113 protein-coding genes, 2 tRNA genes, 3 rRNA genes, 2 pseudogenes and 1 riboswitch (1 of these 121 running past the window's edge) are annotated in these 115,343 nt (G+C 39.0%); of the genes and pseudogenes, 79 read left to right on the top strand and 41 right to left on the bottom strand.

Annotation, left to right across the window (positions count from 1 at the left end):
- The 3 genes and pseudogenes from rpoB to tnpA form a co-directional block, all read left to right on the top strand.
- Positions 1–1,619, top strand: partial view of a DNA-directed RNA polymerase subunit beta gene (rpoB, locus tag L5B83_RS10490; protein WP_265778485.1) — the 3' end only. Its footprint begins 2,410 nt before the window's first position; 1,619 of the gene's 4,029 nt are visible here — the last part of the coding sequence; its start codon lies off the left edge, out of view; its stop codon occupies positions 1,617–1,619.
- A gap of 99 nt (positions 1,620–1,718) precedes the next feature.
- Positions 1,719–5,981 (top strand): DNA-directed RNA polymerase subunit beta', encoded by a 4,263-nt coding sequence (gene rpoC, locus L5B83_RS10485; RefSeq protein WP_265778484.1) that lies wholly within the window; start codon positions 1,719–1,721, stop codon positions 5,979–5,981.
- A gap of 190 nt (positions 5,982–6,171) precedes the next feature.
- Positions 6,172–6,636 (top strand): annotated as a pseudogene (gene tnpA, locus L5B83_RS10480) (IS200/IS605 family transposase).
- 225 nt (positions 6,637–6,861) lie between these two features.
- Here the strand turns inward: tnpA and glmS are convergent.
- From glmS to wbaP, 7 genes are all read right to left on the bottom strand, one after another.
- Positions 6,862–8,694: a glutamine--fructose-6-phosphate transaminase (isomerizing) gene (glmS, locus tag L5B83_RS10475; protein WP_265778483.1), complete on the bottom strand. Its 1,833-nt coding sequence runs from the start codon at positions 8,692–8,694 to the stop codon at positions 6,862–6,864.
- Positions 8,695–8,744: 50 nt separating this feature from the next.
- Complete coding sequence (locus L5B83_RS10470) at positions 8,745–9,527, bottom strand: DeoR/GlpR family DNA-binding transcription regulator (RefSeq protein ID WP_250351159.1); 783 nt, start codon at positions 9,525–9,527, stop codon at positions 8,745–8,747.
- 156 nt (positions 9,528–9,683) lie between these two features.
- Positions 9,684–9,956, bottom strand: coding sequence for an HU family DNA-binding protein (locus L5B83_RS10465; RefSeq protein ID WP_265778482.1), 273 nt, complete (start codon positions 9,954–9,956; stop codon positions 9,684–9,686).
- Positions 9,957–10,107: 151 nt separating this feature from the next.
- Positions 10,108–10,698, bottom strand: a complete 591-nt coding sequence (locus L5B83_RS10460; protein ID WP_265778481.1) for a YjaG family protein — start codon at positions 10,696–10,698, stop codon at positions 10,108–10,110.
- Entirely contained in the window at positions 10,691–11,773 is a 1,083-nt protein-coding gene (gene hemE, locus L5B83_RS10455; RefSeq protein ID WP_265778480.1) for a uroporphyrinogen decarboxylase, read from the bottom strand. The genes L5B83_RS10460 and hemE overlap by 8 nt, the downstream gene beginning before the upstream one ends.
- Before the next feature lie 11 nt (positions 11,774–11,784).
- The gene (nudC, locus tag L5B83_RS10450) at positions 11,785–12,585 is read right to left on the bottom strand and encodes an NAD(+) diphosphatase (RefSeq protein ID WP_442780649.1); all 801 of its coding nucleotides are present in this window, start codon (positions 12,583–12,585) and stop codon (positions 11,785–11,787) included.
- 106 nt (positions 12,586–12,691) lie between these two features.
- The gene (gene wbaP, locus L5B83_RS10445; RefSeq protein WP_265778478.1) at positions 12,692–14,131 is read right to left on the bottom strand and encodes an undecaprenyl-phosphate galactose phosphotransferase WbaP; all 1,440 of its coding nucleotides are present in this window, start codon (positions 14,129–14,131) and stop codon (positions 12,692–12,694) included.
- Positions 14,132–14,274: 143 nt separating this feature from the next.
- On the opposite strand from wbaP, the gene L5B83_RS12490 reads away from it, so the two are divergent.
- From L5B83_RS12490 to L5B83_RS10390, 11 genes and pseudogenes are all read left to right on the top strand, one after another.
- Entirely contained in the window at positions 14,275–14,478 is a 204-nt protein-coding gene (locus L5B83_RS12490; RefSeq protein WP_442780641.1) for a helix-turn-helix domain-containing protein, read from the top strand.
- Positions 14,479–14,640: pseudogene (locus L5B83_RS10435) on the top strand (IS30 family transposase); the annotation flags it as partial.
- A 128-nt stretch (positions 14,641–14,768) separates the two neighbouring features.
- Entirely contained in the window at positions 14,769–15,836 is a 1,068-nt protein-coding gene (gene rfbB, locus L5B83_RS10430; RefSeq protein ID WP_265778477.1) for a dTDP-glucose 4,6-dehydratase, read from the top strand.
- A 12-nt stretch (positions 15,837–15,848) separates the two neighbouring features.
- Entirely contained in the window at positions 15,849–16,718 is an 870-nt protein-coding gene (gene rfbA / locus L5B83_RS10425) for a glucose-1-phosphate thymidylyltransferase RfbA (RefSeq protein ID WP_265778476.1), read from the top strand.
- 2 nt (positions 16,719–16,720) lie between these two features.
- Positions 16,721–17,602: a dTDP-4-dehydrorhamnose reductase gene (rfbD, locus tag L5B83_RS10420; RefSeq protein WP_265778475.1), complete on the top strand. Its 882-nt coding sequence runs from the start codon at positions 16,721–16,723 to the stop codon at positions 17,600–17,602.
- Positions 17,603–17,621: 19 nt separating this feature from the next.
- Positions 17,622–18,167 (top strand): dTDP-4-dehydrorhamnose 3,5-epimerase, encoded by a 546-nt coding sequence (rfbC, locus tag L5B83_RS10415; RefSeq protein WP_265778474.1) that lies wholly within the window; start codon positions 17,622–17,624, stop codon positions 18,165–18,167.
- Positions 18,168–18,181: 14 nt separating this feature from the next.
- The gene (locus tag L5B83_RS10410; RefSeq protein ID WP_265778473.1) at positions 18,182–18,970 is read left to right on the top strand and encodes an ABC transporter permease; all 789 of its coding nucleotides are present in this window, start codon (positions 18,182–18,184) and stop codon (positions 18,968–18,970) included.
- A 17-nt stretch (positions 18,971–18,987) separates the two neighbouring features.
- On the top strand, positions 18,988–19,722 hold the full coding sequence (locus L5B83_RS10405; protein WP_265778472.1) for an ABC transporter ATP-binding protein: 735 nt from the start codon (positions 18,988–18,990) through the stop codon (positions 19,720–19,722).
- Between the two features lie 17 nt (positions 19,723–19,739).
- Positions 19,740–20,921 (top strand): rhamnan synthesis F family protein, encoded by a 1,182-nt coding sequence (locus tag L5B83_RS10400; RefSeq protein ID WP_265778471.1) that lies wholly within the window; start codon positions 19,740–19,742, stop codon positions 20,919–20,921.
- 19 nt (positions 20,922–20,940) lie between these two features.
- Positions 20,941–21,831 carry a glycosyltransferase family 2 protein gene (locus L5B83_RS10395; RefSeq protein ID WP_265778470.1) on the top strand — a complete coding sequence of 297 codons (891 nt, stop codon included), beginning with the start codon at positions 20,941–20,943 and terminating at the stop codon, positions 21,829–21,831.
- A gap of 32 nt (positions 21,832–21,863) precedes the next feature.
- Positions 21,864–22,775: a glycosyltransferase family 2 protein gene (locus L5B83_RS10390; protein WP_265778469.1), complete on the top strand. Its 912-nt coding sequence runs from the start codon at positions 21,864–21,866 to the stop codon at positions 22,773–22,775.
- Between the two features lie 33 nt (positions 22,776–22,808).
- Here L5B83_RS10390 and L5B83_RS10385 read toward each other — a convergent pair whose 3' ends face one another.
- The 9 genes from L5B83_RS10385 to L5B83_RS10345 form a co-directional block, all read right to left on the bottom strand.
- Positions 22,809–23,366 (bottom strand): acetate uptake transporter, encoded by a 558-nt coding sequence (locus L5B83_RS10385; RefSeq protein WP_265778468.1) that lies wholly within the window; start codon positions 23,364–23,366, stop codon positions 22,809–22,811.
- A 138-nt stretch (positions 23,367–23,504) separates the two neighbouring features.
- A complete protein-coding gene (locus L5B83_RS10380; protein ID WP_265778467.1) occupies positions 23,505–23,789 on the bottom strand; it encodes a YfcZ/YiiS family protein in 285 nt (94 codons plus the stop codon).
- Between the two features lie 119 nt (positions 23,790–23,908).
- Positions 23,909–25,363, bottom strand: coding sequence for a decarboxylating NADP(+)-dependent phosphogluconate dehydrogenase (gnd, locus tag L5B83_RS10375; protein WP_265778466.1), 1,455 nt, complete (start codon positions 25,361–25,363; stop codon positions 23,909–23,911).
- 46 nt (positions 25,364–25,409) lie between these two features.
- Positions 25,410–25,721, bottom strand: a complete 312-nt coding sequence (locus L5B83_RS10370; protein WP_265778693.1) for a nucleotidyltransferase family protein — start codon at positions 25,719–25,721, stop codon at positions 25,410–25,412.
- On the bottom strand, positions 25,714–26,148 hold the full coding sequence (locus tag L5B83_RS10365; RefSeq protein WP_265778464.1) for a nucleotidyltransferase substrate binding protein: 435 nt from the start codon (positions 26,146–26,148) through the stop codon (positions 25,714–25,716). Before L5B83_RS10365 ends, L5B83_RS10370 begins: the two co-directional genes overlap by 8 nt.
- 49 nt (positions 26,149–26,197) lie before the next feature.
- On the bottom strand, positions 26,198–26,896 hold the full coding sequence (gene pgl, locus L5B83_RS10360) for a 6-phosphogluconolactonase (RefSeq protein ID WP_250351392.1): 699 nt from the start codon (positions 26,894–26,896) through the stop codon (positions 26,198–26,200).
- A gap of 40 nt (positions 26,897–26,936) precedes the next feature.
- Positions 26,937–28,430, bottom strand: a complete 1,494-nt coding sequence (gene zwf / locus L5B83_RS10355; RefSeq protein ID WP_250351393.1) for a glucose-6-phosphate dehydrogenase — start codon at positions 28,428–28,430, stop codon at positions 26,937–26,939.
- Between the two features lie 70 nt (positions 28,431–28,500).
- Positions 28,501–29,307: a 3'(2'),5'-bisphosphate nucleotidase CysQ gene (gene cysQ / locus L5B83_RS10350; RefSeq protein WP_265778463.1), complete on the bottom strand. Its 807-nt coding sequence runs from the start codon at positions 29,305–29,307 to the stop codon at positions 28,501–28,503.
- Between the two features lie 130 nt (positions 29,308–29,437).
- Complete coding sequence (locus L5B83_RS10345; protein WP_265778462.1) at positions 29,438–31,462, bottom strand: OPT family oligopeptide transporter; 2,025 nt, start codon at positions 31,460–31,462, stop codon at positions 29,438–29,440.
- A 135-nt stretch (positions 31,463–31,597) separates the two neighbouring features.
- Here L5B83_RS10345 and hslR point away from each other — a divergent pair, with 135 nt between their 5' ends.
- A complete protein-coding gene (hslR, locus tag L5B83_RS10340) occupies positions 31,598–32,011 on the top strand; it encodes a ribosome-associated heat shock protein Hsp15 (protein WP_250351395.1) in 414 nt (137 codons plus the stop codon).
- Between the two features lie 105 nt (positions 32,012–32,116).
- A complete protein-coding gene (gene hslO, locus L5B83_RS10335; RefSeq protein ID WP_265778461.1) occupies positions 32,117–32,977 on the top strand; it encodes an Hsp33 family molecular chaperone HslO in 861 nt (286 codons plus the stop codon).
- A gap of 143 nt (positions 32,978–33,120) precedes the next feature.
- On the opposite strand, the gene nusG is transcribed toward hslO, so the two are convergent.
- From nusG to rpsL, 6 genes are all read right to left on the bottom strand, one after another.
- Positions 33,121–33,672 (bottom strand): transcription termination/antitermination protein NusG, encoded by a 552-nt coding sequence (gene nusG, locus L5B83_RS10330; RefSeq protein ID WP_265778460.1) that lies wholly within the window; start codon positions 33,670–33,672, stop codon positions 33,121–33,123.
- A gap of 1 nt (position 33,673) precedes the next feature.
- Positions 33,674–34,087, bottom strand: coding sequence for a preprotein translocase subunit SecE (gene secE, locus L5B83_RS10325; RefSeq protein ID WP_250351170.1), 414 nt, complete (start codon positions 34,085–34,087; stop codon positions 33,674–33,676).
- Between the two features lie 487 nt (positions 34,088–34,574).
- Positions 34,575–35,759: an elongation factor Tu gene (gene tuf / locus L5B83_RS10320; protein ID WP_046097610.1), complete on the bottom strand. Its 1,185-nt coding sequence runs from the start codon at positions 35,757–35,759 to the stop codon at positions 34,575–34,577.
- A gap of 64 nt (positions 35,760–35,823) precedes the next feature.
- Positions 35,824–37,926 carry an elongation factor G gene (gene fusA / locus L5B83_RS10315; protein WP_250351171.1) on the bottom strand — a complete coding sequence of 701 codons (2,103 nt, stop codon included), beginning with the start codon at positions 37,924–37,926 and terminating at the stop codon, positions 35,824–35,826.
- A gap of 105 nt (positions 37,927–38,031) precedes the next feature.
- A complete protein-coding gene (gene rpsG / locus L5B83_RS10310) occupies positions 38,032–38,502 on the bottom strand; it encodes a 30S ribosomal protein S7 (RefSeq protein ID WP_103853509.1) in 471 nt (156 codons plus the stop codon).
- Positions 38,503–38,630: 128 nt separating this feature from the next.
- Positions 38,631–39,005, bottom strand: coding sequence for a 30S ribosomal protein S12 (rpsL, locus tag L5B83_RS10305; protein ID WP_013745731.1), 375 nt, complete (start codon positions 39,003–39,005; stop codon positions 38,631–38,633).
- 265 nt (positions 39,006–39,270) lie between these two features.
- Between rpsL and L5B83_RS10300 the strand changes: the two genes are divergently transcribed.
- The 4 genes from L5B83_RS10300 to L5B83_RS10285 are packed head-to-tail and all read left to right on the top strand — an operon-like array spanning position 39,271 to position 42,199.
- Positions 39,271–39,933 carry an amino acid ABC transporter permease gene (locus L5B83_RS10300; protein ID WP_265778459.1) on the top strand — a complete coding sequence of 221 codons (663 nt, stop codon included), beginning with the start codon at positions 39,271–39,273 and terminating at the stop codon, positions 39,931–39,933.
- Position 39,934: 1 nt separating this feature from the next.
- Positions 39,935–40,603 (top strand): amino acid ABC transporter permease, encoded by a 669-nt coding sequence (locus L5B83_RS10295; RefSeq protein WP_265778458.1) that lies wholly within the window; start codon positions 39,935–39,937, stop codon positions 40,601–40,603.
- An 11-nt stretch (positions 40,604–40,614) separates the two neighbouring features.
- A complete protein-coding gene (locus L5B83_RS10290; protein WP_265778457.1) occupies positions 40,615–41,379 on the top strand; it encodes an amino acid ABC transporter ATP-binding protein in 765 nt (254 codons plus the stop codon).
- The gene (locus tag L5B83_RS10285) at positions 41,363–42,199 is read left to right on the top strand and encodes a cysteine ABC transporter substrate-binding protein (protein ID WP_265778456.1); all 837 of its coding nucleotides are present in this window, start codon (positions 41,363–41,365) and stop codon (positions 42,197–42,199) included. Before L5B83_RS10290 ends, L5B83_RS10285 begins: the two co-directional genes overlap by 17 nt.
- A 356-nt stretch (positions 42,200–42,555) precedes the next feature.
- On the opposite strand, the gene glpX is transcribed toward L5B83_RS10285, so the two are convergent.
- Entirely contained in the window at positions 42,556–43,569 is a 1,014-nt protein-coding gene (gene glpX, locus L5B83_RS10280) for a class II fructose-bisphosphatase (RefSeq protein WP_250363810.1), read from the bottom strand.
- A gap of 155 nt (positions 43,570–43,724) precedes the next feature.
- On the opposite strand from glpX, the gene L5B83_RS10275 reads away from it, so the two are divergent.
- The 13 genes from L5B83_RS10275 (at position 43,725) to L5B83_RS10215 (ending at position 54,501) form a co-directional block, all read left to right on the top strand.
- Positions 43,725–43,943 carry a cell division protein ZapB gene (locus L5B83_RS10275; RefSeq protein ID WP_250351246.1) on the top strand — a complete coding sequence of 73 codons (219 nt, stop codon included), beginning with the start codon at positions 43,725–43,727 and terminating at the stop codon, positions 43,941–43,943.
- A 60-nt stretch (positions 43,944–44,003) separates the two neighbouring features.
- Positions 44,004–44,447, top strand: a complete 444-nt coding sequence (mioC, locus tag L5B83_RS10270) for an FMN-binding protein MioC (RefSeq protein WP_250363809.1) — start codon at positions 44,004–44,006, stop codon at positions 44,445–44,447.
- 465 nt (positions 44,448–44,912) lie between these two features.
- Positions 44,913–46,802, top strand: coding sequence for a tRNA uridine-5-carboxymethylaminomethyl(34) synthesis enzyme MnmG (gene mnmG / locus L5B83_RS10265; protein WP_265778455.1), 1,890 nt, complete (start codon positions 44,913–44,915; stop codon positions 46,800–46,802).
- Complete coding sequence (rsmG, locus tag L5B83_RS10260) at positions 46,802–47,440, top strand: 16S rRNA (guanine(527)-N(7))-methyltransferase RsmG (protein WP_265778454.1); 639 nt, start codon at positions 46,802–46,804, stop codon at positions 47,438–47,440. The genes mnmG and rsmG overlap by 1 nt, the downstream gene beginning before the upstream one ends.
- Before the next feature lie 144 nt (positions 47,441–47,584).
- The gene (locus tag L5B83_RS10255) at positions 47,585–47,980 is read left to right on the top strand and encodes an ATP synthase subunit I (RefSeq protein ID WP_265762471.1); all 396 of its coding nucleotides are present in this window, start codon (positions 47,585–47,587) and stop codon (positions 47,978–47,980) included.
- A gap of 8 nt (positions 47,981–47,988) precedes the next feature.
- Positions 47,989–48,801 carry a F0F1 ATP synthase subunit A gene (atpB, locus tag L5B83_RS10250; protein WP_250351241.1) on the top strand — a complete coding sequence of 271 codons (813 nt, stop codon included), beginning with the start codon at positions 47,989–47,991 and terminating at the stop codon, positions 48,799–48,801.
- A gap of 52 nt (positions 48,802–48,853) precedes the next feature.
- Positions 48,854–49,111 (top strand): F0F1 ATP synthase subunit C, encoded by a 258-nt coding sequence (gene atpE / locus L5B83_RS10245; protein WP_250351240.1) that lies wholly within the window; start codon positions 48,854–48,856, stop codon positions 49,109–49,111.
- A 55-nt stretch (positions 49,112–49,166) separates the two neighbouring features.
- Positions 49,167–49,637, top strand: a complete 471-nt coding sequence (gene atpF, locus L5B83_RS10240; RefSeq protein WP_250351239.1) for a F0F1 ATP synthase subunit B — start codon at positions 49,167–49,169, stop codon at positions 49,635–49,637.
- A gap of 13 nt (positions 49,638–49,650) precedes the next feature.
- A complete protein-coding gene (gene atpH / locus L5B83_RS10235; RefSeq protein WP_265778453.1) occupies positions 49,651–50,199 on the top strand; it encodes a F0F1 ATP synthase subunit delta in 549 nt (182 codons plus the stop codon).
- A 12-nt stretch (positions 50,200–50,211) separates the two neighbouring features.
- Positions 50,212–51,753, top strand: coding sequence for a F0F1 ATP synthase subunit alpha (gene atpA / locus L5B83_RS10230; protein ID WP_265778452.1), 1,542 nt, complete (start codon positions 50,212–50,214; stop codon positions 51,751–51,753).
- A gap of 21 nt (positions 51,754–51,774) precedes the next feature.
- Positions 51,775–52,644, top strand: a complete 870-nt coding sequence (gene atpG, locus L5B83_RS10225) for a F0F1 ATP synthase subunit gamma (RefSeq protein ID WP_250351236.1) — start codon at positions 51,775–51,777, stop codon at positions 52,642–52,644.
- Positions 52,645–52,660: 16 nt separating this feature from the next.
- Positions 52,661–54,034: a F0F1 ATP synthase subunit beta gene (gene atpD / locus L5B83_RS10220; protein WP_250363804.1), complete on the top strand. Its 1,374-nt coding sequence runs from the start codon at positions 52,661–52,663 to the stop codon at positions 54,032–54,034.
- Positions 54,035–54,072: 38 nt separating this feature from the next.
- Positions 54,073–54,501 (top strand): F0F1 ATP synthase subunit epsilon, encoded by a 429-nt coding sequence (locus L5B83_RS10215; RefSeq protein ID WP_250351234.1) that lies wholly within the window; start codon positions 54,073–54,075, stop codon positions 54,499–54,501.
- Between the two features lie 107 nt (positions 54,502–54,608).
- On the opposite strand, the gene L5B83_RS10210 is transcribed toward L5B83_RS10215, so the two are convergent.
- Positions 54,609–56,063 (bottom strand): aminoacyl-histidine dipeptidase, encoded by a 1,455-nt coding sequence (locus L5B83_RS10210; protein WP_265778451.1) that lies wholly within the window; start codon positions 56,061–56,063, stop codon positions 54,609–54,611.
- Between the two features lie 117 nt (positions 56,064–56,180).
- Between L5B83_RS10210 and gpt the strand changes: the two genes are divergently transcribed.
- A complete protein-coding gene (gpt, locus tag L5B83_RS10205; RefSeq protein ID WP_250363800.1) occupies positions 56,181–56,645 on the top strand; it encodes a xanthine phosphoribosyltransferase in 465 nt (154 codons plus the stop codon).
- A gap of 48 nt (positions 56,646–56,693) precedes the next feature.
- Entirely contained in the window at positions 56,694–57,518 is an 825-nt protein-coding gene (locus L5B83_RS10200; protein WP_265778450.1) for an alpha/beta hydrolase, read from the top strand.
- A gap of 40 nt (positions 57,519–57,558) precedes the next feature.
- Here L5B83_RS10200 and L5B83_RS10195 read toward each other — a convergent pair whose 3' ends face one another.
- Complete coding sequence (locus L5B83_RS10195; protein WP_265778449.1) at positions 57,559–58,314, bottom strand: esterase family protein; 756 nt, start codon at positions 58,312–58,314, stop codon at positions 57,559–57,561.
- An 8-nt stretch (positions 58,315–58,322) separates the two neighbouring features.
- Positions 58,323–59,501, bottom strand: coding sequence for an ATP-grasp domain-containing protein (locus tag L5B83_RS10190; protein WP_265778448.1), 1,179 nt, complete (start codon positions 59,499–59,501; stop codon positions 58,323–58,325).
- 253 nt (positions 59,502–59,754) lie between these two features.
- Here L5B83_RS10190 and ftsE point away from each other — a divergent pair, with 253 nt between their 5' ends.
- Positions 59,755–60,405 (top strand): cell division ATP-binding protein FtsE, encoded by a 651-nt coding sequence (gene ftsE / locus L5B83_RS10185; RefSeq protein WP_250351156.1) that lies wholly within the window; start codon positions 59,755–59,757, stop codon positions 60,403–60,405.
- Positions 60,406–60,550: 145 nt separating this feature from the next.
- Here ftsE and L5B83_RS10180 read toward each other — a convergent pair whose 3' ends face one another.
- Genes L5B83_RS10180 through L5B83_RS10170 form a run of 3 tightly spaced genes read right to left on the bottom strand, consistent with a single transcriptional unit; the run spans position 60,551 to position 68,058 of the window.
- Entirely contained in the window at positions 60,551–63,652 is a 3,102-nt protein-coding gene (locus tag L5B83_RS10180) for a chondroitinase family polysaccharide lyase (RefSeq protein ID WP_265778447.1), read from the bottom strand.
- An 11-nt stretch (positions 63,653–63,663) separates the two neighbouring features.
- A complete protein-coding gene (locus tag L5B83_RS10175) occupies positions 63,664–67,002 on the bottom strand; it encodes an autotransporter outer membrane beta-barrel domain-containing protein (RefSeq protein WP_265778446.1) in 3,339 nt (1,112 codons plus the stop codon).
- 24 nt (positions 67,003–67,026) lie between these two features.
- The gene (locus L5B83_RS10170; protein ID WP_265778445.1) at positions 67,027–68,058 is read right to left on the bottom strand and encodes an outer membrane beta-barrel protein; all 1,032 of its coding nucleotides are present in this window, start codon (positions 68,056–68,058) and stop codon (positions 67,027–67,029) included.
- Between the two features lie 369 nt (positions 68,059–68,427).
- On the opposite strand from L5B83_RS10170, the gene ftsX reads away from it, so the two are divergent.
- The gene (gene ftsX / locus L5B83_RS10165) at positions 68,428–69,342 is read left to right on the top strand and encodes a permease-like cell division protein FtsX (RefSeq protein ID WP_265778444.1); all 915 of its coding nucleotides are present in this window, start codon (positions 68,428–68,430) and stop codon (positions 69,340–69,342) included.
- A gap of 300 nt (positions 69,343–69,642) precedes the next feature.
- On the top strand, positions 69,643–70,758 hold the full coding sequence (asd, locus tag L5B83_RS10160) for an aspartate-semialdehyde dehydrogenase (RefSeq protein ID WP_265762959.1): 1,116 nt from the start codon (positions 69,643–69,645) through the stop codon (positions 70,756–70,758).
- Between the two features lie 109 nt (positions 70,759–70,867).
- Here asd and L5B83_RS10155 read toward each other — a convergent pair whose 3' ends face one another.
- The gene (locus L5B83_RS10155) at positions 70,868–71,122 is read right to left on the bottom strand and encodes a helix-turn-helix domain-containing protein (RefSeq protein WP_265778441.1); all 255 of its coding nucleotides are present in this window, start codon (positions 71,120–71,122) and stop codon (positions 70,868–70,870) included.
- 61 nt (positions 71,123–71,183) lie between these two features.
- Between L5B83_RS10155 and L5B83_RS10150 the strand changes: the two genes are divergently transcribed.
- A complete protein-coding gene (locus L5B83_RS10150; protein ID WP_250351254.1) occupies positions 71,184–71,567 on the top strand; it encodes a hypothetical protein in 384 nt (127 codons plus the stop codon).
- A gap of 250 nt (positions 71,568–71,817) precedes the next feature.
- Here the strand turns inward: L5B83_RS10150 and L5B83_RS10145 are convergent, their stop codons facing one another.
- From L5B83_RS10145 to L5B83_RS10120, 6 genes are all read right to left on the bottom strand, one after another.
- Entirely contained in the window at positions 71,818–71,913 is a 96-nt protein-coding gene (locus L5B83_RS10145) for a methionine/alanine import family NSS transporter small subunit (RefSeq protein ID WP_265756063.1), read from the bottom strand.
- The gene (locus L5B83_RS10140; RefSeq protein WP_265778440.1) at positions 71,906–73,435 is read right to left on the bottom strand and encodes a sodium-dependent transporter; all 1,530 of its coding nucleotides are present in this window, start codon (positions 73,433–73,435) and stop codon (positions 71,906–71,908) included. Before L5B83_RS10140 ends, L5B83_RS10145 begins: the two co-directional genes overlap by 8 nt.
- Before the next feature lie 339 nt (positions 73,436–73,774).
- Entirely contained in the window at positions 73,775–74,578 is an 804-nt protein-coding gene (gene aroE, locus L5B83_RS10135) for a shikimate dehydrogenase (protein WP_265778439.1), read from the bottom strand.
- A gap of 11 nt (positions 74,579–74,589) precedes the next feature.
- Positions 74,590–75,153: a Sua5/YciO/YrdC/YwlC family protein gene (locus L5B83_RS10130; protein WP_265778438.1), complete on the bottom strand. Its 564-nt coding sequence runs from the start codon at positions 75,151–75,153 to the stop codon at positions 74,590–74,592.
- Entirely contained in the window at positions 75,146–75,709 is a 564-nt protein-coding gene (locus L5B83_RS10125) for a DNA topoisomerase family protein (protein WP_265778437.1), read from the bottom strand. The genes L5B83_RS10130 and L5B83_RS10125 overlap by 8 nt, the downstream gene beginning before the upstream one ends.
- The gene (locus tag L5B83_RS10120) at positions 75,702–76,325 is read right to left on the bottom strand and encodes a Maf family protein (protein WP_265778436.1); all 624 of its coding nucleotides are present in this window, start codon (positions 76,323–76,325) and stop codon (positions 75,702–75,704) included. Before L5B83_RS10120 ends, L5B83_RS10125 begins: the two co-directional genes overlap by 8 nt.
- 154 nt (positions 76,326–76,479) lie before the next feature.
- On the opposite strand from L5B83_RS10120, the gene rmuC reads away from it, so the two are divergent.
- Positions 76,480–78,099, top strand: coding sequence for a DNA recombination protein RmuC (gene rmuC / locus L5B83_RS10115; protein ID WP_265778435.1), 1,620 nt, complete (start codon positions 76,480–76,482; stop codon positions 78,097–78,099).
- 68 nt (positions 78,100–78,167) lie between these two features.
- The gene (locus tag L5B83_RS10110; RefSeq protein WP_250351261.1) at positions 78,168–78,719 is read left to right on the top strand and encodes a TIGR00645 family protein; all 552 of its coding nucleotides are present in this window, start codon (positions 78,168–78,170) and stop codon (positions 78,717–78,719) included.
- Between the two features lie 144 nt (positions 78,720–78,863).
- Here L5B83_RS10110 and mutS read toward each other — a convergent pair whose 3' ends face one another.
- Positions 78,864–81,437 (bottom strand): DNA mismatch repair protein MutS, encoded by a 2,574-nt coding sequence (gene mutS / locus L5B83_RS10105; protein ID WP_265778434.1) that lies wholly within the window; start codon positions 81,435–81,437, stop codon positions 78,864–78,866.
- Between the two features lie 306 nt (positions 81,438–81,743).
- On the opposite strand from mutS, the gene recA reads away from it, so the two are divergent.
- From recA to rplQ, 33 genes are all read left to right on the top strand, one after another.
- Complete coding sequence (recA, locus tag L5B83_RS10100) at positions 81,744–82,811, top strand: recombinase RecA (protein WP_265762564.1); 1,068 nt, start codon at positions 81,744–81,746, stop codon at positions 82,809–82,811.
- Between the two features lie 87 nt (positions 82,812–82,898).
- The gene (gene recX / locus L5B83_RS10095) at positions 82,899–83,357 is read left to right on the top strand and encodes a recombination regulator RecX (RefSeq protein WP_265778433.1); all 459 of its coding nucleotides are present in this window, start codon (positions 82,899–82,901) and stop codon (positions 83,355–83,357) included.
- 136 nt (positions 83,358–83,493) lie between these two features.
- Positions 83,494–85,209: a proline--tRNA ligase gene (proS, locus tag L5B83_RS10090; RefSeq protein ID WP_250363822.1), complete on the top strand. Its 1,716-nt coding sequence runs from the start codon at positions 83,494–83,496 to the stop codon at positions 85,207–85,209.
- 173 nt (positions 85,210–85,382) lie between these two features.
- Entirely contained in the window at positions 85,383–86,135 is a 753-nt protein-coding gene (gene trmB / locus L5B83_RS10085; protein ID WP_265778432.1) for a tRNA (guanosine(46)-N7)-methyltransferase TrmB, read from the top strand.
- Between the two features lie 29 nt (positions 86,136–86,164).
- Entirely contained in the window at positions 86,165–86,503 is a 339-nt protein-coding gene (locus L5B83_RS10080) for a YggL family protein (RefSeq protein WP_265778431.1), read from the top strand.
- Between the two features lie 253 nt (positions 86,504–86,756).
- Entirely contained in the window at positions 86,757–87,812 is a 1,056-nt protein-coding gene (locus L5B83_RS10075) for a YeeE/YedE family protein (protein WP_265778430.1), read from the top strand.
- Positions 87,813–87,839: 27 nt separating this feature from the next.
- The gene (locus tag L5B83_RS10070; RefSeq protein WP_265778428.1) at positions 87,840–88,061 is read left to right on the top strand and encodes a sulfurtransferase TusA family protein; all 222 of its coding nucleotides are present in this window, start codon (positions 87,840–87,842) and stop codon (positions 88,059–88,061) included.
- 347 nt (positions 88,062–88,408) lie between these two features.
- Positions 88,409–89,356, top strand: a complete 948-nt coding sequence (gene corA, locus L5B83_RS10065; RefSeq protein WP_250351295.1) for a magnesium/cobalt transporter CorA — start codon at positions 88,409–88,411, stop codon at positions 89,354–89,356.
- 17 nt (positions 89,357–89,373) lie between these two features.
- Complete coding sequence (locus L5B83_RS10060; protein ID WP_265778427.1) at positions 89,374–89,937, top strand: YggT family protein; 564 nt, start codon at positions 89,374–89,376, stop codon at positions 89,935–89,937.
- Entirely contained in the window at positions 89,937–90,224 is a 288-nt protein-coding gene (gene yggU, locus L5B83_RS10055) for a DUF167 family protein YggU (RefSeq protein ID WP_265778692.1), read from the top strand. The genes L5B83_RS10060 and yggU overlap by 1 nt, the downstream gene beginning before the upstream one ends.
- A 278-nt stretch (positions 90,225–90,502) precedes the next feature.
- Positions 90,503–91,153, top strand: a complete 651-nt coding sequence (locus tag L5B83_RS10050; protein ID WP_250351207.1) for a TfoX/Sxy family DNA transformation protein — start codon at positions 90,503–90,505, stop codon at positions 91,151–91,153.
- A gap of 344 nt (positions 91,154–91,497) precedes the next feature.
- A 16S ribosomal RNA gene (locus L5B83_RS10045) occupies positions 91,498–93,040 on the top strand.
- Between the two features lie 81 nt (positions 93,041–93,121).
- Positions 93,122–93,198: transfer RNA gene (locus L5B83_RS10040), tRNA-Ile, on the top strand.
- 28 nt (positions 93,199–93,226) lie between these two features.
- Positions 93,227–93,302: transfer RNA gene (locus L5B83_RS10035), tRNA-Ala, on the top strand.
- A gap of 305 nt (positions 93,303–93,607) precedes the next feature.
- Positions 93,608–96,600 (top strand): 23S ribosomal RNA (locus tag L5B83_RS10030).
- Between the two features lie 113 nt (positions 96,601–96,713).
- Positions 96,714–96,829: ribosomal RNA gene (gene rrf / locus L5B83_RS10025) — 5S ribosomal RNA — on the top strand.
- Together the 16S, 23S and 5S rRNA genes with 2 tRNA genes alongside form the textbook arrangement of a ribosomal RNA operon.
- A gap of 400 nt (positions 96,830–97,229) precedes the next feature.
- The gene (gene rplN / locus L5B83_RS10020) at positions 97,230–97,601 is read left to right on the top strand and encodes a 50S ribosomal protein L14 (protein ID WP_005548786.1); all 372 of its coding nucleotides are present in this window, start codon (positions 97,230–97,232) and stop codon (positions 97,599–97,601) included.
- Positions 97,602–97,611: 10 nt separating this feature from the next.
- On the top strand, positions 97,612–97,923 hold the full coding sequence (gene rplX / locus L5B83_RS10015; RefSeq protein ID WP_265778426.1) for a 50S ribosomal protein L24: 312 nt from the start codon (positions 97,612–97,614) through the stop codon (positions 97,921–97,923).
- Positions 97,924–97,943: 20 nt separating this feature from the next.
- A complete protein-coding gene (gene rplE / locus L5B83_RS10010) occupies positions 97,944–98,483 on the top strand; it encodes a 50S ribosomal protein L5 (RefSeq protein WP_115248902.1) in 540 nt (179 codons plus the stop codon).
- 12 nt (positions 98,484–98,495) lie between these two features.
- The gene (gene rpsN, locus L5B83_RS10005) at positions 98,496–98,801 is read left to right on the top strand and encodes a 30S ribosomal protein S14 (RefSeq protein ID WP_250351138.1); all 306 of its coding nucleotides are present in this window, start codon (positions 98,496–98,498) and stop codon (positions 98,799–98,801) included.
- A gap of 36 nt (positions 98,802–98,837) precedes the next feature.
- Positions 98,838–99,230 (top strand): 30S ribosomal protein S8, encoded by a 393-nt coding sequence (gene rpsH, locus L5B83_RS10000; protein ID WP_250351137.1) that lies wholly within the window; start codon positions 98,838–98,840, stop codon positions 99,228–99,230.
- Between the two features lie 18 nt (positions 99,231–99,248).
- Positions 99,249–99,782 (top strand): 50S ribosomal protein L6, encoded by a 534-nt coding sequence (rplF, locus tag L5B83_RS09995; protein WP_046098796.1) that lies wholly within the window; start codon positions 99,249–99,251, stop codon positions 99,780–99,782.
- Between the two features lie 13 nt (positions 99,783–99,795).
- Entirely contained in the window at positions 99,796–100,149 is a 354-nt protein-coding gene (gene rplR, locus L5B83_RS09990; RefSeq protein ID WP_046098797.1) for a 50S ribosomal protein L18, read from the top strand.
- A gap of 15 nt (positions 100,150–100,164) precedes the next feature.
- Positions 100,165–100,665, top strand: coding sequence for a 30S ribosomal protein S5 (rpsE, locus tag L5B83_RS09985; protein ID WP_103854523.1), 501 nt, complete (start codon positions 100,165–100,167; stop codon positions 100,663–100,665).
- A gap of 6 nt (positions 100,666–100,671) precedes the next feature.
- Positions 100,672–100,851, top strand: coding sequence for a 50S ribosomal protein L30 (gene rpmD, locus L5B83_RS09980; RefSeq protein WP_103854522.1), 180 nt, complete (start codon positions 100,672–100,674; stop codon positions 100,849–100,851).
- A gap of 4 nt (positions 100,852–100,855) precedes the next feature.
- Complete coding sequence (gene rplO, locus L5B83_RS09975) at positions 100,856–101,290, top strand: 50S ribosomal protein L15 (RefSeq protein ID WP_250351136.1); 435 nt, start codon at positions 100,856–100,858, stop codon at positions 101,288–101,290.
- 7 nt (positions 101,291–101,297) lie between these two features.
- The gene (gene secY / locus L5B83_RS09970; protein ID WP_250363751.1) at positions 101,298–102,623 is read left to right on the top strand and encodes a preprotein translocase subunit SecY; all 1,326 of its coding nucleotides are present in this window, start codon (positions 101,298–101,300) and stop codon (positions 102,621–102,623) included.
- Between the two features lie 26 nt (positions 102,624–102,649).
- Positions 102,650–102,763: a 50S ribosomal protein L36 gene (rpmJ, locus tag L5B83_RS09965; RefSeq protein ID WP_005548767.1), complete on the top strand. Its 114-nt coding sequence runs from the start codon at positions 102,650–102,652 to the stop codon at positions 102,761–102,763.
- A gap of 140 nt (positions 102,764–102,903) precedes the next feature.
- A complete protein-coding gene (gene rpsM / locus L5B83_RS09960) occupies positions 102,904–103,260 on the top strand; it encodes a 30S ribosomal protein S13 (protein ID WP_265778425.1) in 357 nt (118 codons plus the stop codon).
- A 15-nt stretch (positions 103,261–103,275) separates the two neighbouring features.
- On the top strand, positions 103,276–103,665 hold the full coding sequence (gene rpsK / locus L5B83_RS09955; RefSeq protein WP_012072238.1) for a 30S ribosomal protein S11: 390 nt from the start codon (positions 103,276–103,278) through the stop codon (positions 103,663–103,665).
- A gap of 28 nt (positions 103,666–103,693) precedes the next feature.
- Positions 103,694–104,314, top strand: coding sequence for a 30S ribosomal protein S4 (gene rpsD, locus L5B83_RS09950; RefSeq protein ID WP_265778424.1), 621 nt, complete (start codon positions 103,694–103,696; stop codon positions 104,312–104,314).
- Positions 104,315–104,346: 32 nt separating this feature from the next.
- Entirely contained in the window at positions 104,347–105,336 is a 990-nt protein-coding gene (locus L5B83_RS09945) for a DNA-directed RNA polymerase subunit alpha (protein ID WP_126371196.1), read from the top strand.
- A gap of 39 nt (positions 105,337–105,375) precedes the next feature.
- The gene (rplQ, locus tag L5B83_RS09940) at positions 105,376–105,765 is read left to right on the top strand and encodes a 50S ribosomal protein L17 (protein WP_250363749.1); all 390 of its coding nucleotides are present in this window, start codon (positions 105,376–105,378) and stop codon (positions 105,763–105,765) included.
- 677 nt (positions 105,766–106,442) lie between these two features.
- Here the strand turns inward: rplQ and ribB are convergent.
- Positions 106,443–107,090 carry a 3,4-dihydroxy-2-butanone-4-phosphate synthase gene (ribB, locus tag L5B83_RS09935; protein ID WP_265778423.1) on the bottom strand — a complete coding sequence of 216 codons (648 nt, stop codon included), beginning with the start codon at positions 107,088–107,090 and terminating at the stop codon, positions 106,443–106,445.
- A gap of 116 nt (positions 107,091–107,206) precedes the next feature.
- A riboswitch (FMN riboswitch) is annotated at positions 107,207–107,352 on the bottom strand.
- Between the two features lie 96 nt (positions 107,353–107,448).
- On the opposite strand from ribB, the gene ubiK reads away from it, so the two are divergent.
- The 3 genes from ubiK to L5B83_RS09920 all read left to right on the top strand — a co-directional run bounded on the left by ubiK (position 107,449) and on the right by L5B83_RS09920 (position 109,757).
- Positions 107,449–107,712 (top strand): ubiquinone biosynthesis accessory factor UbiK, encoded by a 264-nt coding sequence (ubiK, locus tag L5B83_RS09930; protein ID WP_250363747.1) that lies wholly within the window; start codon positions 107,449–107,451, stop codon positions 107,710–107,712.
- 80 nt (positions 107,713–107,792) lie between these two features.
- Positions 107,793–109,064 (top strand): multifunctional transcriptional regulator/nicotinamide-nucleotide adenylyltransferase/ribosylnicotinamide kinase NadR, encoded by a 1,272-nt coding sequence (nadR, locus tag L5B83_RS09925; RefSeq protein WP_265778421.1) that lies wholly within the window; start codon positions 107,793–107,795, stop codon positions 109,062–109,064.
- A gap of 6 nt (positions 109,065–109,070) precedes the next feature.
- Positions 109,071–109,757: a metallophosphoesterase family protein gene (locus L5B83_RS09920; protein WP_265778420.1), complete on the top strand. Its 687-nt coding sequence runs from the start codon at positions 109,071–109,073 to the stop codon at positions 109,755–109,757.
- Between the two features lie 63 nt (positions 109,758–109,820).
- On the opposite strand, the gene L5B83_RS09915 is transcribed toward L5B83_RS09920, so the two are convergent.
- The 3 genes from L5B83_RS09915 to L5B83_RS09905 form a co-directional block, all read right to left on the bottom strand.
- Positions 109,821–111,356: a YifB family Mg chelatase-like AAA ATPase gene (locus L5B83_RS09915; protein WP_265778419.1), complete on the bottom strand. Its 1,536-nt coding sequence runs from the start codon at positions 111,354–111,356 to the stop codon at positions 109,821–109,823.
- A 344-nt stretch (positions 111,357–111,700) separates the two neighbouring features.
- Positions 111,701–112,333 carry a ribosome biogenesis GTP-binding protein YihA/YsxC gene (yihA, locus tag L5B83_RS09910; RefSeq protein ID WP_250363743.1) on the bottom strand — a complete coding sequence of 211 codons (633 nt, stop codon included), beginning with the start codon at positions 112,331–112,333 and terminating at the stop codon, positions 111,701–111,703.
- A 133-nt stretch (positions 112,334–112,466) separates the two neighbouring features.
- Positions 112,467–112,913: a hypothetical protein gene (locus tag L5B83_RS09905; RefSeq protein ID WP_265778418.1), complete on the bottom strand. Its 447-nt coding sequence runs from the start codon at positions 112,911–112,913 to the stop codon at positions 112,467–112,469.
- Positions 112,914–113,036: 123 nt separating this feature from the next.
- Here L5B83_RS09905 and L5B83_RS09900 point away from each other — a divergent pair, with 123 nt between their 5' ends.
- Complete coding sequence (locus tag L5B83_RS09900) at positions 113,037–113,777, top strand: hypothetical protein (RefSeq protein WP_265778417.1); 741 nt, start codon at positions 113,037–113,039, stop codon at positions 113,775–113,777.
- Between the two features lie 13 nt (positions 113,778–113,790).
- Positions 113,791–115,302, top strand: coding sequence for an Eco57I restriction-modification methylase domain-containing protein (locus tag L5B83_RS09895; RefSeq protein ID WP_265778416.1), 1,512 nt, complete (start codon positions 113,791–113,793; stop codon positions 115,300–115,302).
- Positions 115,303–115,343 lie beyond the last annotated feature (41 nt).

Here is a 115,343-nt window from a genome sequence, read left to right as displayed (position 1 = left end):
CATTTATGCCTTGGAATGGTTATAACTTTGAAGACTCAATGTTAGTGTCTGAGCGTGTAGTACAAGAAGATCGTTTCACGACTATTCATATTCAAGAACTTTCTTGTGTGGCACGTGATACCAAACTGGGTTCAGAAGAAATTACCGCAGATATTCCAAACGTCGGTGAGGCTGCATTAAGCAAACTCGATGAATCAGGGATTGTATATATCGGTGCAGAAGTAAAAGGTGGCGATATTCTTGTGGGTAAAGTAACACCAAAAGGTGAAACCCAATTAACCCCAGAAGAAAAATTATTACGTGCCATCTTTGGTGAAAAAGCTTCAGATGTAAAAGATTCTTCACTACGCGTACCAAATAGCGTATCAGGTACTGTGATTGACGTTCAAGTTTTCACCCGTGATGGTGTAGAAAAAGATAAACGTGCATTAGAAATTGAAGAAATGCAATTAAAACAAGCGAAAAAAGATCTTGTCGAAGAATTAGAGATCTTAGAAGCAGGTTTATTTGCTCGTGTACGTAACGTATTAATTTCTGGTGGAATCTCTGAAGCGCAGTTAGATAAACTAGAACGCACAAAATGGTTAGAACAAACCCTTTCAGATGAAGACAAACAAAGCCAATTAGAACAATTAGCCGAACAATACGAAGAACTTCGCAAAGACTTTGAACACAAACTTGAAGTCAAACGTGGCAAAATTATCCAAGGTGATGATCTTGCACCGGGCGTATTGAAAGTGGTGAAAGTGTATCTTGCAGTGAAACGTCAAATCCAACCGGGTGATAAAATGGCGGGTCGTCACGGTAACAAAGGGGTTATCTCAAAAATTAACCCAGTTGAAGATATGCCGTATGACGAAAATGGTCAGCCAGTGGATATCGTATTGAACCCGCTGGGCGTACCTTCACGTATGAACATTGGTCAGATTCTTGAAACACACTTAGGTTTAGCGGCGAAAGGAATTGGTGATCAAATCAATGCAATGATCAAACAAAAACAAGATGTTGAGAAATTGCGTGGTTATATCCAAAAAGCTTATGACTTAGGTGGTGGCTCACAAAAAGTGGATCTTTCAACCTTTACAGATGAAGAAGTGATGCGTTTAGCGCAAAACTTACGCAAAGGTTTACCATTAGCAACACCAGTATTTGACGGGGCGCACGAAGAAGAAATTAAAGGCTTGTTAGAGCTAGGTGGCTTACCAACGTCTGGTCAAATCACCTTATATGATGGTCGTACCGGTGAGAAATTTGAACGTCCTGTAACCGTGGGTTATATGTATATGCTCAAATTGAACCACTTAGTGGATGACAAAATGCACGCACGTTCAACAGGTTCTTATAGTCTTGTGACGCAACAACCATTGGGTGGTAAAGCACAATTTGGTGGTCAGCGTTTCGGTGAGATGGAGGTATGGGCGCTCGAAGCTTATGGTGCGGCTTACACCTTACAAGAAATGCTTACAGTGAAATCTGATGATGTGAATGGTCGTACGAAGATGTATAAAAATATCGTGAGCGGTAACCAACAAATGGATCCGGGTACGCCAGAATCTTTCAACGTAATTATGAAAGAAATTCGTTCACTGGGTATTAACATCGACTTAGACGAAGAATAATCTGATAAGCGAAAGCTAAAGTACGCTCAAGTGCGGTGAAAAAATGTTGAAATTTTACACCGCACTTGGATAAGTTTAACTCCGACAGGAGCAAAATCTGTGAAAGACTTAGTTAAGTTTTTAAAAGCACAATCAAAAACTTCAGAAGATTTTGATGTGATTAAAATTGGTTTAGCCTCACCGGATATGATCCGTTCTTGGTCATTTGGTGAAGTTAAAAAACCTGAAACTATCAACTACCGTACGTTTAAACCAGAGCGTGACGGGCTTTTCTGTGCGCGTATTTTCGGGCCAGTAAAAGACTACGAATGTTTATGTGGAAAATATAAACGTTTAAAACACCGTGGTGTGATCTGTGAAAAATGTGGTGTCGAAGTTACTCAAGCAAAAGTTCGTCGTGAACGTATGGGACATATTGAGTTAGCTTCTCCAGTTGCACACATTTGGTTCTTAAAATCTTTACCATCCCGTATCGGTTTATTATTAGATATGCCGTTGCGTGATATTGAACGTGTACTTTATTTTGAATCTTACATTGTTACTGAACCGGGAATGACGGATCTGGAAAAAGGTCAATTATTAACGGAAGAACAATATATGGACGCTGAAGATCGTTGGGCTGACGAATTTGAAGCGAAAATGGGAGCGGAAGCGATCCAAGCGTTATTACGCGATATGGATCTGGAAGTGGAATGCGAAAACTTGCGTGAAGAATTGCAAGAAACCAATTCAGAGACTAAACGTAAAAAAATCACTAAACGCTTAAAATTATTAGAATCTTTCATTCAATCAGGCAATAAACCTGAATGGATGGTGATGACAGTATTACCTGTTTTACCACCAGATTTACGTCCATTAGTACCGCTTGATGGCGGACGCTTTGCAACGTCTGATTTAAATGATTTATATCGTCGTGTGATTAACCGTAATAACCGTTTAAAACGTTTATTAGACTTGATTGCACCAGATATTATCGTGCGTAACGAAAAACGGATGTTACAAGAATCTGTCGATGCGTTATTGGATAATGGCCGTCGTGGTCGTGCAATTACGGGTTCTAACCGCCGTCCATTGAAATCACTTGCGGATATGATCAAAGGTAAACAAGGTCGTTTCCGTCAAAACTTATTAGGTAAACGTGTTGATTATTCTGGTCGTTCTGTAATTACAGTGGGTCCATACTTACATCTACATCAATGTGGTTTACCGAAAAAAATGGCATTGGAATTATTCCGTCCATTTATTTACGCGAAATTAGAAAGCCGTGGCTTTGCAACAACCATTAAAGCGGCGAAGAAAATGGTTGAGCGTGAAGATGCTATCGTATGGGATATTTTGGCTGAAGTTATCCGTGAACACCCAATCTTATTAAACCGTGCGCCAACCTTGCACCGTTTGGGTATTCAGGCTTTTGAACCAATCTTAATTGAAGGTAAAGCGATTCAATTACACCCATTAGTGTGTGCGGCATTCAATGCAGACTTCGATGGTGACCAAATGGCGGTTCACGTACCATTAACCCTTGAAGCTCAGCTTGAAGCACGTGCGTTGATGATGTCAACCAACAACATTCTTTCACCAGCTAATGGTGAGCCGATTATCGTACCATCACAAGACGTGGTATTAGGTCTTTACTATATGACACGCGATAAAGTGAACGGTAAAGGCGAAGGAATGTTATTACAAGATCCGCGTGAAGCAGAAAAAGCTTATCGTACAGGACAAGCTGAATTACATTCTCGTGTGAAAGTACGTATCACAGAATATGTGAAAGATGCTGCTGATGAGTTTGTTCCACAAACGAATCTTGTGGATACCACAATTGGTCGTGCCATTTTATGGATGATTGCACCAAAAGGAATGCCATTTAGCTTATTCAATCAAACCCTAGGCAAAAAAGCGATTTCTAAATTAATCAATGAAAGTTATCGTCGTCTTGGATTGAAAGCGAGCGTACTATTTGCTGACCAAATTATGTACACTGGTTTTGCTTATGCTGCACGTTCTGGTTCATCAGTCGGTATTGATGATATGGTGATCCCGGCGAAAAAATATGAAATTATTTCAGCCGCAGAACAAGAAGTTGCAGAAATTCAAGAGCAATTCCAATCAGGTTTAGTTACCGCAGGTGAGCGTTATAACAAAGTCATCGATATTTGGGCAGCCGCAAATGAACGTGTTGCTAAAGCGATGATGGAAAACCTTTCACAAGAAGAAGTCGTAAACCGTGAAGGGGAGCTGGAAAAACAAGCGTCATTTAACAGTATCTTTATGATGGCTGATTCTGGGGCGCGTGGTTCTGCCGCACAGATTCGTCAGCTTGCTGGTATGCGTGGTTTGATGGCTCGTCCAGATGGCTCAATTATCGAAACACCGATTACCGCGAACTTCCGCGAAGGGCTAAACGTACTTCAGTACTTTATTTCAACCCACGGTGCGCGTAAAGGTTTGGCGGATACCGCACTGAAAACGGCAAACTCAGGTTACTTAACTCGCCGTTTAGTGGATGTGGCACAAGACTTAGTGATCATTGAAGATGACTGTGGTACTTACGAAGGTATCGTAATGACCCCATTAATTGAGGGGGGCGATGTAAAAGAGCCTTTACGTGATCGCGTATTAGGTCGTGTTGCCGCAGAAGACATCTTAAAACCGGGTACAGACGAAGTTTTAATCCCACGTAATACCTTATTAGATGAAAAACTTTGTGACCTCATTGATGAAAATTCCGTTGATAGCATTAAAGTACGTTCAGTCGTAACCTGTGATACTAACTTTGGTGTATGTGCGAAATGTTACGGACGCGATCTGGCACGTGGACACCTTATTAACCAAGGTGAAGCGGTAGGTGTTATTGCTGCACAATCAATCGGTGAGCCGGGTACACAGCTAACGATGCGTACCTTCCATATCGGTGGTGCGGCATCTGCGGCAGCAAAAGAATCAAGTATTCAAGTTAAGAATAACGGTACATTACGTTTAGCAAACGTGAAATTTGTTACCAACAAAGAAGGCAAATTGGTATTAACTTCTCGTAATACTGAATTAACTGTCATTGATGCCTTTGGTCGTACCAAAGAGCATTATAAAGTGCCTTACGGTGCAGTATTAAACAAAGCAGACGGTGATGAAGTGAATGCAGGTGAAACCGTTGCAAACTGGGATCCACATACTATGCCAGTGGTTTCCGAAGTATCAGGTTTCGTGAAATTTGTTGATATTGTTGATGGCTTAACCGTAACTCGTCAAACCGATGAATTAACAGGTTTATCTTCAATCGTCGTACAAGATGTGGGTGAGCGCGCAACAGCCGGTAAGGATTTACGTCCAACTATCAAGCTAGTTGATGCACAAGGTAATGATGTTCTCATTGCAGGTTCAGATATGCCAGCGCAGTACACCTTACCGGGTAAAGCGATTGTTACCCTTGAAGATGGGGCAGAGGTTCACGTCGGGGATTCCCTTGCACGTATTCCACAAGAATCAGCAGGAACCAAAGATATTACCGGTGGTCTTCCACGCGTAGCGGATCTCTTTGAAGCGCGTAAACCGAAAGAACCAGCCATCTTAGCAGAAATTTCCGGTATTGTTTCCTTCGGTAAAGAAACCAAAGGTAAACGTCGCTTACTTATCACCCCAACAGAAGGTGAAGTGTACGAAGAAATGATTCCAAAATGGCGTCAGCTCAACGTATTTGAAGGCGAAATGGTAGAGCGTGGGGATCTGATTTCTGATGGTGCAGAAACGCCACACGATATTCTACGTTTGCGCGGTGTACACGCAGTAACTGATTACATTGTTAACGAAGTGCAAGAAGTTTACCGCTTACAAGGGGTAAAAATTAACGATAAACATATCGAAGTTATCGTTCGCCAAATGTTGCGTAAAGCCATCATCACGAAGGCTTATGACTCTGAATTCTTAGAAGGTGAGCAAGTAGAAGTTGCACGTGTGAAAATGGTTAACCAAAAACGTGAAGCGGAAGGTAAACCATTGGTTGAGTTTGAGCGTGAGTTATTGGGTATCACCAAAGCCTCATTGGCGACCGAATCCTTTATCTCAGCCGCCTCATTCCAAGAAACCACCCGCGTGCTTACGGAAGCTGCCGTGGCAGGTAAACGCGATGAATTGCGTGGCTTGAAAGAGAACGTTATCGTTGGTCGTTTGATCCCAGCAGGTACAGGTTTTGCGTATCACCAACAACGCCAGAAAAACCGTGTTGCGGGTATTGTAGAACCTGAGCAACCAACGAAAGCCTCAATGGTTTCAGATGAAGACATTGCCTCTGAATTTACATTCAGTGCTGATGATGCCACCGCAAGTTTAGCAGAAATGTTAAATATGGCAGAAGATGCAGAATAAAATTTAGTCTTTAAGTCATCGAAAGCCCGAATATCATTTCGGGCTTTTTTATTATAGCCAGCCAAAGGCTGGCTATAAAAACCATACGCTATGCGTATGGTGTTAAAGAGCTTAAGCGATGAAAAGAAAAATCCTCACTATATAATGAACAAGGCTGACAACCAAAATTCAACATATAGGAGGATAGCTCATAGCAAATAAAGCGAATGACGATTCAAGTTTATCACACGCAAAGTGGAACGGTAAGTATCACCTAGTATTTATACCTAAATACAGACGGAAAGCTATTTTCGGTAAGCTAAGAACAGATATAAGGCGTATTTTAAGGCGTTTATGTGATTATAAAGGCGTAGAAATTGTAGAAGCTCATGCGATGAAAGATCATATCCATATACCTGTAAAAATACCACCGAAATTAGCAGTTTCAAGTTTTATGGGATATTTGAAAGGAAAATCATCATTGATGCTTTTTGAAAAGCATGCAAATCTAAAATATAAATATGGCAATAGACACTTTTGGGCAAAAGGCTATTATGTAAGTACGGTGGGCTTAAATGCCAAGGTGGTATAGGATATATACGTAATCAAGAAAAAGAAGATATAGTACAAGATAATTTAAATACGAAAGAATATGTGGGGGCCCTTTAAGGGGTAACCAAAGTAATCTCTAAACACGGTTGTCGGTCTTTCACACATCCCTTGAGGGATGTGTGAAGTAAAGGTGCTTATAGGGTAGCCTCAAAACCGCATGTTTCACATGCGGATTGTTATTTGCCAAATTTTAGCGTTACCTATACGGTAAATTTAATAAAAATAAAGTGCGGTGTAAATTAGTCTATATATTACCTTTTAGGTACAATTTTAACCGCACTTTCCAAACTTATTCCACTGTAACCGCTTTAGCAAGATTACGAGGTTGATCCACATCAGTGCCTTTAATTAAGGCAATGTGGTAAGAAAGGAGTTGTAACGGCACAGTGTAAAAAATGGGTGCAGTAACTTCATCAACTTTCGGCAATACGATCGTTTTAAAGCCTTCGCCATCGCTGAAACCCGCATCGTGATCTGCGAAAATATAAAGCTGACCACCACGAGCGCGAACTTCCTCAATATTTGATTTTACTTTTTCCAGTAAATCATTTTCTGGCGCAACCACAATCACAGGCATATCGCTATCAATTAAGGCTAATGGCCCGTGTTTTAATTCTCCTGCTGCATAGGCCTCTGCGTGAATATAAGAAATTTCTTTCAATTTCAATGCAGATTCCATTGCAATTGGGTAAAACTCACCACGTCCTAAGAATAATGTATGATGTTTTTCAGCAAAATCTTCAGAGAGTTTTTCAATCTGTTTATCAAAAACTAGCGCACTTTCAATTTGCGCTGGTAAGCGTTGTAAAGCCTGTACGATATGATGTTCTTGTTCTTCACTCACAGTGCCTTTTAAACGCCCAATTGCTGCATTTAATAATAATAAGCAAGTTAATTGCGTGGTAAATGCTTTGGTGGATGCCACACCAATTTCTACCCCCGCACGAGTCATAAAGGCAAAATCAGATTCACGTACTAATGAAGAGCTTGCAACGTTACAGATGGTCATTGCTGTCATATAACCCGATTCTTTCGCTAAACGTAATGCAGCTAAAGTATCTGCCGTTTCTCCTGATTGTGAAAGGGTAATTAATAAACTGTTTGGACGTGTTACAAATTTGCGATAGCGGAATTCCGAAGCAATTTCCACATCACAGCTCACCCCAGCAATAGATTCAAACCAGTAGCGCGCAACCATACCTGCATTATACGACGTACCACAGGCAACAATTTGAATATGTTCCACTTTTTTCAAGATTTCTGCGGCATTAGGGCCAATGGCATCAATATTCACTTTACCATTGACGATGCGGCCATCTAAGGTATTCATAATTGCAACAGGCTGTTCAAAAATTTCTTTTTGCATATAATGGCGATATTGTCCTTTATCTGCCGCATCCGCTTCAAAATGTCCTTCGTGTACTTCACGCTCAACGGCATTACCTTGCGCATCAAAAATTTGCACATCTCGGCGAGAAATTTCAGCAACATCCCCTTCTTCTAAGTAAATAAAACGACGTGTAACACTTAAGAGGGCAAGCGGATCAGAGGCAAGGAAATTTTCTCCCACACCTAAGCCGATAACTAATGGGCTACCAGAACGAGCGACAACAAGATGTTCAGGTTCATCTTGGTGCATCGCAACCATCCCATAAGCGCCGCGCAATTGTGCCACGGTTTTTTGCACGGCGTCTAATAATGAGCTAGCAGTGCGATATTCCCATTCTACTAGGTGTGCAATAACTTCTGTATCGGTTTGAGAAAGAAATACATAACCGCGTTTTTGCAATTCTTCACGCAATTCTTCGTAATTTTCAATAATACCATTATGTACAATAGCAATTTTACCAGAGCGATGTGGGTGAGCATTGGCTTCTGAAGGCTCACCGTGGGTAGCCCAACGTGTATGTGCAATCCCTGTTCCGCCTAAAATGGGGTTCGCTTCAATCGCTTCATCCAGCGCATTGACTTTCCCTACTCGGCGAACAATTTGCATATTATGATCTGCATCTAATACCGCCACACCCGCGGAATCATAACCACGGTATTCCAAACGATGTAATCCATCAACCAGAATTTCTGCTACATCACGTTGTGCTACTGCACCAACAATTCCACACATAAAATGTCCTTTGTTTCAATGTTAAAAAAATAATAAAAAATACTTAAAATTTAGACCGCACTTGCACAAATAACCTCTACGCCTTGTGCTTCGATTTGCTGTCTAATGTCTTCTGCCAACAAATCATCTGTGACTAATACATCAATTTGTTGCCAGGTTAATTCGATATTTGGCATTTTTCTGCCAATTTTTTGTGATTCCACCATAACGATAACTTCACGGGAAACATCCGCCATAACACGACTTAAATCCACTAATTCATTAAATGTCGTGGTACCGCGTTCAAGATCAATGCCATCTGCACCAATAAAGAGCTGATCAAAATTGTATGAACGTAACACCTGTGCGGCAACTTGCCCTTGAAAAGATTCAGAACGGGTATCCCAAGTCCCCCCTGTCATCAATAGCGTTGGTTCATTTTCTAAAGCACGCAACTGCGTGGCGACGGAAAGCGAGTTGGTCATCACGACCAAACCTTGCTTCTTATTGAGCTGATTGATCAATGCAGCGGTTGTGTTACCGCTATCAATAATGATGCGATTATGATCGGCAATCCGTTCTGCCGCTTTTTTTGCAATCGCTAACTTTCGTTTTGAAAGATGCTCATCTTGGTTTTCATCCAGCAATTCTTGCGGCATTAAAATCGCCCCACCATAACGGCGTACTAATACCCCATTTGCCTCAAGCGCGGTTAAATCTTTGCGAATAGTCACTTCTGAGGTGTCAAATAATTGCACAAGTTGCTCTACACTAACTTCACCTTGGCTTTGTAATAACTGTACAATGCGATGACGGCGTTGCTGGGTATTTCTTGGCTGAATGTTTCGTTTCATAATATTTGATTAGATTTAAATTTCGGTTCGGAATATTATAGAAAGAAAAGGAAAATGTAAATAGAAAATTGGTTAAAATAGAGAAGAAGGCTATTTATCAAGTAGCATAAATAAAAAACCCTGCATTACACAGGGTCAGAAAAATAAAGACAATAATTATTTAATTGCGTCTTTTAAACCTTTACCAGCAACGAAAGCAGGCACTTTAGACGCAGCAATTTGGATTTCGGCACCCGTTTGTGGATTGCGACCAGTACGTGCTTTACGCTCATTCACTTTAAATGTACCAAAGCCGATTAATTGAACTGGCTGGCCTGCTTTTAAGCTCCCTGCGATAGCATCTAAAGTTGCTTCTAATGCAGCTTTAGCTTGTTTTTTATTTAATGCTGCTGCACTTGCAATTGCATCAATTAAGTCCGTTTTATTCATAAATTAGTACCTTCTCTATTTTTGATTAAATTAAGCGTGTTAGGATGCGCTTAACGACTATAGTAAATACTGCATTAACAGCGCGATAAAGGATAGATCAACTTCAATATAAAGCAAAGCAATAAATCGCAAAAATGTAACCTAAATCACATTATTGGTTAAATTCTATACCGATATTTGAAATCCCTTCTACTCGAATTTCATTTTTAAGGGCTAAAATCAAGGAAATATCACGCTCTTCGCTCTCTCGGAGCGTACGGTAGATCTGCCATTGTACATCTAGTTCTTGCTCAATTTCTTCACTTGCTTTGAGTTCTTGCTCGGATAATTCCCGATCTAAATGCATTTCCAATAATCCAGTAACAGTTTGCAAAGAAATCAAACTCACTTGCACCGCGTGTTCTAAGGTTTCTCCCGCAATGAGGCTGTGTAATAATTCAGAAAGCGCCTCGCACGCATTAATCGCGGGCACTACACCATAAAAGTCGTAATTATTTACATCTGGGATAATCGCCTCAAACTTTTCTAACTGATTATCAAAATTGATGTTTGCCCCTTTCACGGTTAAATATTCCCAGGTTAAATTCAGAATATTTTGATAAATTCGACTTTGCTCAGGCAGTTCCGTTACTTGGCAAAAGAGCTGAAAATTCGGCAACATTCGTTCACATAGGCACGCCATAAAAGTGATATGCTGCCAACTTGCTAAATGTTCTAAGCGTTTATGAATAGGATTACGCATTGTTTGCCCTTATTTTATGATAAGACTGAGAATAATGATGAATCGCATCAACGAAAATCTTCGGGCTGATTTCAGGTACATCTTGATGAATACCGTGACCAAGATTAAAGATATGCCCGCTTCCTTCACCAAAATCCGCCAAAATTGACCGCACTTCTTGTTCAATACGTTCAGGAGAAGCATAAAGCACGGAAGGATCCATATTACCTTGTAGTGCCACTTTATGCCCGATACGCTTTTTCGCCTCTGCGAGATCCACGGTCCAATCCAAACCAACTGCATCGCAACCTGTGTTCGCGATATGTTCTAACCACAATCCGCCACCTTTGGTGAATAAGGTAACTGGTACTTTGCGTCCATCATAATGACGAATGAGGTTTTCCACAATTTTTCGCATATATTGTAGCGAACATTCAAGATATTCACGATGCGCTAGCACACCGCCCCAAGTGTCAAAAATCATCACCGATTGCGCCCCTGCTTTAATTTGCGCATTGAGATAAAGGGCAACGGAATCCGCTAATTTGTCGAGTAATAAATGCAAGGTTTTTGGATCGCTATAAAGCATTTTCTTAATTTTCGTGAAAGCCTTGCTGCTACCACCTTCCACCATATAAGTCGCAAGCGTCCAAGGACTGCCAGAAAATCCAATTAACGGCACTTCGCCTTTGAGTTCACGGCGAATAGTTCGCACTGCATTCATCACATATTGCAATTCTTGTTCAGGATCAGGAATCAGCAAATTTTCCACCGCACTTCTATTTTCTATTGGATGGGCAAATTTCGGTCCTTCCCCAGCCCCAAAGCTCAAACCTAGCCCCATTGCATCTGGAATAGTGAGAATATCAGAAAACAAAATTGCAGCGTCCAAATTATAACGGCGTAAAGGTTGTAGCGTAACCTCACAAGCCAGCTCGGCATTACGACAAAGGGACATAAAATCCCCTGCTTGCGCACGTGTGGCTTTATATTCTGGTAAATAACGCCCTGCTTGACGCATCATCCATACTGGGGTCATATCCACTGGTTCACGCAGAAGCGCACGTAAATAACGATCATTTTTTAATTCAGACATCTTAACTTCCTTTATTTTTCTACCGCACTTTTATCATCAGCGGCACAAAGTGCCAGTGTGGCATTAATTAATTTCAACGCAATAGTGCCTTGTGGTGGCAAATTTGGCAAGGCTTTATCATAATCGAACCACTGTGCATCTTGAATCTCTGTCTCTTGCACACGAATCTCCCCCGAAACATAATCAGCTAAAAACCCCACCATTTGAGAATTAGGAAATGCCCAAGGCTGGCTACCAAAATAGCGAATATTTTTCACCTTGATTCCCGTTTCTTCAAACACTTCACGTTTTACCGTTTGCTCAAAACTCTCCCCCGCTTCCACAAAGCCCGCCAAGGTTGTGTACATTTTTTCTTGTTGATGACGCTGATGATTAGCGAGCAAAATCTGCTTACCACGGCGAACTGCCACGATAATTGAAGGGCAAATCACAGGATAAGTGCGGTAAGAACAGGCGGAGTTTTCACATTGCACCGCCAATTCGTCTTTCACCATTGCCATTTTCGTCCCACATTTCCCACAAAAGCGGTGAGTTTTTAGGAAATGGTTAATTTCCACACCACGATTGAGCAAATTAAATTGTGTTTCAGGCAAATACAGTAAACTGCGCAAAGACGTGTAAGTTCGTAAATCTTCCTGTTCTGCAACAAGCCAAAGTGGTTGATCATTCCAACGCCCAATTTCCATTGCTAAAAGCCCCGTTAATTGAAATTCTTCCGCCTTGCCCTCAGGTAATTTTTGATTTACCAGAAAAATATTTGATCCTTGGGTTAAAAGCCAAGCGCCTTGTGTTGTTGCAGCAATAGGTTGCATAGAAAAATTCATAAAAACTCACCGCACTTTTGTTTTACTCATTTAAGAATTGAGCTATTTTACAGGGTTACTCTGATTTCGCTATAAAAAATATTTCCCTACAGTATTAATAAGCACCCGTTTTTTCAAATACAACTCTTGCTGTTTTAAATAAAATTGTGATGTCATTCCAAATTGACCAATTTCTAACATACCACGCATCGTAATAAACTCGTGTGGAATAATCAATATTATTCCTCCCACTAATTTGCCACAATCCCGTCATTCCTGGACGAGTCATTAAATAATAATCTAACTCATCTCTATATCTTATTAATTCTTGACGAACAATTGGACGAGGGCCAACTAAACTCATATCCCCTTTAAGCACATTAAATAACTGTGGTAATTCATCTAAACTTGTTTTACGCAGAAAATGACCTATTTTAGTAATTCTAGGATCATTTTTTAATTTAAAATCTTTTTCCCATTCAGCCTTTGCTTCAGGATCGTTTTTTAATAAGCTACGCAACACTTCATCTGAATTAAGAACCATCGTTCTAAATTTTAAACAACCAAAAACTTTTTTATTCATTCCAACACGTTTATGTGCATAGATTGCTTTCCCACCATCTTTCGCCACAAGATAATATAACCATAATAAAAAGGGTGAAAGTACAATAATTAAGGCTAAAGAAATAAAAATATCCATTGCTCTTTTTAATATTCTAGAACTACGCTTAGCTAGCCTATTCTGTACCCGTAACAGCATAACTTCGTGGCTAAAAATAAAGGAAACATCCGTATTATACAACGGCAATCCCTTTAAACTAGGCACAATAGAAATAGCTCTACAATGATGTTTTGCTAGCAACTTTACCCAGTAATCTAGCTCATCAGTTTGATTGTCTTCTAATGCTAAAATGAATTGAGCATTATCTTTATCTACTAAAGAAAATAAATTATCCCTATCAGGAAATAAAATAGGAATATTTAAATTTTTTAAATACGCATTAGAAACATTTTCAGATTGAGTATTCACATCAAGAAAATACACCACATCAAGCCCTAAGAAAAACTCACTCTTGATAGCTTGATAAGCCTCCAAGGCATTTGCATTCGCACCAATAATGATCGTTTTCTTTCTATACTTCCCATTTTTTATTAAAACAAACTTTACTATAAAACGAACTAGTGGAAATAATAAAAATATGTTACTCCACATTAATATAAAGAAGGTACGGGAAAAAGTAAGCTTTAAGAATGCAATAAAAGATAATTCAATAATACAAAATAAAAATAATGTATATATTATCTCTCTTAACTCAACCCAGAATGTTTTTCGATAGGTATAATGTCTTAATTTTAGCCAAAACCATAAAATACAGAAATAGGATAAAACTAGATGCAACAAAATTTGCTTATATATAGGATAGCTTGGAATTAGTGAAGTTATATTAGGGTAAAAAATATTAACTGAATATAACACAAGCAGAAAAGGAATAAAAATAGAACAAAAATCAAGCAGTGAAAAGGCCGATTTATCGTAAAAAAATTTTTTTTGCATTAACAGATTCCTCAATTCTATGAAGTGGGTATATATTATTGTATAAAACTTGAATTTACAATCTAATTGCAACAAATAAAAAAGTGTTCATAAGGAAATCAACGATAATTTGTTTAGCACAACAAAATCACTGATGAGAACTTATGAACACCTACAAACATCTTACCCTTTATGAATGCGAAAAGATAATGGTTTTTCACGCATTAGGCAAAACGATTACACAAATTGCCCAGCAATTATATCGACATAAATCAACCATTTCACGAGAATTAAGACATTGCTATAGGAAGCTAGGGGGAATATGCTGTATTATCAGCACAACAACACTATTACCTCATCAGCCTTGACAAAGAGGAACAAATGAAAACTAGAATGATTTACTGAGGGAGTATTTTCTAAAAGATGAAGACATTACGTTATTTTCGGCAGCTCAAATACAAGCAGCGGTTGATAAATTAAAGCACCGACCATGCAAATTTTTAAACTGGAAAACGCCTTATGAAGTTTAGTTTGATAAAGTGTTACAGTTAGTTTGACAATTTACGGGTAAAAAAGATTATCAGTCCCATAATTGAGCATTATGGACATTTATATAAATATCTAATATAATGACCATAAAAATCTTAATGGTATTAATATGAAAATTTTAGTTACTGGAGGTGCTGGATTTATTGGTTCAGCACTTGTTCGTTATATTATAAGAGATACATCACATAGTATTATTAATATAGATAAGCTTACTTATGCTGGAAATCTTGAATCGCTTGAGGAGATCTCAAGTAATGCCCGCTATACTTTTGAGCAAGTTGATATTTGTGATTCTATCTCATTGCAAAATGTTTTACAAAAGCATCAGCCTGATGCAGTAATGCATTTAGCGGCAGAAAGTCATGTTGATCGATCCATTGATGGTCCAGCCGCTTTTATTGAAACAAACATTGTTGGCACTTACACTTTGCTAGAGGCGGTAAGACAATACTGGTCAGAAATGCCCGCAAACAAGAAGCAAAATTTTCGTTTTCATCATATCTCTACAGATGAAGTGTATGGTGATTTGCATAATATAGATGAATTATTTACAGAAACAACGCCTTATGCACCAAGTAGTCCATATTCAGCATCAAAAGCCTCAAGCGATCATTTAGTGCGAGCTTGGCATCGCACATTTGGGTTGCCTACAATTATAACCAATTGTTCGAATAACTATGGTCCCTATCATTTTCCAGAAAAACTGATTCCTTTGATTATTCTGAATGCCCTAGATGGTAAACCATTACCTGTTTATGGTGATGGTCAACAAATCCGAGATTGGCTATTTGTTGAAGATCACGCCCGTGCGCTCTATAAAGTTGTTACAAAAGGCCAAATTGGAGAAACCTATAATATTGGTGGGCATAATGAAAAAACTAATTTAGAGGTTGTTAAAACTATCTGTGAATTATTAGAGGAACTTGCACCGAATAAACCCAAAGGGGTAAATAATTATTCTGATTTAATTACCTTTGTGAAAGATCGACCTGGACATGATTTACGTTATGCCATTGATGCTAGCAAAATAGGAAAAGAGCTAGGCTGGTATCCTGAAGAAACCTTCGATACAGGCTTGCGTAAAACAGTAGAATGGTATCTCAATAATTCTAAATGGTGGAAACGAGTCTTAGATGGTTCTTATAATTTAGAACGTTTAGGTTCCAAAAGTTTATAAGAGTAAAAATAGATGAAAGGAATTATTTTAGCAGGCGGATCTGGTACGCGTCTCTATCCTATTACGCGCGGTGTGTCAAAACAGTTATTACCTGTTTATGATAAACCAATGATTTACTATCCTCTCTCTGTGCTAATGCTAGCAGGAATTAGAGATATTCTAATTATCACGACACCTGAAGATAACGAAAGCTTTAAACGACTTTTGAGTGACGGGAGTGATTTTGGGATAAAGCTTAAATATGCAGTACAACCTAGTCCAGATGGATTGGCACAAGCCTTTCTAATTGGAGAAGAATTTATAGGTAATGATCGCTGCTGCTTAGTTTTAGGTGATAATATCTTCTATGGTCAACATTTCAGCCAACTACTTTCTCAGGCAAGAGAACAGCAATCTGGTGCAACGGTATTCGGTTATCAAGTCAAAGACCCCGAGCGTTTTGGGGTTGTGGAATTTGATAAAGATTTCAAAGCATTGTCAATAGAAGAAAAGCCAGAACATCCAAAATCCAATTGGGCAGTAACTGGACTTTATTTTTATGATAATCGTGTTGTGGATTTTGCAAAACAAATTAAGCCTTCTGCGAGAGGGGAGTTAGAAATTACAACATTAAATCAAATGTACTTGGAAGATGGTTCATTAACAGTGCAGCTATTAGGTCGTGGATTCGCTTGGCTAGATACGGGTACATATGAGAGCCTACATGAGGCGTCGTCCTTCGTCCGTACAATTGAGAATATTCAAGCACTACAAGTTGCTTGCTTAGAAGAAATCGCTTGGCGCAATGGTTGGCTAACAACCGAGCAATTAATTCAACTTGCCACCCCGATGAAAAAAAATCGTTATGGTCAATATTTGTTACATTTAGCTGGAGAGCAATAATCATGCCTCGGATTCTAGTTACTGGAAGCAATGGACAAGTAGGTCAATGCTTAGTTGAACGATTGAAAGATAAAGTAGATTTACTTGCACTTGATCGTGATCAGCTAGATATAACCGATATAAAAGCGGTAAATCATACAATCAAACAATTTAGACCGGATGTTGTGATTAATGCAGCTGCATATACTGCAGTGGATAAAGCCGAATCTGATCAAGAGACAGCTAAATCAATTAATGTTGATGGAGTAAAAAATCTAGCTATTGCTTGCGAAGAAATATCTGCTGCTTTATTACATATTTCTACAGATTATGTTTTTGATGGAAATAAAAACCTTGCGAATATATATACTGAAGAAGATCCGGTAAATCCCCAAAGTGTCTATGGTGAAACAAAATTACAAGGCGAAATAGTCGCCCAAAAATATTGCCAAAAAACAATTATTTTACGAACCGCTTGGGTTTTTTGTGAATATGGTAATAACTTTGTTAAAACGATGCTTCGTTTAGCCAAAACACGTAATGATTTAAGTATTGTATCCGATCAATTTGGCTCACCAACATATGCTGGAGATATCGCCAATGCACTGATCAAAATTGCGGATACTATTATTGCTGAAAAAAGCATTTCTTACGGTATTTACCATTTCTCAGGTTATCCCTATGTAAATTGGTTTGAATTTGCTCAAGCTATCTTTAATAATGCAAATCAGGACGGTCTGTTAGACGTTATGCCTAATCTTAAAGCTATTGATACACTAAGTTACCCAACTGCGGCAAAACGCCCAGCAAATTCGAAACTAAGCCATACAAAAATAAGAAATGCATTTAATATATATCCAAGTAACTGGCAAGATGCATTAAAAAATATAAGAGCATATATTTAATTGAAAACAGGACATTATAATGAAGATTATTGACACAACTATTCCTGATGTAAAAATTCTAGAACCCCAAGTTTTTGGTGACGAACGTGGTTTCTTTATGGAGACCTTTCGCCAGCAATGGTTTAAAGAAAATGTGTGCAATCGAACTTTTGTACAAGAAAACCATTCAAAATCTACTAAAGGTGTATTAAGAGGGTTGCATTATCAAATAGAAAACGCTCAAGGAAAGCTAGTAAGAGTGATTTCGGGAGCAGTTTTTGATGTTGCAGTGGATCTCCGTAAAAATTCACCAACTTTTGGTAAATGGGTAGGGGAAATTTTATCAACTGAAAACAAGAGACAATTATGGGTGCCTGAAGGATTTGCCCATGGTTTTTATGTTTTGAGTGATGAAGCAGAGTTTGTGTATAAATGTACTGACTATTATAATCCTAAAGATGAGCATTCTTTAATTTGGAATGATCCTACTATAGGCATTGAATGGCCCATAATTGGAGAACCTAATTTATCAAATAAAGATTTAAATGGGAAAAACTTCACAGAAGCAGTATTATTCACACTATAAATATGGAAGATAATATGCATATTTCTAAAAAAGTACTAACTGAAATGTTACACTATAGAGAGTTACTTAGACAATTAATTCTGAAAGATATAAAGCTAAAATATCGTCGTAGCTATCTAGGATACTTATGGAGCATATTAAATCCTCTGTTAATGATGTTAATCCTAGTTACAGTTTTCTCTAACTTATTCAGATTTGATATTCCAAATTTTTCAGTATATGTTCTCTCTGGGCAGGTTATTTTTAATTTCTTTGCTGAAGCAACTTCGATGTCAGTCAGTTCTATTATTTCTAATGCATCTTTATTGAAAAAGACTTATGTACCTAAGTACATATTTACTATTTCAAAAGTATCAAGCTCATTAGTAAACCTAATTTTCTCAATGATTGCCTTAGCTTTAGTAATGATTGTAACTAATGTAGTTCCAACTTTAAATATATTACTATTTCCTATAGTCTTTTTAGAAATATACATATTCTGTTTAGGATTGGGATTACTATTAGCTTCACTATCTGTTTTCTTTAGAGATATACAGTATCTATGGGGCGTATTTATTTCTATATGGATGTACTTAAGTCCAATCATTTACCCGGTAAATATAATACCGTTGGAATATAGATGGTACTATGAAAACTTGAATCCTATGTATATTTACATAACTCAATTTCGTGAAATCATTCTATATGGAGAAAGTATTAATCTTGAATCTATATTTCAAGGAAGTTTTTATGCAATTGCAATTCTAATCATAGGAATTTATATATTTTTCACCAAACAAAAACAATTTATTTTATACATATAAATAACAACTTAAATATTATGACTGATATTATTATTGATATAAAAAACGTATCTATTCGATTCAATAAGGCTACAGAAAATATAACTAGTCTTAAGGAATATATAATTAAATTAGCAAAGAAAGAATTAATGTTTCAAGAGTTCTTCCCTTTGAAAGATATCAATCTACAAATAAGACGAGGAGAGGCTTGGGGATTGATTGGACGGAATGGCTCTGGTAAGTCAACACTCTTGAAACTTATATGCGGTATATTATCTCCATATCAAGGTACAGTTTCGGTAAAAGGAAATATTGCTCCTTTAATAGAATTGGGAGCAGGGTTTGATGGGGAATTAACAGCAAAAGAGAATATATATCTCAACGCTTCTCTTTTAGGTTATAACCGTACTTTTATTAAAGAACATTTTAATGAAATAATAGAATTTTCTGAATTGCAAGAATTTATTGATGTACCATTAAAAAATTTTTCATCAGGAATGGCTGCTAGATTAGGCTTTGCTATTGCAACTATGGTTAAACCAGATATATTAATTGTTGATGAGGTTTTAGCTGTTGGTGATACTGCATTCCAGGAGAAATGTAAGCAACGAATGGCTAAATTATTAGATTCAGGTACAACACTACTATTTGTCTCCCACTCTATTGATCAAGTAAAAGAATTATGCAAGTACGGCGTATTAATACAAGATCATTCAATAAGAATGAAAGGTGATATCAATGATGTAGCCGAATTCTATACAAAGAGTTATTAATCTAATAAGGAAATAATATGTTGAAAAAACTTGTTAAGATATTAAAAGGTAAGTTTATATCTAATCTAATATTGCTTTTACTTGTAAAAGAACGCTATCTTGTGAAAAGGGCAGCAAAGAAATATAAAAAGAATAATCCTAATGGAACTATAAAATTACTCTCTATATTTGAAAATTTTGATTATTCAAGTTTAAATGATAAAGATATTATATTATTTGTTGTATATAATCCAAAATCTTTATTAATGTATGAGAGATACTTTTCACTTCTAGAAAAGTTAAATTATGAAATTATTGTTATATCAAATGGTAATCTACCAGAGTCTTTTATTTCTAATTTCAAAGATAAGACATTATTTATGGCTGAGAGAAAAAATATTGGAAGAGATTTTGGTGCATATAAAGAGTTTATTTTATTTTTAAACCAGAATAATATAAAATTAAGGAATTTAGTAATTTGTAATGATTCCATTTTTGCAAACTTGAAAGAAGAAGATTTATCATTCGTAAACTTCTTTAAATCACATCAAGATGATGATTTTCTAGGAGCATGCGACTATTTTGGCAAGTCTGGATATCATGTTCAATCTTATTTTTTAAAATTCTCACATAATGTTTTGAAAGGAAAAAATTTCATTAATTTTTGGACTAATTTTTTAGTAAGTGATGATCGGCGTCATAATATAAATAATGGCGAAATCAAGCTATCTCAGTCTATCCTAAAAGATGGATTTAAACCAACAATTTTCTTAAGTACAGATAATATTATAAACAAAATTGTTGATAATAAAGAGGTGCTCACAAAATTTTTAATAGAAACATCAGCTAACAAACATTTAGATCCTAATATTATTTCTAGACTAAAAAAACTAAGCTTAGGATTATACAATAAAAAATTTACTAGTGAACATATAGCATATTATAATGCATGTCTGAAACAAGAAATAAGCCGTTTAATTGATGAATTTGGAATGATTGTGGTTTGTCCATTTCTTATTGTTGATGAATTTGGTTTCCCATTTCTTAAAAGAGATATAGTATATAGAAAAATAACTGAATGGATGCTAATCCGAAATTTCGGTAAATCTTTTGATAAAGATTTACTAGATGAGTATATATCAGAACAACGAATTCGAATTAGAGCTTGGCATATAAATTCATTTAAACAGAAACTAATGTATCATATAGGAATGAATTAAATTCACCTTTGGATTAAGAATGTATATGAAAGATTTGTCATATGAAATTATTATTTGTTCTTATAACGGTGAGAAATATATACATAACCAAATAGAGAGTATACTAAAGTCGTCTAGACTTCCATCTAGAATAATCTTATCTGATGATGGCTCTACCGATAGCACTATTAATAGAGCCATTAATATATTCAAAAGTTATAATTATAGAAATTACAAAGTGTTGTCAGGACCTAGACAAGGTATAATATCTAACTATTTAGTCGCATTAAATTATACAAATAGCAATTATATTTTTCTAGCAGACCAAGATGATATCTGGATTTCTAATAAGATAGAGACATTTTTCTCTTATATTAATAAATGTAATTTATCTGAGCATATTCCACAACTTTATTTTAGTGATGCCGAGCTAATTGATGATAGCGGCAATCATATTGCAGGTAGTTTTTTTAATTATCAAGGGATTACTCCTGCTGTTTTAAGTGATGATTCTATTATTTACAAAAATTGTGTCCAAGGAGCATCTTGTTGTATAAATAAAGCGTTAAGAGATCTTGTCTTATCTAGTTTAAATCAAGTAAATATAAAAAACTTATATATGCATGATTGGTGGATTGCACTGTTGGCTAAATATTATGGAGAGAGTTATTTTATTGAGAAACCAACATTATTATACCGACAACATCAAAATAACCAAGTTGGTACATTTAATAAAAATTGGAAATTATTCTATTATTTTAGAAACTTGAGAAAATTCATTGCTAATTTCATATTAGCAACAAAGCAAATGAAAGAGTTAGAAAAATTTAACAATGTTATTCCTAGTAATATATTAAAATCTCGTTCTGAGCGAAAATATAGATATGTATCTTTATTAAAAAGATGCATTATCTATTTATTTAGACTGTAATTATTTATATTAACTAAATATATGATTATTTTATGAAAATAGCTCTGTTTGTCCCCACTTATAATCCTGGAATGTTATGGGAATCTTGGATACAAACTTATCAGCGGCAGAAAGTAAAAGCAGATAAAGTTATTATTATCGATTCTTCTTCTCAAGATAGAACCGTTGAATTATCTAAACACGCTAATTTTAAGGTAACCGTTATCCCTACTAATGAATTTAATCATGGTGAGACTAGAAATTTATCGGCCTCCTTGTTTAAGGACGCTGATATTTTCGTTTTCCTAACACAAGATGCACTACTCTCATCTCCCTTTAGCCTGCAAAAAATTATTGAACCATTTTTAGATTCTCAAGTAGGCGCTGTGTATGGACGTCAACTTCCCCATAAAGACGCCAATCCATTAGCTACGCACGCTCGTTTATTTAACTACCCAGACAAGACAATAATAAAAAGCCAAGAAGATATTGCTAGGCTAGGGATAAAAACAGTATTTATCTCGAATTCTTTTGCTGCATATCGAGCTTCTTTATTTAGAGAACTAGGAGGATTTCCCGATAATGTAATTATGGCAGAAGATATGCATTTAGCCGCAAGAATTATTGGAGCTGGATATAAGATTGCTTATTCTGCTAAAGCCACAGTACATCACTCCCATAACTACACTCCTTGGCAGGAATTTAAACGTTATTTTGATACAGGTGTCTTTCAAAAACAAGAAAATTGGATACAAGAAAAATTTGGCAAGCCAACAGGTGAAGGGCGGCGATTTGTACTATCAGAGATGAAATACCTCATGAAAAGCTCACCATCTTGGATTCCTAGAGCAATACTTACTACCTTACTAAAATTTGTTGGATATAAATTAGGTCTTCACTACGATATGCTACCAATATCTCTTATTCGATTCTTTAGTATGCATAAGCAATACTGGAATAAATAATGCCAATATGCATTATTTATTCCATGTAACAAGTTAAATCGGTAAAATCTCTCGACCAAAATTTTCGTTAATCATTTCTGCGGCAGCGAGATAAAATGCGGCTAATGCTGTGATTAACCCTAAATACCCACCAATATTCACAATATAGTGATAACCAAAACCATCGCCGATTGCTAATGCGTAGAACGTTAGCACAAGAAAGAAGAAGACCACACGTAACGCTTTTGGTTTGCTAAATGAAGCAATAAACATCATTAAAGTAAAAGTTCCCCAAGCAGCTAAGTAACAACCTAAAAAGGCAGGGCTTGCGGTTGGCATAAATTGTACGAACAATGCCCAAGACCACCAGAATGCCCCATAGCTGATGAAAGCAGTGAAGCCAAAGGTATTGCCTTTGCGGTATTCCATTATACCTGCGATTAATTGTGCTGTTCCACCAAAGGCGAATGCCATTGCTAACACAACAGAGATCCCATCTTGTTTAGCAAACATCCCTGCATTAATTAAACTTAATAACCATGTTGTTAAAGCAAAACCGCATAAGCCTAAAGGACCCGGATTTGCCAATTTTTCTGTTGTTTGAACTGTCATTTGTTTTCCTAGTTTGTTAATAAAATGAAAGGGCGGATTATGCTTGATATTATTTTGAAAATAAAGCGATTTATTTGATACTCAGAGATTGAATTAGGGGCCAAATCAGCCCCTTGTTTTACATTGTGATTTGTTTGATTAACGTAACCCCAATTCAAAAATAAGGGATTCAGCTTGGCAGCTAAAGGTAAAATCTGCGCTGAGTAAAAAGCCATTTTCAACCGGGGTAATTTCTGCCTTAATTTGGCAAGGCTCAGTTTCTGCACTTCGCGCTTTGGCTGTGAATTCGGTTAAAGCCTGTTCGGCGTCTTCTTTGCTGGCATAAACACGTTCAAGATGGCTGGTGCAATTACTGTTATCAATAATTGTTCCAACATCAAAGGTATTACAGCCAACGCATTCTACGGGATTCTCTTTTTTCATTTTATGACTCCTATTTTTAATTTTTATATGATAAATGCGGTTTAAAAATATTGAAATTTTATACCGCACTTTATTTTTATGCAAAAAAGCGATGAGTTATCTCATCGCTCTTTAATCATTTACACATCATAAGTGGTTGATGCGGTATTACCACCACGTCCTGTCCAGTTAGTATGGAAAAATTCACCGCGTGCTTTATCTTTACGTTCATAAGTATGTGCGCCGAAGTAATCACGTTGTGCTTGAAGTAGGTTAGCTGGTAAATTTGCTGAAGTGTAGCCATCTAAGAAGGTGATCGCACTTGCCATACACGGCATTGGAATGCCCACTTCAATGGATTTTGCCACCACTTTACGCCAATCACTTAAGGCATTTTCTAGGATATTTTTAAAGTATGGATCTGATCCTAAGAAAATTAAATCTGGGTTTGCTTCATAAGCATCACGGATATTTCCTAAGAAACGGCTACGAATGATACAGCCTTCACGCCATAATAATGCGGTTGCGCCATAGTTAATATTCCAGCCGAAGTTTTCAGAGGCTTCGCGGATTAACATAAAGCCTTGTGCATAAGAGATAATTTTTGAGGCAAGTAACGCTTTACGCACCGCTTCAATCCAAATCTGTTTATCTCCTTCCACAGGCTGAATGGTTTTGTTGAACAATTTAGAGGCGGCAATACGTTGATCTTTAAAGGAAGAAACGCAGCGTGCAAACACAGATTCTGTAATCAAGGTGAGTGGAATGCCGAAATCAAGAGCATTAATTCCTGTCCATTTACCCGTTCCTTTTTGTCCCGCGGTATCCAGAATTTTTTCAACTAATGGCTCACCATCACTATCTTTATAGCCAAGAATATCGGTGGTGATGTCGATCAGGTAGCTATCTAGTTCTGTTTTTTTCCATTCAGCAAAAATCTGTTGCATTTCTTCATAGCTTAAACCTAAGCCATCTTTTAAGAATTGGTAAGCTTCACAAATTAATTGCATATCACCGTATTCAATGCCGTTATGTACCATTTTGACGAAATGTCCAGCGCCTTCTTGCCCAACCCAATCACAGCAAGGTTCGCCTTTATCTGTTTTGGCGGAAATCGCTTGCAAAATAGGTTTCACATAAGGCCAAGCTTCAGCATTACCACCGGGCATAATAGATGGCCCGTGGCGCGCACCTTCTTCACCGCCAGAGACACCAGCACCGATAAAGCGAATGCCTTTTTCTGCTAATTCTTTCACGCGGCGGTTAGTGTCTGGGTAGTTTGAGTTTCCCCCGTCAATAATGATGTCGCCTTCTTCTAAGTGAGGTAGTAAGGCATTGATAAATTGATCAACCACTTCACCTGCACGTACCATTAACATCACTTTGCGCGGTTTTTCTAATTTGCTCGCCAAATCTTCTAGCGAGTAAGCGCCAATAATATTTGTGCCTTTTGCCGCGCCTTCTAAAAATTCGTCCACTTTTGAGGTAGTACGGTTATACGCCACCACTTTAAAGCCGTGGTCGTTCATATTTAAAATTAAGTTTTGTCCCATTACCGCTAAACCGATAACGCCGATATCGCCTTTTTGACTCATAACTTTCTCCTGTTTCGTTATAATCAGTTGCTGCCTTTATGAAAGGCTAGGTTGATGAAATCTGTTGTTGAATAACCACAGATTTCTGCAAAATAATCTGCTGAAATTCTGATGATGTTGCTGCCCAATCCACAAGATCCACTTGCCAAGGTAAATCGCTTTCTGAAAAAGCGTTTTCTACTTCACACAGTGTTCTTAAAGAAAGGGGCTGTGTTGTCATTACCACTAAATCAAGATCTGAAAAGGGACGTGCTGTGCCTTTCACCCTTGAGCCAAAGGCACGCACTTCATACTCGCTCAAGTAAGTGCGGAGTATTTTTTCTACAATTTCAAGATGTTGAGGTTGAATATCAATCATCATTATTACGCTGCTGTAATTGGTTGAGCAAGTTCTTGGCGGAAGCTAAAAAACCGATCATTTGTTCATAAACTTGTTGCGCCTTATTTTGATCGTAAGTATGCGAGGTGATGTTGCGCATTTTGCGATAGAGCAACCAATCTTCCACTTGCTCAATTAAGCCTGCTTTTGCACTCAAACGCAAAATATCACGGAAATCTGCACTGTCAATTTCATCGGGGGCTTCTGCAATCAGTTTTAATTGGCGTTTCATCATTTTGATGCTTAACTCATAAACAAATTCAAATTTTTGAATGCAACCAGCGATAAGGGTATCTTGCACAATATTTTCTTGTGCTGTAAACCATTGCTTATCCGCCAATTTCGCTAAGGTCATTTCAAGTGAATTAAACGCCTTTTCTAAGGCTGAGAGATCCAGTTGATCCATTTATTTTCCCAATAAAAATTTGCTAAAAAATCACCGCACTTTTATTTTATTACAACAACTTTGCCGCCTCTTTATCCAAATACCACTCTGTTACGCCATTTTTTGCCTTGATTTTCGCGGCGGGATAAGGCAGATTTTCCGCTGGCGTGCTTTGAATTTCTTTTAAAATTTCCGCTTTAGCTCCCCCTGTTACCAAATAGGTAATGCGTTTGGCTTGCTCAAGCAATTTGGCGGTTTTGGAAATTCGCACTTGCCCTGTTTCTGGATGTTTGGCAATCACTGCTAAACTCTCGTCATCAAAATTGGTTTGATGTGGGAATAATGAAGCGGTATGCCCGTCTGCGCCCATACCCAAAATAATCCAATCAAACTCGCCGTTTGGCACGACTTCTGCAAGTTCATTTTGGAAGCGTGAGAGTTCCTGCTCCACAGGGGCTTCACCACGAATGCGGTGAATATTTTCTGCTGGAATCGCAATATGATCGAACAATAATTTTTGCACTTCGCCATAATTGCTTTCAGGATCAGAAGGCGCAACCATACGATCATCGCCCCACCAAAAATGCAAGTTTTGCCATTGGATAGCTTGGTTATACGGTGCTGTTGCCAAGGTTTTGAACAAAAGTTTTGGCGTGCTACCACCTGAAAGAGAAATATGGACAGGGCGTCCTGCAAGACTATATTGCTTTAATTCTTCAGCAATTTTTTCTACCGCACATTGCGCATTATCAAAAATAACGGTGTTCATTGTGTTCTCCCATTTCCTCTCAATCATTGAGGGAAAGATATTATACTTTTTTCTTCATCAGCCCACTTGGTTTACGCCAAACTCGTCCTGTGCGTGCAATCAGTTTATCGGCTTCCTTTGGCCCCCAAGTGCCGGCTTCATAGTCATAAATGCGTCCACGAGCGGCTTTGTAATCTAAAATAGGTTGCACAAATTTCCAACAGGCGTGTACGGCATCAGTACGCGCAAACAAGGTGGCATCGCCTTTCATTGCGTCCAGTAATAAACGATCATAAGCGCTTAATAGGCTTGGTTGAGCAAGATCCGCATAGCGGAAATCCATAGATACTTCTTTTGCTTCAAAACCTGCGCCCGGCTTTTTCAAACCAAAACGCATTGAAATACCTTCATCAGGCTGAATGCGAATAATCAGTTTATTTTCAGGTGCATTTTGGCTAAATACTGGGTGTGGCGTTGTTTTAAAATGAATAACCACTTCAGTTACGCGGGTTGGTAAGCGTTTTCCTGTACGGATATAAAACGGCACGCCAGCCCAACGCCAGTTATCAATTTCACAACGTAATGCCATATAAGTTTCGGTATTAGAATCCGGTGGCACGCCTTTTTCTTCAAGGTAGCCCTTAACCTCTTTACCGTCAATAACGCCGCGGGTATATTGCCCTAGCACGAGATTGTTTTTCACATCTTCTTCACTTAGTGGGTGTAGGCAGTGCAATACTTTTGCCACTTCATCACGCATTGAATCCGCATTAATAATGGCGGGCGGTTCCATTGCAACCATCGCAAGCACTTGTAATAGGTGATTTTGGAACATATCACGCATTGCGCCAGAGCCATCGTAATATCCTCCACGTTCTTCTACACCAAGCTGTTCAGCCCCAGTAATTTCAATATAATCAATGAAATTACGGTTCCATAACGGCTCAAATAGACCATTAGAAAAACGTAATACTAATAAGTTTTGAACGGTTTCTTTGCCAAGATAATGGTCGATACGATAGATTTGATGTTCTTCAAAAAAGCGATGAATTTGAATATCAAGTGTTTTGGCAGTTTTAATATCATAGCCAAAGGGTTTTTCCACAATTAAACGCTTCCAGCCATAGTCTTCGGTATTTAACCCGTGTGCTGCAAGACATTCTGGAATCACGCCGTACAGGCTTGGTGGTGTGGACATATAATAAAGTGTGTTGCCTTCAGTGTGATATTTTTCGTGCAATTCGGTTAAGCGAGGCACGAGTTTGGCGTAATCTTTGGCATCAGAGGTATTGATGGTTTGGTAATACAGATGGCTGCAAAATTGCTCAAGTATTTCGCCTTCCGCTTTTTCTGTCTTGATTAAGGCTTGACGCATTTTTGTGCGGAATTGCTCATCCGTCATTTCTGTTCTTGCTACGCCTAGCACGGAGAAATCTTCCGCTAAACGCCCGAGTTTATATAAGTTGTAAAGTGCAGGGATTAATTTACGGTGCGTTAAATCACCTGATGCCCCAAAAATCACGATACAGTTTTTTTCTGCGTTGTGGTTTGTCATATGATTGCTATCCATTTTTAAGAGAGTGGTAATAATATGCGCAAACTCGGCAAATTACCAATAGTTCTCATTAATTAAATTGAAAGATGTTGTGCCAGTTTAATTGTGCGTCTGCCACCATAACAAAATCAGGGTTTACTAAGCTTTCACGCTGATTGTAAGTGAGTGGCTGGAAATGGCGATCAAAAATTTTACCGCCCATTTCAGCTAAAATAATTTCAGCCGCTGCGGTATCCCATTCTCCTGTTTCGCCTAATCGAATATAACAATCTGCCGCCCCTTCTGCAACTTTTACGCTTTTTATGCCACTTGAGCCAATAATCTCAAAATGGTAATTAAAATTTGGCTGCAAAATTGACCGCACTTTCTTTTTCGCAGAATGCGATCCCACAACAATACGAATGGGCTGTGATAAATTAACTGGTTGTCTGTTAAGTGCGGTGGTTTTTTGCGTTGTTTTTTTATAGGCGCCTAAGCCCTGTGCGGCGTAATAGGTTTGTTCGGTTTGCGGGCAATGAATCACACCTAGCACAGGGCGATGATGATGTACCAAGGCAATTAATACTGAAAAATGCCCTGTGCGATTGATAAATTGTTGCGTGCCATCTAAGGGATCTACAAGCCAATAGGTTTGCCATTGCTGTCTTTCGTGAAAAGGGATTTTACAATATTCTTCTGATAAGACGGGATAAGCAGGGGTAAGGGCGCGAAGCTTTTCCATTAAAAATTGACTGACAAAAAGATCTGCTTCTGTAACTGGGGTATTATCCGCTTTTATGTATGAGGTAAGATTTTTGTTGTAAAACCGATTGAGGTGATGGCCCGCTTGTTCTGCAATCATTAGTACAGATTGTAATAAAGAAGAATCAAATAACAAAAGCGCCTCCCAAAAGATGAACCAGATCCAGATAATGAAATGAGTATAGCAAAGGGGATAAAAAGAAAAAAGGGCAAGTATTATCTTGCCCTTAATTAACAAATAGAGATAAATTGAAACAGATTATCGCTTATCCTTTTTTCGCCCGAAGTACACGTAATGCATAAATCACGATACCCGCGATAAAGACCGCGAAACCAAGCCATTCTGCTGTGCTATCCCAGTTTTCTAGCGAAAGTGCTAATGGTGCATCTGAGCCACCAGAAGTCACGGAGGCAGCAATAATGAAGGCAAGGATAACGCCAATTAAACTTTCCCCAACAATTAAGCCAGCAGCAAATAGCGTACCGTAGCGATCGGCTTTTTTCTTCACTTCTTCCACATTTTTACCATTACGATGGGCATAAGCGGTTAAATGGCGATTAATAAACCAAGCTAGCACCGCACCAATGACGATAGGCATATTTACAACTGGAGGTAAATAAATCCCCATTCCTACAGCGAGGGCAGGCAGGGCAAAGCGATTTTGGCTGGCTTTTTTCAATAGCGTATCAATGATGATGAGGGCTAAGCCTAATCCGATCCCCATAAAGATATAACGCCATTCTAAATTGCTAGAAAAAATACCTGTTGCAATGGTTGTCATTAAGGTTGCTTGTGGCGCTGAAAGTGCTTGAGAAGGATCCATATCAGCGCGTGGTAATGCTCCCGTAAAGCCATAAGCGTGATAAAGAATTTCTAATACCGGGGCAATAACTAATGCACCAACAACACAACCGATAATCAGTGCGACTTGCTGACGCCAAGGTGTGGCTTCAACTAATAGCCCTGTTTTTAAATCTTGTAAGTTGTCATTTGAGATTGCCGCTGTGGTAACCACAATAGAACCAGAAAAAATAGTCAGTGCGGTTAAAAATTTCATTCCTTCTGCGCTTTCAATAAGCCCTGTGAATTTACCTAATGCGAGTAAGGTTAAGGAAATAAGTACCACAGAAATGATTCCAATTCCTGAAATTGGGCTAGATGATGAGCCTACAAGTCCAGCCATATATCCACAGGCTGCAGCAACGAAGAAACCAATAAATACTGCTAATAGCGTACATACAATAACAAATAAGAAGGCATACTCAGTCGCAATTGGCGCTTCTGCGATAAAATGGTGTAATGCAACCATAATTAATGCAACAGATGTAATCGTGATATAGATCATTGATTTAGGTGATAAATCTAACTGAGTACGTTCACTACTTTGCGCTGATGGATCTTTTAATGCTCGGAAAGATTGTGCCATTCCTTGGATCATAGGCTTCATTAAGACAAGTAAGGTCCAAATCGCCGCAATACCAATGGTACCCACACCAATAAAACGCACTTTACTTTTCCAAATACCCATTGCATAGCTAATCATCTCGCCATCAACAGGCATTGATGATGTGCTAGTGAAATAGGGAACCGCAATTCCCCAAGTGAGAAAAATACCGATTAAAATTGCAATACCACCGACAATACCGACTAAATAACCGGCGCCTAATAAAGCGAAAGAAAACCCCATCGGTACTTGGAAAACCGCATTACCACCTTTAAACCATAAACTTGCCCCATCAGCAATAATGCGCAAGCCATTTGTTGCAAAACTGACTATTGCAGCAATGATGCCTCCAGTCGCAATTTCTTTGATACCTGTATCATTTTCTCCTTCTTGGTGATTTCCTGCTTTAAGAATTTCAGCCGCCGCAACCCCTTCAGGATAAGGTAAATCACTTTTAGCCACCATTACTTGACGCAACGGGACAGTGAAAATCACCCCTAAAATTCCCCCTGATGCACAAATTAAAAGGGTTTGCCAGAATGGAAAATCTTGCCAATATCCCATCATTAATAAGCCTGGAATAACGAAAATCACCGAAGAGAGTGTACCTGCGGCAGAGGCTTGGGTTTGCACCATATTATTTTCTAGAATAGTTGACCCAGAAAACATTTTTAATACTGCCATAGAGATTACAGCGGCAGGAATGGATGAAGCAAAAGTTAGCCCCACCTTTAAGCCTAAATAGACATTTGATGCGGTGAAAATCACCGTAATTAACGCACCTAAGAACATTCCTCGGAAGGTAAGTTCTTTTAAACTTGGCGCTGAGTGATACGAAGTTTGCATATTTCTCCCCAATTTTTGTAATAAAAACATCTCATTCTATATCAATTTTATCTAATAAGATCAATTTTTTGTTTTCATCTTCCGTTATGGCATAAAATACAATAAAAAATGACCGCACTTGATTAGGAGAAATAAATGGCAAAACAAAACGTGCGTAATGCGGATAAAAATGATGAAGTTCGTCTAGATAAATGGCTTTGGGCAGCTCGATTTTATAAGACGCGTACCATCGCCAAAGAAATGATCGATGGCGGTAAAGTCCATTACAATAATCAGCGTACTAAACCGAATAAAACCGTCGAAGTGGGTGCATTGATCAAATTACGTCAAGGCAATGAAGAAAAAGAAGTGCAAGTGTTAGCTCTTTCCACCCAACGACGTGGTGCGCCAGAAGCACAATTGTTATATCAAGAAACCGCACAGAGTGTTGAAAAACGGGAAAAATGGGCCATTGCACGCAAAAATAATGCCCTTTCTATGCCAAACCCTGAACGCCGACCAAATAAAAAAGAGCGACGAGATTTACTTAAGTTTAAATATCAAGAGTAGCCTTGTTATTTGTAGAATGATCCCAATATAAAGGCAAATTGCCAAGTTAATGAACTCATTGATCTAATCTGTACTTGGCGTTATTTAAGTATTATTGAGGACAATATGACATATCAAGCTGACAACGACAAACTTTATCGTTATTTATTTAAACATCGAGCGGTACGTGGTGAATGGGTACGGTTAAATCAAAGTTTTAAAGAGACCTTAAATACCCATCATTATCCGAAAGTGGTGCAAAACTTACTGGGTGAAATGATGGTGGCAACCAGTTTACTCACCGCCACATTAAAATTTAATGGCAGTATTACCGTACAAATTCAAGGTGATGGACCACTTTCTTTAGCCTTAGTAAATGGTTCGGATGATCAAAAAATCCGTGCATTAGCCCGTTTACAAGGTGAAGTATGTGATGAGATGACACTAAGTGAAATGATTGGTAAAGGGGTGTTAGTCATCACTATTACGCCTACTGAAGGGGAACGTTATCAAGGTGTGATTAGCTTAGATAAACCGACGATTACGGAATGTTTAGAAGATTATTTTGTACGTTCTGAACAGTTACAAACGCAGTTAATTATTCGTACGGGCGAATTGAATGGCGAACCCGTGGCAGCAGGAATGTTGTTGCAAGTAATGCCTGACGGCGTGGGCGAAGAAGGGGATTTTGAGCATCTTGCTACGCTGACTGCGACAGTAAAAGATGAGGAAATCTTTGGATTAAGTGCCGAAGAGCTACTTTACCGTTTATATCACGAAGAAACCGTAGAAATTTATCCCGCACAAAATGTGGAATTTTTCTGTGGCTGCACCCAAGAGCGTTCAGGAAGTGCATTGCTTTTACTACCAGAAAATGAAATTGATGAAATTCTTGTAGAGCACAATGGTAGCATTGATATGCAATGTGAATGTTGTGGCACGCATTATTTCTTTAATAAAGAAGCGATTGAGAAATTGCGAGATTAGCATAGTAAACAACAAAGAAAACTCGACGATCTGCTTCCCAAAAGTTGAGTACAACCAATTAAGGAGCAGATTTTTATGACTTGAATTTACAACCTAACGGCAATAAATAAAAAAGATGAGCTATGCTCATCTTTTTGTAAATATTAACTATTTTTTTCTACTTGACCAAACTCAAGTTCAACTGGTGTAGCTCGACCAAAGATAGAAACCGATACTTTCAGACGACCTTTATCGTAATCGACTTCTTCAACCGTTCCATTAAAGTCTGCAAACGGACCTTCTTTAACTCTCACTTCCTCACCAGGTTGGAAGACAGTTCTTGGTTTTGGTTTGTCAGAATTTTGCTCTAGACGATTTAAAATAATGTCAGCCTCACGGTTACTAATCGGCGCAGGCTTATCTGGTGTACCACCAATAAATCCCATTACGCGTGGCACACTACGCACAAGCTGCCAAGTGTAATCATTCATTTCCATTTGTACCAAGACATAACCAGGGAAGTATTTACGTTCACTTTTACGACGCTTACCGCCCACGTTCTCAACCACTTCTTCTGTAGGAACAAGTACTTCACCAAATTGATCTTCCATTTGGTGCAATTTAATATATTCGCGCAATGTTGCTGCTACACGGCCTTCAAAGCCAGAAAATGCTTGTAACACATACCAGCGTTTTTTTGGTGTATTCTCTGTCATCTTAGAACCTCAAATTTGTTAAGAAATTAATTACAGAAACAATAATAGAATCAAGTCCCCATAAAATGAGAGAAACAATCATCGTAACAGCCATAACAATCAAGGTTGTTTGCATTGCCTCAGAACGTGTTGGCCATACAATTTTTCTTAATTCTATTCTAGAGTCTTTCAAAAAGGCGCGTGCTTTTGTCCCTTGGTTAGTAATAGCTAAAATACCCAAGGCAATAAGTAATAGAATCACTACCGCAACCACACGGATTGGAGTAGAAAATTGGTCTGCAAAATAAATATTTCCAACTGCTGCCACAGCAATAATTACCATACTGAGTAGCCATAAAAAGGTATTTAGTCCTTTTGACTTCTGAAGATCTTCCGCTTGTTCAGCGTGTTTCTTTTTATCAATATTTGACGCCATAATTGTATCCATTATTCAATAAAATCGGGATGCTGTTCTGAACAGCGCAATTGTAGCATTTTCTTATTTTGTTGCCTATCAAAAATCATAGAAAATTTAACGATTTCTTACAAAAAAGAAATTAATCATTCCCTATTATTTCAACGAAGAGATCACATCTTTCATCATCTAAAGTGCGGTGCCTTTCCAGTAAATTTTTGCTTTTAACTTAATAAGCAAATAATTATTAGATGTAAAACATACGAATAATAAGGGAATAGTAACCACTCTATTTCTAGAAGTAACAAAGAGATAGCCTGACCCAATTTAGCAAATTAATCAACGATTCTTAAAATCAAAGTGCGGTGCTTTTTCGTGAAGTTTTTCATTTTGCCAATCAACTCAGTTTGCGCAACATTTCTAAATTAGCAGTAAAAAACAAAAGGGCATCTTTCGATGCCCTCTTTCGATTTTCTGATAGCTTTCTAGTGTTACCTAGCAATAATCATTATTTGATGATTTTCGCTACAACACCCGCACCTACTGTACGGCCACCTTCACGGATCGCAAAGCGTAAACCTTGGTCCATCGCGATTGGGTGAATTAAGCTTACTGTCATTTTGATGTTATCGCCTGGCATTACCATTTCCACACCTTCCGGTAACTCGATTGTCCCTGTTACGTCAGTTGTACGGAAATAGAATTGTGGACGGTAACCTTTGAAGAATGGAGTGTGACGACCACCTTCTTCTTTTGATAATACGTAAACTTCTGATTCGAAGTCTGTGTGTGGTGTGATTGAACCTGGTTTCGCTAATACTTGACCACGTTCGATTTCTTCACGTTTTGTACCACGTAATAATGCACCGATGTTTTCCCCTGCACGACCTTCGTCAAGTAATTTACGGAACATTTCTACACCAGTTACGGTTGTTTTTGCAGTTTCTTTGATACCAACGATTTCTACTTCATCACCTGTACGGATGATACCACGTTCTACACGACCTGTTACTACGGTACCACGACCTGAGATTGAGAATACATCTTCGATTGGTAATAAGAACGGTTGGTCAATCGCACGCTCTGGCTCTGGGATGTAAGTATCTAAGTGGTTTGCTAACTCAAGGATTTTTTCTTCCCATTGTGCATCACCTTCTAACGCTTTTAACGCTGAACCACGTACGATTGGGGTATCATCACCCGGGAAGTCATATTGAGAAAGAAGTTCACGCACTTCCATTTCAACTAATTCTAATAATTCTTCATCATCTACCATATCGCATTTATTTAAGAATACGATGATGTATGGTACACCTACTTGGCGACCTAATAAGATGTGTTCACGAGTTTGTGGCATTGGACCATCTGTTGCTGCTACTACTAAGATTGCTCCGTCCATTTGCGCCGCACCTGTAATCATATTTTTTACATAGTCCGCGTGTCCCGGGCAGTCAACGTGTGCGTAGTGACGAGTTGGGGTATCGTATTCAACATGTGAGGTGTTGATGGTGATACCACGCGCTTTTTCTTCTGGCGCGTTATCAATTTGGTCAAATGCGCGTGCCGCACCACCGTAGTGTTTTGCTAATACGGTTGTGATTGCTGCTGTTAAAGTTGTTTTACCATGGTCAACGTGGCCGATTGTACCCACGTTTACGTGCGGTTTTGTACGTTCAAATTTTTCTTTAGACATTGCTAATGTTTCCTTTAAGTAAAGTTCCGTAGCACATTACTGCACTACGGCGTTTAATATTCAATTATTTTTTACGTGCTTCAATAACTGCTGCTGCAACACTTGCTGGTGCTTCAGCATATTTCAATGGTTCCATTGAGTATGATGCACGACCTTGAGTTTGTGAACGAAGATCCGTTGCATAACCAAACATTTCAGAAAGTGGAACTTCTGCATTGATTTTAACAACAAATTCGCTTGCTTCTTGACCATTTACCATTGCACGACGACGGCTTAAGTCACCAATTACATCACCCACATATTCAGGTGGTGTTTCCACTTCCACTTTCATAATTGGCTCAAGTAATACTGGGTTCGCTTTGTTAAATGCTGCTTTAAATGCAATAGATGCCGCCAGTTTAAATGCTAGTTCAGATGAGTCCACATCGTGGTATGAACCGAAATGTAAACGCACACCTAAATCAACTACTGGATAACCCGCTAATGGACCAGATTTAAGTTGTTCTTGAATACCTTTATCAACCGCAGGGATATATTCACCCGGAATTACACCACCTTTGATTTCGTTGACAAATTCATAACCCGGACCTTCAGGATCTAATGGGTATAAGTCGATAACAACGTGACCATATTGACCGCGACCACCAGATTGTTTTGCGTGTTTACCTTCAACATCATTTACGCGTGTACGAATAGTTTCACGGTAAGATACTTGTGGTTTACCAATATTAGCTTCCACTTTGAACTCACGTTTCATACGGTCAACGATGATATCTAAGTGCAACTCACCCATACCAGAAATGATGGTTTCGCCTGATTCTTCATCAGTGTGAACACGGAATGAAGGGTCTTCTTGTGCAAGACGTCCTAATGCTAAGCCCATTTTCTCTTGGTCTGCTTTCGTTTTCGGTTCTACTGCAACAGAGATTACTGGCTCTGGGAATTCCATACGCTCAAGAATAATTGGGGCATCAACTGCACATAATGTATCACCTGTACCTACATCTTTCAGACCGATAGCAGCAGCGATGTCACCCGCACGAACTTCTTTGATTTCTTCACGTTTATTTGCGTGCATTTGAACGATACGACCAAAACGCTCACGTTTTTCTTTCACTGAGTTCAATACTGTCGCACCAGACTCAACCACACCAGAATATACACGGAAGAAAGTTAAGTTACCCACAAATGGGTCAGTTGCGATTTTAAATGCTAATGCTGAGAATGGTTCATTATCATCGGCGTGACGCTCACCTTCAGTTTCATCAGGATTGATCCCTTTGATTGCAGCGATGTCTGTTGGTGCTGGTAAGTAATCAATTACCGCATCAAGCATTGCTTGTACACCTTTGTTTTTGAACGCAGAACCACAGGTTACAAGAATGATTTCCGTAGCCAAGGCACGTTGACGTAATGCACCTTTGATTTCTTCTTCAGTTAAATCTTCACCACCAAGGTATTTTTCCATTAACTCTTCTGAAGCTTCTGCTGCTGCTTCAACAAGATTTTGGTGCCATTCTTCACATAATTCAACCATATCTGCTGGAATATCATCATAGGTAAAGGTCATACCTTGATCTGCTTCATTCCAGTTGATTGCTTTCATTTTAAGAAGATCAACAACACCTTTGAAGTTTTCTTCTGCACCAATCGGAAGTTGTAAAGGAACAGCATTACCACCTAAACGTGTTTTGATTTGTTCAACAACACGCAGGAAGTTTGCACCAGTACGGTCCATTTTGTTTACGAACGCAATACGAGGTACTTTATATTTGTTTGCTTGACGCCATACAGTTTCAGACTGAGGTTGAACACCACCTACTGCACAGTAAACCATTACTGCACCATCCAGAACACGCATTGAACGTTCTACTTCGATAGTAAAGTCAACGTGTCCCGGAGTATCAATCACGTTGATACGGTGTTGTGGGTATTGCTGAGACATACCAGACCAGAAAGCGGTTGTTGCCGCAGAAGTAATGGTAATACCACGCTCTTGTTCTTGTTCCATCCAGTCCATGGTTGCAGCACCATCATGCACCTCACCAATTTTGTGACTAACACCTGTATAGAATAGAATACGCTCTGTGGTTGTTGTTTTACCAGCATCAATGTGAGCACTAATACCGATGTTACGATAGCGCTCAATAGGAGTTACACGAGCCATTATTATTTCCTTGTTTGGAATTCAATAAATTAAAATTTTAAATATGGATAAGGCTTCACCGCATAGCAAAATGTGATGAAGCCTAAAAATCGTTTGATTAACAGATTACCAACGGTAATGTGCAAACGCTTTGTTAGCTTCAGCCATACGGTGAACGTCTTCACGTTTTTTCACTGCTGCGCCTTTGTTTTCTGATGCATCAGATAATTCATTTGCTAAACGTAAAGCCATTGATTTATCACCACGTTTACGTGCTGCCTCAACGATCCAACGCATACCTAATGCGTTACGACGTGCTGGACGCACTTCAACTGGCACTTGATAAGTAGAACCACCAACACGGCGAGATTTAACCTCAACCGTTGGGCGTACGTTTTCTAGTGCGATTTCAAATGCTTCTAACGCTTCTTTGCCTGTACGTTGCGCTAAAGTCTCTAACGCACCATAAACGATAGATTCTGCGATAGATTTTTTACCATCTACCATTAATACATTAATAAATTTCGCAAGTAATTCTGATCCGAACTTTGGATCTGGAAGAATTTTGCGTGGTTCAATACGACGACGACGTGGCATTGCAATTTCTCCGTTTTTTTATCTTCAGGATTATCCAAAACTCTTTGTGTAAGAGATCTTACGTTTACTGGAGTTTATGATAATTTATTTAATTTAATTCGCGTTTGGCCTTACTTAACGGAGAACCATTAAGCTTTAGGACGTTTAACGCCGTATTTAGAACGACCTTGTTTACGATCTTTTACGCCAGCACAGTCTAATGCACCGCGTACAGTGTGATAACGCACACCCGGTAAATCTTTAACACGACCGCCACGGATAAGCACAACGCTGTGCTCTTGAAGGTTATGACCTTCACCGCCGATATAAGAAGTTACTTCGTAACCATTTGTTAAACGAATACGGCACACTTTACGTAATGCTGAGTTCGGTTTTTTAGGTGTAGTTGTGTACACACGAGTACACACGCCACGTTTCTGCGGGCAAGCCTCTAATGCAGGAACGTTGCTTTTTACAACCTTTTTCACACGCGGTTTGCGTACTAATTGGTTGATAGTTGCCATTAAAAAAGCTCCAGTTTATTAATTGTTATTCATAAAAGAATGTTTACTTTTTGTTCTACCTTAGAATAGATAGATACCGAATTTTAATCTTGAATGTGCTTAATGTCAAGGATAAGCAAAAGTGTAAGAAAATTTAACCGCACTTTGTTTTATCAGTTAGTTTCTTATGTCAAAAATTTATAATAAATAAGTTTTTATTATTTTCCAATGTTAAGTACTCTTTCTAGAATAAGAATTAATTAAATATTTTTGAGTGAATAGTGTAATGAATTGGCTTTATATTATTGACAATCTTCCAAAATTTTTTGATGCAAGCTTGATCACATTGCAGCTTGCATTCTGGAGCATTTTATTTTCCCTTTTTATTGGGATTATATGCGCCATTATTACAAGTTATCAAATCCGTTTCCTCAATCCGATTGTGCAAGTTTATATTGAGCTTTCTCGCAATACGCCATTATTAATCCAATTATTTTTTCTCTATTTTGGTTTATCTAAATTAGGTATTCATTTAGATGGAATGACTTGTGCCATTCTTGGTTTAACGTTTTTAGGTGGCAGCTATATGGCAGAAGCCTTTCGAGCAGGAATAGAAAGTATTCACAAAGGGCAAATTGAATCGGCACTCAGTTTAGGCTTAACCTCATCACAAACCTTTATTTATGTTATTTTTCCACAAGCTTTCACTGTTGCAATACCAGCAATTGGTGCAAATTGTTTATTTTTAATTAAGGAAACCTCAATTGCCAGCGCCATTGCCATTGCTGAATTAATGTTTATGGCAAAAGAATTAATTGGTTTGGATTATAAGACAAATGAAGCACTTTTCTTATTAGTCTTATTTTACCTCATTATTTTATTACCTATATCAATTTCAATTCACCATTTAGAAAAGCGTACGGGTTACGCAAAATATGGGAGTAGATAAAATGGGATTAAGCCTATTATTTGATGGTAACAATATAGAACGTCTATTAAATGGTCTTGCAACTACGGCACAGATTGCATTTATCTCCGTATTCTTTTCCTGCCTATTAGGCTTAGTTTTTGGTGTAATTATGCTACATCAAAATAGATTAATTAAGGGAATATGTCGCGTATATTTAGAAGCCATTCGTATTATTCCTTTGCTTGTCTGGCTATTTATTGCCTATTTTGGTATTGCAAAATGGTTCAATATTCACATTGATGGCGTAACTGTTTCTATCCTCGTTTTCATTTTTTGGGGAACCGCAGAAATGGGGGATCTTGTTCGTGGTGCATTACAATCTATTGAAAAACACCAAAAAGAATCCGCTTATGCTTTAGGGCTAAACGATAACCAAACCTTTTTCTTTATTTTACTACCTCAAAGCTTAAAACGTGTTACCCCGGGCGCAATTAACCTTTTTACACGTATGATTAAAACAAGCTCATTAGCAATGTTAATTGGTGTATTGGAAGTGGTAAAAGTTGGGCAACAGATTATCGAAACATCATTATTCGTTGATCCTTCCGCCGCATTTTGGATTTATGGACTTATTTTTCTCCTCTATTTCATTATTTGCTATCCATTATCACTATGCTCTCGTTATATAGAAAATCACTGGGAAAAGTAATAGGAGGTCCAATGGCATTATTAGATATTAAACATTTGGTTAAACAGTATGAAAAAAAGACCGCACTTCAAGGTATTGATCTATCCGTAAAAAAAGGTGAAGTCGTGGTTATTTTAGGTCCTTCTGGTTGTGGTAAAAGTACATTATTACGCTGTATTAATGGCTTAGAAAGTATACAGCAAGGAGAAATCATCCTACAGAATCAAGGCATCTTAGGCAAAGATATTTCTTGGGTGAACGCTCGCCAACATATTGGAATGGTATTTCAAAGTTATGAATTATTTTCGCATCTTTCGGTGATAGATAATATTTTACTTGGTCCAATGAAAGTCCAGAAACGTACTCGTATTGATGTTGAAAAGCAGGCAGATCTATTACTTAAGCGTGTTGGCTTATTCGATCGCAAAAATGCCTATCCAAGAGAATTATCTGGTGGACAGAAACAACGCATCGCTATTGTTCGCTCTTTATGTATGAATCCAGAAATTATGCTTTTTGATGAAGTAACTGCCGCATTAGATCCAGAAATGGTTAGAGAAGTACTTGATGTGATTCTTGGGCTAGCAAAAGAAGGGATGACAATGCTGATTGTTACTCACGAAATGGCATTTGCACGACAAGTTGCTGATCGTATTATTTTTATGGATAGTGGACGTATTGTTGAACAAAGCTCTCCCGATCTATTTTTTACTAACCCAAGCTCAGATCGAGCAAAAACATTCTTAAATATCTTAAACTACGAACCAAGAGGAATTGACTATGAACAAAACATTTAAAAAAATTACCGCACTTTTTGCAACGACATTATTAGCGGCAAGTCTGACAGCTTGTAATGATAAAGAAGCACATAAAGCTAATCGTATTGAACAAATCCAGCAAGCTGGACAGATTCGTATCGGTGTATTTAGTGATAAGCCACCTTTTGGTTATATTGATAACCAAGGAAAGAGCCAAGGTTTTGATGTTGAAATTGCCAAAGCAATTGGAAAAGATTTGCTTGGAGATGAAAGCAAAGTGGAATACGTATTAGTTGAAGCAGCCAACCGAGTGGAATACCTTCAATCTAATAAAGTTGATATCATTCTTGCTAATTTTACCGTTACGCCAACGCGCAAAGAAGTCGTTGATTTCGCCAAACCTTATATGCAAGTTGCCCTTGGTGTTGTATCTAAAGATGGAGAAATCACCGATATAAAACAACTTGAAGGAAAGACACTATTAGTCAATAAAGGAACGACGGCAGACGCTTATTTCAGTAAGAACTATCCAAATATTAAACTACTAAAATTTGAACAAAATACTGAAACATTTGAAGCGTTACGAGATGGGCGAGGTGATGCCTTAGCTCATGATAATACCTTATTGTTTGCTTGGGCAAAAGATAATCCACAATTTAGCGTAGGAATTAAGCATTTAGGCGATCAAGATTTTATTGCACCCGCAGTAAAAAAAGGCGATACAGAATTACTTAACTGGTTAAATGCAGAAATTGAAAAACTCGGTCAACAAGGCGTACTAAAACAAGCCTATGATAAAACGTTATTCCCTATTTATGGTGATACAGTAAATGAAAAGGATATTCTCATAACTTATTAAAAAATAACGAAAACCTCATAATGATCTGCCCCCAAAAGTTGGACTAAACAACCAACTGATTAGGGGCAGATATTTTTATGACTAAATATACTCAAGGCTTTGTTCAGCAATTAACGCAACATCAACTATTTCACGAGAATTGAGACATTGTCAGGGTGAATATAAATTAACTCACCGACAACATAAATGCCTAAACTGGAAAACACCTTATAAAGCCTATGTTGATAAAGTGTTGCAGTTAGTTTGACAATTTACGATTGAAAAATAATGAAAAAAAGCACCGCACTTTAATTTGCGGGAAACCCCATTAGGCGGAGAACTTCCGCCTAGATGAGCATAAAACAAATAAAACGCGGTTAGGCATCAATTAAACGATAAAGTGCGGTGTCTTTTCTATCCAAATAATGCACAGATTGAATACGACGAATGGTACGTGAACGGCCACGAATCAGTAAGGTTTCTGTTGTCGCTAAATTACCGCGGCGATGAATACCTTTAAGCAAATCACCATTAGTAATACCTGTGGCAGAAAAAACAAGATTATCATCACGCACTAACTCTTCTAATTTCAGCACTTGATTCACTTCAATGCCCATTTCTTGGCAACGGCGAATTTCATCTGCCGCAATGGATTGATTTTCTGGCGAACTGCCTTTTACTTGATGACGAGGAATTAAACGCGCTTGCATTTCTCCCCCTAAGGCACGAATAGCTGCCGCAGCCACCACGCCTTCAGGCGCGCCGCCAATGCCATACAGCATATCTGCACCACCATCAGGCAAACAGCATAAAATTGATGCGGCAACATCACCATCTGGAATAGCCAAGACTTTCACTCCAAGTAGCTGCATTTTTTTAATGACTTCAGTGTGGCGCGGTTTATCTAGGGTAATCACTGTTAATTGAGAAAGTAATTTTCCCATTTTTGATGCCACACGGCGCAAGTTTTGTTCCAATGGTAAGTTTAAATCAATCATTCCTTTTGCTTCAGGACCTACGACCAATTTTTCCATATACATATCAGGCGCACGTAAAAAGGTCTCTTTTCCCCCTGCGGCTAACACAGAAAGTGCATTTGGTTGCCCCATTGCCGTCATTCTTGTCCCTTCAATAGGATCAACAGCAATAGAAACCTCTTCGCCGGTTCCTGTACCAATTTTCTCACCAATATAGAGCATCGGCGCTTCATCAATTTCGCCTTCGCCAATCACCACTTCACCACGCATTTCAATTTGATTTAACATCAATCGCATTGCTTGCACAGCGGCATCATCGGCGGCATTTTTATCCCCACGCCCCAACCAAGCAAAACCAGCAAGCGCAGCAGCTTCGGTAACTCGAGAAAATTCAATGGCTAATGCTCTATTCATTTTTTGATCCTTTGGTTGCTTAAAAATCGGCGTATTCTATCATTTCTGCAAACGATTGCGTTATAAAAAGATAAATTTTTTTGCGAAATCAATAAACTCAGGTAGAATAAGCATACATCTATGTTCATTAACCATTTTTTTAAAAGGAATCCACTATGTCGTTAGAAATTTTAGACCAACTTGAAACAAAAATTAAACAAGCCGTTGAAACGATTGAATTACTTCAATTAGAAGTTGAAGAATTAAAAGAAAAAAATAATCAAGCGCAACAACAAAACGAAACATTACGCAATGAAAATGAACAACTCAAGAGTGAACATGAAAACTGGCAAGAACGTTTGCGTTCTTTGTTAGGTCGTATTGATAACGTTTAATTTTATTAATAAAAATAGAGGCTTAGGTGATTATCTAAGCCTTATTTTTTAGGAGTAAAAATGAATAATAAAGTATGCTTAATTAGCGGTAGTACATTAGGTGGCGCAGAATATGTCGCAGAACATCTACAACAAGTATTAGAAACACAACAAATTTGTACCGCACTTTTTCACGGGCCTCATTTTGCCGAGGTGGCCAATGAACCCCTTTGGCTTATTGTAACCTCAACTCACGGAGCGGGAGAATTACCCGATAATTTGAAACCATTATTTGATGAAATTAAGCTACGAAAGCCAGATTTATCCCATTTGCGCTTTGCGGTGATCGGGTTAGGAAATTCCGATTATGATACTTTCTGTAATGCGGTAAACATTGTACAAGACCATTTAACTGAACAAAGTGCGCAACAAATTTGTGATCCTTTAACAATTGATGTTCTTGCTGTGGACGATCAAGAACAATATGCCGAAGATTGGATCCCGACTTTTTTATCTCATCTTTAACCTTAGATCTGATGATCATTTCATCAGATCGCTTCCTTGCTTTTTATGATCTCTTTAAATTTCATCTGTGGATAACTAAGAAGAAACTTGTCTAAATATTGTATTTACTCTGTAAATAAAAATACCTTAACGATTATCTGTGGATAACTTTTGCTTTTACTCACAAGATATACAGCAAGATCAAGCGGTGATCTAAACAGTTTTAAAAAGGATCTAACTCCTTTATTTTTAAATAAATTTTCCCCTTATTCACAAAGAGCAGCGATCCTAATAATTATCATAATAAGATCTTTATATATAAAAAGAGATCTTATATTTATAAGCAACGATCATTTTTCTTGATCCTTTGATCTTGTAAACAAAATTCACGGGATCTTCAATCTTCGATTTAAGCAATGATCAATTTGATGTAGAATACGCGGTTACTTTTATGAAGATCAAATTTATCACGCAATTAAGGTTATTATGTTTTATACGGAAAATTATGATGTGATTGTTATTGGTGGTGGACACGCAGGAACTGAAGCAGCGCTTGCACCAGCACGAATGGGATTAAAAACCTTATTATTAACCCACAATGTGGATACATTAGGGCAAATGTCTTGTAACCCTGCTATTGGTGGTATTGGTAAAGGCCATTTGGTAAAAGAAATTGATGCAATGGGAGGCTTGATGGCAACGGCTGCGGATCAAGCCGGTATTCAATTTCGTACGTTAAATAGCAGCAAAGGCCCCGCGGTACGTGCTACTCGTGCGCAAGCGGATCGCGTGTTGTATCGCCAAGCAGTTAGGATCGCACTTGAAAACCAACCAAATTTAGATATTTTCCAACAAGAGGTTACGGATATTTTGATCGAACAGGATCGTGTATCTGGTGTAGAAACCAAAATGGGATTAAAATTTCTAGCTAAATCCGTGATCTTAACTGCGGGAACATTTTTATCGGGTAAGATCCACATTGGAATGGAAAATTATGCAGGTGGTCGTGCTGGGGATCCGGCTTCAGTGAGTTTAGCTCATCGCTTGCGTGATCTTAACTTACGCGTAGATCGTTTAAAAACAGGTACACCACCGCGTATTGATGCGAGGACAATTAATTTTGATGTACTCGCAAAACAACATGGCGATGAAAAATTACCTGTTTTTTCCTTTATGGGATCGGTGGATCAACATCCTCGCCAAATTCCTTGCTATATCACCCATACAAATGAACAAACGCACGAATTGATCCGGAATAATTTAGATCGTAGCCCAATGTATGCAGGCGTGATCGAAGGCATCGGCCCACGTTATTGTCCTTCTATTGAAGATAAGGTGATGCGTTTTGCTGAACGTAATTCTCACCAAATTTATCTTGAGCCTGAAGGTTTGACTTCAAATGAAGTTTATCCAAACGGCATTTCAACCAGTTTGCCATTTGATGTGCAAATGGGCATTGTGAATTCAATGAAAGGGCTGGAAAATGCACGCATTATCAAACCGGGTTATGCCATTGAATATGATTATTTTGATCCGCGTGATTTAAAACCGACCCTAGAAACAAAAGCCATTAACGGGTTATTTTTTGCTGGACAAATTAACGGTACCACAGGTTATGAAGAAGCTGCTGCACAGGGCTTATTAGCGGGCATCAATGCGGGACTTTATGTTCAGGGCAAAGACAGTTGGTATCCACATCGTGATCAGGCTTATATTGGTGTGTTAGTTGATGATCTTTGTACCTTAGGAACAAAAGAGCCTTATCGAGTGTTCACTTCTCGTGCAGAATACCGTTTATTGTTACGTGAAGACAATGCCGATATTCGCTTAACCCCAATGGCGCATAAACTTGGCTTAATTGATGAAAAGCGTTGGGCGCGTTTTAATCAAAAAATGGAAAATATTGAATTAGAGCGCCAGCGTTTACGTAGTATTTGGTTGCACCCTCGTTCTGAACATTTAGCACAAGCGAATGCCTTGCTCAATAGTCCATTAAGCCGTGAAGCAAGTGGTGAAGATTTATTACGTCGCCCTGAAGTGAATTATCAATCTCTTACGCAATTAACCCTTTTTGCGCCTGCGATTGAAGATAAAGAAGCTGCTGAACAAGTAGAAATTGCGATTAAATATCAAGGCTATATTGAGCATCAGCAAGAAGAAATCGCACGTCAAAAACGTTATGAAAATACAGAAATTCCCGATAATTTTGATTATGATGCGGTATCTGGATTATCCAATGAGGTGCGGTCAAAATTAATCCAACATCGTCCTACTTCTATTGGACAAGCAAGCCGTATTTCGGGGGTAACTCCTGCGGCAATTTCTATTTTATTGGTGAACCTGAAAAAACAAGGTATGTTAAAGCGTGGTGAATAATGGCTAACATTGAACAACTTAAAGAAAAATTAAATTTTCTGCTAAAAAGCACCGCACTTTCTGTGAGCGATCAGCAAAAAGCGCAACTAGTTAAGCTCGTGGCTTTGCTAGATAAATGGAACAAGGCTTACAATCTCACTTCTGTGCGAGATCCGCAAGATATGCTCGTCAAGCATATTATGGATAGCCTTGTTGTCAGTCCTTACTTACAAGGTGAACGTTTTATTGATGTAGGAACAGGCCCCGGCTTACCCGGTTTACCCTTAGCCATTATCAACCCAGATAAAACCTTTGTGTTGTTAGATAGCTTAGGCAAACGCATTAGTTTTATTCGTAATGCGCTGCGAGAGCTAGGCATTACCAATGTTACGCCAGTATTGAGTCGAGTGGAAGAATATCAGCCTGAGGAACGCTTTGATGGCGTATTAAGTCGCGCGTTTGCCTCGCTTAAAGATATGACGGATTGGTGTATTCATTTACTCAATCAACAAGGCATTTTTTATGCTTTGAAAGGTATTTATCAACCTCAAGAAGCATCGGCGTTAAGCCCATCAATTCAGGTTAATAAGATTGTGCCTTTAGCCGTACCTGAATTAGTAGGGGAACGGCATTTGGTTTTACTAACAAAGAAAGCGTGATCGGGATAAAAAAACCGTAATAACTTCTGACAGAATATTTAGCATTGCTGTGCTTTTTTGTCAGCTTAGCTATTGCATAAAATCGTGGGAATTGTATAATTTATTTCGATTTTATAAGATGATTTTTTATAAGTAATCAATACGATGTCAAAAATTCTACAACAAACAAGAAAACAATATTATCGTATTTTAGTCATTGAAGGATTACTCATTAGTTTGCTCACGTTGAGTGCTTTTTTATTACTTACTGATGCACAGTTTTTATCCTTATTTGCTGGAATGATATGTGCATTTGTTCCGCAACTTTGCTTTTTGTGGATAATGTTTAGTAAAAACAAAAAAGACTTATCGCAACAAGTAAAACGTTTATACCAAAGTGAAGGGATCAAATTTGGCATAACGGTGATTTTATTTTCAATTTGTTTATTGAACTTAAACCCTATATTGCCCTTGCCATTATTTTCTGGCTACTTCGGCGTTATTATTGCCAATAATTTGCTTCCGTTGCTTTTTAGTCATCACACTACAATAAATTCATAGGAAAACATATGTCAGCGGAAGGTTCATCTCAAACATCGATTGAATATATCCAACACCATTTAACTTATCTTTCATCGGGAGAAGGTTTTTGGTCATTTAATCTTGATTCTCTTCTTTTTTCAATTGTTACTGGAATTATTTTCTTGTATTTATTCCGTCGTGTGGCAAAAAAAGCAACAACCGGAGTTCCAAGTAAGTTACAAGCCGCAGTAGAAATTTTAGTTGAGTGGGTTAATGGTGTAGTAAAAGAAAATTTCCATGGAAGTAGAGATTTTGTTGCACCTTTAGCACTTACTATTTTCGTCTGGGTATTTATTATGAATACCATTGATTTATTGCCAGTAGATTACTTACCACAAATTGCTGCAATGCTTTCAGGTGATCATCATATCCCATTGCGTGCGGTGCCTACTACGGATATGAACATTACTTTTGCGCTAGCATTGGGTGTTTTTTGTTTAATTTTATATTACACAGTGAAGTCAAAAGGTTTTTCTGGATTAGTCAAAGAATATACGATGCACCCATTCAACCATTGGGCATTTATTCCAGTCAATTTTGTTCTTGAAACAGTAACATTAATTTCTAAACCTGTTTCTTTGGCATTACGTTTATTCGGTAATATGTATGCAGGGGAATTAATTTTTATTCTTATTGCCGTAATGTATTCAGCTAATATGTTTGTAGCGAGTTTGGGGATTCCATTACATCTTGCGTGGGCTATTTTTCATATTTTAGTTGTTACACTACAAGCCTTTATCTTTATGATGTTAACGGTTGTTTATTTAAGCATTGCTTATAATAAATCAGACGCACATTAATTTCTTTTAACTTTAACGGGCTAAGCCCATTTTTAATCAAACGGAGAAAACTATGGAAACTGTAATTAGTGCAACAATCATTGCTTCTGCAATTATGTTTGCTTTTGCTGCATTGGGAACGGCAATTGGCTTTGGTATTCTTGGTGGTAAATACCTAGAATCAGCTGCTCGCCAACCTGAATTAGCTAACTCATTGCTTACAAAAATGTTTATTGTTGCTGGTTTACTTGATGCTATCGCAATGATTGCTGTAGGTATTGGTTTATATTTTGCATTTGCAAATCCATTTGCTTCATTATTAGGCGCATAACGGATAATTCTTTACTAGGTAAAGGGTTAATAACTAATAAGTTAGGAGGACCGTTGTGAATATTAACGCAACATTAATCGGGCAAACTATCGCCTTTGTGCTTTTCGTATTATTTTGTATGAAATACGTTTGGCCCCCGATTATTAAGGCGATTGAAGAACGTCAAAGCCAAATCGCAAATGCGTTAAGCTCGGCAGAAGTAGCAAAAAAAGAACAGGCTGATGTAAAAGTTTTGATTGAACAAGAAATGAATCAAGCAAAACTTCAAGCTCAAGAAATTGTGGATTTAGCGAATAAACGCCGTAATGAAATTCTTGAAGAAGTAAAAGCAGAAGCTGAAGCATTGAAAGCAAAAATTATTGAACAAGGTCATGCTGAAATTGAATCAGAGCGTAAACGTGTTCAAGAAGAATTACGTGCAAAAGTTGCTTCTTTAGCCGTTGCTGGTGCTGAGAAAATTGTGGGTCGTACAGTTGATGAAGCGGCAAACAATGACATTATTGATAAATTAGTTGCAGAATTATAGGAAGGTTGAGCTTATGTCAGAATTAACTACCATAGCTCGCCCTTATGCAAAAGCAGCATTTGATTTTGCCGTTGAACAGCAAGCGCAAAATAAAAGTGCGGTAGAAAAATGGACAGAAATGTTAAGTTTTGTTTCTCAAGTGGTTGAAAATCAAGAGATGCAAAATTGTCTTACTAGCGATTTATCTGCCAATAGCGTTGCTGATACGGTGATTTCAATTTGTGGCGACCAACTTGATCAATATGGGCAAAATTTGATTCGGTTAATGGCTGAAAATAAGCGTTTAACTGTACTTCCTGCAGTATTTGCACAGTTCCAACATTATGTCAGAGAACATCAAGCCATTGCAGAAGTGAATGTTGTCTCAGCTCAACCATTAAGTAAAGAGCAACAAGATAAAATTGCTGTAGCAATGGAAAAGAAACTTGCTCGTAAAGTTAAATTAAATTGCAGCATTGATAGTACCCTGATTGCAGGTGTAATTATTCGTACCGATGATTTTGTCATTGACGGAAGTAGCCGAGGTCAATTGGCTCGTCTAGCAAATGAGTTGCAATTATAAGAGGAATAAAAGATGCAACTAAATTCAACTGAAATTAGTGAATTAATTAAAAAACGCATTGCCGAGTTTAATGTAGTAAGCCAGCCTCGTAATACGGGAACCATTGTTTCTGTTAGTGATGGGGTTATTCGTATTCATGGGCTAAGCGATGTAATGCAAGGGGAAATGATTGCATTACCCGGTAATCGTTATGCTATGGCACTTAACTTAGAACGTGATTCAGTAGGTGCGGTAGTGATGGGACCTTATGTTGATCTTTCAGAAGGAATGGAAGTTCAATGTACAGGACGTATTCTTGAAGTACCAGTAGGTCGAGGTTTATTAGGCCGAGTAGTTAATACGCTTGGTCAGCCAATTGATGGAAAAGGTGAAGTTGAACATGATGGCTATTCACCAGTAGAAGTGATTGCGCCGGGTGTTATTGATCGTAAATCTGTTGATCAGCCTGTTCAAACGGGTTATAAAGCAGTGGATTCTATGGTACCAATTGGTCGTGGTCAGCGTGAATTAATTATCGGTGACCGTCAAACAGGTAAAACTGCATTGGCGATTGACGCCATTATTAACCAAAAAGACTCTGGTATTAAATGTATCTATGTGGCAATTGGTCAAAAAGCATCAACCATTGCAAACGTTGTGCGTAAATTAGAAGAACACGGCGCATTACAAAATACGATTGTTGTTGTGGCATCTGCATCTGAATCTGCTGCACTCCAATATCTTGCCCCTTATTCAGGCTGTGCAATGGGAGAATATTTCCGTGACCGTGGTGAAGATGCTCTCATTGTTTATGATGATTTATCAAAACAAGCGGTAGCTTATCGTCAAATTTCATTATTATTACGTCGTCCACCGGGTCGTGAGGCCTTCCCGGGTGATGTATTCTATTTACATTCTCGCTTACTTGAGCGTGCATCTCGTGTTAATGCAGAATATGTTGAGCGTTTCACGCAGGGTAAAGTAACAGGTAAAACAGGTTCTTTAACGGCATTACCAATTATTGAAACCCAAGCAGGTGACGTATCCGCTTTCGTTCCAACCAACGTAATTTCTATTACCGATGGTCAGATTTTCTTAGAGTCTAACTTGTTTAACTCAGGGATTCGTCCTGCGGTAAACCCAGGTATTTCGGTATCTCGTGTAGGTGGTGCGGCGCAAACTAAAGTCATTAAAAAATTGGCTGGCGGCATTCGTACCGCACTTGCGCAATATCGTGAATTAGCCGCCTTTGCTCAATTTGCTTCAGATCTTGATGATGCAACCCGTAAACAACTTTCTCACGGTCAGAAAGTAACAGAATTATTGAAACAAAAACAATATTCTCCATTAAGCGTTGCACAACAAGCATTAGTTCTATTTGCCGTTGAATTCGGTTATTTAGAAGATGTTGAGTTAGATCGTATTGCATCTTTTGAATCTGCCCTTTTAGAGTATGCAGCACATAATTATGCAGACTTTATGGATGGTTTAACCAAAACTGGCGATTATAACGATGAAATCAAAGCGACATTGCAAGCAATTTTAGATAATTTCAAAGCAAACAGCGCTTGGTAATTCACATAACGGAGAAAATCAATGGCAGGTGCAAAAGAGATAAGAACCAAAATTTCCAGTGTTCAAAGTACACAAAAAATTACTAAGGCAATGGAAATGGTTGCTGCATCGAAAATGCGTAAAACGCAGGATCGAATGTCATCTTCACGTCCGTATTCAAATGCAATACGCCGTGTAATTAGCCACGTGTCAAAAGCCAGTATTGGTTATAAACATCCGTTTTTGGTAGAACGAGAAGTAAAAAAAGTAGGTATCTTACTTGTCTCAACAGATCGTGGATTATGTGGCGGTTTAAATATCAACTTATTTAAGACCGCACTTCAAGAAATTAAAGGTTGGAAAGAAAAACAAGTGGAAGTTTCACTAGGCTTAATCGGTGCGAAAGGTATCGGTTTTTTCCAATCTCTTGGCTTGAATATTGAGGCTCAACATTCTGGTATGGGTGATACGCCTTCTGTTGAAGAGTTAATTGGTACGGCAAATCAAATGTTTGATGCTTATAGAGAAGGCAGATTAGATGCTATCTACATTGCTTATAATAAGTTCATCAACACAATGTCGCAAAAACCTACTTTAGAAAAACTTGTTCCTTTGCCTGAATTAGACAATGATGATTTAGGTGAACATACCCAATCTTGGGATTACATTTACGAACCTGAACCAAAAATATTGTTAGATAGTTTATTAGTTCGTTATTTAGAATCTCAAGTTTATCAAGCGGTGGTTGAAAATTTGGCTTCTGAACAAGCAGCTAGAATGGTGGCGATGAAAGCAGCAACTGATAATGCAGGTAATTTAATTAAAGACTTGCAATTAGTTTATAACAAAGCTCGCCAAACAAGTATTACAAATGAATTGAATGAAATTGTTGCTGGTGCAGCAGCAATTTAAGTAGAGAGGATCGATAATGGCAACTGGAAAAATTGTACAAATCATCGGTGCGGTTATTGACGTTGAATTTCCACAAGATGCTGTACCAAAAGTATATGATGCGTTAAATGTTGAAACAGGCTTAGTACTTGAAGTACAACAACAATTAGGTGGTGGAATTGTACGTTGTATCGCAATGGGTTCATCAGATGGTTTAAAACGCGGTTTATCCGTATCTAACACAGGTAAACCAATTTCTGTTCCAGTAGGAACAAAAACACTAGGACGTATTATGAACGTACTTGGTGAACCTATTGATGAACAAGGCCCTATTGGTGCGGAAGAAACGTGGTCTATTCACCGTGCCGCCCCAAGTTATGAAGAACAAGCAAATAGCACGGAATTACTCGAAACAGGGATCAAAGTTATCGACTTAATCTGCCCATTTGCAAAAGGGGGGAAAGTTGGTCTATTCGGTGGTGCGGGTGTTGGTAAAACCGTAAATATGATGGAATTAATCCGTAATATTGCGATTGAACACTCTGGCTACTCCGTATTCGCAGGGGTAGGTGAACGTACTCGTGAAGGTAACGACTTCTATCACGAAATGACAGAATCTAACGTATTAGATAAAGTGTCTCTTGTTTATGGACAAATGAATGAGCCACCGGGTAACCGTCTACGTGTTGCATTAACGGGTTTAACGATGGCAGAAAAATTCCGTGATGAAGGACGTGATGTTTTATTTTTCGTAGATAATATCTATCGTTATACTCTTGCAGGGACAGAAGTATCCGCATTACTTGGACGTATGCCATCTGCGGTAGGTTACCAACCAACACTTGCAGAAGAAATGGGTGCATTACAAGAGCGTATTACTTCAACCAAAACAGGTTCTATTACCTCTGTGCAAGCTGTTTATGTCCCTGCTGATGACTTGACTGACCCATCACCAGCGACAACCTTTGCTCACTTAGACTCAACCGTTGTATTAAGTCGTCAAATTGCTTCATTAGGTATTTACCCAGCGGTAGATCCACTTGATTCAACCTCTCGTCAATTAGATCCACTCGTTGTTGGTCAAGAACATTATGATGTAGCTCGTGGCGTACAAGGTATCTTACAGCGTTATAAAGAATTAAAAGATATCATTGCTATTCTAGGTATGGATGAGCTTTCAGAAGAAGATAAACTTGTGGTTGCACGTGCGCGTAAAATTGAACGTTTCTTATCACAACCATTCTTCGTTGCAGAAGTATTCACAGGCTCACCGGGTAAATATGTATCATTAAAAGATACCATTCGCGGTTTTAAAGGTATTTTAGAAGGTGAATATGACCATATTCCAGAACAGGCGTTCTATATGGTTGGTTCTATTGATGAAGTGCTAGAAAAAGCCAAAAATATGTAATCACTTCAAGCCAGATTAAAACTTGAAGGAGAATCACAATGGCAACATTAAATTTAACGGTTGTAAGTGCAGAAGAAAGCATTTTTACAGGTAAAGTAAAAAGCATTCAAGCCACAGGGATTGAAGGGGAGCTTGGTATTTTACCGGGCCATACCCCATTATTAACGGCAATTAAACCGGGTATCGTCAAATTGACCTTAGAAAATGGCAATGAAGAAGTTATCTATGTTTCTGGTGGCTTTTTAGAAGTTCAACCGAATGTCGTTACCGTCCTTGCGGATGTGGCAATTCGAGGTAAAGAGCTTGATGCAGATCGTATTTTAGCAGCAAAACGTCAGGCAGAAGAGAATATTGTTTCTTCAGCAAAAGATGCTAATTATGAATTGCTTGCAGCTAAACTTTCTAAAGAATTAGCTAAACTCCGTGCTTACGAACTGACCGAAAAATTAGTTAAAAACAAACGCTAATTTAACCGCATTTAAAAAACCACCTTCGGGTGGTTTTTCTTTTCTGTAGAGATAAAAAGTGCGGTAAAAAATCTCCAAATTTTCCACCGCACTTATGTTTTAATGAATTACTTCACTTCAGCTAAAATTTTGGTGAGTAATTGCCAGTAGGTTTGTACGGCAGGGATATGCACTTTCTCATCAGGAGAATGAGCGTTAATGATGGTTGGTCCAATAGACACAACATCTAAATTTGGATAGATTTTTTTCAATAATCCACATTCTAATCCTGCGTGAATCACTTTAATTTCAGGTTTATAACCCAAAATATCAGCATAAATTTGGCTTGTTAAGGCTAAAATTTTGCTTTCTGGCTGAGGTTCCCAACCGGGGTAATCACCAGAAAATGCCACTTCCGCATCACAAAGTTCAGTTAAAGATTGTAAGGTTTCTTGCACATAGTGTTTACCACTTTCAATTAATGAACGGATTAAAATTGTTGCGTGAAGGTGGTTATTTTCACTCTTTATTAAACCTAAACTTAACGAGGTTTCCACCACATTTTCTACGGCATCACTATTGCGGATTACACCGTTTGGTAGGGCGTTTAATAAATTAATAACCTTATTTTGTGAAGTGCGGTCTAAAATTGTTTGTGGTTTTTCTGTGGGTTGTAAAAATAATTGGAGATGAGGTTCGGCAATGGCTAATTCCGTTTTTAATAATATTGCAAAATTTTCTACCGCACTTTGTAATGGCGCTATATCACCATCAAAACATAAGGTAACAAATGCTTCACGAGGAATGGCGTTACGCACTGACCCACCATTAAACTGGCTAATAGCAACATTAATTTGTGGGTAATGTTGTTGTAGATGAGCAAGAAAACGTACTAAAGTTTTAATTGCATTAACACGCCCAGTATGAATATCTACGCCAGAATGCCCACCGCGTAAGCCTTTTAGTACGAGTTGATAGCTGTGCGTATAAGTATTTTCTATTTGTTGGATCGGAATATTAAGATCAGCATTAACCCCACCGGCACAACCAATATAAATTTCACCATTTTCTTCAGTATCGGTATTAATCATAATTTGGCTTTTGAGCCAATTTGGACGTAAACCAATTGCGCCTTCCATACCTTGTTCTTCGGTCATTGTAAGCAAAACTTCTAACTCTGGGTGAGCAAGGTTTTCCTCTTCTAAAGCGGCAAGTGCAGAAGCAAGACCAATACCATTATCTGCACCTAAGGTTGTGCCTTTGGCAGTAACCCATTCACCATCAATATAAGGTTGAATGGGATCAGTTTGGAAATTGTGTGGGGTATCTTCATTCGCTTGTGGCACCATATCAAGATGTGCTTGTAGCACAACCGATGGGCGATTTTCCATTCCTTTGCTGGCAGGTTTACGGATGAGAATATTTCCGACTTCATCACGCTCAACAAAAAAGTGTTTTTCCTTTGCCCAATTTACAATGAAATTGGCGAGTGCTTCTTCGTGATAAGATGGGTGAGGTATTGCACAAATTTGATCAAACCATTTCCATAATAAATTAGGTTGAAGTTGTTGTATTTCTGACATTTTCGTCTCCTAAATCAAAAAAATTTACTAAAATAATAGCATAAAAACGGGTTTCACGTTATCCTAACGCAATTTTATTTATTGGGCGGTTTCCGCTTTTTTTAGTTAAGGTGAGTTATGAGTGAAAAATATGTTGTGACTTGGGATATGTTCCAAATGCACGCACGTAAATTATCAGAACGTTTGTTACCCGCATCGCAATGGAAAGGGATTATTGCAGTTAGTCGTGGAGGGTTATTCCCTGCTGCGGTGTTAGCGCGCGAATTAAGTCTTCGCCATGTAGAAACGGTTTGTATTGCAAGTTATGATCATAATCAACAAGGTGAATTAAACGTTTTACACGCCGCCCAAGTACCTAATGGCGGTGAAGGTTTCATTGTGGTGGATGATCTCGTTGATACAGGCAATACCGCACGTGCTATCCGTGAACTTTATCCTAACGCCCGTTTTGTGACTGTTTTTGCTAAACCAGCAGGGGCAGAGTTGGTTGATGATTATGTGATTGATATTCCACAAAATACTTGGATTGAACAACCTTGGGATATGGGCATTACTTTTGTGCCACCATTGGCAAGAAAATAATATTGATAAACGCTGGATTTGCCAGCGTTTTTTATAGAAGTCAAAACAATGAATGTCATTAACCATTATCTTGAAATGCAAGAGCATTTCCTTTATGTGCCTTATTACCATCAACACCGCCGTGTACGCGTATTGCTGCCAAAAGATTATCATAATGAGCCTTGGCAGCATTACCCTGTTCTTTATATGCACGATGGGCAAAATGTGTTTTATAGCAAAGAATCTTATTCAGGGCATTCGTGGAAAATTATTCCTACCATCAAGCATTATCAACAATTACCAAAACTGATTATTGTTGGGATTGATAATGCAGGATCGGAGCGTTTAAATGAATATGCCCCTTGGCGGACTGATGTAGGCAATAACGATGAAGTACGCAATGTTGGTGGACGAGGTGTGGAATATGCCCAATGGGTAGTCAATGAAGTTAAACCATTTATTGATAAAACCTACCGCACTTTACCGAACGCAGAAAATACGTTGCTTGCAGGTAGTTCAATGGGAGGGATTATTACCGCTTATATGGGGGCTGCATACCCGCATATTTTTGGGCATTTAGGGGTATTTTCTCTTGCTTCTTGGTTTAGTGAAGCGGCATTTATGGATTTCATTCATTATCATCCTTTACAAAAAGAAAGTCGCGTCTTTATTCAAGTTGGCACTAATGAGGGCGATGAAATGGATTCACAATTTATTTCCAATATGAATCAGACCTATATTGATTGTACCTTGCGTTATTATCAGGCTTTGTTACGAACAGGACATCCACTTGATCATATTCGATTACGTATTATGGCAAATGAAATTCATCACGAAATGCACTGGGCTGATCATTTTGTCGAGTTTTTGCATTTTTCTTTACTGAATAAATAGGGTTTAATAAAAAAGGCGGAATATTAATCCGCCGTCTTACTTATTTTAACCACCCTTGTTCTTCTAGTTTCCCTAAAAAATAAGGCATTTGTATACGCCACCAAGGCCAGTCGTGATCCACATCATTTCCCCAAAAATCAAACCAAGCAGGAATACCTTTCGCTTGGAACGCTTGTTGTAGGCGGGTTGTGTCAGCAATATGTTGTTCCTCCCACGCACCTTGTCCAACGGCCACAATATAATGATTTTTACGATAATGATTGAGAAACCACGGATCGTTTTGATTCCATAAATAATCAATGGGAGAATTAAAATAGACTTCCGCATTGCCGTGAAATTCCCCTGTGAAGAAACGCGCATCATACACGCCACTTAAGGCGATGGCGGTGTCAAAGAGATCAGGGTGGCGTAAGGCGAAGTTAATGGTGTGGAATGCGCCCATACTACAACCTGTGGCGATCATTGCACCTTGCCATTGAGATTCGTGGCGAATTAATGGTACTAACTCATTGATAATATAGCGATCATAAGCATTATGTGCCTGCGCCATATCCTGCCCAGATTTATAATCGGCAAGCCAAGATTCCTTATCAAAAGAATCGGGCGTGTAAAATTTAATTAAGCCTCGTTCAATAAAAGAACGGCACGCCTCAATCATTCCAAAGTTGCCATATTCATTTTCATTTCCCCCCGATGAAGGAAAAACAATCACGGGCTTGCCACTGTGTCCATAAACATTAAACGGCATTTCCCTGCCTAGCTCTCCGCTCCAATGATGACGGCGTTCAAAAAACATTTTTCCTCCTATTGTTTTTGATGGGCAAATTGAATAATTTCACGCATTTGTTCAAGGCTTGGCGTACGCGCTAAAATCCCTTCTTCGCCCATAATTTTGGCAAACACACCGGGGATTTGTTGTACGCTAATGATATTGTGAGGAAATCTTTCGTACACTTCAGCAATGGAATGCACATAATGCTGATTTGCCTTGCGAGAGATATAGACGACATTCCAAGGATGGGTAATTTGTGCATTAAATTGATTGTCTTTCACAATATGCGCATATTCATTAAACACATCAAAATCGTTGGCATAATTCCACATATCAATAGTTAAGCCACCGGGTGGACGACAGTTTACTTCTAGTGGCAATAATTCGTTGGTTTTTTTCACTCGGAAAAACTCGAAATGAAAGAACCGCTCTTTGACATTAAAGGCTTTTACACATTGCTTACCAAGTTCGACTAATTTGGGCGAAATTTCACGCGGAACGTAATAGAACATATCACCGTCTTTTTCTACGGTATCCAGTACTGCTTCGGAATATTCAAGGCTAGAATAAAACACAATATTGCCGTCACGATCCGTTAAGCCATCAAAGGTAACAATATCGCCATCAATAAACTCTTCCATAATGTATTCCACGTTGGGATTTTTATGTTGGAAGAAGTTTTCCAATTCTTGCGTATTTTTGATTTTGTAAGTATCGCTCGCGCCCACGCCAGAATTGGGTTTGATAATTACAGGATAATGCAATTCGTCCGCTAATTTTCTGGCATCTTCATCATTTTCAAACACTCGCCCTTTCGCTACTTTTAAGCCTGCTTGACGGAAAATTTCTTTCATTTGAGATTTGGTTTTAATGGATTTCATATCTTCATTTTTATAACCAAACACATTGAAATCGGTGCGAAGTTTAGCATCTAGCTCAAGCCAATATTCATTGTGCGATTCAATGCGATCAATACGGCTATATTTATGCGCAAAATAGCCTACCGCACGATAAACTTGATCGTAATCTTCCATATTATCCACACGATAATACTCAGTGAGTGAACGGCGTAAATTTTCACTCAATTGATCATAGGGCGTATCCGCAATACCTAAGGTATTGAAACCATTTTCACGCAAACGCACGGCAAAGGTTTCAAAATTAGTTGGAAAATGGGGTGAAATCATCACAAAGTTTAGTGGTCTTGACATAGATTATCTCTCAATCTGAAAATAGCGAAAACGATTGCATTATACAAAAAATCATCAAGTGATAAAAGCAACCTATATCAATTGAAATTTAGGTTTTATTTTTAAATTTCATTTTTGACTAAGCGTTTAAGTCCATAATTTAACCCTTTGCTACATAGACAATATTTGCCATTTATCCCATAAATTTCTGCTCAAAAAATGAGAATATCCGTTATAATCATCCGCTTAACATAAAAGAAAAGAGATAACAACGATGATACGCTTTGAAAATGTCAGCAAGGCTTATTTAGGCGGCAAGCCTGCTTTGCAGGGATTAAACTTTCATCTTCCCGTAGGGAGTATGACCTATGTTCTCGGGCATTCTGGCGCGGGAAAAAGTACCTTATTGAAACTCATTATGGGAATGGAGCGCGCGAATGGCGGGCAAATTTGGTTTAATGGACACGATATTACACGTTTGTCTAAACACGAATTGCCATTTTTACGTCGCCAAATTGGTATGGTGCATCAAGACTATCGTCTGCTTGCTGATCGTTGTATTGTTGATAATGTGGCATTACCATTAATTATTTCAGGTATTCATCCAAAAGAAGCACAAAGTCGAGCCTTAGCCGCGTTAGATCGTGTTGGTTTACGTGATCGTGCCAATCACTTGCCTATCCATTTATCTGGTGGAGAACAACAGCGCGTGGATATTGCTCGTGCCATTGTACATAAGCCTCAATTATTACTTGCCGATGAGCCAACAGGCAATTTAGATAACGCGCTTTCTCTCGATATTTTTAATTTATTTGAAGAGTTTAACCGCCTTGGTATGACGGTGTTAATTGCCACTCACGATATTAATATTGTTCAACAAAAACCAAAACCTTGTTTAATCTTAGAACAAGGTCATTTACGTTAAGGAAAGTGAAATGAGTTCTCGTCTGATTAGTAAATACAGATGTTCAGTTTAATGATGAATGCTATCAATGTTCTAATTAGACTGTCAGGTAAAAATAGGTGTTTAGAAATTAATTTACCTAACAGTCTAATCTTTATTTAGCCGCTTATTCTTGTTGTAAAATAATTTCTTCAGGCAACCCAAAATAACTAGAGAAAATCAAATCTGTAGTTGAACCTGATGCTTTCACCTGTACCTTAGGATTAGCTTGTTTTACTTTCCAAGCACCATTGAGTGTAACTTTAACGAATAATGGTTTAGGACGTTTTCCATTATCAATATTCAGATTTGTTGTTACACCGCTCACCGTTAATGTATTCGCTTCCTGCTTAGTCATTACTATCGCCGGCATATTAACAGATTTAACTAAATCATCAGTAATATTGCCTGATTGATAGAAGGCATAACCATTTACCTGAGTTAGATGATCTTTCACAATATGTGCATTACTTTGGGCGCTAAATTCATAAGGTTTCTTCCCATTTCTGAAGTCATTAGCCAAGTTCTGCATTTTGGCTGGTGTAGCATCTAATACAACAAGATATTCATAATTTGCATTATTACCTTGTTGACTGTGATCTAACCACGCAGAACTAAATACACCTTCCGTTGCTTTACGCTCCATTCCTACATAACGAACATCAGGTTCGCCTTGTATAGATTTTTGCTTTTGTTTAACTGCATAACCTAATGGGGCATTCGTCACTAAATAGCCATTGCCATCACCATCAATTAACCAATCACCAGTTTTGAAACTAATTGGTGTGGCACTGCTTATTGTTTTTCCATTTAACATAGCATTACCACTGCTTTCATTAGATAATTGGAATAAGGTTGTTTCTACATCTTTATTATTGTTACTACTTCGGATATCTGTTCCCACCATAATAAGATGATCACCACCCGCTAACACGGTTTTTTTCGCCGTAAAACGAGAATCAAATCGCTCTAATCCAGATGGTGAAAGTAAATGAGACGCCATCATTCCATATTTTTGTTGTAATGATGAAGTTCCATTATAAGGTGTTTCACCACGTAACATTAATGTATGAGTAATTGGGCTATTTAATTTACTGAGCGGTAAATGGATCGATGTTACGCCTGGCAGACGGTTCCAATCCCACCCTTCCTCAACGAACCCTTGAAGTTTTGGATTTTTATGTGACAGGATTTGTGCTGAACCATTACTTTGATAGCGACCATAACGGTTTTCTTCAAAATAAATCTCTGAGGACCAGACATTACTATTATAAGTTTTTAATGTAACCATTTTATCGTTGAAACGATGAATACCAAAAGCACCACCATTAAATGCCCAGAATCCTTGTGGTAATGGGGCTGGAGATATTTGACGTTTAAAAATTACATTGCTATCTTTTGCCGTCTTTCCTGCAATATTCAGATAGATTCCTGCTAATTCTGTATCTACACCGCCTTTGTTAGCTAAGGCTAACCAACGGTAAGAATCAACGATAGTATTAAGGGATTCTGTTGCAAATGGGTGTCGCCCACTTAATCCAATCCCCGTGTTAGGATTACTATAAATCCAAGCAGAAACAAGCGCTTTTTTCAAATTACGATAAGCGTCATCTTTAATTGCAAATACAGTCCCACTGAATAGATACGCAAGCGCTGCCATATTTGGGAATGCAGGGAATGAATAGCCTGGATAATTACCATAATGGCGCCACGCTGTACCATCAGGGCGCAAACCATCTCTTGTGCCAGGAACATTTTGTGATAATGACCCACTTACATAAGTTGCAAAAGAGGCGACTAAACGTGCACGTTCTTTTTCATTATTTTCTAAGAAAAGTAATGCTAAATGCTGACGAGCAAGGGTATTATAATAGTCTAAGTTAGAGCTATCTGGCGTTAATGCCATATCAAAACTTTCTTTGAACTCACGAGAATACCATAATAAAGCATCATAAATTGGTTTTTGTAAACCTGCATTTGCCAATACATCACGCATTAAGAAAGCAGATAAATACCACCAACGGGAACTATATCCCCAGTGATGCGTAGTGATTAAACCACTTCCTTTTGCAAACCCTTGATCAATTAAATGCTCAGTTAATAAAATATACATATTAGCGAGCGCCTGACGCTTTTTATTGTCCGTAGTTTTACTATAAGCTCGACTAATGTTGTACATTAAAGTTGAATAATCTGCAAGATCAATATATTCATCAAAAAGCTTTTTATCTTCTGGTCGCATATGATCTGCTTGGTAACGATCTTTTTGTTTACCTGTCAATACGTGTCGCCCAGTAATTACACCCTCTGCATTTTTATGAATCTCAAAACTATTAAATTTCTTCTGTAATTCACTGAAGTTAATGTTTTCTTTAAAACGAGGATCGTTTTCATTTAATAGAAAATCTCTAAAACGATTTTCTACCTGATTAAGATCACGCTGTAAAGCTTCTGGCGAACTTTTAGCTAATTTACTATATTTATAAGTTACCTCAGGCTCTGTCATACGTGTTTTGACATGATAATCTGACCATTGATAACGCGCATCATCGACAGATAGCATAATGTGATCGATAAAAAAGCGTCCTTTTTTTACCGCACTTGGAGCTGTAAATCGAATTGAATCAACACGGCTACCAATTCCTCTTGCTAAAGAAAACGCAGGTCCATCTCCCCCTACACCACTGCCATCAGAGGTTCCCCCAGCGGCACCTGCACCTAGCATTTCCCGATATTCCATATCATTATTAAGAGAAACACCTACAGCACGCCATCCTTTAAAATTTAATTTAACTCGTAAGCCTGCATCACCTGAATTATAAGCGGTTACACCTTGTCCTAGATCAACGACTAAATAGTCATCAATTGGCGTTTCATTATAAATAAAGAAAGAAAACAATGGTGTCGCTTTTCTTCCCCAAGCCTGACGAGATTCTTCATCAGTAGGAACATAATAATTACGATGAAAAACAATACTACTGCCTCCCGTCCAATTCCACTCTAGTGCAGTTTTTCCTGTAATAGAACGTAACTGAGTAAGTGAAAGCTGGCTTCCTTTAGTTACTGTAAAATCTTTAAGTACTGCATTATTAGTGAAAGCCTCTATCTTCGGCTGCATAATATTATTAGGATCGTTAGTTTGACTTGCCAAACTGCTGCCTACTCCAATAGAAGCAGACAGGGCAAATGCCAATAACGAAACAGAAAATTTTTTCATTTTACCTGACATTGCCCCACTCCTTAGAACGTATTACTGATACCTAAACCAAATGCCGTTTCTTTATAATTACCAAATTTGTTATATGATAATGAGCTTGAAATATTCAAGTTTTCAGTAATATCTAAACGCGCATTAAGTTTGGTTGAGAATTGAGTTCCTGCAACGCCACCAATAGTAAATTTACCTTGTGTAGGTGTTGTTGTATCATCACTCAAACGATAATTCACATCGTAGTCTGAACCACCAAATTGTCTGTAATATTGAACATCAAAACTCGGTACAAATTTACCAATTTCGAGATCAAAACGTTTCCATAATGAAACACCTCCACCAATATGGCGAGCGCTATATGTTTGAGTGTCTGCAGATAACGCAAATGGAGAACCTGTTTCTTTCCAACCTGAATTGCTGAACCACTGATGTTTCAAGCTAACAAATGGACGTAAATGTAATCCTTTAAGTTCAGTATCAATCCCTGTTGTTAATTGATACCCTACTTGGAAACCTGAATAATCTCCTGTTGCCGTAGTATTCCCAATTTTACGTTCACTATCAACGGAATACGTTCCACCGATTAAGTTTGCTCCAGCGAAATAATCCTCTCCCTTCCATTCAAAATAAGGCATAAAGGTGAGTTGGGTAATTTTTTTCTCAATACTACCTGTATCAGGTGAAATATTATTTCGATTAGCACCAACAGAGAAACCAATTAATGCTTCATCATTGATTTGACGGTCCATACCAATATGCACACCATAGCGATTTAAACTATATCCATAATCACTACTGTTCTTACCGTGAGCAAAAGAGGTGTTCGCCCATAGATTCCAACCATCTTCACGCTCGTAACTTGGTAATTGATGGCGATAAGCCAAAGTCCGTTGCTCAATATGTGAACGCATTTGCTCACTCCAAACTAATGCAGCATTAATTTCCGCTCCACTTAGATCTGGCATCATCTGATTTGCAAGTTGTCTAGCTTCATCATTAGTCCGAGCCGAACGAATTAAGCTGTCAGCTTGACCACCAAGCCCATCTAAACGTTTTTCTAAAATATAACCAACAAATGACTGTTGTGATGTTGGTAATAACGCTTTAAACGCATCTCGGCTTTGAGGGGCTAAAAACTCAACATCGCCAGCTTGATAGCGAACTTTGTACTGTGTTCTATTTGTTGGTTCTGTATTTAATAATTTACCCGCTTTATGATTAGCGACTTGCCAACTTCCCTCTGGGGCATAAATTTCATCAGTTTTTTGTAATAATGACTCACCGTTCTTATTTACTAAATCAATGTTTGCAACATCTGTAGAAACGGAAACTCCATTATCTGCACTAAATAATACATACTCTTTATCAGTGATATCGTCTGTTGTTACACCATCTTGAGTAAATTTCAGTATAAGTTGTCCATTTGCTACATTGATAGAATCAGCTGTCAATAATGCCGACTCTATTGCTTTTTCCGCAACCTGCAAAGTGAGTTCCCCAGCAGTATTACCAGAGGTGAATACTGCATTCCCTAAATTAACGCCAGATGAAGGTACATCAATAATAGCATCGCCTTTATTTGTTACTGCGGTATAATTTTTTCCTTCCATACCCGCTTGTAATGCAGTGGTTAAATGTGGCACCGCACCGCCTGCCGTATTATCTAAGGTTAATTCATAACTTTCATCAGTATAACCAAATCTATAATCTTCTGAAGATAATGTTAATGCGCCATTCTTATGAGTAGAAGAAATATTCTCAGCAAGTTCAGTTGTTTTTGGATCACTTAATGATTGACCATTTTGATCAAGAACTTTAACCGTGGCCAAAGCAACATTAGAATTATCTTTATCTACTAAGTTAAGCAACTGCTTCTTATCGAAGGCTTTAAGCACGGTATTAGAAGAGTTTTCATCATAAATATAATCACTAAGCTGCAATGTTACTGTGCTATTTTCAATGTTTACTTTTCCAACAGATAAGAACGCATCACTAAAATTAGCCGGCTTATCTTTATCGACACCAGATAATTTGAAAGCTAAAGTATCATCTGCTGTTTTTGAATTGAAAGTGAGGTTTTTCCAATCAATTTGTTCACCATTAGCGAGATCAATAATCAAATTACCATTATTATTAATTGATTTAAGATCAGTTTGAGCATTGATTTTATCAAGAGCAGATTTTGTTAATTCCGCACTTTGCCCTGCTGGAGCATTAATATCTAAACGAGATCCACCTTCATAAGCATAAGTAACTTTATATTGATTTCCTTCAACTTTAGAGGTTGTTTTACTTCCGTTTGTTACTAATTGCATATGGTCGTAGCCAAAATCAGAAGAACTTTCCAAAATATCTAAAGTTTGTCCATTAGAATTAACTAATTTTACAACGTTATCGTTAACTGAAACTCCATTTTGTGTATCTAACAATACAAACTCAATTTGACTACCACCACTTAAAGAAAGTGCATCTAATTTATTATCAGAATTAACTAAATCTGTTAATTTGACAATAATTTCATTATTTTTAATATCAGCTTTAGCAACTTTCAATAACGATTTCTCTAATGCAGAACTCTTTGTTTCAAAATTTAATGCGTTTTTTGCCAAAGAAACAAATTCTGCCTCATTCCAATTAGAACCATTATCACCAGTCTGAATTATTAATTTACTATTATCTTGATTCTTAATAAGAGCTACACCCTTTATTATTTCGGAATGTAATATATTATTATACTTATCTTGGTTTGCGGTTAAAGAAGCAGGAAATAAATAAACGATCACCTTTTTACTTCCTGGATTTTCAACTAGGATATTTCCATCTATCTTGCCAGCATAAGAGCGTATAGGTAAATCATATGAACCGTTAGGACCATTTTTTATCTTGATAGCCGCTTCACTTCCTTTAACTAAATTTCCATCAAGAATCAGTATTCCATTTCGATCTGATTCTTTATCATAGCCATGATATTCACTTCCTTGAAAATCAATACCAACCCGACCAACTAAGGAAGCCTCTTTGATCGAGGCTTTATCTGCACCTCCAACAAATAAATTATAACGTAACGTTACATTTTCTTTTAACAATAAAGCACTACCATTTTCTGCTGCAATATCACTTCTAATTAAAATTTGCCCTTGATACTCTTTTTCTTTACTTTTATCATTCCCCTTTGCATTAATCTCAATGGCATTTCCATCTGCCACATTAACGCAAGCCTGATTAGAATAAGCAGCTTTTCCACCTTCCACAACTTGAGTCGTATTTAATGTTGAGGTACAACTCGCTGCAACGCTTACTACTGGCAAACCATATAATCCTGCACTTACTGCTATTGCCAAAGGTAATAATTTTAATTGTTTTTTCATAAATCACTCCTGTTGTGCTTTCCGTTAAAAGGTTACTCGCATACCTAAACGTAAATAATTTTGTTTCGAAGTTTGTTTATCTGTGTTAAGAAACTTCGTATTCTCCCTGTAAAATTCACTTAAGATCATAAAGTTATTATTAATTTGGTAGTTCATTCTAAAGGCATAACGAGTTTGATCGCGTTTTTCCACGGTGTCAGCAAACTCACTTTTCACTTTAATTTTGCCAAAAATAGACTTACGGAAATAAGGCGAAATGGTTAAGCCAAAATTGGTTTTATAAGTCATATATAAGCGTAATTGCGGATTACTTTCGGTTAAGCTAGAATTTTCCCACTGTGCATTATCATCACGACGATTACGAATATCATTGTAAGCAATTTCAAAATTAAGATTTGGTGTAACCAGATAACGTAACCCTTGCTCTATTTCATAACCAAATCGAGTGGCACGTTGGTGAATTTGTTGATCTTTAGAGTTATTAGAACTCAATTTGTTACGTTTGTACTCATATTTAATCACTTCAGGCTTAAAGCGGCCATTTAGCACCCATCTATCGGCAATATTATAGTTATAGGTAAGATCCATATTATAGAAATCAGCAGTATCATTGTTACCATTAATATTGATCGTTTTATCTTGACGAACATTAAATGACGGCTGTACCCAACCTTTGTTAAAACGATAACAATAACCCACGCCAAAATCTAAACGTTGATAATCTCTCTGACCAATAAGCTGGCTAATTTGTGGTTTTGGATTATCATTTTTGTAAAGTGGATTTGTATCATCAACAATTTTGTTATAACCCTTGCTACGATTTTGACGAATACCAAAAGTAAAAGACCAATTAGAATTATCTGGAGAAATCGTTGTATCTAAACGATAACCATGATAATTACGAGCAACCCCCGTATTATAACCATCACTATTGTAATCATCGTTATAACGCACATCTTCCCAAGAAAGAATTGCATTGATACTAGCAGCCTCAGCCTGCCAAGATAAAAGTAATAGTGATGACGCTGTTAAAAGTAGTTTTTTGGTTGTACGCATAGAAATCTCCAAATTGGTTAATAATAAAACAATGTTTTAAATAATATTAGCAAAAAAAAATAAACTTGAAACGATGAGATTCTAACTTTTTGAACTAGATCACAAAATGAGTAGCGATTGGGAATTGAAACAATGAAATATAAAGTGAAAGAAATTGACTAAACATTCTATTTTAAGATGATGAGCTAAATGACTTCTGCACGATGTTATGAAGAATATTTTTTATAAGTTATCTTTATATATGAAGTATTATATTTTTTCTTGAAAGATCATTTTTGATCTAGCAATATTAGTCATATAGTATATATATACTCAAACCAAAACCTTGTTTAATCTTAGAACAAGGTCATTTACGTTAAGGAAAGTGAAATGAGTTCTCGTCCAATTAATGCGTCTTGGTGGGTTCAAACCCATTATGTGCTACGAGCGGTGCTGGCAGATCTAATTAAGAAAAAATATGCCACCCTATTAACCATTCTCGTGATCGCCGCTTCGCTAACTGTGCCAACGGTGAGCTATTTGTTATGGAAAAATATTCATCAAGCCACCACACAATTTTATCCTGAAAGCGAACTGACCGTTTATTTGCATAAAAATCTCACGGAAGCCGATGCTAATTTAGTGGTGGAAAAAATTCGCCAACAATCTGGGGTAGAAAGTCTAAATTATATTTCTCGTCAAGAGAGCCTTAATGAGTTTAAAAACTGGTCTGGTTTTAGTGAAGGTTTGGATATTCTCGATGATAATCCGCTGCCTGCGGTAGTGATTATTAAGCCAAGCAAAGACTATAATGAAAGCCAAAAACGCAATGAATTAAGGGAAAACTTAGCTAAAATAAAAGGCGTGCAAGAAGTGCGTTTAGATAATAATTTAATGGAAAAACTCACCGCACTTTCGTGGCTCATTGCACATATTGCGGTAGTTTGCACGCTTTTGATGGCTATTTCCGTTTTTCTCGTGATAGGCAACAGTATTCGCTCTGATGTGTATAGCAACAAAGCGAATATTGAAGTGATGAAATTGCTTGGTGCCACAGATCAATTTATCCTACGTCCTTTCCTTTACACAGGTATGATCTATGCCGTCCTAGGAGGATTATTGGCTTGCGTGTTCAGTGCCATTGTGATTGGCTATTTTACAAGTGCGGTGAAATATGTGACGGAAATTTTTGCGGTAAATTTTGAGCTACACGGCATAATGATTGGCGAGTTACTATTTTTACTCGCAATGTGCGCGCTCTTGGGCTACATCGCCGCGTGGTTATCGGCAAAAAAATACAGCTAATTTTTCTCGTTCTTTTAATCCCCTTTTGCCTTGTAAAAAGGGGATTTTTCTTTCCTTTTTCAATTTTTTCAACGCTCGCCGAGCTAAATTGAGTATTCTTTATAGAAAGATCAATTATTCGCAACTTTTTTTAGAAAAATGCTTGCTTTTGTTTACGCTATCTTGTACGTTTTTTTGCACGGTTTAACGTAATTAATTTCCTGTGAATTAAAGCCGAAGGGTTATACTTTTAACCGTTTTACTGGGCATAATTCATCCAGATTTTATTTTCAACACAACATTACTTATAAGGAAAATTTTATGCAAAACGTTGGTTTTATCGGTTGGCGTGGAATGGTGGGTTCCGTACTAATGGATCGTATGCAGCAAGAAAATGATTTCGCGAATATCAACCCTATCTTTTTTACCACTTCACAAGCAGGTCAAAAAGCGCCTGTTTTCGCGGGCAAAGAAGCTGGTGTGTTAAAAGATGCGTTTGACATCGCGGAATTACAAAAATTAGACATTATCGTTACCTGCCAAGGGGGCGATTATACCAATGAAGTCTATCCAAAATTAAAAGCAACAGGTTGGAACGGCTATTGGATTGATGCAGCTTCGGCATTACGTATGGACAAAGATGCAATTATCGTACTTGATCCTGTAAACCAGAATGTGATCAGTGAAGGGCTAAAAAATGGTGTAAAAACCTTCGTGGGCGGAAACTGTACAGTGAGCTTAATGTTAATGGCATTAGGCGGATTATTTGAACGTGATTTGGTGGAATGGGTATCCGTTGCCACTTACCAAGCTGCCTCTGGCGCGGGTGCAAAAAATATGCGTGAATTATTAGTGCAAATGGGGGAATTAGAAGCGTCTGTTAAAGCTGAATTAGCAAATCCAGCTTCATCAATCTTAGATATTGAACGCAAAGTAACGGCAAAAATGCGTGATGCGTCCTTCCCAATTGATAATTTTGGTGCGCCACTTGCCGGTAGTTTAATCCCTTGGATCGATAAATTATTACCGGAAACAGGGCAAACGAAAGAAGAATGGAAAGGCTATGCAGAAACCAATAAAATTTTAGGTTTAAGTGACAATCCAATCCCAGTGGACGGCTTATGTGTGCGTATTGGCGCATTACGTTGCCACAGCCAAGCCTTTACCATCAAATTGAAAAAAGATTTGCCATTAGACGAAATTGAGCAAATTCTTGCGTCTCACAATGAATGGGTGAAAGTGATTCCAAACGATAAAGAAACCACTTTACGCGAATTAACCCCTGCAAAAGTAACAGGCACATTAAGCGTACCAGTAGGACGCTTACGCAAATTAGCAATGGGGCCTGAATACCTCGCAGCCTTCACTGTTGGTGACCAATTACTATGGGGGGCTGCAGAGCCTGTTCGCCGTATTTTAAAACAACTCGTGGCGTAATTTCTAAGTTAAAAACTCATTGAAAAACGAATAGATAGAAAGCACCGCACGGCTGAAAATAAAGTGCGGTGCTTTTTTTGTGGACTTTTTTAGGAATAACCCACGTTAGTTATGGATAAAATTTTGCTTTCATTTGTTGCAATACCGCATTAGGATCAAGTTCCAAAGCAAAGCAGTAATCCATAAATTCTATAACATCAAGACGGCGATCCCCTGTCTCAATTTTCCCAATCAAAGAATAGATCACACCTAAACGCTCTGCTAAGGCACGTTGTGATAACCCCAGTGATTTTCGTTGAGAAATAAATAATTGGCGAAGGAATTGTTGTTCCTCTGAGTGAATTGAGGTTCGTAATTTTTTCATTGCACCTATTTTAGGTTCGGTATAGAATGAACCTGTTTTAGGTGCTAATTAGGAGAATACGATGTCACTTATCAGTAAAACCTTTGGAGGGTTAAATAAAGCATATTATTTTCGCCATCTTTTCTTTGGAGTAGTGATATTTATATTGCTTGAACTACTAATCTTTAATGCAGGAAAGGGGATTATTGATCATAAATTCATTCTTTCAACATTAATGTTCTTGATTTTCACGCTATTGTATCCTTATTCTCGTTTTGTTTATGAAAGTATAGTCGGTTATATTTTCGGAGAGAATGTATTTATTGTGAATGCCATTTTGTTATTAATAACAAAAATGGTAACAATGTTAATATGTTTTATGTTTAGTTGGATAATTGCGCCAATTGGCTTAGTTTTTCTTTATTTTTATCATACAAAACAAGAAAAACAGACTGAACAAGAATAATATAGCCGCTTAATTTTAAGCTAATAAGGCGTATCTTATTTTAAGATACGCCTTATTCTATTTTTAGATATATGATTTGCTGTTTTCTATGATTCTTTCAGTTTAAAAGAAGGCGAGGTAATGCAATGGGAATGCTCAGTGTGAATATAATTTGGCATTATTTTAAAATGGGATAATCTTATTTGACAGGACAATAAAATGAGTGTTAAAAATAGCCACATCATTTGTGGCTATTTTTTTATGCGTATTTTTATTTTTCTTTAGGTAATCTTTTTATGGAGAAAAGTAATCCTCCCCAAATGATGACTAAAGCGATGACCATCATAATAATTGCACTATTACTCATTTGATTGTTCTCCTTTGCCGTGTTCTTTAAGATTGAATAATTCTTCATCTTTCCATTTTAATCGTGAAAGAAGGAATGAAATGACAACAAGGGCAACTGCCATTCCCCAACCGAAGGTATTCACAAACCAAGATGGGTAGCCTTCGTAACCGTTTGTAAAGACTTTTGCACCTTCACTTAATAGCATAAATGCTAAGATACCTGTGGTTAAAACAATACATAAACGCCAGAAAAAACCAACCTGAAAGGAAGAGGTGGCATTTAAGTGTTTTTGTAAAAGCCCTAATTTTTCATTTGTTACAATGGCGACTAATGAAACAAATGCAACAGCAACAATACCAAAGTAATTGACAAATTTATCTAGCACATCAAGCATTGGTAAACCTGTTGTTGTGCCGAATAAGATCACTGAAATCACCATCATTGGCAGACCAACAATAAAAGTTGCTTTTGCTCTGCGCATACGCAATTTATCTTGGATAGCAGAAATAATCACTTCAATAACAGAAATGAAAGAGGTTAATGCAGCAAAGGTGAGGGAGGCAAAGAATAATACCCCTAATACTTCACCAAATGGAGCTTTATTGATAATCGTTGGGAAGGCAAAAAAGGCTAAACCAATTCCCCCTTTCGCCACTTCACTCACTTCTTGTCCTGATGCGGTTGCCATAAAGCCTAGCGCTGCAAATACCCCAATTCCAGCTAATAGTTCAAAACTACTGTTTGCAAAACCAACAACTAGCCCATTTCCAGTTAGATCCGATTCTTTTTTCAAATAAGAGGCATAGGTAATCATAATGCCGAAACAGATTGATAGAGAGAAGAAGATTTGCCCATAGGCCGCAATCCACACACTTGGGTCAGAAAGTTTTGACCAATTTGGCGTAAAGAGGGCATCTAATCCTTTTGCTGCACCGGGTAAAAATAGCGAGGAAACAACAAGAATAATAAACATCACTACTAATAAAGGCATTAAAATTGATGAGGTTTTTGCGATCCCTTTTTGCACCCCAAGCGCTAAGACACCAAGGGCAACAAGCCAAACGGCAATTAATGGACCGACGACTATCCCCACAAATTCAAAGCTGATCCCTTGGGATATATCACCCATTTTTAGAAAGTCGTGCAAGAAAAAGTCAATAGGTTGATCGCCCCAAGCCGCGTTCAAGGAAAAATAGGTATAGCTCGCTGCCCAACCTAATACTACGGCATAGTAAATCCCGATGATTACATTCACCATAACTTGCCACCAACCAAAGGTTTCAAAATGGCGGTTAAAACGACGATAGGATAACGGCGCACCACCACGATGGCGATGTCCAATAGCATAATCAAGGAATAAGAGTGGAATACCCGCAGTTAAAAGGGCAACAAGATAAGGAATAATGAATGCACCACCACCGTTTTCGTATGTAGTATAAGGAAAACGCCAAATGTTTCCTAACCCTACAGCAGAACCGATAGCAGCAAGAATAAATGCGCGGCTTCCTGAAAAGGTTTCGCGTTTTGCTGACTGTGTCATAGTACCACCTGATTAAACGTTAAAGAAATGTAAAGGCTAGGAATATAGCGGAATATCAATTTTAGTCAATAGCAAAAAATACGCAAAATTGGATATTTATATCGTTGTTTTTGAATTAGAGTAGTTTTTTATTTTGTAAATTGGTTTGTTTTTAGTTTTATATGCTTATTTTAGTGGGTTGATAAATAATCGTGCTAAAAATGCCAACATATTGCCGAATAAAAAACTAGTAGAAAAATTCAAAAAATTTTATAAAAAATGACCGCACTTTTCTTTATCTTTCCGCCATAAAAACAAACCTCGCCTATTTAGCGAGGTATTTTATTCGGTTTAATCGGATTAAAGGCATTTTATCAAGGGCGTTATGTCGGGCATTACCCCTCGCCATAAATGAAAGGCGTGGGCAGCTTGACCAACAAGCATTCCAAAGCCATCGCTATAATGCTGTACACCTTGCTGTTTGGCAAGGGCAATAAAGGGCGTGTCTTCGCCTTTGCTGTATTGCATATCGTACACCGCACCTGCTTGTTGCAAAATGGTTGGATCAATGGCTACGGTTTGACCTTGTAAGCCTAAGGAAGTGGCATTGATAATAAGATCAAATTTTTGCACGGGAATATCAGTAAGGGTACAACCTTGAATATTGCCGTAGGCGTTGAATTTTTCCGCTAATTCCGTTGCTTTAGCTAAGGTGCGGTTAGCCAGCAAAATCTTTTGTTCCGCTTGTAATAGAGGAAACAGCACGCCTTTGGTTGCGCCACCTGCGCCTAAAATGAGTACTGATTGTTGCGGTTTGAGCCAGCCTAAGCGTTGTAAATCGCTCACCAAGCCTGCACCGTCTGTGTTGTCAGCATAAAGTGTACCGTCGGGCAATTTTTTCAGCGTATTACAGGCAGCGGCGAGCAAACAACGCTCACTATGTTGATCCGCCAATTGAAATGCGCGCTCTTTGAATGGGGCGGTGATATTGCAACCTTTTGCTCCTTCAGCAAAAAAGCCGAGGAGTTGTTGTTCAAAATGTTGTTCATCACCGAGCATTGCCACATAGTCTAATGTTTGCTGAGTTTGTTGGGCAAAAATTTGGTGAATTTGTGGTGATTTGCTTTGAGCAATGGGATTTCCCCAAACAGCATATTTATCCATAAAAATCCTTATTAACCTTGACGAAAAAGTTGTTGTGTAAACAGATCGCGTATTTCTGAAGGGTTTGTTGCGTTTCCCACCACCATTTCTAACACAGGAAAGTGTTCGCCAAATTGGGCTTTCACGGCTTGATAGGTGCGACAAGGCGGTAAGCCGGTTAAATTGGCACTGGTGGAGGTGAGTGCAAAGCCCGCTTGTTCGCAGAGCTGTTTTACCGCAGGGTGATCGCTAATACGAACGGCAATGGTAGAAAATTGTCCCGTGAGAAATTTCGGTGTTGTTGGCTTTGCCGGTACCACCCACGTGGTCGGGTGATCATAATGGGCATTCAAGCGTTGCCAGTGCGTTTCATTAAGCTTATGTTCATCAATAAAAGGCAACAGAAAATCTAACTGCGGTGCGATTAAAATCAACCCTTTTTCCACAGGGCGCTGTTTTAAAAGCAATAATTTTTGCACCGCACTTTCACTGAGAGGATTACAGCCCAAGCCAAACACCGCTTCAGTGGGGTAAGCGATGATTTCATTTTGTTTTAATAGCTCAACGAGTTGAGCGATATTCTGTTCGTTATTCATTGTCTGTTTCAAATTGATGACGACACGCTTTGTTGGCACATAACCAAATGCGACGCAAAGTGCGGTCGGTTTTTTCTTCTTTTTTTAGCGTACTTATCGGATAACCACATTGAGGACAAGGCACTGCATAGGGTTGGCTGGCAAGGGTAAATTTACATTTTGGAAACTGATTACAGCCATAAAACACCTTGCCTTGGCGTCCGCGTCGTGGCACAAGGTTACCTTTTCCACAAGCAGGACAAGGCAGATGCTCTTGTTCGGGTTCAAGCTCTTCGTGAACGATATAATCACATTGTGGATAATCACTACACCCGATGAACATACCAAATTGCCCTTGTTTTAATTGTAAAAAATGACCGCACTTTGGACAATGTTGGGCTAATTCTTTCAAGACTTTTATTTCGTGAGTGGGGTGTAAAGGCTTGATAAAATCGCATTGTGGGTAGGCACTGCAACCTAAAAATAACCCTTTTTTGCCTTTTTTAATTTGTAATAGCGAACCACATTGTGGGCAATGTTCGTCGTGTTTGCTGGCTTGAAATAGGCTTTTACTCATCACATTTCTCACTTGATGCGAATAAACTTATCCCAACTTGGCGAAGCAATTGGGCGGTTTCAAACACGGGCAACCCCATCACACCGCTAAAACTGCCATCAATACGCGAAATAAATAGTCCACCTAGCCCTTGAATCCCATAAGCCCCCGCTTTATCCATTGGCTCACCAGTGGCGATATAAGCCAAAATATCTTGCTTAGTCAATGGGCTAAAGGTAACTTGGCTCGTTTGTACAAGGCTATGGATTTGATTAGGCAAACTGACACACACAGCAGTTAGCACTTGGTGCGTTTTACCTGAAAGCAAGCTCAGCATTTGTACCGCTTGGGCTTCATCTTGTGGCTTGCCTAAAATTTCCCCATCGCAAACCACGCTAGTATCTGCGGATAAAATAGGTAAGTGCGGTACAAAATTGGCACGTTTTTCAAGTTGTTGGCGTGCGGCGTGATTTTTCTCTTGCGCCATTCTGCGTACATAATCCGCAGGCAGTTCATCGGCACTTGGGGTTTCATCAATATCCGCATTAAAGATTTCCACTTCCAGCCCCAACTGTTGTAACAGTTGTAAACGGCGAGGGCTTTGCGAGGCAAGATAAAGTTGAGGTTGTTTTGACATTTTTTCCGCTGATTAAACAAAAATTGCATTATACTTTATTATAGTTCTGCAAAGATTTCATCTGAAAAATCTACCGCACTTTGTTTCATTGTTGATCTTAATTTGAACGAAGAAAAAAGCGCGGGGAAAATTTTGTTAATTTTTAGGAAAAATAATGATCGAATTTACACAATCTCAATGGCTTGGTATAACCCTCCTATTGCTTATTTTATCCTTGGTGCTGTTTTTTATTAGCACTAAATATCAACGAGATAAGCAACAACTTGCCCAAGAACTGAATAAAAACGTCAATGATTTTAACCTGTTATTGGAAAAGTATGAAACCTTGTCGCAACTGCGTTACCAGCTTGAACAAGACAGTGTGAAAGCGCAAACACGCGCGGAAGGCTTGCAAACACGGCTGAATGAACGTGATGAAAAAATCCAATATTTACAACAAGAATTGGACGAAGAACAAGCTCGCCACGGAAATATTGCAGAGAAAATCACAAGCCTTAAAGAACAATTTGGTATCGCCACTGCACAAGTGCATAGCTTACAACATCAGTTAAATCAAAGTCGTGCAGAATTAAAAAGCAAGCAGCAGGAGTATGCCGATTTAAACGAAAAATCCACCGCACTTTTACAACAATTTACCGAACTCAAAACCACGTTAGCGGAAAAAGAAAAACATTTTACTCAACAACAGGAAGATTTTGTTCAAACAAAACAGCAACTCAGTGTTGAGTTTCAAAATTTGGCGAATCGTATTTTGGAAGAAAAGAGCCAAAAGTTCGATCAAACCAATCAAGCTAGCCTTGATGCGTTGTTAAAGCCATTCCGTGAGCAAATTGAAGGTTTCCAAAAACGCGTAAATGAAATTCACTCGGAATCCTTAAAGGGCAATGCCACTCTTGAAAGTGAAATTAAAAAAGTATTAGACGTGGGACTTACGATGTCGCAAGAGGCGAATAATCTCACTTCCGCCTTAAAAGGGGAAAAGAAAACGCTAGGCAATTGGGGGGAAATTCAGCTTGAACGCGCCTTGCAATTAGCGGGCTTGGTAGAAAATGATCACTATAAAGCACAAGATCATTTCCGCAATGCAGAAGGCAAATCGAATTATCCTGATTTTGTGGTGTATTTACCCGATAACAAACATTTGATTATTGATAGCAAAATGTCCCTTGTTGCCTATGAAAATGCGGTGAGTGCGGACAATGAGCAAAGCCAACAGCAATTTTTGCGTGAACACCACAAGGCGATCAAAAATCATATTGATGAGCTATCACGCAAGGATTACAGCAATTTAATTGGCGTGCATAGCCCTAATTTTGTGCTGATGTTTATTGCGGTTGAGCCAGCTTACATTGAGGCAATGAAACAGGATAGCAATTTGTTTAATTATGCTTATGAAAAAAACGTCATTTTAGTTTCTCACACCACCTTAATGCCGATTTTACGCACCGTCGCAAATTTATGGCGGATTGAACGAGGTAATGCGGAAGCACGAGAAATCAGTGGTAAGGCGGGGGATATTTATAATCAAATGTGCTTGGTGGCGGAACGTCTTGCTAAATTGGGAAATAGCTTGGCAACGGTAAGCGGGCATTATAATCACGCCATTACCGCCTTTGCTGGGCAACAAGGTTTAGCGGGAAAAATTGAGCGATTTAAAGATTTCTCTGCCAAAGCTAACAAAGTGATGCCACAGGTTGAGCTATTACACAATGATCTCGATTTAGCGAAACTCAGCGCAATTTCAGCGGATCAGATTAAACCCGAAAATCATTGATATTTTGGTAAAAAACAGGTAATTTCATCGCCCACATAAAATGATGAAGGAACGAAGAGTAAACACAGATGGAACATCAATCTATGACATCAAAAGAATCGGTAAAATATAGAACCCCCGTCATATTTAGCCAAATTATTTTTGCTAGCCGCTGGTTACAATTACCCATTTATCTTGGCTTAATTGTCGTACAAGGGATTTATGCCTATAAATTTATGAAATCGCTATGGGAACTTATCTCAAATCTGCAAGAGCTAGATTCCAACGCCATTATGCTTTCCGTGTTAAATTTAATTGATGTGGTAATGATTGCGAATTTGTTGGTTATGGTGATCGTGGGCGGTTATGAAATTTTCGTTTCTAAGCTACACACAGATGGGCATCCTGATGAGCCTGAATGGCTAAGCCACGTTAATGCTTCCGTGTTGAAAGTAAAACTTTCTATGTCAATTATCAGTATTTCCTCTATTCATATGCTACAAACTTTCGTCAATGCAGCAAATATGCCAGAAGAAACGATGAAGTGGCAATTATTGCTCCATTTAGGCTTTTTGGTTTCTGCCATCGCAATGGCTTATACCGATAAAATTCTGTATAGCACCAGCCATAAAAATCATTAATTTTTCTTTTTTGCCGAGGCTTGCAACCTGCTAAGGCGATGAGCAAAAATAGGTACGGCGTTTAAGTTTAAGCATTTAAATCAGGGGCGTGGAAGAACGCCCCTTTCTTTTTCTTGTGGCGATGCTGCGCTAGCGAAATGTGTATTAGACCATTTTCTTTAATTGATACAAATAGGCTAAGGCTTGTTTTGGTGTCATTTCATCAGGATCGAGATTTTCTAACATTTTTAGCACCGCACTTTGATTTTCCTCTTCGTCTATCAAATGCAATTCGCCTTGTAATTGCTGATTTATCGGATTGGTTAAGTGCGGTGTATTTTCTGATAATTTTTCTAATTGGGTTAATTTTTGCTTCGCTAATTTTATTACTGCTTTGGGAACACCTGCCAGTGCAGCCACTGCTAAGCCGTAACTTTTACTTGCTGCGCCTTCTTGCACTGCGTGCATAAAGGCGATGGTGTCGTTATGTTCCACCGCATCTAAATGCACATTGGCGATCCCTTTTAACTGCTCAGGCAAGACGGTAAGCTCAAAATAATGGGTGGCAAATAAGGTGAGTGAACGGACTTTTTGTGCCAGCCATTCCGCACAAGCCCACGCAAGAGAAAGTCCATCATAGGTGGATGTGCCGCGTCCAATTTCATCAATCAGTACTAAGCTGTTTGCGGTGGCTTGGTGCAAAATATTTGCCATTTCTGTCATTTCAACCATAAAGGTTGAACGCCCTGATGCAAGATCATCTGAAGCACCAATACGCGTGAAAATGCGGTCAAGCGGTCCAATCACTGCACTTTCTGCTGGCACGAAAGAGCCTATATAAGCCATTAATGCAATCAATGCGGTTTGACGCATATAGGTACTTTTTCCCCCCATATTCGGCCCTGTTATGATCAATAAATGGCGATTAGCACTCAGATTTACTGGGTTTGCAATAAAAGGGCTTTTTGATACCTGCTCCACCACTGGGTGGCGACCATTTTCGATATTCACGCCGATTTCATCACTAAAAGTGGGGGCAACATAGTTTAGGGTTTCCGCTCTCTCAGCCAAGTTGGTGAGCACATCTAGCTCTGCTAAGGCAAGGCTCGCCAACTGCAATGCACCTAAGTGCGGTAATAATTCATCAAAAATTTGCTCATAAAGTTGCTTTTCCAGAGCAAGGGAAGCCCCTTTTGCTTTCAGGACTTTATCTTCATAGGTTTTTAATTCAGGAATAATGTAACGTTCCGCATTTTTTAAAGTTTGACGGCGTACATAATGAATGGGGGCTTTGTGTGCTTGCCCTTGCGGAATTTGAATATAGTAGCCGTGTACGGCATTAAAGCCAATTTTCAGGCTATCAATCCCGGTAGTTTCTCGTTCTCGTTGTTCCAGTTCTTCCAAATAACGGGTTGCACCGTCAGAAAGGGCGCGCCATTCATCAAGCTCCGCATTAAATCCTTCCGCAATGACGCCACCATCGCGAATTAATAAAGGCGGATTTTCAATAATCGCGCGTTCTAATAAATCTAATTGTGGTGAAAAGTCGGCAATCTGTTGAGAAAATGCAGTAAATTGCGGACAGTTTTGTTGATTAAGATAATGTTGAATGGCGGGAATTTGTGCCAATGCCGTACGTAAACGAGTGAGATCTCTTGGTCGTGCTGAACGCAATGCCACGCGTGCTAAAATACGTTCCATATCCCCGACTTGTTGTAAGTGCGGTTGAAATTCTGCGATTAAATCTTGCTGTAAAATTTGGCTAATGGTTTGTTGGCGTAAGGTTAATTTTTCACGATCCCGAATGGGTTGGTGAATCCAACGCTTCAACAAACGACTGCCCATTGGTGTTACGCATTTATCTAATACAGAAGCTAATGTATGTTCTGTGCCACCAGCAAGATTTTGCGTAAGCTCTAGGTTTCGTCTTGTTGCGGCATCTAACTGAATATTATCGGTATTTTGCAGTAAACTCAGACTTTGAATATGAGGTAACGCGGTTCGTTGGGTCTCTTTTGCATATTGTAATAAACAGCCCGCTGCACAAAGTCCAAGCACCGCTTTTTCTACGCCAAACGCGCGCAAATCTTGCGTACCAAATTGACGATTGAGTTGTTCAATTGCGGTTTTTAATTCAAATTCCCAAACAGGGCGACGGCGTAAGCCTTTCATATTTTCAATTAAGTGAAACGCCTCAAAATCTTCACAATATAAGAGTTCAACAGGTTGAATACGTTGTAATTCTGCTTGTAAGCTCTCTTTACTCGCTGGCTCACTTAACTGAAAACGTCCTGAGGTCATATCTAATGTTGCCAAACCAAACTTGTCTTTTTCCTGATAAACAGCGGCAATCAGATTATCCTGACGTTCAGGTAATAATGCTTCATCACTGATTGTTCCGGGGGTAACAATGCGTACAATTTGACGTTCTACCGGGCCTTTTGCTGTGATAGGATCGCCAACTTGCTCACAAATCGCCACACTTTCGCCCAGTTGAACTAATTTTGCTAAATAACCTTCCACCGCGTGATAGGGTACGCCTGCCATTGGAATCGGTTGCCCTGCTGACTGCCCACGTTTAGTTAAGGAAATGTCCAACAATGCCGCCGCTTTTTTAGCATCATCATAAAATAATTCATAAAAATCCCCCATTCGGTAAAACAACAAAATCTCTGGGTTTTCCGCTTTTAAGCGTAAATATTGCTGCATCATTGGGGTGTGTTGTTCAAAATTAGTCATCAGGTTTACTCAATCTGTTATTTTCAATTTGGGCAAATTATAACGGAATTTTTCTTATTTGATACTGTACGAATTATTTTACTGCTAGCAATTAATTCGCTTTATTTTTTTATACCTTTAACCTCATTAGGCTGCTGCATAAAAAGTCTTATTTGGAATACACCTCACAAAATAGAAAAAAGATCAAAATTTTACTTGATACTGTATATCAATACAGCTATATTATGCAGCAATTCTGATGATGAATTTATAAGGATAAGCAAAATGGCTAAAGAAGAGAAAGCGAAAAAAAGCGAGAAACCACAAATTACCACTCAAGAAGAAAAACAAAAAGCGCTTGCGGCCGCACTTGGTCAAATTGAAAAGCAATTTGGTAAAGGGTCTATTATGAAATTGGGTGAAACCCAAGAATTAGATATTGAATCTATTTCTACTGGCTCACTTAGTTTAGACATTGCCTTAGGTATTGGTGGTTTGCCAATGGGGCGTATCGTAGAAATTTATGGGCCAGAATCTTCAGGAAAAACCACATTAACCCTTTCCGTTATTGCACAAGCACAAAAATTGGGTAAGACCTGTGCTTTCATTGATGCAGAACACGCGTTAGATCCTATCTATGCGGCAAAACTTGGGGTTGATGTAAAAGAATTGCTCGTTTCTCAACCAGATAATGGTGAAGAAGCATTAGAAATTTGTGATGCCTTGGTTCGTTCTGGTGCGATTGAAGTGGTGATTGTGGACTCTGTCGCTGCACTTACACCAAAAGCAGAAATTGAAGGAGATATGGGCGATGCACACGTTGGTTTACAAGCGCGCTTAATGTCGCAAGCTTTGCGTAAACTAACGGGGCAAATCAAAAACTCAAACTGTTTGGTGATTTTTATCAACCAAATTCGTATGAAAATTGGTGTAATGTTTGGTAACCCAGAAACCACTACGGGTGGTAACGCATTAAAATTCTATTCTTCTGTGCGTCTAGATATTCGTCGAGTAGGTGCAGTAAAAGATGGTGATGAAATCATCGGTAATGAAACGCGTGTCAAAGTGGTGAAAAATAAAGTCGCGCCACCATTCCGTCAAGTGGATTTCCAAATCCTTTATGGTGAAGGAATTTCACGCAACGGTGAATTAATTGAATTAGGTGTAAAACACAAATTAGTTGATAAAGCGGGCGCTTGGTTCTCTTATAACGGTGAAAAAATTGGTCAAGGCAAAGCGAATGCGATGAAATGGTTAGCAGAACACCCTGAACAAGCTCAAGAGTTAGAAAATAAATTACGTGAAGAGCTTTTAGCTAATCCAGATAAATCACTCATTGCAGATATTGAAGCCGATCAAAATGCAGAGATGGCAGAAATAGATTCTGAATTTTAAACCTTTCGATTAAGTAATATTAAAAAAGTGCGGTAATTTTTGACCGCACTTTTTCTAAATATAATTGACCTATAAAAGCGAGGAAAAATGACTTCATTGGCGTTAAATTATGTGGTGAACTTACTTGCTCGTCGTGAATATAGCGAATATGAATTACGTTGTAAAATGCAAGAAAAAGCCTTCAGTGAAGAGGAAATTGAACAGGCTTTGGCTTTTTGTCAGGAAAAAAATTGGCAAAGTGATCGCCGTTTTACAGAAAATTATTTACATTACCGATCACAAAAAGGCTATGGATTAAACCGCATTAAGCAAGAGCTTACTCAATTAAAAGGGATTTCATCAGAAACGTTAAATGATGTCCTTGCTGAAACGGAGATTAATTGGCCTGAGATTGCACAGACTGTTTTACGCAAAAAATTCCCTCAGTACGCCCAACAACAAGATTTTAAAACGAAACAAAAAATCTGGCGTTATATGCTTTCACACGGTTTTCAACGTGAAGAATTTGCTGATTTAGTCGGTGCGGGGGAAGATGATTTTTACTGAAAGAAATAAGATTGACTCAGCGCCTTTTCTTTTCTACAAAATATTTGCACAAATAGCCCTTTCTTCTTTGAGTGAACCTCACTCAATGATAAACTAACGCCAATTTTTTCTTAAATAATGAATATAGGAAACAACAATGCGAGCGAGTCGATATTTATTTGCTACTTTAAAAGAAACCCCAAATGATGCACAGGTGGTAAGCCATCAATTAATGCTACGTGCTGGAATGGTACGCCCTTTAGCCTCAGGGCTTTATAACTGGCTACCAACAGGGTTGCGCGTACTCAAAAAAGTGGAAAATATTGTACGTGAAGAAATGAATAAAAGTGGTGCAATTGAAGTAGAAATGCCCGTTGTTCAACCCGCTGAATTATGGCAAGAATCCCAACGTTGGGAACAATATGGCCCAGAATTATTACGCTTTCAGGATCGTGGGCAACGTGATTTCGTCCTCGGCCCAACCCACGAAGAAGTGATTACGGATTTAGTTCGCCGTGAAGTGAGTTCTTATAAACAACTTCCGCTTAATTTATACCAAATTCAAACCAAATTCCGTGATGAAGTGCGTCCACGTTTTGGGGTAATGCGCGGCCGCGAATTTTTAATGAAAGATGCCTATTCTTTCCACACAACAAAAGAAAGTCTGCAAGAAACCTATGAGGTGATGTACCAAACTTACAGCAACATTTTTACCCGTTTAGGTTTAGATTTTCGTGCTGTTCAGGCGGATACGGGTTCTATCGGTGGGAGTGCCTCGCACGAATTCCAAGTGCTAGCACAAAGTGGCGAAGATGATATCGTGTTTTCCACAGAATCTGATTTTGCAGCGAATATTGAACTCGCAGAAGCAGTCGCTCAAGGTGAACGAGCCGTTCCAACATTAGCAATGGAATTAATTGACACGCCTAATGCCAAAACAATCAATGAGCTTGTTGAGCAATTTAATGTGCCAATAGAAAAAACAGTGAAAACGCTCATTGTCAAAGGTGCAAATGACGCTCAACCATTGATTGCGTTAATCATCCGTGGCGATCACAACTTGAACGAAATCAAAGCACAAAAATTAGCACAAGTGGCTGATCCTCTCGAATTTGCTGATGAAGCTGACATTAAAGCGAAAATTGGTGCAAGTGTTGGTTCTCTTGGGCCTGTAAATTTACCGATCCCAGCCATTATTGATCGTAGTGTGGCATTAATGAGTGATTTCTCAGCTGGCGCAAATATTGATGGTAAACATTATTTTAATATCAACTGGGAACGTGATGTGCCAATGCCAGAAATTGCAGATTTGCGCAATGTAGTAGAAGGTGATCCTAGCCCAGATGGTAAAGGGTCATTATTAATCAAACGTGGTATTGAAGTAGGGCATATTTTCCAACTGGGTACAAAATATTCTGAAGCAATGAAAGCCACTGTACAAGGCGAAGATGGTCGCCCACAAACGATGATTATGGGCTGTTACGGCATTGGCGTGAGCCGTGTGGTTGCCGCAGCGATTGAACAAAGCCACGATGAGCGTGGCATTATTTGGCCAACAGATGCCATTGCACCGTTTACCGTTGCTATCGTCCCAATGAATATGCACAAATCAGAAAGCGTGCAAGAATTTGCAGAAAATTTGTACCGCACTTTACTTGCTGAAGGAATTGAAGTGATTTTTGATGATCGTAAAGAACGCCCGGGTGTAATGTTTGCAGATATGGAACTCATTGGTGTACCGCATATGTTAGTAATTGGTGAGAAAAACCTGCAAAATGGTGAAATAGAATACAAAAATCGCCGAACAGGTGAAAAACAGATGATCAACAAAGATCAATTAGTCGAATTTGTGAAACAACAAATCAAATACTAAATAACGGGATTGGGCGGCAAAAGTCGCCCAATTTTTTATAGGGGCAACATTAAAATTTGCATAATATTCCGACCGCACTTTTTCCTTGCGCGATTTTGCCCTAAAACATAGAATAGCCCTCGTAAAAATGAGATTAGCTCATTTTGTAAACGATATTGAGTAGTAGATTTTTAATGACAGAACAACAAACCAGCTTTGCGGATCAAAAACGCAAAACCGTTGAAACCGCTGAATTTACCGCAGATGGACGCTACAAACGTAAAGTGCGTAGTTTTGTATTGCGTACAGGACGATTAAGTGATTTTCAACGTAATATGATGAATGCGAATTGGCCAACTTATGGTTTAGCACATCAAACAGAACCTTTTGATTTTAAAAATATTTATGGCAATGATAAGCCAGTTATTTTAGAAATTGGCTTTGGGATGGGAAAATCCCTTGTTGAAATGGCGGAACAACATCCAGATAAAAATTATCTCGGTATTGAAGTGCATACTCCCGGCGTGGGGGCTTGCATTGCTTATGCGGTGGAAAAAAACGTGAAAAATTTACGTGTTATTTGCCACGATGCCACAGAAATTTTACGCGATTGCATTGCAGACAGTAGCCTTGCTGGTTTACAGCTCTTTTTCCCTGATCCTTGGCATAAAGCTAAGCATCACAAACGCCGTATCGTACAGCCAAATTTTGTGCAAACAGTTTGCCAAAAGCTTGTTAGTCAAGGCTTTATTCATATGGCAACAGACTGGGAAAACTATGCAGAACAAATGTTAGATGTGCTGCAAAATCATCCGCAGTTACACAATACGTCTGTCATCAATGATTATATTCCACGCCCAGAAAGCCGTCCGCTGACGAAGTTTGAACAGCGCGGTCACCGCTTAGGTCACGGTGTATGGGATTTATATTTTATTAAAACTGAATAATATCACTCAAATAATACGAGGAGAAAACAATGGCAATTCAACGTAACAGAAGACAACGCAAAAAAATGCACCTTGCCGAATTTCAAGAATTAGGCTTTTTAGTAAACTGGCAATTTCCTGAAAATACGCCAATTGATACAATTGACAAGGTCGTTGATCGTTTTATCAACGAAGTGATTCGCCCAAATGGTTTAGCTTATGAAGGTAGTGGTTATTTACATTGGGAAGGTTTAGTCTGTTTAGAAAAAATTGGAAAATGTGATGAAAATCACCGCGAGTTAGTGAAAAACTGGTTAGAAACTAATGGATTACAGCAAATTGAAATTAGCAAACTGTTTGATATTTGGTGGGAATATCCAGCAAAATAATAGCCCAATTAATCCCGCTTTCTGGCGGGATTTTTATAATGCTAAGTGCGGTATAAATTTTTTTATTTTTTCTTTCTATTTCCACTTTTCTTTTGCCCAATTGCGTTTTCTCCATTCTCTTTGTTATCAGCAACATTTACTAATCTATTCTTTATAACTAAAAGAAATATCTCTTCTCAATTAATTATTGGCTAGCCATAAAAAATTTCTCGCATAATACCTGCGCTTAATAAAGAAATGAGAGGAGAAGTTTATGCTTTGGACGATTTTTTCGGGAGGAATTCTCGGTGTTATTTTTGGCTTTGTATTGCAGCGTACGCGTTTTTGTATGACGGGTGGTTTTCGTGATATGTACACGGCGAAAAATAACAAAATGTTTTATGCCTTTTTACTGGCGATTTTAATTCAAAGCGTGGGGGTGCTGACGCTTGTAGAGCTAGGTTATGTTTCATCGCCTTACGAAGATTTTTCTTTGCTAGGCACGGTTTTGGGATCTTACCTATTTGGTATTGGCATTGTGCTTGCTAGTGGTTGTGCTACGGGGACGTGGTATCGTGCAGGCGAAGGGTTAATCGGAAGCTGGCTAGCGTTGGCAATGTATATGCTGAGCGCGGCAATGATGAAATATGGGGTGTTAGTGGCGTTTAAAAACAGTGTCACCCGCTATACTAGAATGAATGATAACCTTGCGGCTCAATTGGGGATTTCTGTTTGGTGGTTAGTGGGGTTATTGGCGATCGCGGTGGTATTTGGCATCTCGCGCACGTTAAGTAAACCTCCTAAAAATAAAGTGGCAACCTTACCGCAAAAATACCAAGGGTTACGCCATTGGCTCTTTGAAAAGCGTTATCATCCCTTTGTTGCCGCGGTAGCAATTGGCATTATTGCGTTGGTCGCTTGGCCAGCGAGTGAAAGCACGGGGCGAGCGGGTGGATTGGGGATCACCACGCCTTCTGCAAACCTGATTCATTTTTTAGTAACGGGTGATGAAAAGCGGTTAAATTGGGGCGTGTTTTTAGTGATGGGTATTTTTATCGGTTCTTATCTTGCTGCAAAAGGAAGCCGTGAGTTTAGATGGCGCTTGCCCGATACTAAAACACTTTATCACAGTGTGCTAGGTGGATTTTCGATGGGCGTTGGTGCATCACTAGCGGGTGGTTGTACTATTGGTAATGGTTTAACAGCGACGGCGGTGATGAGTTCTAAAGGTTGGATTGCCCTTGCTTTCACCATTTTGGGCGTATGGACAATGGCACACATTTTATTTATTCGCCCACGTAAATTGGCGCTGGTGAACGCCTCAGCATAAGCATCATTGACAGAGAAGGAGATTAAGATGATCGTAAAATTAGAAACAGCAGGGTTGGTTTGTCCATTTCCATTGGAAGAGGCCAAAGCGGCAATGGCAAAATTAAATGCTGGTGATGGCATTGAAATTGAATTTGATTGTACTCAAGCCACAGAGGCGATACCCAACTGGGCAGCTGAGGAAGGTTATGACGTGATCCATTTCGATCAAATTGGCGATGCGAAATGGACGATTACGGTGGTGAAATAGCCTTTCTTTCAAGTGCGGTGGAAAATTCTTCATTTTTTCACCGCACTTTGATCTCGTTCTTTTCCTACATATCCCCTTGACGAATACGCCATTGAAGCGTAACATTCCGCACGATTTAGCAACAAGAGGACACACACTTTGGACAGTCATAGTCGATACCCAATTTATCGTTGATCTAAATCTCGTCCTTCACTTATCGGCGAGATTTCGCAGGTAAGTTTCATTACCTCAATTATTAGGTATCTTTAATTAAATAATCAAAAATTTTGTACCGCACTTTTGTGTTGATTATTTGGTTTTCTTTTGTTCATCGGGTTTGTTCATAATCCCCCAAGGAGTATGACAAAATGATTAATGCTTTTGCACTAGAAAATGCACGTTTAATTCGACTAGATGACGGTGATGAAAATCTTAATGCCGCCATTTGGATTGATTTACTCGAACCCTCAGGCGAAGAACGTGAAATGTTGCAACAAGGTTTAGGACAAAGTTTGGCATCCTTCCTCGAATTGGAAGACATTGAGGCATCAGCACGTTTTTTTGAAGATGAAGATGGCTTGCATTTGCACTCGTTTTTCTATTGTGAAGATGAAAATGATTACGCTGACTTGGCTAGCGTGGCGTTCACCTTGCGTGATGGACGCTTATTCACCCTACGTGATCGTGAACTTCCTGCTTTCCGTTTATATCGAATGCGTTCACGTAGCCAGCGTTTAATTGAATGTAATGCTTATGAAGTGTTATTAGATTTATTTGAGACAAAAATCGAGCAACTTGCTGATGTTATTGAAAACGTCTATGCGGATTTAGAAAAATTAAGCCGTGTTATCTTAGAGGGAAAACAAGGTGAGGCGTTTGATGAGGCATTGGCAACCTTAACGGAACAAGAAGATGCTAGTTCCAAAGTGCGTTTATGTTTGATGGATACGCAACGTGCATTGAGCTTTTTAGTGCGCAAAACACGTTTGCCCGCCAATCAATTAGAACAGGCGCGTGATATTTTACGCGATATTGAATCTCTTCAACCGCATAATGAATCCTTATTCCAAAAAGTGAATTTCTTAATGCAAGCGGCAATGGGTTATATCAATATTGAACAGAATAAGATTATGAAATTCTTCTCAGTTGTTTCGGTAATGTTTTTACCTGCAACACTTGTCGCATCAACTTATGGAATGAATTTTGAATTTATGCCAGAATTGCATTTAAAATATGGCTATCCAATGGCAATTGGCTTAATGATCGTCGCCGCGCTTACGCCTTATATTTATTTTAAACGTAAAGGCTGGTTATAATTTTTAAGGAGGAAATAATGGGTTTAAATTCCCTTCAATTTTTAGTTTATACATTAATTAATGTGTTTAGTTTTGTCTTAATTTTACGCACTTGGTTTCAATATAGCCGTGTGGATTTTTATAATCCTTTTTCGCAAACCTTAGTCAAATTTACGCAGCCAGTGGTTGCGCCTTTACAAAAATTTCTTCCTACGGTTAAAGGATTAAATACCGCAGCATTAGTGCCATGTATTATTTTAGGTACAATAAAATACCCTTTGATTGATTTATTGGGGTCAGTAGAGCTTGCGGCAAGCCCACAAGCTTATCTTTTTATTGGCTTGTTACATACCTTACGCACACTCGGGGAAGCGGTGATTTATGTGTTATTTATCCAAGCCATTTTGAGCTGGTTTAATCGTGGGCAAAATCCATTGCAATATACCCTTTATCAGCTGACTGAGCCTTTGCTTAATCCTATTCGCCGTATTTTACCGAATACAGGAATGATTGATTTTTCCCCAATGTTGTTGGCATTTTTGTTATTTTATGCCAACCGTGTTATGTACGATATTGCCCCTATCTTATGGCAACTTGCTTAATGAATGCCGTCGAACAAACAGAGAAAGGAATTCGGTTGCGGATTTTTCTGCAACCGAAAGCAAGTAAAGACCAACTTGTTGGCTTACACGACAACGAGCTAAAAATTACCCTTACCGCTCCGCCCATTGATGGGCAAGCCAACGCATATTTGGTTAAATTCCTAAGCAAAATGTTTAAAGTCCCCAAAAGCAGTATTATTATCGAAAAAGGCGAACTCAACCGCCATAAACAAATTTTTATTCCTGCACCCAAAATCATTCCTGAACAGGTTTTGGCGTTATTGTGATAAGAAAAATGCTCTCAATTCGTGAGAGCATTTTTTTGTTCATTAATTAGCTAATATGATCGTGATTACTTAATATTGAGTAGAATATTTTACGAAAATAAATTTCTATAAAAGAGAACTATTCTAGCGTGTTTTCTTTGCTTAGAGGGCGGTTGCATTGTAAATTTACGATCAGTGTCGCAAAAATGATAATTAGTTGAAAATATTCATCAAAAAGAGACATTTTATGTGATATAACTTTAGCCACTTTAATAATTAACCGAAATGCGAGGAGATGTATGATGAGTATTACTAGCACTCTAACATTTGAAATTAGAAAAGAACTCAGTGAACTTATTGGGGAAGTGTCTGCGAAAGGCGTGTTTAATAGCTATGGAATTTTTCAGGCAAAATCAATGTTTGGTTTATTCCAAGATAATTGCTTTTATCTAAGAGCTGTTGGGAAATTAGCGCAATATTTGGAGAGCCAAGGCGCAATACCTTATATGGAACATTCTGAAAAGCCGGTTTCTTGCGGTATAAATTTTTATCTTCTTCCTGATAAAGTTAGAGAAAATAAAGATTTATATAAATCTCTGATTCTATGGTCAATTGAGCAAATAGAAGAAGGTAGAAATCAGAAAGAAATGGCAAAGGTCGATTTAATTCGAGGTCGAGTGAACTTATCTGTTAGACACGAGCGCCTTTTAAATAAAATTGGGATTCGTTCTTTTGATGATTTTTTAAAGGCGGGCGCTGAATACTGCTATATAACGCTTAAAAAAGCAGGATTCAGTGTTAATTTGCACTTCTTCTGGAATCTAAAAGCGGCTTCTTTAAGAAAGCACGCAATGATGCTTACACAAGAGGAAAAAGAAAAAGCTTTAGAGGCGTTAAATGCAGCCCTTGCTAAAGAAGGAATGAGAGCGATTGATCCTATTAAGGATTAATATTTGCTGTATTACGGTGGAATATAAACAAAAATGTAAGTTTTTTCACCGCACTTTGTTTTCTAAATAATCACTTGCAATATTTTTAAAATTTTTTGTAAAAATTTGTAAAAAAAGACTTGCAAAGATTTTCGAGATGTCTATAATACGCCGCACACAACGACGCGACGTTGTAGAACTAAAGATGATACAAATCGCGTCGTTCTTTTTTGCTCTTTAACAATCAATCAGACAATCTGTGTGGGCATTCGTTGATTTTCAAAAAGATTTAAAATTTAGAAATCAATGATGCTTAACTTGAAATTCAAAAAGAATATAACGTTATGTATTCATTGAGCGAGATTAAACTGAAGAGTTTGATCATGGCTCAGATTGAACGCTGGCGGCAGGCTTAACACATGCAAGTCGAACGGTAACGGGTTGAAAGCTTGCTTTCGATGCTGACGAGTGGCGGACGGGTGAGTAATGCTTGGGAATCTGTTTTATGGAGGGGGATAACTATTGGAAACGATGGCTAACACCGCGTAATATCTGAGGATTAAAGTAGTGGGACCGCAAGGCCACTAGCCATAAGGTGAGCCCAAGTGGGATTAGGTAGTTGGTGGGGTAAAGGCCTACCAAGCCTGCGATCTCTAGCTGGTCTGAGAGGATGACCAGCCACACTGGGACTGAGACACGGCCCAGACTCCTACGGGAGGCAGCAGTGGGGAATATTGCGCAATGGGGGAACCCTGACGCAGCCATGCCGCGTGAATGAAGAAGGCCTTCGGGTTGTAAAGTTCTTTCGGTGATGAGGAAGGTGGACGTGTTAATAGCACGTTGATTTGACGTTAGTCACAGAAGAAGCACCGGCTAACTCCGTGCCAGCAGCCGCGGTAATACGGAGGGTGCGAGCGTTAATCGGAATAACTGGGCGTAAAGGGCACGCAGGCGGTAAATTAAGTGAGATGTGAAATCCCCGAGCTTAACTTGGGAATTGCATTTCAGACTGGTTTACTAGAGTACTCTAGGGAGGGGTAGAATTCCACGTGTAGCGGTGAAATGCGTAGAGATGTGGAGGAATACCGAAGGCGAAGGCAGCCCCTTGGGGAGATACTGACGCTCATGTGCGAAAGCGTGGGGAGCAAACAGGATTAGATACCCTGGTAGTCCACGCTGTAAACGCTGTCGATTTGGGGGTTGGGCTTTGAGCTTGGCGCCCGTAGCTAACGTGATAAATCGACCGTCTGGGGAGTACGGCCGCAAGGTTAAAACTCAAATGAATTGACGGGGGCCCGCACAAGCGGTGGAGCATGTGGTTTAATTCGATGCAACGCGAAGAACCTTACCTACTCTTGACATCCAAAGAAGGTCTTAGAGATAAGACTGTGCCTTCGGGAACTTTGAGACAGGTGCTGCATGGCTGTCGTCAGCTCGTGTTGTGAAATGTTGGGTTAAGTCCCGCAACGAGCGCAACCCTTATCCTTTGTTGCCAGCATGTAGAGATGGGAACTCAAAGGAGACTGCCAGTGATAAACTGGAGGAAGGTGGGGATGACGTCAAGTCATCATGGCCCTTACGAGTAGGGCTACACACGTGCTACAATGGTGCATACAGAGGGAAGCGAGCCTGCGAGGGTGAGCGAATCTCAGAAAGTGCATCTAAGTCCGGATTGGAGTCTGCAACTCGACTCCATGAAGTCGGAATCGCTAGTAATCGCGAATCAGAATGTCGCGGTGAATACGTTCCCGGGCCTTGTACACACCGCCCGTCACACCATGGGAGTGGGTTGTACCAGAAGTAGATAGCTTAACCGAGAGGGGGGCGTTTACCACGGTATGATTCATGACTGGGGTGAAGTCGTAACAAGGTAACCGTAGGGGAACCTGCGGTTGGATCACCTCCTTACCGAAGAGAAGACGAATGTTCACACAGATTGGTTGATTGATGTTAGACAATGAGAAGCAAAGGAATACCCGAATCCCTTGAGGGTCTGTAGCTCAGGTGGTTAGAGCGCACCCCTGATAAGGGTGAGGTCGGTGGTTCAAGTCCACTCAGACCCACCACTCAAGTGATGAGGAAGAAGAAATGATTGGGGATATAGCTCAGCTGGGAGAGCGCCTGCCTTGCACGCAGGAGGTCAGCGGTTCGATCCCGCTTATCTCCACCAAATCATTTAATGAGATGTAAATCATTAGTAAGTTCTTTTAGATTGTCTTAAGTAAGTATACTTAAGATAGATTTTAGTCAGAGAATTTACTAATGATAGTACACAAAATCAGTATTATCCTATTTGCTCTTTAACAATGTAAAAACAAGCTGAAAACTGAAGAGACTTTCAAGCCGGTGATAAAGGATAAAGTTTATCACTGAATTGAAGAAGTCTGAGTAGAAGAAGACTTACTTGAACAAAAGCAAGTAAGCGATTCTCAACGAATGACGATAGCTTTAAGGAAAAAATCCTTGAGGTTATATAGTTAAGTGAGAAAGCGTACAGGGCGGATGCCTTGGCAATCAGAGGCGAAGAAGGACGTGCTAATCTGCGAAAAGCGTGGGTGAGTTGATAAGAAGCGTTTAACCCACGATGTCCGAATGGGGAAACCCGATAGGTGAAGAACCTATCATTGTTTACTGAATAAACTAGGTAAACAAGGCGAACCGGGAGAACTGAAACATCTAAGTACCCCGAGGAAAAGAAATCAACCGAGATTCTGTGAGTAGCGGCGAGCGAAAGCGGAGTAGCCAGTAAGTGATAGCAAGTGATTTAGGAGAATTGACTGGGAAGTCAAGCGAAACAGGGTGATAGCCCCGTATCTGAAAAATTGCGTGTGGTACTAAGCTTACGAGAAGTAGGGCGGGACACGAGGAATCCTGTTTGAAGATGGGGGGACCATCCTCCAAGGCTAAATACTCCTGATTGACCGATAGTGAACCAGTACTGTGAAGGAAAGGCGAAAAGAACCCCGGTGAGGGGAGTGAAATAGAACCTGAAACCCTGTACGTACAAGCAGTGGGAGCCCTTTTGGGTGACTGCGTACCTTTTGTATAATGGGTCAGCGACTTATATTTTGTAGCGAGGTTAACTGAATAAGGGAGCCGAAGGGAAACCGAGTCTTAACTGGGCGGCTAGTTGCAAGGTATAGACCCGAAACCCGGTGATCTAGCCATGGGCAGGTTGAAGGTTGGGTAACACTAACTGGAGGACCGAACCGACTAATGTTGAAAAATTAGCGGATGACCTGTGGCTGGGGGTGAAAGGCCAATCAAACCGGGAGATAGCTGGTTCTCCCCGAAATCTATTTAGGTAGAGCCTTGTGTGAATACCTTTGGGGGTAGAGCACTGTTTCGGCTAGGGGCCCATCCCGGGTTACCAAACCGATGCAAACTCCGAATACCAAAGAGTAATGCACAGGAGACACACGGCGGGTGCTAACGTCCGTCGTGGAGAGGGAAACAACCCAGACCGCCAGCTAAGGTCCCAAAATCTATATTAAGTGGGAAACGAAGTGGGAAGGCTTAGACAGCTAGGATGTTGGCTTAGAAGCAGCCACCATTTAAAGAAAGCGTAATAGCTCACTAGTCGAGTCGGCCTGCGCGGAAGATGTAACGGGGCTAAAATATAGTACCGAAGCTGCGGCATCAGGCGTATCACTAATACGCCTTTACGATTAACGACTTACGAAGCAAGTCAGTTAAGCGTCCAACACGTTGAGTGAAGGAGAAGTAGAGAGGATTAGTGATACGCCTGTTGGGTAGGGGAGCGTTGTGTAAGCGGAAGAAGGTGAATTGAGAGGTTTGCTGGACGTATCACAAGTGCGAATGCTGACATAAGTAACGATAAAACGGGTGAAAAACCCGTTCGCCGGAAGACCAAGGGTTCCTGTCCAACGTTAATCGGGGCAGGGTGAGTCGGCCCCTAAGGCGAGGCTGAAAAGCGTAGTCGATGGGAAACGGGTTAATATTCCCGTACTTGGTAAAGCTGCGATGTGGGGACGGAGAAGGTTAGGTTAGCGTACTGTTGGAGATGTACGTTTAAGTTGGTAGGTGGGTAGACTAGGCAAATCCGGTCTACTGTCAACACAGAGAGATGATGACGAGGCTCTAAGGAGCTGAAGTAACTGATACCACACTTCCAGGAAAAGCCACTAAGCTTCAGGCTTTACTAAACCGTACTGAAAACCGACACAGGTGGTCAGGTAGAGAATACTCAGGCGCTTGAGAGAACTCGGGTGAAGGAACTAGGCAAAATAGCACCGTAACTTCGGGAGAAGGTGCGCTGACGTAGTGTGAAGTTCTTTGCGAATGGAGCATGAACCAGTCGAAGATACCAGCTGGCTGCAACTGTTTATTAAAAACACAGCACTCTGCAAACACGAAAGTGGACGTATAGGGTGTGATGCCTGCCCGGTGCTGGAAGGTTAATTGATGGTGTAATCGAAAGAGAAGCTCCTGATCGAAGCCCCAGTAAACGGCGGCCGTAACTATAACGGTCCTAAGGTAGCGAAATTCCTTGTCGGGTAAGTTCCGACCTGCACGAATGGCATAATGATGGCCAGGCTGTCTCCACCCGAGACTCAGTGAAATTGAAATCGCCGTGAAGATGCGGTGTACCCGCGGCTAGACGGAAAGACCCCGTGAACCTTTACTATAGCTTGACACTGAACCTTGAATTTTGATGTGTAGGATAGGTGGGAGACTATGAAGCGGTAACGCCAGTTATCGTGGAGTCGTTGTTGAAATACCACCCTTTAACGTTTGATGTTCTAACGAAGCGCCTGAAACGGGTGTTCGGACAGTGTCTGGTGGGTAGTTTGACTGGGGCGGTCTCCTCCCAAAGCGTAACGGAGGAGCACGAAGGTTTGCTAATGACGGTCGGACATCGTCAGGTTAGTGCAATGGTATAAGCAAGCTTAACTGCGAGACAGACAAGTCGAGCAGGTGCGAAAGCAGGTCATAGTGATCCGGTGGTTCTGAATGGAAGGGCCATCGCTCAACGGATAAAAGGTACTCCGGGGATAACAGGCTGATACCGCCCAAGAGTTCATATCGACGGCGGTGTTTGGCACCTCGATGTCGGCTCATCACATCCTGGGGCTGAAGTAGGTCCCAAGGGTATGGCTGTTCGCCATTTAAAGTGGTACGCGAGCTGGGTTTAGAACGTCGTGAGACAGTTCGGTCCCTATCTGCCGTGGGCGTTGGAGAATTGAGAGGGGCTGCTCCTAGTACGAGAGGACCGGAGTGGACGCATCACTGGTGTACCAGTTGTCTCGCCAGAGGCATTGCTGGGTAGCTAAATGCGGAAGAGATAAGTGCTGAAAGCATCTAAGCACGAAACTTGCCTTAAGATGAGTTCTCCCCGACTTTAAGTTGGTAAGGGTTGTTTGAGACTAAGACGTAGATAGGCTGGGTGTGTAAGCGATGTGAGTCGTTGAGCTAACCAGTACTAATTGCCCGAGAGGCTTAACTATACAACACTCAAGGGTTTTGGCTTGTTTTTGATTGAAAGAGTAGGGATTTTAGAGCGGAATGCTTTGAAGTCTGTAAAGAAAAGAGATAAGCTTTAGATAAGCGAAAGAATTATCTTGGCGGCGTTAGTGCAGTGGACCCACCTAAATCCATGCCGAACTTAGAAGTGAAACGCTGTAACGCCGATGGTAGTGTGGGAGCTTCCCATGTGAGAGTAGGGCACCGCCAGGTTTTGAATGAAAGAAGAACGTCATTGAGGGAACTCAGTGGCGTTTTTTGTATTTGGAGGGAATAAAAGCAGATAGACATCACTGAGAATGAATAGGCTAGATGAGACCATAATCCAAAGATAAAAGATATTATATATAAGTATATTTAACGGCTATTGATTATGTCTTGATATGTTTGGGGTATAAAAGACATAAGTAAGAGAAAAAAGATGCAAGAAAAATCTGTCAAAATTACACCGCACTTTGATTTGGGGAGTTATATGATTTTTTCTAAGGAAAATAGTGTTTAGAGATCAGTTTTATATTGCATTCATAGCATTTTTTATAGTAGAATTCATCCTCTATCCTGTAAGGATAGGTTCGTCCCGAGAGGGTGTTATTAATTTTAGCGGAGTACTAAGATGATCCAAGAACAGACTATGCTGGACGTTGCTGATAACTCAGGCGCTCGCAGTGTAATGTGTATCAAGGTTCTAGGTGGATCGCACCGTCGTTACGCTGCTATTGGCGATATCATCAAAATTACTGTGAAAGAAGCAATTCCACGCGGTAAAGTTAAAAAAGGTGATGTATTAAAAGCAGTTGTTGTGCGCACCAAGAAGGGTGTTCGTCGCCCAGATGGATCAGTCATTCGCTTCGATGGTAATGCTTGTGTAATTTTAAACAATAACACAGAGCAACCAATCGGTACTCGTATTTTTGGACCTGTGACTCGTGAACTTCGTTCTGAGAAGTTTATGAAGATCATTTCTTTGGCGCCAGAAGTACTATAAGGAGTAAGAAATGGCTGCAAAAATTCGTCAAAATGATGAAGTAATTGTTCTTGCTGGTAAAAGCAAAGGCAAACGTGGTAAGGTAACTAAAGTGTTACCAAACGGTAAAGTTATTGTTGAGGGTGTCAACATTATCACTAAACACGAGAAACCAGTTCCTGCATTAGGAAAAGAAGGTGGCTTAGTGAAAAAAGAAGCAGCAATTGATGTATCGAATGTTGCAATTTTTAACCCAAAAACAAACAAAGCTGACCGTGTAGGTTTTAGATTTGAAGATGGTAAAAAAATCCGCTTCTTTAAATCTAACAATGAAATTATTTAATTAAAAACTGGAGTAATGCGATGGCGAAACTGCATGATTACTACAGAGATCAAGTAGTTAATGAATTGAAAGAGAAATTCAACTACTCGTCTGTCATGCAAGTCCCACGAATCGAAAAGATTACCCTGAATATGGGGGTGGGTGAAGCATTGACCGATAAGAAATTGCTAGATAACGCAGTTGCGGATTTAGCAGCGATTAGTGGTCAAAAACCTTTAATTACTAAAGCACGCAAATCTGTTGCTGGCTTTAAAATCCGTCAGGGATATCCAATCGGTTGTAAAGTAACACTACGTGGTGAACGTATGTGGGAGTTCTTTGAACGTTTAATTACAATCGCTGTTCCACGTATTCGTGACTTCCGCGGTTTAAGTGCGAAATCATTTGATGGTCGTGGTAACTACAGTATGGGTGTACGTGAGCAAATTATCTTCCCTGAAATCGACTATGATAAAGTAGATCGTGTTCGTGGTTTAGATATCACTATTACTACTACTGCTAATAGCGATGAAGAAGGTCAAGCACTATTGGCTGCCTTTAATTTCCCATTCCGTAAATAAGGCAGGTTACAAATGGCTAAACAATCAATGAAAGCACGCGATGTCAAACGCGTAAAACTCGCTGAGAAATTCTATACAAAACGTATGGAATTGAAAAAAATCATCTCTGATGTCAATGCATCAGATGAAGATCGTTGGGCAGCAGTGTTAAAGTTACAGTCTTTACCACGTGATTCAAGCCCTAGCCGTCAACGTAACCGTTGCAACCAAACTGGTCGTCCACACGGTTTCTTACGTAAGTTTGGTTTGAGCCGTATTAAGGTTCGTGAAGCAGCAATGCGTGGTGAAATTCCTGGCCTTAAAAAAGCTAGTTGGTAATTTACTACTTTATTTTGGAATCGGAGTAAAAGCACAATGAGTATGCAAGATCCAATCGCAGATATGTTGACCCGTATTCGTAATGGTCAAGCTGCGAATAAAATTGTGATCAATATGCCTTCATCCAAGCTAAAAGTGGCAATTGCCAATGTATTAGCTGCGGAAGGTTATATTGAAAACGTTAAAGTTTTAGAAGGCACTAAGCCTGAATTGGAAATTACTTTAAAATATTTCCAAGGGAAGCCTGTTGTAGAAAGCATTCAGCGCGTAAGCCGTCCTGGTCTTCGTATTTATAAACGTAAAGACGAATTACCGAAAGTTATGGGCGGATTGGGTGTAGCAGTAATTTCTACATCTAAAGGTGTAATGACTGATCGCGCAGCTCGTCAAGCGGGTTTAGGCGGTGAAGTTATTTGTTATGTAGCTTAATAGAGAGGTAGGAAGAAAATGTCTCGTGTTGCAAAAGCACCTGTTAGTATTCCTGCCGGCGTTGAGGTTAAACTTGACGGACAGCTACTAACAGTTAAAGGTAAAAATGGCGAGTTATCTCGCACTATTCATAACTCAGTTGAAGTTAAACAAGATAATAATGAATTAACTTTTGCTCCTCGTGCAGGGGTAGTTGGTGCAGACGCACAAGCGGGTACAGCGCGTGCATTAGTTAATGCAATGGTTATCGGTGTTACTGAAGGCTTCACTAAGAAGTTACAATTGGTGGGTGTTGGTTATAGAGCACAAATGAAAGGTAACGTAGTTGCATTAAGTTTGGGTTTCTCACACCCTGTTGAGCATACATTACCTGCAGGTGTGACTGCTGAATGTCCATCACAAACAGAAATCGTTCTGAAAAGTGCTGACAAACAATTGATTGGTCAAGTTGCAGCAGATATTCGTGCTTATCGCCGTCCTGAGCCTTACAAAGGTAAAGGTGTACGTTATGCTGACGAAGTTGTACGTACAAAAGAGGCTAAGAAGAAATAATTAAGGTAACACTATGGATAAGAAATCAGCTCGTATCCGTCGTGCAGCTCGTGCCCGTCATATGATGCGTGAACAAGGTGCAACTCGTTTAGTTGTTCACCGTACTCCTCGTCATATTTATGCACAAGTGATTGCACCAAACGGTTCAGAAGTGCTTGCCGCTGCTTCTACAGTCGAAAAAGCAATTAGTGAGCAAGTTAAATATACCGGTAATAAAGATGCAGCCGCAGTAGTGGGCAAAATCATTGCTGAAAGAGCTTTGGCAAAAGGTGTCAAAGATGTTGCATTTGATCGTTCCGGTTTTAAATATCATGGTCGTGTCCAGTCTTTAGCGGACGCTGCCCGTGAAGCTGGTCTACAGTTCTAATAGAGGTAATTTGAGATGGCAAACATCGAGAAACAAGCTGGTGAACTGCAAGAGAAGCTAATCGCGGTAAACCGTGTATCAAAAACAGTTAAAGGTGGTCGTATCATGAGCTTTACTGCATTAACAGTAGTTGGCGATGGTAATGGTCGTATTGGTTTTGGTTATGGTAAAGCGCGCGAAGTTCCGGCAGCGATCCAAAAAGCGATGGAGAAAGCTCGTCGCAATATGATTACTGTGGCTTTAAATGAAGGCACTTTACAACACCCAATTAAAGGTACTCACACAGGTTCTCGCGTATTTATGCAACCTGCTAGTGAGGGTACTGGTATTATTGCAGGCGGTGCAATGCGTGCAGTACTAGAAGTTGCTGGTGTTCGTAACGTTCTTTCTAAAGCATACGGTTCAACTAACCCAATTAACGTTGTTCGTGCAACAATTGATGCACTAGCAAATATGAAATCACCAGAAATGGTTGCTGCTAAGCGTGGCAAAACCGTTGATGAAATTTTGGGGTAATGGACAATGGCTAAAACTATTAAAGTAACTCAAGTTCGTAGTTCTATCGCTCGTTTACCGAAGCATAAAGCTACCTTGCGTGGACTAGGTCTTCGCCGTATGCACCATACTGTTGAACTAATTGATACTCCTGCTGTACGTGGGATGATTAACCAAGTTTCATATATGGTTAAAGTGGAGGAATAAGAGAATGCGTTTAAATACTCTATCTCCGGCTGAAGGTGCTAAACATAGTGCAAAACGCTTAGGTCGTGGTATCGGTTCAGGCTTAGGTAAAACAGGTGGACGTGGTCATAAAGGTCAAAAATCTCGTACTGGCGGTGGTGTTCGTCGCGGTTTCGAAGGTGGACAAATGCCTTTATATCGTCGTTTACCAAAATTTGGTTTTACCTCAATGAAATCAGCGGTAACTGCGGAAGTTCGTTTGAATGATTTAGCAAAAGTTGAAGGAAATGTTGTAACATTAGAAACGTTAAAAGCGGCTAATGTATTAACTAAAGATATTCAATTTGCAAAAGTTATTCTTTCTGGCGAAGTGAAATGCGCAGTAACTGTTCGTGGTTTACGCGTAACTAAAGGCGCTAAAGCAGCAATTGAAGCGGCTGGCGGTTCAGTTGAGGAATAATTAATAAATGGCTAAGCAACCAGGTTATCAAAATAGAAGTACTCAAAGCGGTACAAGTGAACTGAAAAGTCGATTATTATTTGTGCTCGGTGCACTTATTGTTTTCCGTATTGGTTCTTTCATTCCGGTTCCTGGTATTGATGCTGCTGTTTTAGCTCAATTACTTGAGCAGCAAAAAGGCACCATTATTGATATGTTTAATATGTTCTCTGGTGGTGCTTTGAGCCGAGCGTCAGTATTTGCATTGGGTATTATGCCGTATATTTCTGCATCTATTATTATCCAACTACTGACAACGGTTCATCCTGCTTTAGCAGAATTAAAGAAAGAAGGTGAGGCTGGTCGTCGAAAAATTAGTAAATATACACGTTATTCGACATTAGTTCTTGCAATGATCCAGGCAATCGGTATTTCTACTGGATTGCCTAATATGTTGCCAGGATTAGTACCTAATTTGGGATTTAGTTTTTACTTTACTGCTGTAATTAGTTTAGTTACAGGAACAATGTTTTTAATGTGGTTAGGTGAGCAAATTACCGAACGCGGCATTGGTAATGGTATTTCTTTAATTATTTTTGCAGGTATTGTTGCTGGTTTACCATCAGCAATTGGCGCAACAATTGAGCAAGCGCGTCAAGGGCAAATGCACTTGTTAGTTCTGTTGCTCATCGCAGTTATTGTTTTTGCAGTAACCTATTTTGTTGTTTTCGTTGAAAGAGGACAACGTAGAATTAAAGTTGAATATGCAAAACGTCAACAAGGTCGTCAAATCCTTGGCGGTCACACCACTCATTTACCACTTAAAGTGAATATGGCGGGCGTAATTCCTGCTATCTTTGCTTCGAGTATCATCTTGTTTCCTGCTACCATTACATCTTGGTTTGGGCAAGGAGCAAGTTTAGATTGGTTAACTGACTTATCGATGTTATTGCATCCAGGTCAGCCTTTATATTTGATCGTTTATGCAGTAGCTATTATCTTCTTTAGTTTCTTCTATACAGCGATGCAATATAACCCGCGTGATACAGCAGAAAATTTGAAGAAATCTGGTGCATTTATTCCGGGAATTAGACCAGGTGAACAGACATCACGTTACATTGATAAAATTATGACCCGTTTAACTTTGATTGGCGGTCTATATATTACATTCGTGTGTTTAGTTCCTTATATTATGACGTCAGCGTGGAATGTTCAATTCAATTTCGGTGGTACATCTTTGCTGATTGTTGTAGTGGTAATTATGGATTTCATCGTTCAGGTTCAAAGTCATTTAATGTCAACAAAATATGAATCTGCGTTGAAAAAAGCAAACCTTAAAGGTTTTGGGCAGTAATGCTCATATAGTAAAAGGGATAAGCAATGAAAGTTCGTGCTTCCGTAAAGAAATTATGTCGTAACTGTAAAATTGTTAAACGTGAAGGTGTTGTTCGTGTATTATGTAGCGACCCTAAGCATAAACAACGTCAAGGTTAATTGATATTTTTCTTGCAAAGAACCAGCTGGGCATATATAATGCTCAGCTCATTTATGTCCTTGACATACTGTTTGAGTATCCTGAAAACGGGCTTTTCAAGATCAGTATGTCAAATTAGTTAAAATAATAGGAGTGCATAGTGGCCCGTATTGCAGGCATTAACATTCCTGATCAAAAACATACTGTAATTGCATTAACATCAATTTACGGTATCGGCAAAACTAGAGCAAAAGCTATTTGTGCTGCAACAGGAATTGCTGAAGACGTTAAGATCAGAGAATTGTCTGAAGAGCAGATTGATAAACTGCGTGACGAAGTTGGTAGATTTACCGTTGAAGGTGACTTACGTCGTGAAGTAACACTTAACATTAAACGCCTATTAGATTTAGGTTGTTATCGTGGTTTACGTCATCGTCGTAGCTTACCGGTGCGTGGTCAACGTACTAAAACTAATGCGCGTACCCGTAAGGGTCCACGTAAGCCGATCAAGAAATAAGTCGGGGTAAATTAAATGGCAAAAACACCAGTTCGTGCACGTAAACGTGTAAAAAAACAAGTAGTAGATGGCGTTGCTCATATTCACGCATCTTTCAATAATACAATCGTTACGATTACTGACCGTCAAGGTAATGCTCTAGCATGGGCTACTGCTGGTGGTTCAGGTTTCCGTGGTTCTCGTAAATCCACTCCGTTCGCTGCGCAGGTAGCTGCTGAGCGTTGTGCAGAAATGGTCAAAGAATTTGGCTTAAAGAACTTGGAAGTTATGGTAAAAGGGCCGGGTCCAGGTCGTGAGTCGACAATCCGTGCATTAAATGCAGCGGGTTTCCGTATTACGAATATTACTGATGTTACCCCGATCCCACATAACGGTTGTCGTCCACCGAAAAAACGTCGTGTATAAGACGTATTAGGATAGTTGGAGAAAGAAAATGGCAAGATATTTGGGTCCAAAACTCAAGCTAAGCCGTCGTGAAGGTACTGACTTATTCCTTAAGTCAGGAGTACGCGCGATTGATTCAAAATGTAAAATTGATACAGCACCCGGTCAACACGGTGCTCGTAAACCTCGTTTGTCAGACTATGGTAGTCAGTTACGTGAGAAACAAAAAGTTCGTCGTATCTATGGTATTTTAGAACGTCAATTCCGTAACTACTATAAAGAGGCAAACCGTCTAAAAGGTAATACTGGTGAAAATTTACTAGTATTATTAGAAGGTCGATTGGATAACGTTGTTTATCGCATGGGCTTTGCTGCAACTCGCGCAGAAGCTCGCCAATTAGTGAGCCATAAAGCAGTTGTTGTTAATGGCCGTGTGGTTAACATTCCATCTTTCCAAGTTTCAGTAAATGATGTTGTAGCTATTCGTGAAAAATCTAAGAAACAAGCTCGTATTAAAGCATCATTAGAATTAGCAGAGCAAAAAGAAAAACCAACTTGGTTAGACATTGATGCTGCTAAAATGGAAGGTGTGTTCAAACGTGTTCCTGAACGTTCTGATTTATCAGCAGACATTAACGAACATCTGATCGTAGAGCTTTACTCTAAATAATAGTTAAAGCTTCGTAGCAAAGAGAGGATAAAATGCAGGGTTCTGTTACAGAATTTTTAAAACCACATTTAGTTGATATTGAGCAAATTAGCTCTACTCATGCTAAAGTGATCTTAGAACCGTTAGAGCGTGGTTTCGGCCATACTCTAGGTAATGCATTGCGCCGAATTCTTCTATCTTCAATGCCTGGTTGTGCTGTGACTGAAGTAGAGATTGATGGGGTGTTGCATGAGTATAGTAGCAAAGAAGGGGTTCAAGAAGATATTCTTGAAGTACTTCTAAACTTAAAAGGCCTAGCGGTTAAAGTACAGAATAAAGATAATGTATTTCTGACACTAAGCAAATCTGGAATTGGCCCTGTTGTTGCAGCAGATATTACCCATGATGGTGATGTCGAAATTGTGAATCCTGAACATGTCATTTGCCATCTTACTGATGAAAATGCATCAATTAATATGCGTATTCGTGTACAACGTGGTAGAGGATATGTTCCTGCTTCTGCTCGAGTTCATTCTCAAGATGAAGAACGTCCTATCGGTCGTTTATTAGTAGATGCTTGTTATAGCCCCGTTCAACGTATTGCTTACAATGTTGAAGCAACGCGTGTAGAACAACGTACTGACTTAGATAAGTTAGTGATTGAGCTAGAAACAAATGGCACTATTGATCCAGAAGAAGCAATTCGCCGTGCAGCAACAATTTTAGCAGAGCAACTTGATGCATTCGTTGATTTGCGAGATGTTCGTCAGCCTGAAGTCAAGGAAGAAAAACCGGAATTTGATCCGATTCTTTTACGTCCTGTTGATGACTTAGAGCTGACAGTTCGTTCTGCTAACTGTTTGAAAGCAGAAACAATTCACTATATCGGTGATTTAGTACAACGTACAGAAGTTGAGTTATTAAAAACGCCTAATCTTGGTAAGAAATCACTTACTGAAATTAAGGATGTGCTGGCTTCTCGTGGCTTATCACTTGGTATGCGCCTTGAAAATTGGCCACCAGCAAGTATCGCTGAAGATTAGTGGTCATTAGGTTAAGATTTTTCTGAGAAGGATAAGATCATGCGCCATCGTAAGAGTGGTCGTCAACTAAACCGTAATAGCAGCCATCGCAAAGCGCTGTTCCGTAATTTAGCAAGTGCATTAGTTAGTCATGAAATCATTAAGACAACATTGCCAAAAGCAAAAGAATTACGTCGTGTAGTTGAGCCGTTAATTACATTAGCAAAAGAAGACAGTGTTGCAAACCGTCGTTTAGCTTTTGCTCGTACTCGCAACATTGAAACTGTTGCTAAATTATTCAATGAATTAGGTCCACGTTTTGCACAACGTGCGGGTGGTTATACCCGTATCTTAAAATGTGGTTTCCGCGCTGGTGATAATGCACCAATGGCATACATTGAGTTAGTCGATCGTCCAGCAGTTGCTGAAGAAACTTCATCAGCTGAATAATCGAATTTTGATGTTAAAAAGCCTGCTATATGCAGGCTTTTTTATTTATTATCATTTCAGGTATTAATTGAAAATTATATTTATAACACAACAGTATTTGCCATTGGAATAATTTTCAAAATGCCCAGCATACCTCTCTTTTGGATAAGGTTTTTATTACTCGAATACCTCTTTGTGTCAGAATAATTTGCATTGGCGATAATTGTTGTTTAAATGCAGATAAAGATAAGGTGGTAATAATAGAAGGGTATAAGTGATATATGGGGAGACCGCCGATTGCATTTACTTGAAGTCAAATAGCAATAAGATATCAGGATTTAAGTTTGGAATAGGGTAAGCCAGCTTTTGGCAGATAGCGTAAAGAGTAGGAAAAGCTGAGCCAATGCTATGTTATTTCAATTATATCGCTTACGCATCTAATCCTTCATATATTGATTTCTTGCATTCACAATAGCGTTATAACTAATACAATAAGTGAGAAAAAGCCTTAAAATTTGCCATATACTTTTTGCTTTTTAATAAAGGTCTTTTATTAGCAAATAATTTATTATGCCAGAAGAGATTGTGTAGGCTATATCGTTGTTTTGATTCGTTAATTTATATTACATAACCACATCGCCATAGACGGTTTAAACGCGTAGATAAAAAAATAGCAGGAATAAACCCTGCTATTTTCACTATTTTTTATTCGCCTCTAAACGATATTGCACTAAATCTTCAATTGTCATCACGGGATAACCAAATGCTTCGGCAAATTTGATAATTTCCGCTGTACGTGCCATTGTACCGTCATCATTGGTGATCTCACAAATGACTGCTGCGGGTTTATAGCCTGCAAGCACGGCAAGATCAACAGAAGCTTCGGTATGCCCCCGACGTTTTAGCACGCCTCTTTCCGCTGCTCTTAATGGAAAAATATGTCCCGGTCGGTGTAAATCCTGTGGTTTTGCATTATCTGCAACAGCCGCTTTAATGGTCGTTACTCGATCTGCGGCGGAAACCCCAGTTGATACCCCTTCTGCCGCTTCAATTGTTACGGTAAATGCGGTTTTATTGACACTGGTGTTGTTTTGCACCATTGGGGGTAAATCAAGTTGTTGGCAAATCTCATCGCTTAAACACAAGCAAACAATCCCACTGCCGTAACGAATAAGTTTTGCCATTTGTGTCGCATCAATGGTTTGTGCGGGGAAAATTAAATCGCCTTCGTTTTCACGATCTTCATCATCTAAAACAAGTACGCCATTGCCTTGTTTGAACGCTTCAATGGCTTTTTCAACACGCTCTTGTGGTGTCCCAAAAGCAGATAAAATAGACTGATTCATAGTAAAAAAACCTTTTAATAATAAATTGATACTTGAATCAGGGCTGATGAGGGAAGTTTTTCGTTATGATAAAAAACAAAATAACAAAAATAGATTTTATCCAAAGATAAAACCCATTTGATTCTCTTTCATCCAGACTTTGACTGTCGGCTTTGGATTTTCACCAAATCTGCTGACTTTACTTTTGCAAGTAAACGCTCGTGGGCTTATGCGTGATGCACTTACCACCGGTAGGGAATTTCGCCCTGCCCTGAGAATGAGGGCATAGTATAACGCAATCTAAATAGAGAAAAAATGTTTTTCTTTACGCAGATATTGCATACAATATGCCACATTGGTGCAATAATGTGAGGTCTTTATGCTAAATCCACAAAAAATAGAGCAAATTATACAACAAGTACAAAATTCCCTACCGCAAGGAGTGAAAGAGCTTGGCAAAGATGCAGAGGCAAAATTTAAGCAAGTTTTGCAGGCACAATTAGCAAAATTAGATGTTGTTACCCGTGAAGAGTTTGATGTACAAACCCAAGTATTAATGCGTACACGTGAAAAACTTAATGAGTTAGAAAAACGCATTGATGCCCTATTGGAAGAACAAAATCAAGCACAAAAAACTCGCTAAAATCTCACCGCACTTGGTTTTATTAAGTGAAAAGTGCGGTCTTTTTTCTAAATAAATTTGGCAATATAAGGAATTTCGTGATGTCCGCATTCGCCTATCTACAACAAAAACGCAAGCAATTAAACTTAAAAGTCAATGAGGTTTGTGAGCAAGCTCACATTACTCGCGCTTATTTTAATCAGCTCGTTAGTGGCAAAATCAAAAACCCAAGTGCAACCAAATTATCTGCCTTGCATAAAGTGTTACAAATCACTGATTTGCAAGATAAAAAAGTGGGGGTAATCTTTGGTAAGTTTTACCCTGTGCATACGGGACACATCAATATGATTTATGAAGCATTCAGTAAAGTTGATGAAGTCCACGTTGTGGTGTGTAGCGATACTGAGCGTGATCTGAAACTCTTTTACGACAGTAAAATGAAGCGAATGCCAACAGTGCAAGATCGCCTACGTTGGATGCAACAAATTTTTAAATATCAGAAAAACCAAATTTTTATTCATCATTTAGTCGAAGACGGTTTACCGAGCTACCCAAATGGCTGGTCAGCGTGGGCAGAGCGTGTTAAACAGCTTTTTGAAGAAAAGCAGGTAAATCCGAGTGTGGTTTTTAGTAGCGAACCGCAAGACAAAGCCCCTTACGAAAAATATTTAAATTTACAGGTGGAATTGGTTGATCCAAAACGTCAGTTTTTTAACGTTTCTGCTACCAAAATTCGTAATACACCGTTCCATTATTGGAAATTTATCCCAAAAGAAGTGCGTCCATTCTTTGCCAAAACCATTGCCATTTTAGGTGGAGAAAGCAGCGGAAAAACCGTTTTAGTGAATAAATTAGCGACTGTTTTTAATACAACTTCCGCTTGGGAATATGGGCGTGAATTTGTGTTTGAAAAACTGGGCGGCGATGAGCAAGCGATGCAATATTCCGACTACCCACAAATGGCTCTAGGGCATCAACGTTATATTGACTATGCCGTACGCCACGCCCATAAAGTGGCGATTGTGGATACGGATTTTATTACCACGCAGGCATTTTGCATTCAATATGAAGGCAAAGCTCACCCATTTTTAGATTCAATGATTAAAGAATACCCTTTTGATATTACCATTTTATTGAATAACAATACCAAATGGGTGGATGACGGCTTACGCAGCCTTGGCAGCTACAAACAGCGCCAACGTTTCCAACAATTATTGAAAAAATTATTAGATAAATATAACGTGCCTTATATTGAAATCGAATCACCGAGCTACTTAGAGCGTTATAATAAGGTGAAATCCATTGTAGAAAAAATTCTCAACGAAGAAGAGCTACCTGAATTAAATAATGATAGCTTAATCTTTGAGGAATAAAGAAAGATGATTTTATTCGCAGGTGATCCACATGGTAGCTATGAGCATTTATATCCTTTTGTGCAAGCGCATAAGGATATTGCTTTGATCATCTTAGGTGATTTACAACTAACTAATCCTGCGGAACTTGATAAATTATCACAATATTGCGATCTCTGGTTTATTCACGGTAACCATGACAGCAAAACCGTTGCCGCCTTTGAAGCACTCTGGGGAACAGAATGGAAAAAGCGAAACCTACACGGGCGTGTGCAAACCATTCAAGGTAAACGCATTGCAGGATTAGGTGGTGTATTCCGTGGGCAAATTTGGATGCCACCAAATAAGCCAGTTTTCTTTGATCCCATTCATTATTGCCAATATTGTCCACAAGAGAAAATTTGGCGAGGAGGCTTGCCGTTACGGCACCGCACCTCCCTTTTCCCTTCAGATTTTGAACAATTAGAAAATCTGCAAGCGGATATTCTTGTTTCTCACGAAGCGCCAAAACCCCACCCACTTGGCTTTTCTGTGTTCAATAAATTAGCGAAAAAAATGGGCGTTACGCATATTTTCCACGGTCATCACCACGAAAACGTTGATTACTCCTCCATTAATCGCGATGTTAATCTCAACATCACCAACGTAGGTTTCCGCAGTTTATGCGATGAACAAGGAAATTATTTATTGAAGAACATTGATGATAGAAAATAATTTTCTCATTTGCTTATTCTTATCAAGGATAAAGTGCGGTCAAAAATATTATAAAATTTTAGCTTAAACTAAATTCTTTGAAAGTTTCTGCAATAACCGATCCATCGCACGATAGGAAAGTGCTTCTGCCAAATGAGGACGTTGTATTTGCCTTTCATTATTCAGATCTGCAATGGTGCGTGCCACTTTTAAAATACGATGATAAGCACGCACAGACAGCCCTAATTGCGTGAGTGTATTTTCAAGGAAAATACCGTCTTCAGGGCTAATTTTACAATCTCGTTCAATCTCTTTACTGCTCAAATGGGCATTAATTTTACCCGCACGGGCAAATTGAATTTCCCGCACATTAATAATTTTTGACCGCACTTGTTCGCTGCTTTCGCCTTTGTTTTCAATGTGTTGCAATGCCCCTTTAGGTAAAAGTGGCACTTCAATAGATAAATCAAAACGATCTAAAAATGGCCCTGAAAGACGGTTTAAATAGCGCATTACTTGCTGTGGTGAGGTGCGATTATGCACACCAGTATAATGCCCTGTCGGGCTAGGATTCATTGCCGCAATCAGCTGAAATTTGGCTGGAAAACAGATTTTTGCATTGGCTCGAGAAATAATAATTTCGCCACTTTCTAGCGGCTGGCGCAACGCATCTAACACCTTGCGATCAAACTCTGGCAATTCATCTAAAAACAGCACACCATTATGTGCAAGGGAAATTTCGCCGGGTCTTGGTATCGTTCCTCCACCAACTAACGCTGGCAAAGAGGCACTATGATGAGGGGCGCGAAAAGGACGCTGTTTCCAATTTTTAAAATTCAATTCATTTTGCACAAGGCTAGCCACAGAGGCGGTTTCAATCGCCTCTTGTTCGGTCATTTCAGGCAATAATCCCGTTAAACGACTGGCAAGCATCGTCTTCCCTGTTCCGGGAGGGCCAAGTAACAAGAGGTTATGTTGTCCCGCTGCTGCAATAGTTAATGCGCGTTTGGCGTGCTGCTGACCAATAATATCAGTTAAATCCGCTTGATTTTTAAAGGAAAAATCCACCGCACTTTGCGTGGTTAAATCGCTGGCAAGGGGCAAGATTTCTTGTTCATTAATAAATTGCACCACGTCTAATAAATGCGGTGCGAAATAACTTTTTTGATCCGCCACCAAGGCGGCTTCATTCGCATTTTGTTGGGCAATAATTGGGCAACGACGTACTTTTTTCGCCGCCAAAATAGCCGGAATAATACCGTGAACGCCTCGCAATTCACCAGTTAAAGCAAGCTCACCTAACAATTCAAATTGTTTTAAGCGTTCAGGATTAACTTGTTCCGAGGCTGCTAAAATGCCAATGGCAATAGGCAAATCAAAGCGTCCCCCATCTTTGGGTAAATCTGCTGGTGCAAGATTTACTGTAATACGTTTAGCGGGATATTTAAAATTGGCATTGAGCAACGCACTGCGTACCCGATCTTGGGCTTCTTTCACGGTTTTTTCAGGTAAGCCCACAAGGGTAAATCCCGGCTTTCCATTGCTTAAATGTACTTCAATCGTAACTAGCGGTGCTTGCACGCCCATTGACGCACGGCTATAAACAATCGCTAATGACATTCATCATCCTTCATTTTGCTTAATTTGAACAATGAATATAAAAAAAGCGAAAAAGAAAGAGAATGCTCACCGCACTTTTTTGCGATCAAGATCGAGAAAATAGAAGAATAAGACGAGATTAAACGCTGTTTATGAGCAATAATTGTTCATCGTAGATCACCCCATATCTTCTCTATCGTGAGTTAAAAAACAACGTGCTAGGCGATTTTTTGAATATTGGCTTTTCTTATTGATTGCAAATAGAAGGAACGATTGAGGCGATGAGAAAACGTTTTCAGATAGGCGTATTTTTACTCAATGGTAACTGATAAAAAAGTGCGGAAATCTCACCGCACTTTATTTTTTTATGCATTTTCACTTTCTTCAATCAGCGCACTAAACCAGCTATCTAATTTTCCAGCGAGTTTATCAATGCCTTGTTTTTTCAGGGCAGAGAAGGCTTCCACTTGCACATCACCTTGAAAAGGAAGAATGGCTTCACGCACCATTTTGACTTGTTTACTCACCGCACTTTGGCTCAGCTTATCGGCTTTGGTGAGCAACAACAGCACGGGCAGATCCGCAGAAACAGCCCATTCGATCATTTGCTGGTCTAAGTCTTTTAGCGGGTGGCGAATATCCATCAAAATCACAACACCGCCTAAACATTCACGTTTTTGCAAATATTCACCTAAGGCTTTTTGCCACTGAATTTTCATTTGCTCTGGAACAGCGGCATAACCGTAACCGGGTAAATCAACCAATTTGCATAAAGGCTCGACTTCAAACACATTAATTAATTGTGTTCGTCCCGGCGTTTTGGAGGTGCGAGCAAGGTTTTTTTGATTTGTTAAGGCATTCAGTGCGGTAGATTTGCCAGCATTAGAACGCCCTGCAAAGGCGATTTCCATCCCCTTATCTTCGGGTAACACGCGAATATTCGGGGCGCTGGTAAGAAAATGGGTTTTATGATAATTCAATTTCATTTTGTTGCTCATTTTATCGATCTTTTATCAAAACGTTCAGCTCATAAAGGAAAGTGCCTAGCATACCTTATAAATCGCAAAACCACGATAAAAAATGATAAAAAAGCGACATTTCTATCACAAATAAATGAAAGGAAAAAACGCATTACTCACAATGCTGTTTATACAAAGCAATAATCACCTCGCGCACCACATTGCGTTGTGGCTCAGGGAGATCAAGGAAATGATTGAACAGGGCTTTATCTTGTTGTGTGGCAAGGTTTTCCCAACGGTGTTGTTGCAAAATATCGGAACGTCGAAGTTCACCAGCTTCCAATTTTTCTAGCTTTTCTGATGAAACCAAATCAGTCAGATCAACTTGCAACCAATTGGCTAAGGTTTTTAATTTATCAAGGCGAGGAATGCTCTCACCTCGCAACCATTTTCCTGCGGTGTGTGGTGTAATAGATGTGCCGTAATAACGCAAATTAAATTCACGTTCAAGAACATTGCCCCGTGCTGAGTAACCCTTAGCAAGCAATCCTTTTTTTAAATTATCAGCAAAACGTTGCTTTTCTCGCCGATCTTGTTGCGTTTTTTCATTTTTCTTCATAATTGCGAAAGCTATCACTCCCACATAAAAAATCGTAACTATGAATTGATAAAAGTTACAAATTGATCAAAAATAATTACAAAAATAAAGAAGAAAACATCCTATCTTTTAAATCTATTAATAATGATTAAAGAAAAACAAATAGTTTCAAAAAAGCGAGTTGCCGATCACGGTGAAGTTTATACAAGAGAAAAAGAAGTCAATGCAATGCTGGATTTAGTGGCAATGCAAACGCAATCACTTTCTGCCACTTTTTTAGAGCCTGCGTGCGGAACGGGCAATTTTCTGATCGAAATTTTACGCCGTAAGTTGGCGGTGGCAGCTGAAAATTACCAAGATAAACATAAGCGTAAAAAGTACGTCAAATCACCCAGCCAGCTTTCCTACGAACGAGATTTAATCCTTGCGGTAAGTAGCATTTACGGCATTGAATTGCTGGAAGATAACGTAAAAGCCTGTCGCAAACGGCTGTTTGATTTTGCCACAGCGGAATATGCACGGCTTTTTCCTGACAGCCAAAAAACAGCCTGCTTAGACGCCATTGAATGCCTGCTACATTTTAATATTGTGTGGGGCAACGCCCTTTCAATGGAAGTGGAAACGCCACGACATTCAATATCTCTTGATGGTTTAGTTACCGAAGAAGAGAAAGAGCGGTCAAAAAAAGCGATTATTTTTTATCAATGGAGTTTTGTGACTGAACGCAAAATCAAACGTGTGCCTTTTATTTATTGGGGATTAGTGGACAGAGCCTATCAACCCAATGGGAACAGCCCGTTACCGCACCCTTACCGCACCGTTTTTCAATCAAGTCTTTGTGATTTCTTACAATTAAAACAGCAATATGCCAACGAATATGAATAAAGTGAGTAATGGAATGACAATTAATAATTACAACCCTGATGTGCTTTCTTGCATTGCCAATTTATCAAGTGATGAAGTGTTTACGTCACCACAGTTAGCCAACAAAATGCTAGATCTCATTCCACCGCACTTTTTTTGCGATCCCACAAAGCGATTTCTCGATCCTTGTAGCAAATCAGGGGTGTTTTTGCGTGAAATCGCCAAGCGATTAATTAAAGGGCTTGCGCCACACTTTCCGGATTTGCAAGAACGCTTAAACCATATTTTTACCAAGCAACTTTTCGGCATAGGCATTACCACGCTTACCGCACAATTAAGTCGCCGTAGTTTGTATTGTAGCCGTGAAGCAAACGGTGAATATTCGGTATGCACAGCCTTTGATGATGAAAACGGCAATATTTTTTACCGCACTTTATCCCATCAATGGGAGAATGGTCGCTGTATTGAGTGTGGCGCAAGTCAAGAGGTGTTTGCGCGTGATGAGAAATTAGAAAGCCACGCCTATCATTTTATCCATTCTTATAGTCCTTTTTTTGAGCAATATAACAAGATGAAATTTGATGTCATTATCGGCAATCCGCCTTATCAGTTAAGTGATGGTGGCGCACAAGCCAGTGCCAGACCTATTTATCAAAAATTTGTGGCACAAGCGAAAGCGTTGCAACCAGAATATTTAGTGATGATTATCCCCGCGCGTTGGTATGCGGGGGGAAAAGGGCTTGATGAATTTCGTGCGGAAATGTTGCAAGACCGCCAAATTCGCCAGTTACACGATTTCCCCAATTCACAAGATTGTTTTACTGGCGTGGAGATAAAAGGGGGCGTGTGTTATTTCTTATGGCAAAAAGGCTCAACGGGCGAGGCAGAGATATTCACTTATGAGGGAAATAATTTGGTGTCTCACGCTCAGCGTTATTTACAAGAAGAAAATCTGGATATTTTTATTCGCAGTAACGAGGCAGTGGAAATTTATCATAAGGTGAAAGGGTTTAATGAGGTGAGCTTTAATGAATGGATAAGTTCACGTAAGCCTTTTGGATTTGATACAAAGTTTAAAGGCTACGCAAAAAACAAAGATAATACGGTGAAATATTACGCCAATAAAGCGATAAATTATATTAGTCGTGGTGAAGTGAGCGTAAATCGCGATTGGATTGATCGCTACAAATTATTTGTACCTAAAGCGATTGGTTCAGGTGATGGTCGAGAAGATTTAGTTAAACCGATTTTAGCTGAACCTAATTCTTGTTGTTCAGAAACCTATTTAGTGTTTGGACCTTTTGATGATGAGAGAACAGCCAGAAATGTTATTTCTTATATTCAAACTAAATTTTTCCATTTTATGCTAACAATCAAAAAGAATACTCAAGATGCCACGAAAAAAGTATATGAATTTATTCCAATGCAAGATTTCTCACAATCGTGGAATGACGAAAAACTATATGCAAAATATGGCTTAACCCCCGATGAAATTGCCTTTATTGAGGCAATGATACGCCCAATGGAAAGAAATGATGTCGAATAATTTACTCTTACCCCGACAGCAATATGCCAACGAATATGAAC

The sequence above is a fragment of the Avibacterium sp. 21-599 genome, assembly GCF_026226765.1.
Classification (GTDB): domain Bacteria; phylum Pseudomonadota; class Gammaproteobacteria; order Enterobacterales; family Pasteurellaceae; genus Avibacterium.
Note: the sequence above shows the minus strand (reverse complement) of the source record. Positions and strands in the feature narration are given on the sequence as shown.

Excerpts from the sequence above, each read along its gene's own strand:
- glmS (WP_265778483.1), bottom strand. The coding sequence starts at position 8,694 with ATGTGTGGAATTGTTGGTGCAGTAGCACAACGTGATGTAGCAGAAATT.
- L5B83_RS10470 (WP_250351159.1), bottom strand. The coding sequence starts at position 9,527 with ATGAAACGAAACATTCAGCCAAGAAATACCCAGCAACGCCGTCATCGC.
- L5B83_RS10465 (WP_265778482.1), bottom strand. The coding sequence starts at position 9,956 with ATGAATAAAACGGACTTAATTGATGCAATTGCAAGTGCAGCAGCATTA.
- L5B83_RS10460 (WP_265778481.1), bottom strand. The coding sequence starts at position 10,698 with ATGCGTAATCCTATTCATAAACGCTTAGAACATTTAGCAAGTTGGCAG.
- hemE (WP_265778480.1), bottom strand. The coding sequence starts at position 11,773 with ATGTCTGAATTAAAAAATGATCGTTATTTACGTGCGCTTCTGCGTGAA.
- nudC (WP_442780649.1), bottom strand. The coding sequence starts at position 12,585 with ATGCAACCTATTGCTGCAACAACACAAGGCGCTTGGCTTTTAACCCAA.
- wbaP (WP_265778478.1), bottom strand. The coding sequence starts at position 14,131 with ATGCAAAAAAAATTTTTTTACGATAAATCGGCCTTTTCACTGCTTGAT.
- L5B83_RS12490 (WP_442780641.1), top strand. The coding sequence starts at position 14,275 with ATGAACACCTACAAACATCTTACCCTTTATGAATGCGAAAAGATAATG.
- rfbB (WP_265778477.1), top strand. The coding sequence starts at position 14,769 with ATGAAAATTTTAGTTACTGGAGGTGCTGGATTTATTGGTTCAGCACTT.
- rfbA (WP_265778476.1), top strand. The coding sequence starts at position 15,849 with ATGAAAGGAATTATTTTAGCAGGCGGATCTGGTACGCGTCTCTATCCT.
- rfbD (WP_265778475.1), top strand. The coding sequence starts at position 16,721 with ATGCCTCGGATTCTAGTTACTGGAAGCAATGGACAAGTAGGTCAATGC.
- rfbC (WP_265778474.1), top strand. The coding sequence starts at position 17,622 with ATGAAGATTATTGACACAACTATTCCTGATGTAAAAATTCTAGAACCC.
- L5B83_RS10410 (WP_265778473.1), top strand. The coding sequence starts at position 18,182 with ATGCATATTTCTAAAAAAGTACTAACTGAAATGTTACACTATAGAGAG.
- L5B83_RS10405 (WP_265778472.1), top strand. The coding sequence starts at position 18,988 with ATGACTGATATTATTATTGATATAAAAAACGTATCTATTCGATTCAAT.
- L5B83_RS10400 (WP_265778471.1), top strand. The coding sequence starts at position 19,740 with ATGTTGAAAAAACTTGTTAAGATATTAAAAGGTAAGTTTATATCTAAT.
- L5B83_RS10395 (WP_265778470.1), top strand. The coding sequence starts at position 20,941 with ATGTATATGAAAGATTTGTCATATGAAATTATTATTTGTTCTTATAAC.
- L5B83_RS10390 (WP_265778469.1), top strand. The coding sequence starts at position 21,864 with ATGAAAATAGCTCTGTTTGTCCCCACTTATAATCCTGGAATGTTATGG.
- L5B83_RS10385 (WP_265778468.1), bottom strand. The coding sequence starts at position 23,366 with ATGACAGTTCAAACAACAGAAAAATTGGCAAATCCGGGTCCTTTAGGC.
- L5B83_RS10380 (WP_265778467.1), bottom strand. The coding sequence starts at position 23,789 with ATGAAAAAAGAGAATCCCGTAGAATGCGTTGGCTGTAATACCTTTGAT.
- gnd (WP_265778466.1), bottom strand. The coding sequence starts at position 25,363 with ATGAGTCAAAAAGGCGATATCGGCGTTATCGGTTTAGCGGTAATGGGA.
- L5B83_RS10370 (WP_265778693.1), bottom strand. The coding sequence starts at position 25,721 with ATGATTGATATTCAACCTCAACATCTTGAAATTGTAGAAAAAATACTC.
- L5B83_RS10365 (WP_265778464.1), bottom strand. The coding sequence starts at position 26,148 with ATGGATCAACTGGATCTCTCAGCCTTAGAAAAGGCGTTTAATTCACTT.
- pgl (WP_250351392.1), bottom strand. The coding sequence starts at position 26,896 with ATGAACACCGTTATTTTTGATAATGCGCAATGTGCGGTAGAAAAAATT.
- zwf (WP_250351393.1), bottom strand. The coding sequence starts at position 28,430 with ATGACAAACCACAACGCAGAAAAAAACTGTATCGTGATTTTTGGGGCA.
- L5B83_RS10345 (WP_265778462.1), bottom strand. The coding sequence starts at position 31,462 with ATGCAAACTTCGTATCACTCAGCGCCAAGTTTAAAAGAACTTACCTTC.
- hslR (WP_250351395.1), top strand. The coding sequence starts at position 31,598 with ATGGCAAAACAAAACGTGCGTAATGCGGATAAAAATGATGAAGTTCGT.
- hslO (WP_265778461.1), top strand. The coding sequence starts at position 32,117 with ATGACATATCAAGCTGACAACGACAAACTTTATCGTTATTTATTTAAA.
- nusG (WP_265778460.1), bottom strand. The coding sequence starts at position 33,672 with ATGACAGAGAATACACCAAAAAAACGCTGGTATGTGTTACAAGCATTT.
- secE (WP_250351170.1), bottom strand. The coding sequence starts at position 34,087 with ATGGCGTCAAATATTGATAAAAAGAAACACGCTGAACAAGCGGAAGAT.
- tuf (WP_046097610.1), bottom strand. The coding sequence starts at position 35,759 with ATGTCTAAAGAAAAATTTGAACGTACAAAACCGCACGTAAACGTGGGT.
- fusA (WP_250351171.1), bottom strand. The coding sequence starts at position 37,926 with ATGGCTCGTGTAACTCCTATTGAGCGCTATCGTAACATCGGTATTAGT.
- rpsG (WP_103853509.1), bottom strand. The coding sequence starts at position 38,502 with ATGCCACGTCGTCGTCGTATTGAACCACGCAAAATTCTTCCAGATCCA.
- rpsL (WP_013745731.1), bottom strand. The coding sequence starts at position 39,005 with ATGGCAACTATCAACCAATTAGTACGCAAACCGCGTGTGAAAAAGGTT.
- L5B83_RS10300 (WP_265778459.1), top strand. The coding sequence starts at position 39,271 with ATGAATTGGCTTTATATTATTGACAATCTTCCAAAATTTTTTGATGCA.
- L5B83_RS10295 (WP_265778458.1), top strand. The coding sequence starts at position 39,935 with ATGGGATTAAGCCTATTATTTGATGGTAACAATATAGAACGTCTATTA.
- L5B83_RS10290 (WP_265778457.1), top strand. The coding sequence starts at position 40,615 with ATGGCATTATTAGATATTAAACATTTGGTTAAACAGTATGAAAAAAAG.
- L5B83_RS10285 (WP_265778456.1), top strand. The coding sequence starts at position 41,363 with ATGAACAAAACATTTAAAAAAATTACCGCACTTTTTGCAACGACATTA.
- glpX (WP_250363810.1), bottom strand. The coding sequence starts at position 43,569 with ATGAATAGAGCATTAGCCATTGAATTTTCTCGAGTTACCGAAGCTGCT.
- L5B83_RS10275 (WP_250351246.1), top strand. The coding sequence starts at position 43,725 with ATGTCGTTAGAAATTTTAGACCAACTTGAAACAAAAATTAAACAAGCC.
- mioC (WP_250363809.1), top strand. The coding sequence starts at position 44,004 with ATGAATAATAAAGTATGCTTAATTAGCGGTAGTACATTAGGTGGCGCA.
- mnmG (WP_265778455.1), top strand. The coding sequence starts at position 44,913 with ATGTTTTATACGGAAAATTATGATGTGATTGTTATTGGTGGTGGACAC.
- rsmG (WP_265778454.1), top strand. The coding sequence starts at position 46,802 with ATGGCTAACATTGAACAACTTAAAGAAAAATTAAATTTTCTGCTAAAA.
- L5B83_RS10255 (WP_265762471.1), top strand. The coding sequence starts at position 47,585 with ATGTCAAAAATTCTACAACAAACAAGAAAACAATATTATCGTATTTTA.
- atpB (WP_250351241.1), top strand. The coding sequence starts at position 47,989 with ATGTCAGCGGAAGGTTCATCTCAAACATCGATTGAATATATCCAACAC.
- atpE (WP_250351240.1), top strand. The coding sequence starts at position 48,854 with ATGGAAACTGTAATTAGTGCAACAATCATTGCTTCTGCAATTATGTTT.
- atpH (WP_265778453.1), top strand. The coding sequence starts at position 49,651 with ATGTCAGAATTAACTACCATAGCTCGCCCTTATGCAAAAGCAGCATTT.
- atpA (WP_265778452.1), top strand. The coding sequence starts at position 50,212 with ATGCAACTAAATTCAACTGAAATTAGTGAATTAATTAAAAAACGCATT.
- atpG (WP_250351236.1), top strand. The coding sequence starts at position 51,775 with ATGGCAGGTGCAAAAGAGATAAGAACCAAAATTTCCAGTGTTCAAAGT.
- atpD (WP_250363804.1), top strand. The coding sequence starts at position 52,661 with ATGGCAACTGGAAAAATTGTACAAATCATCGGTGCGGTTATTGACGTT.
- L5B83_RS10215 (WP_250351234.1), top strand. The coding sequence starts at position 54,073 with ATGGCAACATTAAATTTAACGGTTGTAAGTGCAGAAGAAAGCATTTTT.
- L5B83_RS10210 (WP_265778451.1), bottom strand. The coding sequence starts at position 56,063 with ATGTCAGAAATACAACAACTTCAACCTAATTTATTATGGAAATGGTTT.
- gpt (WP_250363800.1), top strand. The coding sequence starts at position 56,181 with ATGAGTGAAAAATATGTTGTGACTTGGGATATGTTCCAAATGCACGCA.
- L5B83_RS10200 (WP_265778450.1), top strand. The coding sequence starts at position 56,694 with ATGAATGTCATTAACCATTATCTTGAAATGCAAGAGCATTTCCTTTAT.
- L5B83_RS10195 (WP_265778449.1), bottom strand. The coding sequence starts at position 58,314 with ATGTTTTTTGAACGCCGTCATCATTGGAGCGGAGAGCTAGGCAGGGAA.
- L5B83_RS10190 (WP_265778448.1), bottom strand. The coding sequence starts at position 59,501 with ATGTCAAGACCACTAAACTTTGTGATGATTTCACCCCATTTTCCAACT.
- ftsE (WP_250351156.1), top strand. The coding sequence starts at position 59,755 with ATGATACGCTTTGAAAATGTCAGCAAGGCTTATTTAGGCGGCAAGCCT.
- L5B83_RS10180 (WP_265778447.1), bottom strand. The coding sequence starts at position 63,652 with ATGTCAGGTAAAATGAAAAAATTTTCTGTTTCGTTATTGGCATTTGCC.
- L5B83_RS10175 (WP_265778446.1), bottom strand. The coding sequence starts at position 67,002 with ATGAAAAAACAATTAAAATTATTACCTTTGGCAATAGCAGTAAGTGCA.
- L5B83_RS10170 (WP_265778445.1), bottom strand. The coding sequence starts at position 68,058 with ATGCGTACAACCAAAAAACTACTTTTAACAGCGTCATCACTATTACTT.
- ftsX (WP_265778444.1), top strand. The coding sequence starts at position 68,428 with ATGAGTTCTCGTCCAATTAATGCGTCTTGGTGGGTTCAAACCCATTAT.
- asd (WP_265762959.1), top strand. The coding sequence starts at position 69,643 with ATGCAAAACGTTGGTTTTATCGGTTGGCGTGGAATGGTGGGTTCCGTA.
- L5B83_RS10155 (WP_265778441.1), bottom strand. The coding sequence starts at position 71,122 with ATGAAAAAATTACGAACCTCAATTCACTCAGAGGAACAACAATTCCTT.
- L5B83_RS10150 (WP_250351254.1), top strand. The coding sequence starts at position 71,184 with ATGTCACTTATCAGTAAAACCTTTGGAGGGTTAAATAAAGCATATTAT.
- L5B83_RS10145 (WP_265756063.1), bottom strand. The coding sequence starts at position 71,913 with ATGAGTAATAGTGCAATTATTATGATGGTCATCGCTTTAGTCATCATT.
- L5B83_RS10140 (WP_265778440.1), bottom strand. The coding sequence starts at position 73,435 with ATGACACAGTCAGCAAAACGCGAAACCTTTTCAGGAAGCCGCGCATTT.
- aroE (WP_265778439.1), bottom strand. The coding sequence starts at position 74,578 with ATGGATAAATATGCTGTTTGGGGAAATCCCATTGCTCAAAGCAAATCA.
- L5B83_RS10130 (WP_265778438.1), bottom strand. The coding sequence starts at position 75,153 with ATGAATAACGAACAGAATATCGCTCAACTCGTTGAGCTATTAAAACAA.
- L5B83_RS10125 (WP_265778437.1), bottom strand. The coding sequence starts at position 75,709 with ATGAGTAAAAGCCTATTTCAAGCCAGCAAACACGACGAACATTGCCCA.
- L5B83_RS10120 (WP_265778436.1), bottom strand. The coding sequence starts at position 76,325 with ATGTCAAAACAACCTCAACTTTATCTTGCCTCGCAAAGCCCTCGCCGT.
- rmuC (WP_265778435.1), top strand. The coding sequence starts at position 76,480 with ATGATCGAATTTACACAATCTCAATGGCTTGGTATAACCCTCCTATTG.
- L5B83_RS10110 (WP_250351261.1), top strand. The coding sequence starts at position 78,168 with ATGGAACATCAATCTATGACATCAAAAGAATCGGTAAAATATAGAACC.
- mutS (WP_265778434.1), bottom strand. The coding sequence starts at position 81,437 with ATGACTAATTTTGAACAACACACCCCAATGATGCAGCAATATTTACGC.
- recX (WP_265778433.1), top strand. The coding sequence starts at position 82,899 with ATGACTTCATTGGCGTTAAATTATGTGGTGAACTTACTTGCTCGTCGT.
- proS (WP_250363822.1), top strand. The coding sequence starts at position 83,494 with ATGCGAGCGAGTCGATATTTATTTGCTACTTTAAAAGAAACCCCAAAT.
- trmB (WP_265778432.1), top strand. The coding sequence starts at position 85,383 with ATGACAGAACAACAAACCAGCTTTGCGGATCAAAAACGCAAAACCGTT.
- L5B83_RS10080 (WP_265778431.1), top strand. The coding sequence starts at position 86,165 with ATGGCAATTCAACGTAACAGAAGACAACGCAAAAAAATGCACCTTGCC.
- L5B83_RS10075 (WP_265778430.1), top strand. The coding sequence starts at position 86,757 with ATGCTTTGGACGATTTTTTCGGGAGGAATTCTCGGTGTTATTTTTGGC.
- L5B83_RS10070 (WP_265778428.1), top strand. The coding sequence starts at position 87,840 with ATGATCGTAAAATTAGAAACAGCAGGGTTGGTTTGTCCATTTCCATTG.
- corA (WP_250351295.1), top strand. The coding sequence starts at position 88,409 with ATGATTAATGCTTTTGCACTAGAAAATGCACGTTTAATTCGACTAGAT.
- L5B83_RS10060 (WP_265778427.1), top strand. The coding sequence starts at position 89,374 with ATGGGTTTAAATTCCCTTCAATTTTTAGTTTATACATTAATTAATGTG.
- yggU (WP_265778692.1), top strand. The coding sequence starts at position 89,937 with ATGAATGCCGTCGAACAAACAGAGAAAGGAATTCGGTTGCGGATTTTT.
- L5B83_RS10050 (WP_250351207.1), top strand. The coding sequence starts at position 90,503 with ATGATGAGTATTACTAGCACTCTAACATTTGAAATTAGAAAAGAACTC.
- rplN (WP_005548786.1), top strand. The coding sequence starts at position 97,230 with ATGATCCAAGAACAGACTATGCTGGACGTTGCTGATAACTCAGGCGCT.
- rplX (WP_265778426.1), top strand. The coding sequence starts at position 97,612 with ATGGCTGCAAAAATTCGTCAAAATGATGAAGTAATTGTTCTTGCTGGT.
- rplE (WP_115248902.1), top strand. The coding sequence starts at position 97,944 with ATGGCGAAACTGCATGATTACTACAGAGATCAAGTAGTTAATGAATTG.
- rpsN (WP_250351138.1), top strand. The coding sequence starts at position 98,496 with ATGGCTAAACAATCAATGAAAGCACGCGATGTCAAACGCGTAAAACTC.
- rpsH (WP_250351137.1), top strand. The coding sequence starts at position 98,838 with ATGAGTATGCAAGATCCAATCGCAGATATGTTGACCCGTATTCGTAAT.
- rplF (WP_046098796.1), top strand. The coding sequence starts at position 99,249 with ATGTCTCGTGTTGCAAAAGCACCTGTTAGTATTCCTGCCGGCGTTGAG.
- rplR (WP_046098797.1), top strand. The coding sequence starts at position 99,796 with ATGGATAAGAAATCAGCTCGTATCCGTCGTGCAGCTCGTGCCCGTCAT.
- rpsE (WP_103854523.1), top strand. The coding sequence starts at position 100,165 with ATGGCAAACATCGAGAAACAAGCTGGTGAACTGCAAGAGAAGCTAATC.
- rpmD (WP_103854522.1), top strand. The coding sequence starts at position 100,672 with ATGGCTAAAACTATTAAAGTAACTCAAGTTCGTAGTTCTATCGCTCGT.
- rplO (WP_250351136.1), top strand. The coding sequence starts at position 100,856 with ATGCGTTTAAATACTCTATCTCCGGCTGAAGGTGCTAAACATAGTGCA.
- secY (WP_250363751.1), top strand. The coding sequence starts at position 101,298 with ATGGCTAAGCAACCAGGTTATCAAAATAGAAGTACTCAAAGCGGTACA.
- rpmJ (WP_005548767.1), top strand. The coding sequence starts at position 102,650 with ATGAAAGTTCGTGCTTCCGTAAAGAAATTATGTCGTAACTGTAAAATT.
- rpsK (WP_012072238.1), top strand. The coding sequence starts at position 103,276 with ATGGCAAAAACACCAGTTCGTGCACGTAAACGTGTAAAAAAACAAGTA.
- rpsD (WP_265778424.1), top strand. The coding sequence starts at position 103,694 with ATGGCAAGATATTTGGGTCCAAAACTCAAGCTAAGCCGTCGTGAAGGT.
- L5B83_RS09945 (WP_126371196.1), top strand. The coding sequence starts at position 104,347 with ATGCAGGGTTCTGTTACAGAATTTTTAAAACCACATTTAGTTGATATT.
- rplQ (WP_250363749.1), top strand. The coding sequence starts at position 105,376 with ATGCGCCATCGTAAGAGTGGTCGTCAACTAAACCGTAATAGCAGCCAT.
- ribB (WP_265778423.1), bottom strand. The coding sequence starts at position 107,090 with ATGAATCAGTCTATTTTATCTGCTTTTGGGACACCACAAGAGCGTGTT.
- ubiK (WP_250363747.1), top strand. The coding sequence starts at position 107,449 with ATGCTAAATCCACAAAAAATAGAGCAAATTATACAACAAGTACAAAAT.
- nadR (WP_265778421.1), top strand. The coding sequence starts at position 107,793 with ATGTCCGCATTCGCCTATCTACAACAAAAACGCAAGCAATTAAACTTA.
- L5B83_RS09920 (WP_265778420.1), top strand. The coding sequence starts at position 109,071 with ATGATTTTATTCGCAGGTGATCCACATGGTAGCTATGAGCATTTATAT.
- L5B83_RS09915 (WP_265778419.1), bottom strand. The coding sequence starts at position 111,356 with ATGTCATTAGCGATTGTTTATAGCCGTGCGTCAATGGGCGTGCAAGCA.
- yihA (WP_250363743.1), bottom strand. The coding sequence starts at position 112,333 with ATGAGCAACAAAATGAAATTGAATTATCATAAAACCCATTTTCTTACC.
- L5B83_RS09905 (WP_265778418.1), bottom strand. The coding sequence starts at position 112,913 with ATGAAGAAAAATGAAAAAACGCAACAAGATCGGCGAGAAAAGCAACGT.
- L5B83_RS09900 (WP_265778417.1), top strand. The coding sequence starts at position 113,037 with ATGATTAAAGAAAAACAAATAGTTTCAAAAAAGCGAGTTGCCGATCAC.
- L5B83_RS09895 (WP_265778416.1), top strand. The coding sequence starts at position 113,791 with ATGACAATTAATAATTACAACCCTGATGTGCTTTCTTGCATTGCCAAT.